The sequence below is a fragment of the Streptomyces sp. cf386 genome (assembly GCF_900103585.1).
Classification (GTDB): Bacteria; Actinomycetota; Actinomycetes; order Streptomycetales; family Streptomycetaceae; genus Streptomyces.
Window position 1 is genome coordinate 1 of the sequence record NZ_FNHV01000005.1, and the last position, 110685, is coordinate 110685.

At 70.8% G+C, this 110685-nt stretch carries 107 protein-coding genes (1 of these 107 only partly in view); 59 read left to right on the forward strand and 48 right to left on the reverse strand.

Annotated elements, in window-relative coordinates; translation table 11 throughout:
* The 5 genes from BLU79_RS13950 to BLU79_RS13970 form a co-directional block, all read left to right on the forward strand.
* The coding region (locus BLU79_RS13950) for an alpha-amylase family protein (RefSeq protein ID WP_371131862.1) at positions 1-1073 on the forward strand (1073 nt) is incomplete at its 5' end.
* Entirely contained in the window at positions 1070-2788 is a 1719-nt protein-coding gene (treS, locus tag BLU79_RS13955; RefSeq protein WP_093906061.1) for a maltose alpha-D-glucosyltransferase, read from the forward strand. The genes BLU79_RS13950 and treS, both read left to right, overlap by 4 nt.
* A gap of 41 nt (positions 2789-2829) precedes the next feature.
* On the forward strand, positions 2830-4191 hold the full coding sequence (locus BLU79_RS13960) for a maltokinase N-terminal cap-like domain-containing protein (protein ID WP_093906062.1): 1362 nt from the start codon (positions 2830-2832) through the stop codon (positions 4189-4191).
* A 4-nt stretch (positions 4192-4195) separates the two neighbouring features.
* A complete protein-coding gene (gene glgB / locus BLU79_RS13965) occupies positions 4196-6409 on the forward strand; it encodes a 1,4-alpha-glucan branching enzyme (protein ID WP_093906063.1) in 2214 nt (737 codons plus the stop codon).
* A 130-nt stretch (positions 6410-6539) separates the two neighbouring features.
* The gene (locus BLU79_RS13970) at positions 6540-8444 is read left to right on the forward strand and encodes an AMP-dependent synthetase/ligase (RefSeq protein WP_093906064.1); all 1905 of its coding nucleotides are present in this window, start codon (positions 6540-6542) and stop codon (positions 8442-8444) included.
* Between the two features lie 6 nt (positions 8445-8450).
* On the opposite strand, the gene BLU79_RS13975 is transcribed toward BLU79_RS13970, so the two are convergent.
* Positions 8451-9002, reverse strand: a complete 552-nt coding sequence (locus BLU79_RS13975) for a fibronectin type III domain-containing protein (RefSeq protein ID WP_177001018.1) — start codon at positions 9000-9002, stop codon at positions 8451-8453.
* Positions 9003-9012: 10 nt separating this feature from the next.
* Positions 9013-9615: a hypothetical protein gene (locus tag BLU79_RS13980; RefSeq protein ID WP_093906065.1), complete on the reverse strand. Its 603-nt coding sequence runs from the start codon at positions 9613-9615 to the stop codon at positions 9013-9015.
* A gap of 286 nt (positions 9616-9901) precedes the next feature.
* Here BLU79_RS13980 and BLU79_RS13985 point away from each other — a divergent pair, with 286 nt between their 5' ends.
* The 4 genes from BLU79_RS13985 to BLU79_RS14000 all read left to right on the forward strand — a co-directional run bounded on the left by BLU79_RS13985 (position 9902) and on the right by BLU79_RS14000 (position 14559).
* The gene (locus BLU79_RS13985; protein WP_177001019.1) at positions 9902-11287 is read left to right on the forward strand and encodes an NAD(P)/FAD-dependent oxidoreductase; all 1386 of its coding nucleotides are present in this window, start codon (positions 9902-9904) and stop codon (positions 11285-11287) included.
* Positions 11288-11292: 5 nt separating this feature from the next.
* Positions 11293-13542, forward strand: coding sequence for an FUSC family protein (locus tag BLU79_RS13990; protein ID WP_256333295.1), 2250 nt, complete (start codon positions 11293-11295; stop codon positions 13540-13542).
* A gap of 35 nt (positions 13543-13577) precedes the next feature.
* A complete protein-coding gene (locus tag BLU79_RS13995; protein ID WP_093906067.1) occupies positions 13578-13799 on the forward strand; it encodes a hypothetical protein in 222 nt (73 codons plus the stop codon).
* Positions 13800-14103: 304 nt separating this feature from the next.
* A complete protein-coding gene (locus BLU79_RS14000; protein WP_093906068.1) occupies positions 14104-14559 on the forward strand; it encodes a cyclic nucleotide-binding domain-containing protein in 456 nt (151 codons plus the stop codon).
* Positions 14560-14611: 52 nt separating this feature from the next.
* On the opposite strand, the gene BLU79_RS14005 is transcribed toward BLU79_RS14000, so the two are convergent.
* Positions 14612-15919: an MFS transporter gene (locus BLU79_RS14005; RefSeq protein WP_093906069.1), complete on the reverse strand. Its 1308-nt coding sequence runs from the start codon at positions 15917-15919 to the stop codon at positions 14612-14614.
* A 79-nt stretch (positions 15920-15998) separates the two neighbouring features.
* Positions 15999-16613 carry a LysE/ArgO family amino acid transporter gene (locus BLU79_RS14010; protein ID WP_093906070.1) on the reverse strand — a complete coding sequence of 205 codons (615 nt, stop codon included), beginning with the start codon at positions 16611-16613 and terminating at the stop codon, positions 15999-16001.
* A 100-nt stretch (positions 16614-16713) separates the two neighbouring features.
* On the opposite strand from BLU79_RS14010, the gene BLU79_RS14015 reads away from it, so the two are divergent.
* Entirely contained in the window at positions 16714-17622 is a 909-nt protein-coding gene (locus BLU79_RS14015) for a LysR family transcriptional regulator ArgP (RefSeq protein WP_093906071.1), read from the forward strand.
* 122 nt (positions 17623-17744) lie between these two features.
* On the opposite strand, the gene BLU79_RS14020 is transcribed toward BLU79_RS14015, so the two are convergent.
* The gene (locus BLU79_RS14020; protein ID WP_093906072.1) at positions 17745-18449 is read right to left on the reverse strand and encodes a TetR/AcrR family transcriptional regulator; all 705 of its coding nucleotides are present in this window, start codon (positions 18447-18449) and stop codon (positions 17745-17747) included.
* A 139-nt stretch (positions 18450-18588) separates the two neighbouring features.
* On the opposite strand from BLU79_RS14020, the gene BLU79_RS14025 reads away from it, so the two are divergent.
* Both BLU79_RS14025 and BLU79_RS14030 read left to right on the forward strand, forming a co-directional pair.
* Positions 18589-19806: a saccharopine dehydrogenase family protein gene (locus tag BLU79_RS14025; protein ID WP_093906073.1), complete on the forward strand. Its 1218-nt coding sequence runs from the start codon at positions 18589-18591 to the stop codon at positions 19804-19806.
* Between the two features lie 105 nt (positions 19807-19911).
* A complete protein-coding gene (locus tag BLU79_RS14030; protein WP_093906074.1) occupies positions 19912-20145 on the forward strand; it encodes a WhiB family transcriptional regulator in 234 nt (77 codons plus the stop codon).
* A gap of 62 nt (positions 20146-20207) precedes the next feature.
* Here the strand turns inward: BLU79_RS14030 and BLU79_RS14035 are convergent, their stop codons facing one another.
* Positions 20208-20963 carry a hypothetical protein gene (locus tag BLU79_RS14035; RefSeq protein ID WP_093906075.1) on the reverse strand — a complete coding sequence of 252 codons (756 nt, stop codon included), beginning with the start codon at positions 20961-20963 and terminating at the stop codon, positions 20208-20210.
* Between the two features lie 117 nt (positions 20964-21080).
* Between BLU79_RS14035 and BLU79_RS14040 the strand changes: the two genes are divergently transcribed.
* Entirely contained in the window at positions 21081-21431 is a 351-nt protein-coding gene (locus BLU79_RS14040; protein WP_093906076.1) for a DUF488 domain-containing protein, read from the forward strand.
* Positions 21432-21453: 22 nt separating this feature from the next.
* On the opposite strand, the gene BLU79_RS14045 is transcribed toward BLU79_RS14040, so the two are convergent.
* Both BLU79_RS14045 and BLU79_RS14050 read right to left on the reverse strand, forming a co-directional pair.
* Entirely contained in the window at positions 21454-23127 is a 1674-nt protein-coding gene (locus tag BLU79_RS14045) for an FAD-binding dehydrogenase (RefSeq protein ID WP_093906077.1), read from the reverse strand.
* 64 nt (positions 23128-23191) lie between these two features.
* Entirely contained in the window at positions 23192-23818 is a 627-nt protein-coding gene (locus BLU79_RS14050; protein ID WP_093906078.1) for a TetR/AcrR family transcriptional regulator, read from the reverse strand.
* 120 nt (positions 23819-23938) lie between these two features.
* Between BLU79_RS14050 and BLU79_RS14055 the strand changes: the two genes are divergently transcribed.
* From BLU79_RS14055 to BLU79_RS14070, 4 genes are all read left to right on the forward strand, one after another.
* On the forward strand, positions 23939-24568 hold the full coding sequence (locus BLU79_RS14055) for an alpha-ketoglutarate-dependent dioxygenase AlkB (RefSeq protein ID WP_093906079.1): 630 nt from the start codon (positions 23939-23941) through the stop codon (positions 24566-24568).
* A gap of 288 nt (positions 24569-24856) precedes the next feature.
* A complete protein-coding gene (locus BLU79_RS14060) occupies positions 24857-25606 on the forward strand; it encodes an acyltransferase family protein (protein ID WP_371131863.1) in 750 nt (249 codons plus the stop codon).
* 49 nt (positions 25607-25655) lie between these two features.
* Positions 25656-26402 (forward strand): MBL fold metallo-hydrolase, encoded by a 747-nt coding sequence (locus tag BLU79_RS14065; RefSeq protein ID WP_093906080.1) that lies wholly within the window; start codon positions 25656-25658, stop codon positions 26400-26402.
* 41 nt (positions 26403-26443) lie between these two features.
* Positions 26444-27679: a DUF4032 domain-containing protein gene (locus BLU79_RS14070; RefSeq protein ID WP_093906081.1), complete on the forward strand. Its 1236-nt coding sequence runs from the start codon at positions 26444-26446 to the stop codon at positions 27677-27679.
* 15 nt (positions 27680-27694) lie between these two features.
* On the opposite strand, the gene BLU79_RS14075 is transcribed toward BLU79_RS14070, so the two are convergent.
* Positions 27695-28576 (reverse strand): universal stress protein, encoded by an 882-nt coding sequence (locus BLU79_RS14075; protein ID WP_093906082.1) that lies wholly within the window; start codon positions 28574-28576, stop codon positions 27695-27697.
* Between the two features lie 222 nt (positions 28577-28798).
* Between BLU79_RS14075 and BLU79_RS14080 the strand changes: the two genes are divergently transcribed.
* From BLU79_RS14080 to BLU79_RS14090, 3 genes are read left to right on the forward strand one after another with little or no spacing between them, the layout of a single operon-like run.
* The gene (locus BLU79_RS14080; RefSeq protein ID WP_093906083.1) at positions 28799-30475 is read left to right on the forward strand and encodes an NAD(P)/FAD-dependent oxidoreductase; all 1677 of its coding nucleotides are present in this window, start codon (positions 28799-28801) and stop codon (positions 30473-30475) included.
* On the forward strand, positions 30472-31944 hold the full coding sequence (locus tag BLU79_RS14085; protein ID WP_093906084.1) for an ATP-binding protein: 1473 nt from the start codon (positions 30472-30474) through the stop codon (positions 31942-31944). The genes BLU79_RS14080 and BLU79_RS14085 overlap by 4 nt, the downstream gene beginning before the upstream one ends.
* The gene (locus BLU79_RS14090) at positions 31941-32294 is read left to right on the forward strand and encodes a UBP-type zinc finger domain-containing protein (RefSeq protein ID WP_093906085.1); all 354 of its coding nucleotides are present in this window, start codon (positions 31941-31943) and stop codon (positions 32292-32294) included. The genes BLU79_RS14085 and BLU79_RS14090 overlap by 4 nt, the downstream gene beginning before the upstream one ends.
* A gap of 36 nt (positions 32295-32330) precedes the next feature.
* On the opposite strand, the gene BLU79_RS14095 is transcribed toward BLU79_RS14090, so the two are convergent.
* From BLU79_RS14095 to BLU79_RS14115, 5 genes are all read right to left on the reverse strand, one after another.
* Positions 32331-32942 (reverse strand): hypothetical protein, encoded by a 612-nt coding sequence (locus BLU79_RS14095; protein ID WP_093906086.1) that lies wholly within the window; start codon positions 32940-32942, stop codon positions 32331-32333.
* Between the two features lie 105 nt (positions 32943-33047).
* Complete coding sequence (locus BLU79_RS14100) at positions 33048-34238, reverse strand: SGNH/GDSL hydrolase family protein (RefSeq protein WP_093906087.1); 1191 nt, start codon at positions 34236-34238, stop codon at positions 33048-33050.
* Positions 34235-36610, reverse strand: coding sequence for a glycosyl hydrolase family 95 catalytic domain-containing protein (locus tag BLU79_RS14105; RefSeq protein ID WP_093906088.1), 2376 nt, complete (start codon positions 36608-36610; stop codon positions 34235-34237). The genes BLU79_RS14100 and BLU79_RS14105 overlap by 4 nt, the downstream gene beginning before the upstream one ends.
* Positions 36611-36672: 62 nt before the next feature.
* Positions 36673-38484 (reverse strand): alpha-galactosidase D, encoded by a 1812-nt coding sequence (locus tag BLU79_RS14110; RefSeq protein WP_093906089.1) that lies wholly within the window; start codon positions 38482-38484, stop codon positions 36673-36675.
* Between the two features lie 23 nt (positions 38485-38507).
* Complete coding sequence (locus BLU79_RS14115; RefSeq protein ID WP_093906090.1) at positions 38508-39695, reverse strand: ROK family transcriptional regulator; 1188 nt, start codon at positions 39693-39695, stop codon at positions 38508-38510.
* 230 nt (positions 39696-39925) lie between these two features.
* On the opposite strand from BLU79_RS14115, the gene BLU79_RS14120 reads away from it, so the two are divergent.
* The 7 genes from BLU79_RS14120 to BLU79_RS14150 all read left to right on the forward strand — a co-directional run bounded on the left by BLU79_RS14120 (position 39926) and on the right by BLU79_RS14150 (position 48552).
* Positions 39926-41098 (forward strand): serine hydrolase domain-containing protein, encoded by a 1173-nt coding sequence (locus tag BLU79_RS14120; RefSeq protein WP_093906091.1) that lies wholly within the window; start codon positions 39926-39928, stop codon positions 41096-41098.
* Between the two features lie 88 nt (positions 41099-41186).
* Positions 41187-42572 carry a CAP domain-containing protein gene (locus BLU79_RS14125; protein WP_093906092.1) on the forward strand — a complete coding sequence of 462 codons (1386 nt, stop codon included), beginning with the start codon at positions 41187-41189 and terminating at the stop codon, positions 42570-42572.
* Between the two features lie 76 nt (positions 42573-42648).
* Positions 42649-43326 carry an AIM24 family protein gene (locus tag BLU79_RS14130; RefSeq protein ID WP_093906093.1) on the forward strand — a complete coding sequence of 226 codons (678 nt, stop codon included), beginning with the start codon at positions 42649-42651 and terminating at the stop codon, positions 43324-43326.
* 204 nt (positions 43327-43530) lie between these two features.
* Positions 43531-44628: a tetratricopeptide repeat protein gene (locus BLU79_RS14135; protein ID WP_093906094.1), complete on the forward strand. Its 1098-nt coding sequence runs from the start codon at positions 43531-43533 to the stop codon at positions 44626-44628.
* Positions 44625-45695 carry a polyprenyl synthetase family protein gene (locus BLU79_RS14140; protein ID WP_093906095.1) on the forward strand — a complete coding sequence of 357 codons (1071 nt, stop codon included), beginning with the start codon at positions 44625-44627 and terminating at the stop codon, positions 45693-45695. Before BLU79_RS14135 ends, BLU79_RS14140 begins: the two co-directional genes overlap by 4 nt.
* A 139-nt stretch (positions 45696-45834) precedes the next feature.
* A complete protein-coding gene (locus BLU79_RS14145) occupies positions 45835-46794 on the forward strand; it encodes a threonine/serine dehydratase family protein (protein ID WP_093906096.1) in 960 nt (319 codons plus the stop codon).
* A gap of 156 nt (positions 46795-46950) precedes the next feature.
* Positions 46951-48552 carry a serine/threonine protein kinase gene (locus BLU79_RS14150; RefSeq protein WP_093906097.1) on the forward strand — a complete coding sequence of 534 codons (1602 nt, stop codon included), beginning with the start codon at positions 46951-46953 and terminating at the stop codon, positions 48550-48552.
* On the opposite strand, the gene BLU79_RS14155 is transcribed toward BLU79_RS14150, so the two are convergent.
* On the reverse strand, positions 48553-49989 hold the full coding sequence (locus tag BLU79_RS14155; RefSeq protein ID WP_093906098.1) for a serine hydrolase domain-containing protein: 1437 nt from the start codon (positions 49987-49989) through the stop codon (positions 48553-48555).
* A gap of 145 nt (positions 49990-50134) precedes the next feature.
* On the opposite strand from BLU79_RS14155, the gene BLU79_RS14160 reads away from it, so the two are divergent.
* The gene (locus BLU79_RS14160; protein WP_093906099.1) at positions 50135-51178 is read left to right on the forward strand and encodes a hypothetical protein; all 1044 of its coding nucleotides are present in this window, start codon (positions 50135-50137) and stop codon (positions 51176-51178) included.
* A 29-nt stretch (positions 51179-51207) separates the two neighbouring features.
* On the opposite strand, the gene BLU79_RS14165 is transcribed toward BLU79_RS14160, so the two are convergent.
* On the reverse strand, positions 51208-51690 hold the full coding sequence (locus tag BLU79_RS14165) for a DUF6328 family protein (RefSeq protein ID WP_093906100.1): 483 nt from the start codon (positions 51688-51690) through the stop codon (positions 51208-51210).
* A gap of 85 nt (positions 51691-51775) precedes the next feature.
* Positions 51776-52759, reverse strand: coding sequence for an aldo/keto reductase (locus BLU79_RS14170; RefSeq protein WP_093906101.1), 984 nt, complete (start codon positions 52757-52759; stop codon positions 51776-51778).
* Between the two features lie 137 nt (positions 52760-52896).
* Between BLU79_RS14170 and BLU79_RS14175 the strand changes: the two genes are divergently transcribed.
* The gene (locus BLU79_RS14175) at positions 52897-54588 is read left to right on the forward strand and encodes a cholesterol oxidase substrate-binding domain-containing protein (protein WP_093906102.1); all 1692 of its coding nucleotides are present in this window, start codon (positions 52897-52899) and stop codon (positions 54586-54588) included.
* 7 nt (positions 54589-54595) lie between these two features.
* Here the strand turns inward: BLU79_RS14175 and BLU79_RS14180 are convergent, their stop codons facing one another.
* Complete coding sequence (locus BLU79_RS14180; protein WP_093906103.1) at positions 54596-55825, reverse strand: FAD-dependent monooxygenase; 1230 nt, start codon at positions 55823-55825, stop codon at positions 54596-54598.
* A 342-nt stretch (positions 55826-56167) separates the two neighbouring features.
* Here BLU79_RS14180 and BLU79_RS14185 point away from each other — a divergent pair, with 342 nt between their 5' ends.
* Together BLU79_RS14185 and BLU79_RS14190 are read left to right on the forward strand one after the other, a co-directional pair.
* Complete coding sequence (locus tag BLU79_RS14185) at positions 56168-56542, forward strand: apotyrosinase chaperone MelC1 (RefSeq protein ID WP_093906104.1); 375 nt, start codon at positions 56168-56170, stop codon at positions 56540-56542.
* A 34-nt stretch (positions 56543-56576) separates the two neighbouring features.
* Positions 56577-57401: a tyrosinase MelC2 gene (locus BLU79_RS14190; RefSeq protein WP_093906105.1), complete on the forward strand. Its 825-nt coding sequence runs from the start codon at positions 56577-56579 to the stop codon at positions 57399-57401.
* Positions 57402-57423: 22 nt separating this feature from the next.
* Here the strand turns inward: BLU79_RS14190 and BLU79_RS14195 are convergent, their stop codons facing one another.
* Positions 57424-58104 (reverse strand): ribonuclease H family protein, encoded by a 681-nt coding sequence (locus BLU79_RS14195; protein ID WP_093906106.1) that lies wholly within the window; start codon positions 58102-58104, stop codon positions 57424-57426.
* 47 nt (positions 58105-58151) lie between these two features.
* On the reverse strand, positions 58152-58955 hold the full coding sequence (locus BLU79_RS14200; RefSeq protein ID WP_093906107.1) for a VOC family protein: 804 nt from the start codon (positions 58953-58955) through the stop codon (positions 58152-58154).
* A gap of 151 nt (positions 58956-59106) precedes the next feature.
* On the opposite strand from BLU79_RS14200, the gene BLU79_RS14205 reads away from it, so the two are divergent.
* The 5 genes from BLU79_RS14205 to BLU79_RS14225 all read left to right on the forward strand — a co-directional run bounded on the left by BLU79_RS14205 (position 59107) and on the right by BLU79_RS14225 (position 64765).
* Positions 59107-60114, forward strand: coding sequence for a zinc-binding alcohol dehydrogenase family protein (locus BLU79_RS14205; protein ID WP_218137778.1), 1008 nt, complete (start codon positions 59107-59109; stop codon positions 60112-60114).
* 189 nt (positions 60115-60303) lie between these two features.
* Positions 60304-61746: a family 2B encapsulin nanocompartment shell protein gene (locus tag BLU79_RS14210; protein ID WP_093906109.1), complete on the forward strand. Its 1443-nt coding sequence runs from the start codon at positions 60304-60306 to the stop codon at positions 61744-61746.
* Positions 61747-61762: 16 nt separating this feature from the next.
* Positions 61763-62809: a family 2 encapsulin nanocompartment cargo protein terpene cyclase gene (locus BLU79_RS14215; RefSeq protein ID WP_093906110.1), complete on the forward strand. Its 1047-nt coding sequence runs from the start codon at positions 61763-61765 to the stop codon at positions 62807-62809.
* 50 nt (positions 62810-62859) lie between these two features.
* Positions 62860-63738 (forward strand): geranyl diphosphate 2-C-methyltransferase, encoded by an 879-nt coding sequence (locus BLU79_RS14220; protein WP_093906461.1) that lies wholly within the window; start codon positions 62860-62862, stop codon positions 63736-63738.
* Between the two features lie 118 nt (positions 63739-63856).
* Positions 63857-64765 (forward strand): SGNH/GDSL hydrolase family protein, encoded by a 909-nt coding sequence (locus BLU79_RS14225; protein WP_093906111.1) that lies wholly within the window; start codon positions 63857-63859, stop codon positions 64763-64765.
* A gap of 7 nt (positions 64766-64772) precedes the next feature.
* Here the strand turns inward: BLU79_RS14225 and BLU79_RS14230 are convergent, their stop codons facing one another.
* A complete protein-coding gene (locus tag BLU79_RS14230) occupies positions 64773-65255 on the reverse strand; it encodes a VOC family protein (RefSeq protein WP_093906112.1) in 483 nt (160 codons plus the stop codon).
* Between the two features lie 125 nt (positions 65256-65380).
* Here BLU79_RS14230 and BLU79_RS14235 point away from each other — a divergent pair, with 125 nt between their 5' ends.
* The 3 genes from BLU79_RS14235 to BLU79_RS14245 all read left to right on the forward strand — a co-directional run bounded on the left by BLU79_RS14235 (position 65381) and on the right by BLU79_RS14245 (position 67961).
* Positions 65381-66586 carry an epoxide hydrolase family protein gene (locus BLU79_RS14235; protein WP_093906113.1) on the forward strand — a complete coding sequence of 402 codons (1206 nt, stop codon included), beginning with the start codon at positions 65381-65383 and terminating at the stop codon, positions 66584-66586.
* Positions 66587-66718: 132 nt separating this feature from the next.
* The gene (locus BLU79_RS14240) at positions 66719-67357 is read left to right on the forward strand and encodes an ATP-dependent Clp protease proteolytic subunit (RefSeq protein ID WP_093906114.1); all 639 of its coding nucleotides are present in this window, start codon (positions 66719-66721) and stop codon (positions 67355-67357) included.
* A gap of 1 nt (position 67358) precedes the next feature.
* Positions 67359-67961, forward strand: coding sequence for a ClpP family protease (locus BLU79_RS14245; protein ID WP_093906115.1), 603 nt, complete (start codon positions 67359-67361; stop codon positions 67959-67961).
* A gap of 545 nt (positions 67962-68506) precedes the next feature.
* On the opposite strand, the gene BLU79_RS14250 is transcribed toward BLU79_RS14245, so the two are convergent.
* From BLU79_RS14250 to BLU79_RS14260, 3 genes are all read right to left on the reverse strand, one after another.
* A complete protein-coding gene (locus tag BLU79_RS14250; RefSeq protein WP_093906116.1) occupies positions 68507-69013 on the reverse strand; it encodes a helix-turn-helix domain-containing protein in 507 nt (168 codons plus the stop codon).
* Positions 69014-69105: 92 nt separating this feature from the next.
* A complete protein-coding gene (locus BLU79_RS14255; RefSeq protein WP_093906462.1) occupies positions 69106-69561 on the reverse strand; it encodes an ATP-binding protein in 456 nt (151 codons plus the stop codon).
* 99 nt (positions 69562-69660) lie between these two features.
* Complete coding sequence (locus BLU79_RS14260; RefSeq protein WP_093906117.1) at positions 69661-71028, reverse strand: DUF6777 domain-containing protein; 1368 nt, start codon at positions 71026-71028, stop codon at positions 69661-69663.
* A gap of 207 nt (positions 71029-71235) precedes the next feature.
* Between BLU79_RS14260 and BLU79_RS14265 the strand changes: the two genes are divergently transcribed.
* The gene (locus BLU79_RS14265) at positions 71236-72498 is read left to right on the forward strand and encodes a streptophobe family protein (RefSeq protein ID WP_093906118.1); all 1263 of its coding nucleotides are present in this window, start codon (positions 71236-71238) and stop codon (positions 72496-72498) included.
* A gap of 294 nt (positions 72499-72792) precedes the next feature.
* Here the strand turns inward: BLU79_RS14265 and BLU79_RS14270 are convergent, their stop codons facing one another.
* The 4 genes from BLU79_RS14270 to BLU79_RS14285 form a co-directional block, all read right to left on the reverse strand.
* Positions 72793-73776 carry a serine/threonine-protein kinase gene (locus BLU79_RS14270; RefSeq protein WP_093906119.1) on the reverse strand — a complete coding sequence of 328 codons (984 nt, stop codon included), beginning with the start codon at positions 73774-73776 and terminating at the stop codon, positions 72793-72795.
* On the reverse strand, positions 73766-74311 hold the full coding sequence (locus tag BLU79_RS14275; RefSeq protein ID WP_093906120.1) for an SH3 domain-containing protein: 546 nt from the start codon (positions 74309-74311) through the stop codon (positions 73766-73768). Before BLU79_RS14275 ends, BLU79_RS14270 begins: the two co-directional genes overlap by 11 nt.
* Positions 74308-74625, reverse strand: coding sequence for an FHA domain-containing protein (locus BLU79_RS48590; RefSeq protein WP_093906121.1), 318 nt, complete (start codon positions 74623-74625; stop codon positions 74308-74310). Before BLU79_RS48590 ends, BLU79_RS14275 begins: the two co-directional genes overlap by 4 nt.
* Positions 74626-74696: 71 nt before the next feature.
* Positions 74697-75107 carry a hypothetical protein gene (locus BLU79_RS14285; protein ID WP_093906463.1) on the reverse strand — a complete coding sequence of 137 codons (411 nt, stop codon included), beginning with the start codon at positions 75105-75107 and terminating at the stop codon, positions 74697-74699.
* A gap of 347 nt (positions 75108-75454) precedes the next feature.
* Here BLU79_RS14285 and BLU79_RS14290 point away from each other — a divergent pair, with 347 nt between their 5' ends.
* Positions 75455-75838 (forward strand): nuclear transport factor 2 family protein, encoded by a 384-nt coding sequence (locus tag BLU79_RS14290; RefSeq protein ID WP_093906122.1) that lies wholly within the window; start codon positions 75455-75457, stop codon positions 75836-75838.
* Positions 75839-75909: 71 nt separating this feature from the next.
* Positions 75910-76200, forward strand: a complete 291-nt coding sequence (locus BLU79_RS14295; protein ID WP_093906123.1) for a DUF1905 domain-containing protein — start codon at positions 75910-75912, stop codon at positions 76198-76200.
* On the opposite strand, the gene mgrA is transcribed toward BLU79_RS14295, so the two are convergent.
* On the reverse strand, positions 76190-77185 hold the full coding sequence (gene mgrA / locus BLU79_RS14300; RefSeq protein WP_093906124.1) for an L-glyceraldehyde 3-phosphate reductase: 996 nt from the start codon (positions 77183-77185) through the stop codon (positions 76190-76192). The genes BLU79_RS14295 and mgrA overlap by 11 nt on opposite strands.
* Before the next feature lie 135 nt (positions 77186-77320).
* On the opposite strand from mgrA, the gene BLU79_RS14305 reads away from it, so the two are divergent.
* The gene (locus BLU79_RS14305; RefSeq protein ID WP_093906125.1) at positions 77321-78208 is read left to right on the forward strand and encodes a LysR family transcriptional regulator; all 888 of its coding nucleotides are present in this window, start codon (positions 77321-77323) and stop codon (positions 78206-78208) included.
* A 25-nt stretch (positions 78209-78233) separates the two neighbouring features.
* Positions 78234-78743 carry a mycothiol transferase gene (locus BLU79_RS14310; RefSeq protein ID WP_093906126.1) on the forward strand — a complete coding sequence of 170 codons (510 nt, stop codon included), beginning with the start codon at positions 78234-78236 and terminating at the stop codon, positions 78741-78743.
* Positions 78744-78756: 13 nt separating this feature from the next.
* Here BLU79_RS14310 and BLU79_RS14315 read toward each other — a convergent pair whose 3' ends face one another.
* Together BLU79_RS14315 and BLU79_RS14320 are read right to left on the reverse strand one after the other, a co-directional pair.
* A complete protein-coding gene (locus BLU79_RS14315) occupies positions 78757-79836 on the reverse strand; it encodes an adenosine deaminase (RefSeq protein WP_093906127.1) in 1080 nt (359 codons plus the stop codon).
* Between the two features lie 71 nt (positions 79837-79907).
* Positions 79908-80294, reverse strand: a complete 387-nt coding sequence (locus tag BLU79_RS14320) for a VOC family protein (RefSeq protein WP_093906128.1) — start codon at positions 80292-80294, stop codon at positions 79908-79910.
* Positions 80295-80467: 173 nt separating this feature from the next.
* On the opposite strand from BLU79_RS14320, the gene BLU79_RS14325 reads away from it, so the two are divergent.
* Both BLU79_RS14325 and sph read left to right on the forward strand, forming a co-directional pair.
* Entirely contained in the window at positions 80468-80926 is a 459-nt protein-coding gene (locus BLU79_RS14325) for a pyridoxamine 5'-phosphate oxidase family protein (RefSeq protein WP_093906129.1), read from the forward strand.
* A gap of 113 nt (positions 80927-81039) precedes the next feature.
* Complete coding sequence (gene sph, locus BLU79_RS14330; RefSeq protein WP_093906130.1) at positions 81040-82026, forward strand: sphingomyelin phosphodiesterase; 987 nt, start codon at positions 81040-81042, stop codon at positions 82024-82026.
* Between the two features lie 18 nt (positions 82027-82044).
* On the opposite strand, the gene BLU79_RS14335 is transcribed toward sph, so the two are convergent.
* From BLU79_RS14335 to BLU79_RS14375, 9 genes are all read right to left on the reverse strand, one after another.
* On the reverse strand, positions 82045-82950 hold the full coding sequence (locus tag BLU79_RS14335) for an aldo/keto reductase (protein ID WP_177001020.1): 906 nt from the start codon (positions 82948-82950) through the stop codon (positions 82045-82047).
* A gap of 37 nt (positions 82951-82987) precedes the next feature.
* Positions 82988-83698, reverse strand: a complete 711-nt coding sequence (locus BLU79_RS14340; protein WP_093906132.1) for a chitinase — start codon at positions 83696-83698, stop codon at positions 82988-82990.
* Between the two features lie 234 nt (positions 83699-83932).
* Positions 83933-86689 (reverse strand): fumarate reductase/succinate dehydrogenase flavoprotein subunit, encoded by a 2757-nt coding sequence (locus BLU79_RS14345; protein WP_093906133.1) that lies wholly within the window; start codon positions 86687-86689, stop codon positions 83933-83935.
* A gap of 290 nt (positions 86690-86979) precedes the next feature.
* Positions 86980-87771, reverse strand: coding sequence for an ABC transporter ATP-binding protein (locus BLU79_RS14350; RefSeq protein ID WP_093906134.1), 792 nt, complete (start codon positions 87769-87771; stop codon positions 86980-86982).
* Positions 87768-88613: an ABC transporter permease gene (locus tag BLU79_RS14355; protein ID WP_093906135.1), complete on the reverse strand. Its 846-nt coding sequence runs from the start codon at positions 88611-88613 to the stop codon at positions 87768-87770. The genes BLU79_RS14350 and BLU79_RS14355 overlap by 4 nt, the downstream gene beginning before the upstream one ends.
* A complete protein-coding gene (locus BLU79_RS14360) occupies positions 88610-89974 on the reverse strand; it encodes an ABC transporter substrate-binding protein (RefSeq protein WP_093906136.1) in 1365 nt (454 codons plus the stop codon). Before BLU79_RS14360 ends, BLU79_RS14355 begins: the two co-directional genes overlap by 4 nt.
* 14 nt (positions 89975-89988) lie before the next feature.
* Positions 89989-90216 carry a 4Fe-4S dicluster domain-containing protein gene (locus BLU79_RS14365; RefSeq protein ID WP_031480193.1) on the reverse strand — a complete coding sequence of 76 codons (228 nt, stop codon included), beginning with the start codon at positions 90214-90216 and terminating at the stop codon, positions 89989-89991.
* 100 nt (positions 90217-90316) lie between these two features.
* Positions 90317-91087 carry a GntR family transcriptional regulator gene (locus BLU79_RS14370; RefSeq protein ID WP_093906137.1) on the reverse strand — a complete coding sequence of 257 codons (771 nt, stop codon included), beginning with the start codon at positions 91085-91087 and terminating at the stop codon, positions 90317-90319.
* A 140-nt stretch (positions 91088-91227) separates the two neighbouring features.
* Positions 91228-91674 carry a MarR family winged helix-turn-helix transcriptional regulator gene (locus BLU79_RS14375; protein WP_093906138.1) on the reverse strand — a complete coding sequence of 149 codons (447 nt, stop codon included), beginning with the start codon at positions 91672-91674 and terminating at the stop codon, positions 91228-91230.
* 158 nt (positions 91675-91832) lie between these two features.
* Here BLU79_RS14375 and BLU79_RS14380 point away from each other — a divergent pair, with 158 nt between their 5' ends.
* From BLU79_RS14380 to urtE, 6 genes are all read left to right on the forward strand, one after another.
* On the forward strand, positions 91833-92945 hold the full coding sequence (locus BLU79_RS14380) for a substrate-binding domain-containing protein (RefSeq protein ID WP_093906139.1): 1113 nt from the start codon (positions 91833-91835) through the stop codon (positions 92943-92945).
* Between the two features lie 267 nt (positions 92946-93212).
* Positions 93213-94469, forward strand: a complete 1257-nt coding sequence (urtA, locus tag BLU79_RS14385) for an urea ABC transporter substrate-binding protein (RefSeq protein ID WP_093906140.1) — start codon at positions 93213-93215, stop codon at positions 94467-94469.
* A gap of 75 nt (positions 94470-94544) precedes the next feature.
* Complete coding sequence (gene urtB / locus BLU79_RS14390) at positions 94545-95441, forward strand: urea ABC transporter permease subunit UrtB (protein ID WP_093906141.1); 897 nt, start codon at positions 94545-94547, stop codon at positions 95439-95441.
* A gap of 14 nt (positions 95442-95455) precedes the next feature.
* Entirely contained in the window at positions 95456-96544 is a 1089-nt protein-coding gene (gene urtC, locus BLU79_RS14395) for an urea ABC transporter permease subunit UrtC (RefSeq protein WP_093906142.1), read from the forward strand.
* Positions 96541-97305 (forward strand): urea ABC transporter ATP-binding protein UrtD, encoded by a 765-nt coding sequence (urtD, locus tag BLU79_RS14400; protein ID WP_093906143.1) that lies wholly within the window; start codon positions 96541-96543, stop codon positions 97303-97305. The genes urtC and urtD overlap by 4 nt, the downstream gene beginning before the upstream one ends.
* Positions 97305-97997 carry an urea ABC transporter ATP-binding subunit UrtE gene (gene urtE / locus BLU79_RS14405; protein ID WP_093906144.1) on the forward strand — a complete coding sequence of 231 codons (693 nt, stop codon included), beginning with the start codon at positions 97305-97307 and terminating at the stop codon, positions 97995-97997. Before urtD ends, urtE begins: the two co-directional genes overlap by 1 nt.
* Here the strand turns inward: urtE and BLU79_RS14410 are convergent.
* Complete coding sequence (locus BLU79_RS14410; RefSeq protein ID WP_093906145.1) at positions 97987-99177, reverse strand: RNA polymerase sigma factor; 1191 nt, start codon at positions 99175-99177, stop codon at positions 97987-97989. The genes urtE and BLU79_RS14410 overlap by 11 nt on opposite strands.
* Entirely contained in the window at positions 99177-99530 is a 354-nt protein-coding gene (locus BLU79_RS14415) for a YciI family protein (RefSeq protein WP_093906146.1), read from the reverse strand. Before BLU79_RS14415 ends, BLU79_RS14410 begins: the two co-directional genes overlap by 1 nt.
* Positions 99531-99720: 190 nt before the next feature.
* Here BLU79_RS14415 and BLU79_RS14420 point away from each other — a divergent pair, with 190 nt between their 5' ends.
* Positions 99721-100161: an SPW repeat protein gene (locus BLU79_RS14420; RefSeq protein WP_093906147.1), complete on the forward strand. Its 441-nt coding sequence runs from the start codon at positions 99721-99723 to the stop codon at positions 100159-100161.
* Positions 100162-100257: 96 nt separating this feature from the next.
* Here the strand turns inward: BLU79_RS14420 and BLU79_RS14425 are convergent, their stop codons facing one another.
* Positions 100258-101025 (reverse strand): ArsR/SmtB family transcription factor, encoded by a 768-nt coding sequence (locus BLU79_RS14425; protein ID WP_093906148.1) that lies wholly within the window; start codon positions 101023-101025, stop codon positions 100258-100260.
* Positions 101026-101224: 199 nt separating this feature from the next.
* Here BLU79_RS14425 and BLU79_RS14430 point away from each other — a divergent pair, with 199 nt between their 5' ends.
* The 3 genes from BLU79_RS14430 (at position 101225) to BLU79_RS14440 (ending at position 102831) form a co-directional block, all read left to right on the forward strand.
* Complete coding sequence (locus tag BLU79_RS14430; RefSeq protein ID WP_093906149.1) at positions 101225-101836, forward strand: hypothetical protein; 612 nt, start codon at positions 101225-101227, stop codon at positions 101834-101836.
* 109 nt (positions 101837-101945) lie between these two features.
* A complete protein-coding gene (locus BLU79_RS14435) occupies positions 101946-102500 on the forward strand; it encodes a nucleoside/nucleotide kinase family protein (protein ID WP_093906150.1) in 555 nt (184 codons plus the stop codon).
* A gap of 67 nt (positions 102501-102567) precedes the next feature.
* Positions 102568-102831: a GlsB/YeaQ/YmgE family stress response membrane protein gene (locus BLU79_RS14440; protein WP_093906151.1), complete on the forward strand. Its 264-nt coding sequence runs from the start codon at positions 102568-102570 to the stop codon at positions 102829-102831.
* A 65-nt stretch (positions 102832-102896) separates the two neighbouring features.
* Here the strand turns inward: BLU79_RS14440 and BLU79_RS14445 are convergent, their stop codons facing one another.
* The 3 genes from BLU79_RS14445 to BLU79_RS14455 are packed head-to-tail and all read right to left on the reverse strand — an operon-like array spanning position 102897 to position 105105.
* The gene (locus BLU79_RS14445) at positions 102897-103841 is read right to left on the reverse strand and encodes an NAD-dependent epimerase/dehydratase family protein (protein WP_093906152.1); all 945 of its coding nucleotides are present in this window, start codon (positions 103839-103841) and stop codon (positions 102897-102899) included.
* A gap of 57 nt (positions 103842-103898) precedes the next feature.
* A complete protein-coding gene (locus BLU79_RS14450) occupies positions 103899-104675 on the reverse strand; it encodes a GNAT family N-acetyltransferase (RefSeq protein WP_093906153.1) in 777 nt (258 codons plus the stop codon).
* A gap of 40 nt (positions 104676-104715) precedes the next feature.
* The gene (locus BLU79_RS14455; RefSeq protein WP_093906154.1) at positions 104716-105105 is read right to left on the reverse strand and encodes a MerR family transcriptional regulator; all 390 of its coding nucleotides are present in this window, start codon (positions 105103-105105) and stop codon (positions 104716-104718) included.
* Positions 105106-105203: 98 nt separating this feature from the next.
* Here BLU79_RS14455 and BLU79_RS14460 point away from each other — a divergent pair, with 98 nt between their 5' ends.
* Together BLU79_RS14460 and BLU79_RS14465 are read left to right on the forward strand one after the other, a co-directional pair.
* Positions 105204-106403 carry an MFS transporter gene (locus tag BLU79_RS14460; protein WP_093906155.1) on the forward strand — a complete coding sequence of 400 codons (1200 nt, stop codon included), beginning with the start codon at positions 105204-105206 and terminating at the stop codon, positions 106401-106403.
* A 42-nt stretch (positions 106404-106445) separates the two neighbouring features.
* Positions 106446-106931: a nucleoside deaminase gene (locus BLU79_RS14465; protein ID WP_093906156.1), complete on the forward strand. Its 486-nt coding sequence runs from the start codon at positions 106446-106448 to the stop codon at positions 106929-106931.
* A gap of 213 nt (positions 106932-107144) precedes the next feature.
* On the opposite strand, the gene BLU79_RS14470 is transcribed toward BLU79_RS14465, so the two are convergent.
* The gene (locus BLU79_RS14470) at positions 107145-107999 is read right to left on the reverse strand and encodes a GNAT family N-acetyltransferase (protein WP_093906157.1); all 855 of its coding nucleotides are present in this window, start codon (positions 107997-107999) and stop codon (positions 107145-107147) included.
* 205 nt (positions 108000-108204) lie between these two features.
* On the reverse strand, positions 108205-108858 hold the full coding sequence (locus tag BLU79_RS49770) for a chaplin (protein ID WP_093906158.1): 654 nt from the start codon (positions 108856-108858) through the stop codon (positions 108205-108207).
* Between the two features lie 270 nt (positions 108859-109128).
* Here BLU79_RS49770 and BLU79_RS14480 point away from each other — a divergent pair, with 270 nt between their 5' ends.
* Positions 109129-110685, forward strand: the 5' portion of a protein-coding gene (locus tag BLU79_RS14480; RefSeq protein ID WP_093906159.1) for an alpha/beta hydrolase. 30 nt of this gene lie beyond the right edge of the window; the window shows 1557 of its 1587 coding nt (coding positions 1-1557); it begins with the start codon at positions 109129-109131; the stop codon falls past the right edge of the window.

The following is a 110685-nucleotide window of genomic DNA, read 5'->3' on the forward strand; positions in this document are numbered from 1 at the left end:
CCCTCGACTTCGCCCTGCAGTGCTCCCCCGACCACCCCTGGGTCCACAAACACCCCGAGTGGTTCCACCACCGCCCCGACGGCACCATCGCCTACGCCGAGAACCCGCCGAAGAAGTACCAGGACATCTACCCCATCGCCTTCGACGCCGACCTCGACGGCCTGACCGCCGAGACCCTGCGCGTCCTGCGGCACTGGATGGACCACGGGGTGCGGATCTTCCGCGTCGACAACCCGCACACCAAGCCGGTCCTGTTCTGGCAGAAGGTGATCGCAGACATCAACCGCACCGACCCCGACGTGATCTTCCTCGCGGAAGCGTTCACCCGGCCGGCGATGATGCACACCCTGGCCCAGACCGGCTTCCAGCAGTCGTACACGTACTTCACCTGGCGCAACACCAAACAGGAACTCACCGACTACCTCACCGAACTCTCCGGCGAGGCAGCCGCCTACATGCGGCCCAACTTCTTCGCCAACACCCCCGACATCCTGCACGCCTACCTCCAGAACGGCGGCCGCCCCGCCTTCGAGGTCCGCGCCGTCCTCGCCGCCACCCTCTCCCCCACCTGGGGCGTCTACAGCGGCTACGAACTCTGCGAGAACACCCCCCTGCGCAAGGGCAGCGAGGAATACCTCCACTCGGAGAAGTACCAACTCCGCCCCCGCGACTGGGAAACCGCCGAGCGGGAAGGCCGCACCATCACGCCCCTCATCACCACGCTCAACGCGATCCGGCGCGCGAACCCCGCGCTACGGCAGCTGCGCGATCTGCACTTCCATCACGCGGACCAGGAGGCGGTGATCGCCTACTCGAAGCGGAAGGGATCGAACACGGTTCTGGTGGTCGCCAACCTCGACCCCCACCACACCCAGGAGGCCACGGTCTCGTTGGACATGCCGCAACTCGGCCTGGACTGGGATGCCTCCCTGTCCGTGCACGACGAACTGACGGGTGAGACCTACCGCTGGGGCAGGACCAACTACGTACGTCTGGAGCCCGGCAGGGTGCCCGCGCACGTGCTCCATGTCCAGGCATCCCCACCGCAGATCGGAGGGTCCCCCGCGTCATGACCGTCAACGAGCCCGTGCTGGACACCTTCGAGGACACGCCTGCCAAGGATCGTGACCCGGATTGGTTCAAGCGCGCCGTCTTCTACGAGGTCCTGGTCCGCTCCTTCCAGGACAGCAACGGCGACGGCATCGGCGACCTCAAAGGCCTCACCGCGAAACTCGACTACCTGCAATGGCTCGGCGTCGACTGCCTGTGGCTGCCGCCCTTCTTCAAATCACCGCTCAGGGACGGCGGCTACGACGTCTCCGACTACACCGCCGTACTCCCCGAATTCGGCGACCTCGCCGACTTCGTCGAATTCGTGGACTCCGCCCACCAGCGCGGTATGCGGGTCATCATCGACTTCGTCATGAACCACACCAGCGACCAGCACCCGTGGTTCCAGGAGTCGAGGAAGGACCCCGACGGCCCCTACGGCGACTACTACGTATGGGCCGACGACGACAAGGCCTACGCCGACGCCCGCATCATCTTCGTCGACACCGAGGCCTCCAACTGGACGTACGACCCCGTTCGCCAGCAGTACTTCTTCCACCGCTTCTTCTCCCACCAGCCGGACCTGAACTACGAGAACCCGACCGTGCAGGAGGAGATCCTCGCCGCCCTGCGGTTCTGGCTGGACCTGGGAATCGACGGCTTCCGGCTGGACGCGGTGCCGTACCTGTATGCGGAGGAAGGGACGAACTGCGAGAACCTTCCCGCGACCCATGAATTCCTCAGGCGGGTACGCAAGGAAATCGACGCCCAGTACCCGGACACGGCGCTGCTGGCGGAGGCCAACCAGTGGCCCGAGGACGTCGTCGACTACTTCGGCGACTACCAAAACGGCGGCGACGAATGCCACATGGCCTTCCACTTCCCCGTCATGCCGCGCATTTTCATGGCCGTACGGCGGGAATCCCGCTACCCCGTCTCGGAAATCCTCGCCAAGACCCCGGCCATTCCCGCCCGCTGCCAGTGGGGCATCTTCCTCCGGAACCATGACGAGCTGACCCTCGAAATGGTCACCGACGAGGAACGCGACTACATGTGGGCGGAGTACGCCAAGGACCCGCGGATGCGCGCCAACATCGGCATCCGGCGCAGGCTCGCCCCGCTCCTCGACAACGACCGTCACTCGATCGAGCTGTTCACGGCCCTGCTGCTCGCCCTGCCGGGCAGCCCGATCCTCTACTACGGCGACGAGATCGGCATGGGCGACAACATCTGGCTCGGCGACCGTGACGCCGTCCGCACGCCGATGCAGTGGACCCCGGACCGCAACGCGGGCTTCTCCACCTGCGACCCGGGGAAGCTCTGCCTGCCCACGATCATGGACCCGGTCTACGGCTACCAGGTGACGAACGTCGAGGCCTCGATGGCCTCCCCGTCCTCCCTGCTGCACTGGACCCGCCGCATGATCGAGATCCGCAAGCAGAACCCCGCCTTCGGACTCGGCACCTACACGGAACTCCAGTCCTCCAACCCGGCGGTCCTCGCTTTCCTGCGCGAGTACGAGGACGACCTCGTGCTCTGCGTGAACAACTTCGCGCGGTTCGCGCAGCCCACCGAACTCGACCTGCGTGAGTTCAGCGGGCGCCATCCGGTGGAGCTGTTCGGCGGGGTCCGTTTCCCGGCGATCGGCGAGCTGCCGTATCTGCTGACCCTCGGGGGCCACGGCTTCTACTGGTTCCGGCTCACCCGAGTCGCATCCCGCATCGGCAGACGGCTTTGAGCCTGAGCTTCGAGCGCGTGCCGAGGAAAGGACGGGTCACCATGCAGAAGACCGCATCTCCCCGACCGGGCCGTACGGTCGACGCGAGCCCCATGGCGTCACTCGCCGGACTGCTGCGCGAGTGGCTGCCACGGCAGCGCTGGTTCGCGGGCAAGGACCGGCCCGTCACCGACCTGGCGCTGCTGTCGATGACGGAGCTGTTCCCGGGCTGTCTGCATCTGCTGGTGCACGCCGGTCACTCGGCGGTGCCCTCACCGGGCGGCACTCCCCCGGCCGGCGACTGCTACCAACTGCTGCTCGGCGTACGGCAGCAGCTGTCGCCGCGGCTCGGCCGGGCGCTCATCGGCCAGGCGGAGGAAGGGCCGCTGGCCGGTCTGACGGTCTTCGACGCGCTGCAGGACCCCCGCTCGGCCCAGCTGCTGCTGGACCGGCTGCGGCATCCGGGCGCGGCCGGTCCGCTGCGCTTCGAGGCGGACCCGTCCGCGTCGCTGCCCGCGGGGCTCGTGCCTCGGCTGCTGGACGCCGAGCAGTCCAACTCCTCGCTGGTGTACGGCGACGCGTACATCCTGAAGCTCTTCCGGCGCATCCAGCCGGGCGTCAACCCCGACCTGGAGCTGTCCGGCGCGCTGGCCGAGCAGGGCTGCCGTCGGGTACCGGCTCCCGTGGCCTGGTTCCGGACGACGCATCCCTGGGAGGCGACGCTCGGGGTGCTGCAGCCGTTCCTGCGGGACGCCTCCGACGGCTGGACCCTGGCGCTGGACGCCCTGGCCTCGGGCGGCGACTTCACGGCGGAGGCCCGTCAGCTGGGGCGGGCGACGGCGGAGGTGCACCTGGCGCTGGCGTCGGCGTTCCCCTCCCGGGCCCGCGGCGAGAACGGCCGAACGGCGGCGGCGATGACCGAGCGCCTGGAGAACGCCGCGCACTTCGTCCCCGCGCTGCGGCCATACGTCCCCGGCCTGCGCACCGCCTTCGGCGCCCTCGCCGGCTGCGATCCCGGGCCGCCCGCCCAGCGCATCCACGGCGACCTGCATCTGGGTCAGGTGCTGCGGGCCGGCCGGGAGTGGTTCGTCATCGACTTCGAGGGTGAGCCGTCCCGCCCGCTCGCCGAGCGGCGCGGCGTCCACTCCCCGGTGCGGGACGTCGCAGGCATGCTGCGCTCCTTCGACTACGCCGCCCGGCAGCGCCGCCCGTGGCGTCCGGAGTGGGCGCGCCGCTGCCGGGAGGCCTACTGCGCGGGCTATGCCGCCGGCGCCGGGTGGGATCCGCGCAAGAAGCACGGGTTGCTGCGTGCTTATGAGACCGACCGCGCCGTGTACGAGGTGCTGTACGAGGCCCGGCACCGACCCGACTGGTTGCCCGTACCGATGGCGGCGATCGAACGCCTCGCCGTGAGAGGAGCCTGACCCCATGGCCCTGCACGAGACCTCGCGCCCCGAGCCGGCCGGACCTGGCCGGAGCGCCGCCGCGCCCGCACTCGATCCGGCCGACCGCGATCGCCTGCTGTCGGGCGCCCACCACGATCCGCACGCGCTGCTCGGCGCCCGTCCGGTGCCGGGCGGGATCGCCTTCCGGGCGCTGCGCCCGTTCGCGCGTGCGGTGAGCGTGGTGGTCGACGGGGAGCGCACGGGGCTGGTCTCGGAGGGGGGCGGCCTCTTCTCCGGCGTCCTGCCACTGGACGCCGTCCCCGCGTACACGCTGCTGGTGTCGTACGCGGAGGACGGGTCCGACGAGCGTGAGGTCCAGGACCCGTACCGCTTCCTGCCCGCTCTCGGCGAGCTCGATCTGCACCTCATCCGTGAGGGACGGCACGAGGAGCTGTGGAAGGCACTCGGCGCCGAGCCCATGACCCATCAGGGCGTGACCGGCACCCGCTTCACGGTGTGGGCGCCGAACGCGCAAGGCGTGCGGGTTGCAGGGGACTTCACCTGCTGGGACGGGACGGCGTTCCCGATGCGCTCCCTCGGGGCGTCCGGGGTGTGGGAGCTGTTTCTGCCGGGCATCGGCGAGGGCACCCGGTACAAGTTCGAGATCACCTCCCGGTACGGCGGCCGGTTCCTCAAGGCCGATCCGATGGCGCGACGCGCGGAGGTCCCGCCGGACACGGCGTCGATCGTGCATGCCTCGCACTACGAGTGGAGCGACGCGGAGTGGATGGCGCACCGGGGTGACGTCCCGGTGCACGAGGCCCCCTTCTCGGTCTACGAGGTCCACCTCCCGTCGTGGCGGCCGGGGCTGACGTACCGCCAACTCGCCGAGGAGTTGCCCGCGTACGTGGGCGGCCTCGGCTTCACCCACGTCGAGTTCATGCCGGTCGCGCACCATCCGTTCGCGGGTTCCTGGGGCTATCAGGTCACCGGCTTCTACGCGCCGACCGCGCGGCTCGGTACGCCCGACGACTTCAAGTACCTGGTGGACGCCCTGCACCAGGCCGGCATCGGCGTGATCGTGGACTGGGTGCCCGCCCATTTCCCCAAGGACGACTGGGCGCTCAGCCGCTTCGACGGGGACCCGCTGTACGAACCCGGGGACGCGCGGCGGGCCGAGCACCCGGACTGGGGGACGTTCGAGTTCGACTACGGGCGCACCGAGGTGCGCAACTTCCTCGTCGCCAACGCCACGTACTGGTGCGAGGAGTTCCACATCGACGGGCTGCGGGTGGACGCTGTCGCCTCGATGCTCTACCTCGACTACTCGCGGGACTCCGGGCAGTGGGCGCCGAACGCGTTCGGCGGGCGGGAGGACCTGGCCGCGATGGCGTTCCTGCAGGAGATGAACGCGACCGTGTATCGGCGCAATCCGGGGGTCGTCACGATCGCGGAGGAGTCGACCGCCTGGGGCGGGGTGACCCGGCCGACGGACAGCGGCGGGCTGGGGTTCGGGCTGAAGTGGAACATGGGGTGGATGCACGACTCGTTGCAGTACGTCGCCAAGGAGCCGGTGCACCGCAAGTACCACCACAACGAGATGACCTTCTCGATGGTGTACGCCTACAGCGAGAACTACGTCCTCCCGATCTCCCACGACGAGGTCGTGCACGGCAAGCAGGCGCTGGTCTCCAAGATGCCCGGCGACTGGTGGCAGCGCCGCGCCAACCACCGTGCCTACCTGGGCTTCATGTGGGCCCACCCCGGCAAGCAACTGCTCTTCATGGGGCAGGAGTTCGCCCAGGGCGCCGAGTGGTCGGAGGCGCACGGTCCCGAGTGGTGGCTGCTCGATCCCGGGTACGCGTCGGCGGGCGACCATCGGGGCGTGCAGGACCTGGTGCGTGACCTCAACGCGTGCTATCGGGCGACGGGGGCCCTGTGGGAGCGGGACACCGACCCCGGTGGCTTCCAGTGGGTGCTGGGGGACGCGGCCGACGACAACGTCTTCGCCTTCCTGCGGTACGGGGCCGACGGCAGCGCGCTGCTCGCCGTCAGCAACTTCTCCCCCGTGGTCCGCCACGACTACCGCCTCTGGGCGCCGGACCATGTCAACGCCTGGCAGGAGACCCTCAACACCGACGCAGCGCGCTACGGCGGCGGCGATGTCACCAACCCCGCCCCGGTGAAGCCGGAGGACGGGCACATCCGGCTGACCCTGCCACCGCTCGCGACGGTGTGGCTGTCGCCCTGTCCTTGAGGCCGAGATCACCGAACGGGGTCAATTGTCAGTTCCGGGCACCGCGCGCTCTCGGCTGGGCTAGATTCGGGCACCGTTGATAACGGAACTCATCGGTTACGTCACACCCGGTACGCACCAGGAGCAGCGCATGCGCGATCTCGGCCTCGCTCCCCCGACCGTCACCACCCTGACCGGCGGGCTCGCCGACAGCGTCTTCGAGACGGCGGCCCACAATCCCACGTTGCCGTTGCTCGCACGCCGCCCCGACCCCTTCTCCACCGTCTGGGAGGAGGTGACGGCCGCTGAAATGCGCGACGAGGTGACCGATCTGGCCAAGGGGCTGATCGCGTCCGGGATCTCGCCGGGCCATCGCGTGGCCATCATGGCGCGCACCCGGTACGAGTGGACGGTGCTCAGCCACGCGCTGTGGACGGTGGGCGCCGAGGTGGTCCCGATCTACCCGACGGCCTCGCGCGACCAGGTCGAGTGGATCCTGCGGGACGCGGAGTGCGTGGCCGTGGTGGTCGAGGACGAACAGGCCGTCATGACGGTGGGCTCGGTCTGCGGATCGCTGCCGCAACTGCGCCATGTCTGGCAGCTGGACGCGGGGGGACTGCAACAGCTTGTGGAGCGGGGTGAGTTCATTCCGCTCGCCACGGTCGAGTCGCTGCGCCGTATCGTGCTGCCGGACTCCACCGCGGTCGTCGCCTACACCTCCGGTACGACGGGCCGGCCCTTGGGCTGCGCCCTGAGTCACCGGAATCTGGCGAGCCCCTGCGACACACTCCTCACGGGCTGGGGCCACAAGGTGGTGCCGCCGGGAGGACAGGCGTCCGTGCTCGCCTTCCTGCCCTTCTCCCATGTGTACGGGCTCCTGCTGCAGACCCTGTGCATCCGCGGCGGCATGATGATGGGCCACGAACCCGACCTGCGCGAGGAGGGACTGTCGGCTGCCCTGCGCAGCTTCAGGCCCACCTACTTCTGCGCCGTGCCGTCGATCTTCGAGAAGATCTACAAGAACGCCCTGCGTACGGCCCAACAGGCGGGCCGGGGGGCGCTGTTCGAGCGGGCCGCCGACACCGCGCGGGACTTCGCGGCGGCACTGGAACGGCAGCGGCTGGGCGGGGGGCCGGGGCCCGGCTTCGATCTGCGACTGCAACACGCCCTGTACGAGCGGACGGTGTACCGCAAATTCCGCGCCGCGCTGGGCGGCCGGGTGATGCTGGGGACGTCCGGCGGCTCGTCCCTGAACCGTGAACTCTCCCTCTTCTACGAGGGCGTCGGCATCTACGTGAACGACGGGTACGGGCTCACGGAGACGAGCGGCGGCGTCACGGCCCAGCCGCTGGGCCGGGAGATGTCGGGGACGGTCGGGCAGGCGCTGCCCGGCATGGACATCCGGGTGGCCGACGACGGGGAGATCCTCGTGCGGGGGCCGTCGGTGTTCCAGGGCTACGTCCACGACGAGGCCTCGACGCGGGCGGCGCTGCGCGGCGGCTGGCTGGCCACCGGGGACCTCGGGCGGCTGGACTCCGACGGCTATCTCACGATCACCGGGCGCAAGAAGGACGTCGTCGTCACGAGCAGCGGCAAGAGCGTCTCCCCGGCGCTCCTGGAGCAGCGGCTCAGAATGCATCCGCTGGTGCATCAGGCGGTGGTCGTGGGCGACAACCGGCCCTGTGTCGGTGCCCTGATCACCCTGGACCCGGACTTCCTGGCGTTCTGGCGGGACTCCCTCGCGGCACGCAGCGACGCGCGGACCCGGGTGGCGCGGGAGGAGAACACGCTGCGGGAGGAGATCGCCCGGGCCGTGGCCGCCGCCAACAGCGCGGTGTCGCGGCCGGAGTCCATCCGTGTGTTCCGGGTGCTGCCCGAGCCGTTCGACGTGGCCAGCGGCTTGCTGACGCCGTCGATGAAGCTGCGCCGGGACGCGATCGTGCGGCACTACGCGCTGCAGATCGACGCGATGTACCAGGCCCGCTCGCGCGCGCCCCGGGAGCATCTGTCGGACGAGTTCGCGCACTGGGACGACGCGGACAACGTCTTCCGCTGAGCGCGGCTACTCGCCCGTGGTGAGGCGTACGACATTCGACCGCTCGCCGAGGACGAAGGCGCGGATCCGGAAGGTGGCGTGTTCGTCTCCGGGCAGGGTGGCCAGTGTCGTACCGGTGACGTCAGGATCGAGGACGGCGACGGGTTCGTACCCGGTGCCGTGCTCCTTGCGCGCCTCCAGGAGGAATCCGTCCTCGTCCGAGGAGGTGTCGGTCCAGGTGAAGCGGATGGCGTCCGGCAGTTCGGCGCGGAGCGGGCGGAACACGGGACCTCGGTAGGTCCACAGTCGGTAGAAGAACGTCGTGTCCGGCATGAGGTCGGGGTGGCGGTAACTCGACACCTGCCGGGGCAGATGGTCCAGGACGGTGTAGGGGCCCGCCTCCTCGGTCGCGAACTCCAGCATGTGGCCGGCGACTCCTGGTCGGCCGTCCGTCCAGTCGAGGTCGACGTCGGTGGGCGTCGCGAGGACACCTCGAAGGGGCTGTTCCGGGCCGGCCGTGCAGGCCGACAGCGCCAGGACCAGCGCTGCCGACGCTGCGATGCGCGCCTTTCCTCGCATACGGCGACCGCTACTTGCGCCAGAAGCGGATGTCACTCCACTCCACGGTGGCCGGCCCGCTGCCGCTGTTGGTGCGATAGGCGCCGAACTTGTCGTAGAAGCTGCCGCCGGGGCTCGCGTAGGTGTGCTTGAGCGAGCCGTTGATGTAGGTGCGGTGCTCGACGCCGACCTGGTGGACGGTGTTGACGCGGACGGTCGCGCCGACGGTCCCGGCGTTGGAGAGCGTGGTGCCGCCGTGCACGGCGTACAGCCTGCCGCCGCGCTCCACGGCGAGCATGAAGTACGGGCCGGATCCCGACTCGTGGAAGGTCTGCTTGAGGCTGATCCGGGTGCCGCTGAGGCTGGTGATGCGGAAGTAGCCCTCGAACTGGCGCGTTCCGCCGGTGTAGGTGGCGTAGCGCCGTTCAGCCCGTTGGTCGCCGCTCGCGGTGGAGCAGGTGAGCCGGAACGTCAGGCCGTCGACCTGGCCGCAGCCCCGCTCCTGCACGGAGTAGCCGGGCGACACGGACTGCCAGCCACCGGGCTCGACTTCGGCGAAGGCGTGTGGGGCGGCGAGCAAGGAGGTGGCGCACAGTGCGGAGGTGACGGTGAGGGTGCGCAGGCGTGCGAGCATCCTGCCTCCTGTTCATCTACATGAACTCTGATCCTTGATTTAGACGAGCGAGACGGACGTTAGGTCCAGACCAACGAACCGTCAAGAGATCACGCGTACACGTCTTTCATCGCCGAACCGGTGTGCCCCCGCACGGGTTGGGGCAAGGTGGCTGACGACGCATTCGTCTGCCTGCTGCTCCCGGCTGGCGGAACGACCGGTGGCACGGTGGGATCGAGGCGTGCGAAGCAGCGATCCAGGGGCAGGCGAACGTCGTCGAGGCACACGGCCTGGAGCCGCAGAAGGGATGATCACCGTGACACGACCCAGGATCCTGGTGGTTGGCGCAGGCTTCGCCGGAGTCGGCTGTGTACGCCGGCTGGAACGCAGACTCTCCCCCGACGAGGCCGAGATCACCTTGGTGACGCCGTCCTCCTACCAGCTCTATCTGCCGCTTCTGCCCCAGGTCGCCTCCGGCGTCCTGACTCCCCAGTCGATCGCCGTCTCGCTGCGCCGCAGCCGCAGGTACCGCACCCGGATCATCCCGGGCGGCGCCATCGGCGTGGACCTCGCGGCCAAGGTCTGCGTCGTCCGCACCATCACCGACAAGATCGTCAACGAGCCCTACGACTACATCGTGCTGGCGCCCGGCAGCATCACCCGCACCTTCGACATCCCGGGGCTCACCGACCACGCGTACGGCATGAAGACACTCGCGGAGGCTACCTACCTCCGCGACCACGTCATCTCCCAGCTCGACCTCGCCGACGCCAGCCAGGATCCCGACGAGCGCGCGGCACGGCTGCAGTTCGTGGTGGTCGGCGGCGGGTACGCGGGCACCGAGACCGCCGCGTGTCTGCAGATGCTGACGCACAACGCGGTCAAGCGCTATCCGCGGATCGATCCGAGCCTCATCAAGTGGCATCTGATCGACATCGCGCCGAGGCTGATGCCCGAGCTGGGCGAGAAACTCGGCGACGACGCGCAGAAGATCCTGCGCAAGCGGGGCATCGACATCTCCCTCGGCGTGTCCATCGCGAAGGCGGGTCCCGAGGAGGTCACCTTCACCGACGGCCGGGTGATCCCCACCCGCACGCTGATCTGGACCGCCGGTGTCGTCGCCAGCCCGCTGATCGGCACGCTGGGCGCGGAGACGGTCCGGGGCCGACTCGCGGTCACCGCCGAGATGAACCTGCCCGGGCACGACGGGGTGTTCGCGCTCGGCGACGCCGCCGCGGTGCCCGATGTGGCGAAGGACGAGGAGGGCGCCGTCTGCCCGCCCACCGCCCAGCACGCCATGCGCCAGGGCAAGGTCGTGGCCGACAACGTCATCGCGGCCCTGCGCGAGAAGCCGCTGCGGCCGTACAAGCACAAGGATCTCGGCCTGGTCGTCGACCTCGGCGGACGCGACGCCGTCTCCAAGCCCATCGGCATCGAGCTGAAGGGCCTGCCCGCGATGGCCGTCGCCCGCGGCTACCACTGGTCGGCGCTGCGCACCAACGTCGCCAAGACCCGCGTCATGACGAACTGGCTGCTCAACGCCGTGGCCGGGGACGACTTCGTGCGCACCGGGTTTCTGTCCCGCAGTCCGGCCAAGCTGAAGGACTTCGAGCTCGTCCACGCGTATCTGACGCCGGAGCAGCTGCGGGAGCAGGTCGGCGGGAAGGGCCCCGCCGAGGAGACGTCCGGCTGAGCGAGGTGACCACCGCGGCAGCGGGAGGGCCGGTCCGGGCGCGGCTGCGCGACCGTGTCGCGGCCTCGGACCCGGGGTTGCTGCGGCTGGGCGCAGGGCTGCGGACGGTGGGCGCGATAGCCCTCGCGCTCACCGTGCTCGCCCTGCTGGGCACCGATGTGACCCACCTGGTGGCGGGCGCCCTGGCCGCGATGGTCGCCACCTTCGCCATCCGGGAGAAACAGCGCGGACAGCAGGCCGTCACGCTCGCACTGGGGCTTCCGGTGGCGCTGGCGTCGATGACGGTCGCGGCGGTTCTGCACAGCAACGTCCTGGCGGGCGACCTGGTCTTCGTCGCGCTCATCTTCTGTGCCGTCTACGGCAGAAGATTCGGCGACCGAGGCACCGCACTCGGCCTGATCGGCTTCCAGATCTACTTCATGTCCCTCTTCGTCGGCGCCACCGTCGACGACCTGCCTGAGCTGTGCGGCGCGGTCGCGGTGGCCTTCGGGTGCAGCGCGCTGGTGCGTTTCGTGCTCGTGCCGGAGACACCGTCGGGAGTGCTCCAGCGGTTGCGGGATGCTTTCCGCGCCCGGCTGGCCCAGCTGCTGTCGGCTCAGCTCGACCTGCTCGACGCCGGCCCGGAGGAGGCGGACCGGGCCCTGGAGCGGGTGCGCGAGGGCACCGCGCGGCTGCACGAGACGGCGCTGCTGATCCAGGGCCGGCTGGCGGAGGGGACCGCCGACGAGGCCGCAGCCCGGCTGATCCAACGGCGGGTCGCGGACGCCGAGATCGCCGCCGAGCGTCTCGGGCTGTCGCTGCTCGGCGCACGCGGCGCCGAGCGCGTGGACACGCTGACCCTGCATCTGCCGGACGCGCCCGTCCCCTCGGGCGGACGGCAGCCCGTACGGGACGTGGCGACGGCCACGCTGCGACGTGACCTGGAGGCGCTGCGCCTGCTCGTCCTGCGCCCCGTCGACCAGGCCGCCGGGACCTCGGTGGCCCACCTCCGCAACCGGCTCCTCGGCTATCGCGACGAGGAGAACCTGCCCGACGCCTCCCCCGCCGTGCAGGACGTCTTCCGCCGCATCGGCGAGGCCTCCCGAGCGGTCCTCGGGCTGCGGATCGCCCTCGGCGGGGCCCAGGACGAAGCGGACGACACCCCCGCCACGGCCCGCTCGCGCGAGGAGCTGGACGCGGAGGACGCCGTGCTCGACGCCGAGGAGGAAGAGCCGGCGGAGGAACTCCGGGGTCTGCGGCGGCCCACCACCCGTGCCGCCGTGCAGGTCGCCGTGGGGTCGGCGCTGGCCATCGTCGGCGGCGAGATGCTGTCCCGGGACCGCTGGTACTGGGCGGTGCTGACCTGCTGGATCGTGTTCCTCAACACCGCGTCCACCGGCGAGATCCTGGTCAAGGGCTACCGCCGCCTGCTGGGCACGGTCCTCGGCGTCCTGGCGGGCATCGTGCTGGCGGGCGCCGTGGGGCACCACACCTGGACGGCGTTCGCGCTGGTGCTGCTGTTCGTCTTCGCGATGTTCTACTCGGCACCGCTGTCCTACACGCTGATGTCCTTCTTCGTCACCGCGGCGCTGGGCCTCCTCTACACCCTGCTGCACACCTACAGCCTCTCGGTGCTCGTGCTGCGCATCGAGGAGACGGCCCTCGGCGCGGCCTGCGGGGTGATCGCGGCCGCCTTCGTGCTGCCGGTGCAGACGGACCGCCGTACGAACGAACTCCTCGCCACCGTGCTGGAACGGCTCGGCGAGGTCACCCGCAGCGCCGTCGACCAGCTGAGCGGCGGGCCGCCCGACGAGCTGCTGGACCAGGCACGCGACCTGGACCAGTCGCTGGCCGATCTGCGGGCCGCCACCCAGCCGCTCACGCATCCGGTGACGCCCCTGCGGGCGCGGCGTGAGACCGCCCGCTATGTCGTCGCGCTGCTGGAGACGTGCGCCTACCACGCGCGCTCCCTCGCCGCGACGGCCGAGCTGCTGCCGACCCACCCGTCGATCGCTGCGGATCCCCGGCTGCGCCGGGCAGCGGGGCGAATCGCGCACAACATCGAGGCGATCTCCGCGCATGTCACCGGCGAGCACGCGACGGACGGCATCGAGACCGGCCCGAGCATCGCCTCGCTCCTGGGACCGGACGTCCCCGGTGCCCCGCGCTACGGCCGGGTCACCGACCGCGTCCTGCGGCATCTGCAACGCCTCGACGAGGGCGTGGCCGGTCTGGCCCGTCCGCTGGGCGTACCGGTGAAGGCACGGGAGGGATGACCGATCATCGAGGCGATACGGGGTACGCGTAGGGCATGACCGATGTCGTGGACTCAGTCGAACTGCTGCGGCGGATGCAGCGCGCCAGGACCTGTGCCCGGCAGGAGGAGCGGACGTGGCGGGCACGGAGCGAGACGCTGAGGTCGACCGATCCGGAGGCGGCCCGCGACGCCGCCGTACGGACGCTGGCCTACGAGACCGTGATCGCGGTGCTGGACGAGATCGTGACCCCGGGGAGGCACTCAGAGCAGACTTGAAACATGGATCGGAGTGAAACCGGTCACGTACCCCGGTCACGGTTACGCAGAATCCCCCAAGATGGTTTACGGTTCATACATACGTGGTCACGGGGTAGACCGCATCCGTCCCCCGCGCACCACCACCTACGGCCCTGGCTGGCCTCCCCCGTCCAGCCAGGGCTTTTTCATGCCCTCGGCGACCCGCCGCGCGAGATTCCCGGCCGAAACCGCCGTCCGCCGAGGTGCTCAGCGCGGCGGCAGCGGCTGAAATGGACGCAGGGAAAGCACCGGAACCTCAGTCCTCGGCGAGGAGCCCCGTGTCATGACCAAAGCGATCAAACTGCTGACTGCCCTTCCGCAGCCTCAGCGCGAGCGCCTGATGTCGCTCGCACGGGAGGTCTCCTTCCCGGAGGACGCCCGGATCTTCGAGGCGGGCGGCACGGCCGACCGCTTCTGGGTCATCCGCTCGGGCGCCGTCTCCCTCGACCAGCGTGTGACGTCCATCCAGCGGGTCACCGTCGCCAGCCTCGGTGCGGGCGACCTGCTCGGCTGGTCCTGGCTGTTCCCGCCGTTCCAGTGGGATTTCGGCGCGGAGGCCTTCAGTCCCGTGCGGGCCTACGAGTTCGAGGCGGCGGAGGTGCTGCGGCTGTGCGAGGAGGATCCGGGGCTCGGGATGTCGCTGGTGCGGCACGTCGCCGAAATCCTCGCCCACCGGCTGGAGATGACCCGGGGCAAGCTGATGGAGCAGTACGGGCAGCACCGGCGCAGCGTGCTCTGAGCGCGGGAAGCGGGTGCTCTGCCGCGTCGGGCTCGGTCTGCTCTGCGCCGCTTCAGATCCGGTAGCGGCGCAGGGCAGGGACCGCGACGGCCAGGCCCAGCATGAGGACGACGACCAGCAGGCCGCCGCCCACCGTTGCCGTACGCGCGCCGAAGGCCGAGCCCGCCGTGCCGTGCAGGACGTCGGCGAGGCGCGGTCCGCCCGCGACGACGACCGTGAACACGCCCTGCATCCGGCCGCGCATCTCGTCGCTGGCGGCGGACAGCAGGATCGCCCCGCGGAACACCATCGAGACCATGTCGGCGACCCCGGCGAGGGCCAGGAACACCACCGCGAGCCACAGACTGCCGCTCAGCCCGAAGCCGGTGATGGCGGCGCCCCAGGCGACGACCGCGCCGATCACCATCCAGCCGTGCCGACGGGCCCGGGAGAACGTGCCGGAGAACAGTCCGCCGGCCACCGCGCCGATCGGGATCGCCGCGAACAGCAGACCGAGGGCCAGCCCCTCGCCGTACGACGCGTAGTTCTGGCTCGCCAGTTGGGGGAACAGGGCGCGGGGCATGCCGAAGACCATCGCGATGACGTCGGCCAGGAAGGACAGCAACAGCACCTTGTGCAGGGCGATGTAGCGGAAGCCCTCCGCGATCTCGCGCACACCCGCGCGCCGCTTCCCGGTGCCGGTCGTGCTCGCCGGCGGCGGCAGCGCGGGCAGCCGTACGACCGCCCAGACGGTGACGCACAGGGCGAGCGCGTCGATGAGGTACAGCTCGGCCAGGCCGATGACGGGGATGAGCACACCGGCGAGCAACGGCCCCACCACCTGGCCGGTCTGCATGACGGTCGAGCCGAGGGCGTTCGCGGCGGGCAGTTCGTCGGCCGGGACCAGACGGGCGATGGAGGCGTTGCGGGCCGGGGCGTTGAGCCCCCAGAACGCCTGCTGCACGGCGAGCAGCACCATCAGCGTGGGCACGGAGTCGAGGCCGGTGACGGCCTGGAGCCAGAACAGCACCGAGGTGACGGCGATGCCGCTGTTGGTGATCAGCAGCAGCTTGCGCCGGTCCATGCTGTCGGCGATCGCGCCGCCCCACAGTGCGAACACCGCGAGCGGCAGCAGTCCGGCGAGGCTCGCGGCGCCGACCCACGCCGAGGAGCCGGTGATGTCGTAGATCTGCTTGGGCACCGCGACCGCCGTAAGCTGGCTGCCGACGGCCGTGACGATGGTCGAGGACCACAGACGGCGGTAGGCCGGGCGGCGCAGCGGCCGGGTGTCCATCGCCCAGCGACGCCGGCCGCGCCGCTGGGTTTCTACCGCGGAAGGGTCCTTCTCCTGTGGTTCGGTACTGCTCTCGCTGGTGTCCACGCGCTTCCTGGATGCTCGTTACATCTTTTCAAGCCGGAGATCACTATGGCAGCACCGCCCAGGTGTTCGGATCCGCGTCTCAGCTTCCGGCGATGAGGGTGGCACCCAGCCCGATCATCGTTGCCGCGACCAGACCGTCCAGCACACGCCAGGCCCCCGGCTTGGCGAGGTGGCGGCTCAGCAGCCGCGCCCCGAAGCCGAGCGCGGCGAACCAGCACAGGCTCGCCAGTACCGCGCCGAGTCCGAACGTCCAGCGCATCGGGCCACGGTCGGCGGCGACCGTGCCGAGCAGGAACACGGTGTCGAGGTAGACGTGCGGGTTGAGCCAGGTCATCGCGAGACAGGTCAGCACCGCCCGCCGCCGTGACCCCGCCGCGGCGCCGTCCGTCACCAGAGCGCCGCCGGGCCGGATGACCCGGCGGGCGGCGAGAGCGCCGTAGCAGAGCAGGAAGGCCCCGCCGATCCACGCGACCGCAGTCAGCACACCGGGCCACGCCACGACCACCGCGCCGACGCCGGCCACACCCAGGGTGATGAGGACCGCGTCGGACAGGGCGCAGATGCCGACGACGGCGAGAACGGCGTCGCACCGGATCCCCTGGCGCAGGACGAAGGCGTTCTGGGCGCCGATGGCGACGATGAGCGAGAGGCCGGTGCCGAATCCGGCCGCAGCGGTGGTCAAGGCGTTTGTCATGCCATTGACGCTAGGGAAGCGATCTCTTGACGTACAGCTAAAGATTCTTACGTATCATTAGCATTGATTAAGACGTCATTGCTCATGAGACAGGGCACGGATGCGCACAGAGCTGACGGAGCTTCCCCTCGACCATGTACGGACCCTGCTCGCGGTGGTGGACGAGGGCACCTTCGACGCGGCCGCCGCCGCGCTGCATGTGACGCCGTCGGCGGTCAGCCAGCGGGTGAAGGCGTTGGAGCAGCGCACGGGGCGGGTGCTGCTGGTGCGGACGAAGCCGGTGCGGCCGACCGAGTCGGGTGAGGTCGTCGTCCGGTTCGCCCGTCAGCTGGCGCGGCTGGAGCGGGATGCGCGGGCCGAGCTGGGGATGAGCGGGGCCGGGGACGCGACCCGGGTGTCGATCGCGGTCAACGCCGACTCGCTGGCGACGTGGTTCCTGCCGGCACTCACGCGGGTGCCCCAAGAGCCGCCGCTCTGCTTCGAGCTGCGGCGGGAGGACGAGAGCCGTACGGCGACGCTGCTGCGGGAGGGGCTGGTGATGGCCGCGGTGACCTCGGCACCCGATGCCGTGGCGGGCTGCTCCGTACGTCCGCTCGGCCGGTTGCGCTATCTGGCCGCGGCGAGCCCGGAGTTCGCCGAACGCCATCTCGCCGGCTCCCTGCGGGAAGCGCTCGCACAGGCGCCGGTGATGGCCTTCGACCGCAGCGACGATCTCCAGGACGCGTTCGTCCGCGCACTGCGGCGAACCCGCACCGGCGCGAGTGCGGTACGGCACTACGTCCCCACCTCGGAGGGCTTCCTGTCCGCCGTGAGCGCCGGCCTGGGCTGGGGCATGCTCCCCGAGGTACAGGCGGAACCCCTCTTCGAGGACGGCCGCCTCGTCCAACTGGCCCCGGACCGCCCGGTCGACGTCCCGCTGTACTGGCAGCAGTGGAAACTGGACTCACCGGCACTGGCCGCGGTGACGAAGGCGGTGACGGCAACGGCGGCGGAGTCACTGCGCCGCTGAACGGGTCGGGCGCTTCTCACCGCCGGTTCTGCAACGCCCCAAAGGGGCGCGGGGAACTGCGCGACCGGCCACGACACCGCCGCAGACCCAAGACAACCCAGCGTGGCACCATCAGCGGACCGCTACCGCAACGCCTCCCGCTGGCCGGCCACGCTGTCCAGAAGCATCTCCAGAGCCGTCGGATAGGCGCTTGTCACCATCAGGTTCGCCAGCAGAGGCGCCGCCTCGGCGATCCGAGGATGGCTGCTACGAGGCAGCCGCGCATACGTAGAGCGCCACATACCCTCGTCAGCGCGCAACGAGTCACTCGGCAGAGCCAACGACGCCGCGTCGAGCGCGGCAAAGGCAAGGGTCTGATCGATGAAGGCGTGATAGATGCGCACGGTGTCCCCCAGCGGGAACCCCGCGCTGCGCAGGATGTCCAACACGGCCTCGTCGGCGGCGAGTTCGTTGGCGCGCCCGGTGACCCGGTTCGTGGTCAGGACGGCGGCCTGCGGGTGGGCGACGTACGCGGCGTGGATGCGCAGCCCGACGGCGCGCAGGTCCTCCCGCCACTCCCCCGCCGGTTCCCAGCCCTGAAGCGCCTGGCCGATGAGGGCGTCACCGATGGCGAGGGTCAGCTCGTCCATGCCGCGGAAGTACCGGTACAGCGTGCTGGGGTCGGCGTCGAGGGCCAGGCCGAGGCGGCGGGCGGTGAGGCCGGCGCTGCCGTGTTCACGCAGCATGCGCAGCGCCGTCTCGACGATGAGCCGCTCGGAGAGCACGGTGCCGCTCTTCGTGGGACGTCGTCGGCGTCGTTTCTCCTCGGGAACGACTGGTTTCGGCACGATGCTCTCCGTCCGTATGCCGCAGGCCCTCGCCTTATGCCAACGCCATTGACCTTACGTGACCGGGAGGCGTTGTATCTCCGGCGGGGCCCCATCACGTCGTAGACCTTCAGTGACCTTCAGTCGAGGGAGTCATGTCATGCGTGTACTGCTCGTGGGCGCCGGCGGTGTGGGTACCGCCGTCACCCGGATCGCGGCCCGGCGTCCGTTCTTCGAGGCGATGGTGGTCGCCGACTACGACCTCGGGCGCGCCGAGGCGGCCGTGGGGGCGCTCGACGGCGACGCCCGGTTCCGGGCCGAGCGCGTGGACGCGAGCGACGAGGCGGCGGTCACCGCGCTACTGGAGCGGCACGCGTGCGACGTGCTCCTCAACGCCACCGACCCGCGCTTCGTGATGCCGCTGTTCCAGGCCGCGCGCACGGCCGGGGCCACGTATGTGGACATGGCGATGTCGCTGTCGCGGCCGCATCCGCAGCGACCGTACGAGGAGTGCGGGGTCAAGCTGGGCGACGCCCAGTTCGAGCAGGCGGCCGACTGGGAGAAGGCGGGCGCGCTGGCCCTGGTCGGCATGGGCGTGGAGCCGGGTCTGTCGGACGTGTTCGCCCGGTACGCGGCCGACGAGCTCTTCGACGAGATCGAGGAGATCGGCGTCCGTGACGGTGCGAACCTCACCGTCGACGGCTATGACTTCGCGCCGTCCTTCAGCATCTGGACGACGATCGAGGAGTGTCTCAATCCGCCGGTGGTCCACGAGGAGGGGCGCGGCTGGTTCACCACCGAACCGTTCAGCGAGCCCGAGGTGTTCGACTTCCCCGAGGGTATCGGCCCGGTCGAGTGCGTGAACGTCGAGCACGAGGAGGTGCTCCTGATGCCACGCTGGGTCGACGCGCGCCGGGTGACCTTCAAGTACGGCCTGGGCGAGGAGTTCGTCAGCACGCTGAAGACGCTGCACCTGCTGGGCCTCGACAGCACCGCGCCGGTGACCGTGCCGAGCGCCGACGGGCCTGTGCGCGTCTCGCCCCGGGATGTCGTCGCCGCGTGTCTGCCGGACCCGGCGACGCTGGGCGAGCGGATGCACGGCAAGACCTGCGCGGGCACCTGGGTGCAGGGCGTCAAGGACGGGAAGCCGCGCGAGGTGTACCTGTACCACGTGGTCGACAACCAGTGGTCCATGGCGGAGTACGGCAGTCAGGCCGTGGTGTGGCAGACCGCGATCAACCCGGTCGTGGCCCTCGAACTCCTCGCCACCGGCGCCTGGTCGGGCGCGGGCGTACTGGGTCCGGAGGCCTTCCCGGCCCGCCCCTTCCTGGATCTGCTGACCGCGTACGGCTCCCCGTGGGGCATGCGCGAACAGTGACCGGATCTGCCGGGGTCCAACGGGGTTTCACTCGCGCATCGACAGGCGACTCGAAAACGAGTAATTCATCACCGAGGGCACGTTCGACGATCGCAGGTGACTTTGATGGACGACTGGCGAAACAGCGCCGCCTGCCGCCATGAGGACCCCGACCTCTTCTACCCGATCGGCACGTCCGGACCGACCGTGCTGCAGACGGAGCAGGCTAAGGCCGTCTGCCGACGCTGCTCGGTCCGGGATCAGTGTCTGCGCTGGGCGCTCGACATGGACCAGTTCATCGGGATCTGGGGCGGCAAGAGCGAGGCCGAGCGACGGGCGTTGCGGCAGCGGGCCGGATGACCCATGGGCCACGGAACCGCGCCGTCGGGCTCGGCGGCGGATCCTGAGCCGTTCGGGGGACGTCAGCGGGCCAGCGACTCGGCATCGCCCATGACGACGACGGGATGCCGCTCGGGATCCAGCGCCAGCAGCAGCAGCCTCATGTGCTCCCGCGCGAGACTCACGCAGGCCTGGGTGGGCGCTCCGTGGTCCACGTGGAGCCAGATGCCGCCGCCGCGTCCATCGCCGAGCGGGCGGGTCCGGTCGAGGGGCGAGGTGCCGGTCGTGCGGTTGTAGTCGATGGCGATCACGTAGTCGAAGGAACCGGCGAGGGGTTCGCCCTCGAAGCCGGTACCGCTGGCGATGAATCCGTCGCCGTAGTCGTACGACAGCCTGGTCCCGGGGTCATTGAGCAGGCCCCCGGCGTCCGTCAGTGTGAAGACCCCGATGGGTGAGCGCATGTCGCCGGCAAGGTGGTGGTCGGTCCAGCCGCGCAGCGCGTTGCGAGCGGGCCAGCTGCTGCCCGCCTTCCAGCCGGTGTCGGTGCGCTCGTACAAGACGACGGTGGAGTGTGAGGAGTTCCTGCCGCGTCCGGTCACGACGAGGGCCTGCCGGGTCTCGGGCGGCACCCCGGCCCTGGTCACGGGGCCCAGTCCGGGCAGCCTTCGCGCGGCCGCCTCGGCGGCGGCGGCCTCGGCAGGGGCGCCGGCGGCGGCCTCGGGCCCGGGGGTGCGGGTGACAGCGGGCTCTTCATCCGGCGTCGGTGTGGCATCGGCGCCACAGCCGGTCAGCAGCAGGGAGGCGACCAGTAGGGCGACACCGGAGTTGTGCGTGATCATGCACAGACCTTGACCAACGCTTATAAGAAACTTGTAAGGATCCGTCCGATCCGACGGGTCGCCGCGAGCATCCGAGGGACTCGCATCCGAGCGCGAGCGTCCGAGAAGGGGCCGATCATGAGCGTTCGCATCCGCCGTGTGTACGAAGCACCCGAGCCCGAGGACGGCGTGCGCGTCCTGGTGGACCGGCTGTGGCCGCGCGGCCTGTCGAAGGATGCCGCGCGGGTGGACGAGTGGCCCAAGGGGCTCACGCCGTCCACCGAACTGCGGCGCTGGTACCACGCGGACGAGAGGTCGTACGAGGAGTTCGCCGAGCGGTACGAGGCGGAGCTCGCCGCGCCCGAGGCTGCGGAACTCGTCGATCACGTGCGGGAGTTGGCGAGCAAGGGCGATGTGACACTGCTGACCGCGTCGAAGACCCCGGAGGCGAGTCACGCCGCTGTGCTGGCCCGCCTCCTCGAAGCTTGAGAAGACGGGCCGTACGTCACCGTCAGGCCGTCTGCCGCCCCGCCGCCCGGCCCGCCGCCCGGCCCGAGAAGAGACAGCCGCCGAGGAAGGTGCCCTCCAGGGCGTTGTAGCCGTGGACGCCACCGCCGCCGAAGCCGGCGACCTCGCCGGCCGCGTACAGGCCGTCGATGGGCGTCCCGTCGGCTGCGAGCGCGCGGGAGTCGAGGTCGGTCTGGATGCCGCCGAGGGTCTTGCGGGTCAGGACGTGCAGCTTGACGCCGATCAGGGGGCCGGCCGCAGGGTCGAGGATGCGGTGCGGGGTGGCGACGCGGCCGAGGCGGTCGCCGATGTAGCGGCGGGCGTTGCGGATGCCCTGCACCTGGGCGTCCTTGCTGTAGGGGTTGGCGATCTGGAGGTCGCGGGCCTCGATCTGGCGCCGCAGGCCCTCCGCGTCGAGGAGCGGCTTGTCCGTCAGCTCGTTCATCTTCTCGACCAGTTGCTCCAGGTTCGGAGCGGTCACGAAGTCCGCGCCGTTGCGCAGGAACGCCGCCACCGGTCCCGGGGCGCCCTTGCCGAGCACGCGCTCCTTCAGGAACCCGGCGCGGTCCTTGGCGGTGATGTCGGGGTTCTGCTCGGAGCCCGACAGCGCGAACTCCTTCTCGATGATCTTCTGGGTGAGGATGAACCAGGAGTGGTCGTAGCCGGCGATGTCCTCGGTCGTGCGCAGGTACTTGAGGGTGCCGAGGGTGTCGTAGCCCGGCAGACACGGGTCGGGCAGGCGGCGGCCGAGGGCGTCGAACCACAGGGAGGACGGGCCGGGCAGGATGCGGATGCCGTGGCCGGGCCAGATCGGGTCCCAGTTCTGGATGCCCTCGGTGTAGTGCCACATGCGGTCGCGGTTGACCAGCCGTACGCCCGCCTCCGCGCTGATGTCGAGCATCCGGCCGTCGACGTAGGCGGGAACGCCGGTGACCATCTCGGCGGGCGGGGTGCCGAGCCGCTCGGGCCAGTAACGGCGGACGATGTCGTGGTTGGCGCCGATGCCGCCGGTGGTGACGATCACGGCCTGTGCGGTCAGCTCGAACTCGCCGACGCGGTCGCGGTTGGAGGCGACACCCCGGGGCGAGTTGTCCTCGGCCAGGACCGTGCCGCGCACGCCGCGTGCCGCCCCGTCCTCGATGACCAGCTCGTCGACCTGGTGCCGGTGGTAGAAGGTGAGCAGCCCGTCGCGCGAGGCCTGCTTGGCGTACCGCACGAACGGCTCCACGACGCCCGTACCGGTGCCCCACGCGATGTGGAACCGGGGCACGGAGTTGCCGTGGCCGTGGGCGCGCAGGTCGCCGCGCTCCGCCCAGCCCACCGTGGGCAGGAACTTGATGCCGTGCCCGTCCAGCCAGGCCCGCTTCTCGCCGGCCGCGAACTCGACGTACGCGCGCGCCCAGCGCACCGCCCAGGAGTCCTCGTCGTCCACCCGGTCGAATCCGGCGCTGCCCTGCCAGTCGCTCCAGGCCAGGTCGAGGGAGTCCTTGATGCCCAGGCGCCGCTGCTCCGGGGAGTCGACGAGGAACAGACCGCCGAAGGACCAGAACGCCTGCCCGCCGAGGTTGGCGGCGTTCTCCTGGTCCACCAGCGCGACCCTGCGGCCCCGGCCGGTCAGTTCGCTCGCGGCGACCAGGCCGGCGAGTCCCGCTCCGACGACGATGACGTCGGCATCCATGGCGACCGTCCCTTCCTCATTCGGTGGTTTGGCTGTGCGGTGGTGTGGCTGTGCTGTGGTGTGGCTATGCGGTGGTGCCGCTGCCGTCGGTGAGCAGCGCGGTGAGCAGTTGGCCCAGCCGGACGCGGGCGTGCTCCACGTCGTTGTCCAGCAGGAGTTGGGTGGTGACGCCGTCGTACGCGGCGACCACGGCATGGGCGGCGCCGTCGATGTCGCCGAGCACGGCGGGCAGTTCGGTGTGTCCCCGCGCGCGGGCCAGCCGGTCGGCGATCGCCCCGCGCAGCCGGGCGCGGTGTTCCAGCAGGGTCCGGGCGACGGCCGGGTCACGCGCGGCGTGCACCAGGAAGTCCGTCTTCACCAGCAGCCAGTCGCGGTCCAGCAGCAGAATCTCGGTGACCCGGTCCACGGCGGCGGGCACGTCGAGGCCGGGCCCGTCGAGGGCGAGCGCCCCGGACACCTGCTCGGCGATCAGGTCCGCGCGCTGCTGGTACAGGGCGAAGAACAGCTCGTCCAGGCTGTCGAAGTTGGAGTAGAAGGCGCCTCTGCTGTAGCCGGCGGCCTCGCAGACCTCCTCGATGGAGACGCGGCCGAACCCCTTGGCGGCGAACACGGCGAACGCGGCGTCGAGGAGATTGGCCCGTGTGCGGACGCGGCGCTTGGTGACGCGCCGGGTCGTTTCCTCTACCGCCATGTCCGGACCTCCATTCGATACGTGAATGTATCCGATACATCGATGTATCCGAAGAGGGGCGACGAGCCTGGCCGGAAACCCAATGGGAACAGATATTCGATTCAGGAGTACGCTGGAACCATGGCCACGCACCTCCAGGGCTCCCTGTTCGACCAGACCGACGAGCTGCGGCTCGGGTCCCTCGCCGGGATCCGCCGCACCCGGCTCGCGCAGGGCGCCTGGATCGACGTCCTGCCCGGCTGGCTCAGCGGAGCCGACGCGCTGTTCGAACAGCTCGCCGCCGAGGTGCCGTGGCGTGCGGAGCGGCGCACGATGTACGACCACGTGGTCGACGTACCGCGCCTGCTCGCCTTCTACGGCGCGGACGACGTACTCCCGCACCCGGTCCTCACGGAGGCCCGGGACGCACTGACCGCGCACTACGCCGAGGAGCTGGGCGAACCGTTCACCACGGCCGGGCTCTGCTACTACCGCGACGGCCGGGACAGCGTGGCCTGGCACGGGGACCGGATCGGGCGGGGCGCCCGCGAGGACACCATGGTCGCCATCCTCTCCGTGGGCGCACCCCGGGATCTGCTGCTGCGTCCGATGCGGGGTGGCGGCGAGACGGTGCGTCGCCCGCTGGGGCACGGCGACCTCATCGTGATGGGCGGCTCCTGCCAGCGGACCTGGGAGCACTCGGTACCGAAGACCACCCGCGCCGCGGGACCGCGCATCAGCGTGCAGTTCCGCCCAAACGGCGTGCACTGAGGCGTCAGAGGCGGACGCTTCGGGTACACGCGGGGGCTGCCTCCGGCGGACGGTGCCGGAGGCAGCCCTTCCTCTGGGCGAAGCCCTGGGGCGCCGCCACACTGATGCGGATGAGCGCTCAGACGCAGGCACCGGCCACGGCTCCCCGGCGCGGCGAACTGGACCTGCTCCGGGTCCTCGTGGTCCTCGGTCTGGTCTTCTTCCACACGGCCCTGGTCTTCGCCACGGAGGGCGACTACTACGTCCAGAACGCGGAGACCACCGAGGCGATCACGATCCTCGTTCTTCGTGGACGGGGACCACTTCGAGTCCGGCCATCTATGGTTCGTGCTCCTGCTGCTCGCGTTCTGCCTGCTGCTGGCTCCGTTCGCGGCACGCCTCGCGGCCGGCGGCGACCGGGCCGCGGAGATCGTCGCCGGGCACCCCGCCCTGCTTGTGCTGCCCGTGCTGCCGCTCGCGCTGCTCCAGGTGCCGCTGGGCATGGAGGAGGACTACGCGGCCTGGCACCACTGGGCCTACCTGGTGTTCTTTCTCCACGGCTTCACTCTCGTCGGGGACGAGCGGGTCCGGGCCGTCATGCGCCGGCTCGCCCGGCCGCTGGGCGTGGCGGGGGTGGTGCTGTTCGCCGCGTGCGGTCCCGGGTTCATGACGCTGGACGACCCGTTCACCGACCGCACGCCGCTCGCGCTGGTCACCCGCGCCTTGTTCAGCGCGGCGGGCTGGTGCCTGGTGGCGGCCATCCTCGGCACGCTGGACCGGCCGCGCGAACAGCGGCCTGCGGAGTCCCGCCCGAGGCCCGTGATGGCATACCTGGGCGTCGCCGCCCTGCCGTTGTACGTGCTGCACCAGCCGGTCGTGGTCGTCCTCGCGTACGGCGTGGTGGGCTGGTCGGCGCCGATCGTGGTCGAGTACACGGTGATCGTGACCGGTTCGTTCGCCGTGATCCTCGTGCTGTACGAGTGCGTGGTGCGCAGAACGCGGCTCACGCGGTTCCTGTTCGGGATGCGTGCGGCCCCGCCGAACGCGCTGTCATCTTGATCTGCTTTGCTGTGCCCGTCGGGCACGGACCTCATCACGCGGGACGATCATGCGGGCAGAGATACAGCAAGTCGCCGACGGCACCTATCTGGTGCACGGCAGCAACACGAACTGGGTGATCCTGACCGAGGGTGACGCGGTCACGCTGGTCGACACCGGCTACCCCGGTGACCGGGCCAAGCTGCTCGCCTCGCTCACGGAGGTGGGGAGTTCGCCGGAGGCGGTCACGGCCGTACTGATCACCCACGCGCACACGGACCACCTGGGCAACGCCGAGTACCTGCGCGCCACGTACGGCACCCCGGTGTACCTCCATGAGGCCGAAGTGCCGCATGCCCGCCGGGAGTTCCTGCACCAGGTGAACGTGGGGACGGTCCTGAAGAACGGCTGGCGGCCGGGGGTCCTGCCCTGGGCGATCCACGCCATCCGGTCCGGCGGCACCGCGCATGTGCCGGTCATTTCCCCCGAGGCGTTCCCCTCGGCCGGTCCGCTGGACCTGCCCGGGCGTCCCGTGCCGGTGCACACGCCCGGCCACACCGACGGGCACTGCGCCTTCCATCTGCCGGACGCCGGTGTGGTGATCGCGGGCGACGCCCTGGTGAGCGGGCACCCCACCTCGCGGATCAAGGGACCGCAGCTGCTGCCGGACATGTTCCACCGCGAGCGGGCCCGGGCCGTGGCCTCGCTGGACGTGTTCGAAGGGCTCAAGGGCGACGTGCTGCTGCCCGGGCACGGGCCCGTGCACCGGGGCTCGGTGCACGACGCCGCTCTTCAGGCCCGGGAACGCGCGCTCTAAGGTGAGGTGACGATCACCGGCGAGGCGAGGACGAACGGCCCATGGCACTGCAGATCAGCGCGACCAACCCGGAGCATCCCGCGCTCCTGCTGGAGCTGCCCTGGCACCTGCCGCTGGAGGAATGGCCGGAGGACGTCCTCGTCCCGCTCCCACGCGGCATATCCCGGCACGTGGTGCGCTATGCCCGGGCCGGCGACGAGGTGATCGCCGTCAAGGAACTCGCCGAGCGCCCGGCGCTGCGCGAGTACGAGCTGCTGCGCGACCTCGACCGGCTCGGCATCCCGGCGGTGGATCCGTTGGCCGTGGTCACGGGGCGCACCGACGCCGGTGACGGCCCGCTGGAGTCGGTCCTGGTCACCCGGCACCTGGGCGGCTCGATGCCGTACCGCTCGATGTTCGAGACGACGATGCGCCCCGCGACCATGCACCGCCTCATGGACGCGCTGGCCGTCCTGCTGGTCCGCCTCCACCTCGCCGGGTTCGCGTGGGGCGACTGCTCCCTGTCCAACACGCTGTTCCGGCGGGACGCGGGCGCCTACGCCGCGTATCTCGTGGACGCCGAGACGGGCGATCTGCACCCTCAGCTCAGCACGGGCCAGCGCGACTACGACCTGGACCTCGCCCGGGTCAACATCAGCGGCGAGCTGCTGGACCTGGAGGCGTCCGGGGCGCTGCACCCTTCCGTGGACCCGATCGAGTTCGGCACCGAGATCTGCGCCCGTTACCGGAGCCTGTGGCAGGAGCTGACCCGCACCTCGGTCTACCCTGCGGGCAAGTACCACTACATAGAGCGCCGGATCCGCCGCCTCAACGAACTCGGCTTCGACGTGGCCGAGATGCAGATCGAGCACGCCCCCAACGGCGACACGGTCACCTTCGTGCCCAAGGTCGTGGACGCCGGCCACCACCAGCGTCAACTGCTGCGCCTGACGGGCCTGGACACCGAGGAGAACCAGGCCCGACGGCTCCTGAACGACCTGGAGAGCTGGATGGCCACCCAGGACGACTACGCCCCGGGCGACCCCCTCGGCGCCCGCCCCGAGGTGCTCGCGCACCGCTGGGTCCGCGACGTCTTCCGCCCCACCGTGCGCGCCGTGCCACTGGAGCTGCGCGGTTCGATGGACCCGGCCGAGATCTATCACGAGCTGCTCGAACACCGCTGGTATCTGTCCGAGCGCGTGCAGCACGACATCGGCCTGGACGCGGTCGTCGAGGACTACATCACGAACATCCTTCCCAAGGCCCGGGAGACGCTGCAGCCGACGACGTCCGACTGACTCGGTCGTCCTGACTCAGTCGTGGGGCACCACGGCCACCGGGCAGTCCGCGTGGTGCAGAACGCCGTGTGCCACCGAGCCGATCCGGGCGCCCACGGCCGTACGGCGGGCGCGGCGCCCCACGACCATCAGCTGGGCCCGCCCGGAGACCGACAGCAGCACCTGCCCGGCACTGCCCATCTCCACGTGCTCGACGACACGGACCTCCGGGAAGCGTTCCCGCCAGGGCCGCAACGCCTCGCCCAGGGCCTTCTTCTCGTACGGCTCCAGGCCACCGGCCTCGTCGAGGAGCTTCAGGGAGCCCGGGCTGTAGGCGAACAGGGGCGGCAGGGTCCAGGCCCGTACGGTGCGCACCGTCGCGCCGCGCGCCGCGGCCGTCTCGAACGCGAGCCGCAGCACGGCGGCGCTGTCGTCCGGGTCGCCCTGCTGGCCCACGACGATCTCGCGCCCGGCGGCCTCGGCGGAGGGCTGGTCGCCGGCTCGTACGAGGACGACGGGCCGCTCGGCCCCGGCGATCACCTGCTGTCCGACGGAGCCCAGCAGGAACCCGACGACGGCGGCGCGGCCCCGCGATCCCAGCACCAGCATCTCGGCCTCGGCCGCCGCGGCGATCAGTGTCTCGGCGGGCCCGCCGTCGAGGACGTCGGTGGTGACGTCGAGGCCGGGGTGCCGCTCGGTGACGGAACGGGCGGCCTCGGTCAGCCCCTCGCGCACCCACTGGCCCTGGGTATCGGCGTCCTTGGCGTATCCCTCATCGATCGCCTCGTGCGGCTGGAACCGCCAGGCGTGCACCAGCCGAAGGGCAAGCCCTCGGCGGACCGCCTCGCGGGCGGCCCAGGCCAGCCCCGCGAGGCTCTCCTCCGATCCGTCCACCCCTGCCGTGATCGGGCGCGTCATTCCGGCTGCCTCCTCCATGTCGCGGTCACCGTCCGTGGTACCCAGTCTTCACCACACTGTGTCGCGGCCGAGAACCGCTCACTGACACAGCGTGCCCGCCTCCCGCATACCCGAGCGAAGCGGGCGGATCGAACATACGATGGGGCCGGAGTCGGCGCGGCGACTGCGCCATCCGGACGTCCGCCGCCGCGTCCAGCAAGCGACCCTCGGGGTGGGAGACGTATGGCACAGGCCGCCGACACAGCGCGGACCGTCATCCTGACCGTGGACGACGACCCGGGTGTGTCCCGGGCGGTCGCCCGCGACCTGCGACGGCGCTACGGCGAGTCGCACCGGATCGTGCGCGCGGAGTCCGGCGAGTCCGCGTTGCAGGCGCTGCGCGAACTGAAGCTGCGCGGCGATCTGGTCGCCGTGATCCTGGCCGACTACCGCATGCCGCAGATGAACGGCATCGAGTTCCTCGAACAGGCCCTGGACGTGTACCCGGGCGCCCGCCGTGTGCTGCTGACCGCTTACGCGGACACCAGCGCCGCGATCGACGCCATCAACGTCGTCGATCTCGACCACTACCTCCTCAAGCCCTGGGACCCGCCGGAGGAGAAGCTCTACCCGGTCCTGGACGACCTGTTGGAGGCCTGGCGGCGCAGCGACTACCGACCGGTGCCCAGCACCAAGGTGGTCGGACACCGCTGGTCGGCGCGGTCGTCGGAGGTGCGGGAGTTCCTCGCCCGCAACCAGGTGCCGTACCGCTGGTACTCGGCCGACGAGCCCGAGGGGCAGCGACTGCTGGCCGCCGCCGGGCAGGACGGGCAGCGGCTGCCGCTGGTGGTCACGCCGGACGGTACGCCCCTCCTCGCACCCGAGGCGCCCGAGCTGGCCGCGAAGGTGGGGCTGGCCACGACGCCGACGGCCGACTTCTACGACCTCGTCGTCATCGGCGGCGGCCCTGCCGGCCTCGGCGCCGCCGTGTACGGGGCGTCGGAGGGGCTGCGGACCGTGCTGGTGGAGCGGTCGGCGACCGGCGGGCAGGCCGGGCAGAGCTCCCGGATCGAGAACTACCTCGGCTTCCCGGACGGAGTGTCGGGCGCGCAGCTCACCGACCGCGCCCGCCGGCAGGCGACGAAGTTCGGCGCCGAGATCCTCTCCGCGCGCGAGGTGACGGGGCTGGAGGTCAGCGGCGCCGCCCGGATCGTACGGTTCTCGGACGGCTCGGCGGTCGCCGCGCACAGCGTGATCCTGGCGACCGGCGTGTCGTATCGGCAGCTGCAGGCACCCGGCTGTGTCGACCTGACCGGCTGCGGGGTGTACTACGGGTCGGCGCTCACGGAGGCTCCCGCCTGCCAGGGCCAGGACGTGTACATCGTCGGCGGCGCCAACTCGGCGGGGCAGGCGGCGATGTATCTGTCGCGGGGCGCCAAGTCGGTGACGCTGCTGGTGCGCGGGGCGTCGCTGTCGGCGTCCATGTCGCACTACCTGATCCAGCAGATCGACGAGGCGCCGAACATCTCGGTGCGCACGGGCACGGTCGTGGAGTCCGCGCACGGCTCCGACCATCTGGAGCAGCTGACGCTGCGCGAGGTGGACAGCGGGCGGAGCGAACTCGTCGACGCCCAGTGGATGTTCGTGTTCATCGGCGCGGCCCCGCTCACCGACTGGCTGGACCGGACGGTGCTGCGGGACGGCCGCGGGTTCATCCTGGCCGGGCCCGACCTGACGTCCGACGGACGGCCACCGGCGGGCTGGGAGCTGGACCGGCCGCCGTACCACCTGGAGACCAATGTTCCCGGCGTGTTCGTGGCGGGCGACGCGCGCGCGGAGTCCGCGAAGCGGGTCGCGTCCGCCGTCGGAGAGGGAGCCATGGCCGTGATGCTCGTCCACCGTTATCTGGAGCAGTCATGAGCGGGCAGTTGATGCCGTGCCAACCCGGGGAGATCGGGTCGCTGTTCCTGTTCGAGAAGCTCTCCCCCGAGCAGCTCGGCAGGCTGTGCAGCGAGGGACGGGTGGAGATGTTCGAGCCGGGGCCCGTGTACGCCGAGGGCGATCCCGCCACCTGCTTCTACGTGATGATCGAGGGCACGGTCGTCCTGTCCCGCCGGGTCGGCGGGGACGACGTGGAGGTGACCCGGACCTCGCAGCGCGGGGTGTACGCCGGGTCCATGCAGGCGTACCTGGGTGACCGGGTGCGGCAGGCCTACAACAACTCCATGCGCGTCACCGAGCCGACGCGGTTCTTCGTGCTGCCCGCCGACACCTTCGCGGCGATCATGCAGGAGTGGTTCCCGATGGCGGTACATCTGCTGGAGGGGCTCTTCTTCGGTTCGAAGAGCACTCAGCGGGCCATCGGGCAGCGCGAACGGCTGCTGGCGCTGGGCTCGTTGTCCGCCGGGCTCACGCACGAGCTCAACAACCCCGCGGCTGCGGCCGTACGAGCGACCGCGACGCTGCGCGAGCGGGTCGGCAAGATGCGGCACAAGCTGGCCATCATCGCACAGGGCTCCTACTCCCCCGAGGTCATGGCGAACCTCATCGACATCCAGGAACGCACCGCTGAGCGCGTCGCCAAGGCCCCCACGCTGAGTCCGCTGGAGGCCGCCGACCGGGAGGACGCGGTCACCGACTGGCTCGACGACCACGACATCCAGCAGGCCTGGCGGATCGCGCCCACCTTCGTACAGGCCGGTCTCGACGTGGACTGGCTGGACCAGGTCGCCACAGCGGTGGACGAGGAGATCCTGCCCAACGCGATCGGGTGGCTCAACTACACCGTCGAGACCGAGCTGTTGATGGACGAGATCAACGACTCGACCGCGCGCATCTCGCATCTCGTCGACGCCGCCAAGCAGTACTCCCAGCTCGACCGCGCGCCGTTCCAGAACGCCGACGTGCACGAACTCCTCGACAGCACCCTGCTGATGCTGTCGGGCAAGATCGGCCGGCAGATCAACGTCGTCAAGGAGTACGACCGTACGCTGCCGAGGATCCCGGCGTACCCGGCGGAGCTCAACCAGGTCTGGACGAACCTCATCGACAACGCGGTCGCCGCGATCAACAGCGCCGGCGGCGAAGGGACGTTGACCGTGCGGACGGCGCCGGATCACGACCGGCTGCTGGTGGAGTTCCGTGACACCGGGGTTGGCATCCCGGCGGACAACCGGGGGCGGATCTTCGATCCCTTCTTCACGACGAAGCCGGTGGGTGAGGGCACCGGGCTCGGTCTCGACATCTCCTGGCGGATCGTGGTCAACAAGCATCACGGCAACATCCAGGTGGAGTCGGTGCCGGGGGACACGCGGTTCCAAGTGCTGCTTCCGCTCACCGTGGCCGAGAACGACACACCCGAGATCGACCTTGCCGAGGAGTCCGCATGAGTGGTGAGAAAGGGATCGACTCCAGCGTGCCGCCCAGCGGCAGCGGATGCAGCGAGTGCGACGCGGCCGGTGGGTGGTGGTTCCACCTGCGGCGGTGTGCGCAGTGCGGGCACGTGGGGTGCTGTGACAGCTCACCCGCGAAGCATGCGACGGGGCACTACCGGGAGACCGGGCATCCCCTGGTGCAGAGCTTCGAGCCGGGTGAGGGCTGGTACTGGAGCTACGAGACGAACGAGCTGTTCGAGTCCGGGCCCGAGCTGGCGCCCCCCGTCAGTCATCCGGCGGATCAGCCGACACCGGGGCCCGCGGGGCGGGTGCCGGCGGACTGGGCGAAGACGTTGCGCGGCTAGCGACTTCGCGTGCCCGGCGCTCGGAGCGGTCCGCCGCTACGCGGCGATCGACCACACGAGGTTGACGGCCCAGCCGAGGATGCCCACAACGGCGCAGGCGAAGATGCCGAGTCCCACCCGCTCGGCCGCCTTCTCGCGCCGCGAGGGCTCCCGACTCCGGTTCGGCTTGCCCGACTTGGGCGGCCTGACCACCAGGTACGTGAGCCAGGCGAGTGCGGCCGCGGCGAACCCGACCTGCCACAGCTCGCCCATGACGCCCCAGACCCCGGCCCGCTGAATGGACTGCGTCGCAAGCCCCTCCTGGGCGGCGAACTCGGTGCCGTCCGGGTAGTCGTGCCCGGTGTCCTCCAGGTGTACGGCGACGGCGTCGTCGGCGCCGCCGCCGTCCGGCGTGAAGTCCCCGTAGCAGGAGATGTCGGAGTTCTTGCGGCTGTCGTTCGTGTCGTAGCAGCGCCCCACCTTGTACGTGCCCGGTGTGCCGTAGAGGCCTGCGGATAGGGCGAGATCGAGGGACGCGGTGACGAGCCAGAAGGCGGCGACGAACGCGGCGATGCCGCCGAAGATCCAGCGGATCACACGGACCAGGAGTCCCCGGGGGCGGGAGTCGGTGCGGGAGCCCGTACGGGAGTCGGTGCGGGTGTCTGTCATGGGGAGCCGGCTGATCCTTCGGGTGGGGGACGACGCAGACGAGCCAGGCTGCACCCTATCCTCGCTGACCAGGCGTTCCGCACCGAGTCCCTTGGCCTGTGCTGATCAGTCGGTGGCGTCGCACTCCAGGGCGCCCAGGTCGACGGCGTCGGCCATCGCCTGCATGCCCTTGTCGTTGGGGTGGATGTGGTCGCCGCCGTCGAGGGCGGGAAGCATCTTCGCGGGGTCGTAGGGGCTGCGCAGGATGCGGTCGAAGTCGGTGACGGCGTCGAACTCGCCGCTGGTGCGGATGAAGGTGTTGACCTCCTGGCGTACGGCCTCGGCGGCCGGGTCCCATTCGTGCCAGCCCTTGAAGGGGCCGACGGTCGCGACCACGACGCACTTTCCGGCGGCGTGTGCCCGGTCGACGATCTCGCGGTAGCCCTCGATCAGGTCCTCGGCCGTGACGCCCGTGTGGGCCTTGATGTCGTTCACGCCCTGGAAGAGGAACACGGTCCGCACGCCCGGCTGGGACAGGACGTCGCGCTCCAGCCGGTTCAGCGCGCTCTGCCCGGGACCGTCCGCGAGGACCCTGTTCCCTGATATGCCCTCGTTGGCGACGCCCTTGACCGCCGTGTCCGTCCGTTGCAGACGACGGGCGAGGTAGTCGGGCCAGCGGCGGTTCAGGTCGGACGTGGACTGCCAGCCGTCCGTGATGGAGTCGCCGAGGGCGACCACGGCTCCGGTGCCCTTGGGGGCGTGCACGGAGACGGCGTCGAGGTAGAACCAGGAGCCGGTCGGGATGGTCCAGGGAGTGCCGCTCTCCTCGGCGGTGTGGTCGCCCTGGGTGGCGTACGACGTCTGCATCGCCATCCAGTGCCCGCTCGCCGGGCCGGCCGCGTCCGGACTGTGCAGGCTGACGACGAGATTGGACGCGGCGGGCAGCTTCCCGGGCAGCGGGTCGCTCCACACGGTGGCGCCGGCCGGCACGGTGACGGTGCGCTCGCCGCCGAAGGCCAGGCGCCGGTTGCTGCCCGGCCGCAGTTCGGCGCCCTGCTTCTGGAGGCCCGCGTAGGCGCTGTCGAAGGTGATCGGCCGGTCGCCGAAGGCGTTGGAGAGCCGGACCCGCACTCCGCTTCCGCCGACGGTGGTGTGCACGACGAGCCGGTAGCTGCGGCCCGCGACGCCGTCGGACATCCGGTCGGCGCTGGTCGCCCAGGTGACGACGCCGCTCGGGCCGGCGGTCGCCTCGCCGGGCGCGGACTGGCAGGCGACGAGCGTCAGCAGGACGGCTGCCAGCGGCAGTTCGGCCCTCACCGGGCGAGGTCCTTCAGCGTGACGGACGCCCCGGGCCGCAGCGAGACCGTGCGGGACTCCGCGCCGTACGCGACCGTCGTGGTGCGGCCGCCGACGCTGCGGATCCGCGCCTCGGTCGGTTTGCCCTCCCGCCAGTGCAGGTCGACCTCGAAGCCGCCGCGCACGGGGACGCCCTCGACGAAGCCCGACGCGGCCCAGGCGTCGGGGAGGGCCGGGAGGAGTTCGATGTGTCCGGGCCGGGAGTACAGCAGCATCTCCACCATCGCGGCGGGGGTGCCGAAGTTGGCGTCGATCTGGAAGATGCCCCGGCCGCGTTCCACCTCGTAGATGTCGAAGAGGTTGAAGGCCGTGCCGTTGCTGCCGTCGGTGGAGGGGCGGAGGTTGTTGACGATGAGCTGGTAGGCGTTGTCGGCGTCCTTCAGGCGGGCCCAGCACAGGCTGCGCCAGGCATTCGCCCAGCCGAAGCTCTCCATGCCGCGCGCGGTGAGCAGGGCGGTGGCGCCGGCGACGATGTCGGACGGGGTGGAGCCGTCCGGGCGGATGCGGTCGCCCGGGAACAGGTTGATCAGCGGGGACAGGTGGCGGTGCGTGGTCTCACCCAGGTTGTCCGGCGACATCCACTCCTCCAGCCAGCCGGTGGTCGGGCTGACCTGCGGCAGGTACAGCTTTCTGCGCAGTGAGGCGATCGTATCCGCGTAGTCGGTGTCCCGCCGGAGTTCGGCGGCCGCGGTGCAGTAGTTCCCGAACAGCATCCACACGACTTCCTGAGCATAGGTGATGCCCTTGGCGTCCTGCGGACCGTGTTCCGGGGACCAGTCGCTGTCGTCGACGAGCACCTCCTTCGAGGTGCCGGGGAGGGTGATGGTGAGGAGCCGCGCCTCCCAGAACTCGCACGCGCCCTTGAGGAGCGGGTAGATCTTCTCGAGGTACTCGCGCGATCCGGTGTATTCGTAGTGCTCCCACAGGGTGGTGCACAGCCAGGCGTTGCCCGCCGGATGCCACCACCAGCCGCTGCCGCCGTAGGGGTTGGTGGAGAAGGCGACGGCCCAGCCGGCGTTCTTGCCGCTGGAGTTGCGGTAGCGGTTGCGCGGGTCGCTGTACAGGCGGCGGGTGAGGTCGTTCCAGGACGGGAGCTGGGCGACGCAGTAGTCGGTGAAGGCGTCGAAGCACGGGGACAGGCCGGTGCGGTCGGCCATCCAGTAGTTCATCTGGATGTTGATGTCGGTGTGGTAGTCGCCCATCCAGTCCGGGTCGTTGCCGTCCAGCCACAGGCCCTGGAGGCCCAGCGGGAGGCTGCCGCGGGAGCCGCAGATCATCAGGTAGCGGCCGAACTGCAGGTAGGCCGCCTCCAGTTCGGGATCGGGCTCGGGGTCGCGGCTGCGGGCGTGCAGACGCTCCCAGGTGTCCAGTTCGCGCTGCTCGGCCGAGGACGTGCCGAGGGAGAGGTCGAATCTTCCGTACAGGGCGCGGTAGTCGGCTACATGCGTGCGTCGCAGCGCGTCGGCCGACTCGGCGACGGCGGCACGGACCTTCGTACGGGCGAGTCGCTCGGGGTCGAGCGAGCGGTCGCGGAAGCCGGAGTCGGCGTCGGGCGCGTAGTTGGTCCCGGCGGTGACGACGACCGTGAGGTCCTTGCAGCCGGTGAAGTCGATGCGGGTGCCGTCGACGGTGACCTTGCCGCCGGTGCCGCGGGCCTTGAGGGCGGCGCCGTAGCGCAGGCCGTTGGGGAGGGTCGCGGCGAAGGACTCGGCGGCGGTGGGGTGTTCGCCGTGGGTGCCGGTGAGGGTGAGGGTGCCGGTGTAGCGGCCGCCGCCGCTCTGGGTGAAGCGCAGGACGATGACGTCGTCGGGCCGGCTGGCGTACATCTCGCGCCGGTAGGTGACGCCGGAGCGGACGTAGGAGCTGGTGACCAGGCCCTGGGCGAGGTCGAGGGTGCGGCGGTAGCCGTTGACGCCGCCGAGGTCGTGGTCGGGGATGTCGACGGTGAGCTTGGCCAGCAGGGTGAACGAGCCGAAGTCGGAGCGGCCGTAGGGGAACTGGCCGTCCTGGTCCAGGGTGTCGTTGAGGCCACCGGTCCACATGGTGGCGTCGGTGATCAGGAGGAGTTCACGGCCGGGGTCGTTGCTCGCGAGGGCACCGATACGGCCGTTGCCGAGGGGCAGGCCCTGTTCGATCAGTGAGCCCTCGTCGCCGGGGGCCTGCCACCACAGCTGGTGGCGGGCGGCGTCGGCGGGCAGCGGGACTTCGGCGGGGCGGGCGGGCGCGGCGGTGGCGGTGAACGCGGGCAGCGCGCCGAGGGCGGCGGTGAGGCCCGCGGTGGTGGCGAGGGAGAGGACGGATCTTCTGCTCGGTTCGTTCGGGCTGGTGTCCATGTGCGGCTCCGGGGTCGTCCGGGCCGGGGCCCGGCGCACGGCCGGGCCCCGACAGAGGGAGATCAGAGGGACTTCGGTACGTCGATCCGGTCGATGTCCGGCGCGTAGCCGGTGCCGCTGTCGAACGTGACGGTGTTGGCGCCGGCCTTGAGCTTCACCGGCACGTAGACGCTGTTGACGGTCCCCCAGTCACCGGTGGACGCGAACTTGTGCGGGGTGGCGCCGACTCCGTTGGCGGAGACGAGGACCGAGCGGGCGTCGCCGCTGACGTAGGCGACCTTGATCTGGTAGGTGCCGGCCTTGGCCACCACGACGTCGTTGACGCTGACCTTGCCGCCGACGTACAGGTTGCCGACCTTGCGGCCGTCGGAGCAGGCGGAGCAGTCGGCCACGGAGGCGTTGCCGCTCAGGGTGCCCGCCTCCGCCTCGTGGGCGGTCCAGGCCAGGTCCGTGCCGCGCGGGGTGACGGTGAACAGGCGGGAGCCGTGCGCGGGAAGAGCCTGGGTGATCTTGCCGGAGTAGGTGCCGAGGCTCTCCTTGTTCCACACGTCACGCACCGAGGCCTTGCCCTTGAAGCCGAGGGTCTGCCAGTCGGCGGTCACGGAGGCAGGGGCGTCGGAGAGGTTGAAAAGGGCCACGGTGTAGGTGCCGTCAGGGTTCTTGGCGGCCCAGACCTGCTGCGGGTCGGAGGCGGTGACCGGCTCGGCGGGCGGGGCGCTGCTCTGGTTGATGCCGATGACCTCGCGGTTGGTCAGCAGCGACAGCCCGTAGGAGTCGAGCTTGGTGAGGTCGTCGCCGGTGAACAGCGGGGACTTGGCGATCGCCCACAGGGTGGCGTAGCTCTGCCGCTCGGCCTTGGTGAGGCCGTCCATCTCGCCGTTGCCGACGTTGAGGGAGTCGAGGTCGTTCCAGCCGCCGGGTCCGGCGTGGTCGGTCCAGGCGGGGGCGTCGTCCCAGCGGTCGTCGACCGAGTTCTCCCAGCTGACCAGGGTGTTGCAGTAGCACTCGACGTCGGTGTCGATGCGCCAGCCGTTGGAGTACTTCTTCCAGTCCGCGACGTGCCCGTAGTCCAGCGACCAGGACAGCTCCAGGTGGATGGGGCGGCCGGCGGTCTTGATCGCCTGCTGCCAGGCGGCGACGTCGGCGACGTTGTTGTAGTTGTCGCCGCTCTTGAAGGAGCCGGGGCCCACGCCGTCGAGCTTCAGGAAGTCGTAGCCCCAGTCGGCGAACATCTGCGCCTGGGAGTCGATGTACTTCTGCGCGCAGGGGTTCGAGAAGTCGATCTTGTAGGCGCTGTCCCAGCCGTTGGTGGTGCGCAGGTCGTCGTAGACGATGTCGCCGGTGGTGCAGCCGTCGGCGTTCCAGATCGGGTTCTTGCCGTCGTTGTACGCCCCCTTCTCCAGGCCGACCGGCAGGTAGATGCCGGCCTTGAGGCCCTTGGAGTGGATGCGGTCGGCGACGGCCTTCATGCCGCTCGGGAAGCGCACCGGGTCGGCCTTCTGCCGGCCGTACTCGTCGAACTGCGACTTCCAGGACCAGTCCATCCACCAGCCGGCGTCTATGTTCACGTACTCGTAGCCGTACTTCTTCAGCTTGGCGGCCATGGCGTCGGTCTGCTTGATGACGTTCGCCTCGGACAGATAGCTGTAGTCGCCCTTCGGGTTGAGGCCCGGGTACTTCGACGACTGCATGGTCCAGCTCGTCCAGCCCATGTAGGGCTTGGCGGCCACGGTGGTGCCGGTCGGGGCGGCCGGGGGCGTGGGGGTCTCGGCCTGCGCGCTGGGGACGGCGGCGGTGACACCGGCGGTGAGGGCCAGGACCACCACGGCTCTCAGGGCGCGTGCGGGCATGACGGAGTACGAGGATGACCGCATGGGTCGTACCTCCAGGGGTCGGTTCAGCGGCTCTGACGCTGGTCGTCGGCTCTGATGAAGGACTGGATCGCGGTGGCCGCGGCCCCGCGCGCCCACTCCTCGAAGGGCAGCGGGCGGGTCTGTACGTCGCACTGGGCGGCGGAGCCGAACGCGGCCGCGGCGAAGGCGTCGCGGATCTGTTCGGCGAACAGGTCGTGGGCGGCGAGGCCCTCGCCGGAGATGATCACCCGCTCGGGGCCGAGCAGGTTGGCCACGGTGGCGATGCCGCGGCCGATCGCCTCGCCCGCCCGGGCGTAGGCCTCACGCGCCCCGGCGACACCGCGATGGGCGAGGGCCACGGCTTCCGCGGTGTCGGCGACCTCGGCGCCCGTGGTCTCGCGGATCCGCCGGAGGATCGCGGCGTCCCCCGCGATGGCCTCCACGCAGCCGCGGTTGCCGCAGTGGCAGGGCGGGCCGGCCGGATCGACGGTGACGTGCCCGATCTCTCCGGCCACACCGTGCGCCCCGGCGACCACCCGCCCGTGCACCACGAGCCCGCACCCGATGCCCGCGCCGACCGTCACCACGGCGAAGTCCGACAGCCCCACACCGGCGCCGAACCACTGCTCGGCGACGGTGAGGGCCCGTACGTCGTTGTCGACGGTGACCGGCAATCCGGTGGTCGTGGCGGCGAGTTCGGCGAGGGGCACGTCCCGCCACTCCAGGAACGGCGAGTAGCGGACGATTCCCGCACCGCGGTCCACGTCTCCGGAGACGGCGATGCCCAGCCCCAGGACCGGGACCCCCAAGTCTCCCGCCTCTGCGAGCAGTTCGCCCGCCAGCTCGGCGACCGAGGCCAGCACGACCTTCGGTTCCCGGTCCGGGAGCGGCGCGTGGCGGGCGACGCGGATGCGGCAGCACAGGTCGGTGAGCACGCCGATGACCTCGTCGCCGGTCACCTTGACGCCGATGAACAGTGCCCGTCCCCCGTCGACCCGCACCGGGTTGGCGGGGCGGCCGAGGGCGGGCCGGGCGGGCTCGTCGACGTCCTCCACCAGGTAGCCGGCCTCGATCAGGGGCCGTACCGCCTTGGTGACGGCGGCCGGGGACAGTCCCGCCCGCCGGGCCACCTCCAGGCGGGTGAGGGGCCCGTGGCTCAGAACCGTGGTGAAGATCTGCGAGACGGCCGGTGTGTTCGCCGGGAACGTCTCGGCGCGGCGGATCGAGGACATGTCCGGAACCTAGAGGTCTTATTTTCCGCCGTCAATAAAAGAAACAGGATTCCCACAGGGAACACCGGACGCCTCCCACCCGGTGATACCTGACTGTCCAACTGTGCGTCGTCTGTGGCGATGTGACGGGATGCGAGAAGGTTGCCCCGCGTGCAGGTGATCGTTCTCGTATCAGCAGCACATCTGCATCAATCCTCGGCAGCACATCGACAGAGACGGGAGTCAGCCGGATGGTCTCAGCAACGGTGGTCAGGGGTACGGCGGTGACGGCGGCCGTGGTGTCGCTCCTGGCGGTTCCCGCGCATGCCGCATCCCTGGCGCCCGGCGCCACCACCAGGGCCGAGGCCTCGGCGGCCGCCCTGCCCAAACCCGATGTCACGGGCCTGTGGAACGTCCTGCGCACGGTGCGCGGGCAGGGTGCCCCGGGCGTGATGGCGCGGCTCGACGACGGCGGCTCGGTTCACTGGGCGGCGACGGGTGTCGCCGACCGCGGTACCGGACGGAAGATCAGCAACACGGACCGGTTCCGCATCGGGAGCGTCACCAAGATCTTCTCGGCGGTCGTCCTGCTGCAACTGGCCGACGAGAAGAAGCTGAAGCTCGACGCCCCGGTCAACCGCTATCTGCCGGGACTGCTGCCCGACGACCGCATCACGGTGCGGCATGTGCTCAGCCACCGCAGCGGTCTGCACGACTACACCAACGAGATGTTCGCGCGGACGGTTCCCGGGTTCGAGGCGGTCCGCAAGAAGGTCTTCACCTACCGGCAGCTGGTGAACCGGTCGCTGAGCAAGGCGCGGACCACCAAGCCGGGCGGCGCGTACTCCTACTCCAACACCAACTTCGTGGTCGCCGGGATGCTCATCGAGAAACTGACCGGGCACTCCGTGCGGACCGAGTACAAGAACCGGATCATCGAGCCGCTGCACCTGCGCGACACCTTCTATGTGCACCCCGGCACGCAGATCCCCGGCCGGCACGCGCGCGGGTACCTCACTCCGGACGCCGCCGGCACGGCGCTCGTCGACGCCACCGAGCAGACCGCGTCCTGGGCGCAGAGCGCCGGCGCCGTCATCTCCACCACCCGGGACCTCAACACCTTCCTGTCGACGCTGCTCGGCGGCCGGCTGACCTCCCGGGCACAGCTGGCCCAGATGCAGCGATGGGTGCCGTCGGGGACCAAGCAGGAGTACGGGCTCGGGCTGCGACGCCGTCATCTGTCGTGCGGGATCTCCGTGTACGGCCACACGGGCGCCGTTCAGGGCTACTACACCTACGCGTTCGCGTCCAAGGACGGCAAGCGCAGCCTCGCCGCGCTCGCCAACACCTCCAACAACGGCACGGTCCTCAACTCCATGCTGGGCACCCTGGAGTCCGCGTTCTGCGGCAAGCAGGCGAAGTAGCGCGCACGTCGGGTGGGAACCCGCGAGATCCGCTGGACGTTTTCCGGACATCCCCACCGGATCTCGAACCACCCACCAGGACGGCACGATGAGCGAGTTGGTTCCCGGGGGCAATCTGCCCCTCCCGGGCGGCAGTGTGACCGTCCGGGTGCCCGGCCCCTTCGACGTGTCCGCGCTGATCACCGACGATGGCGGCAAGGTCCGGGGCGACGCCGACTTCGTGTTCTACAACCAGCCGTCCGCGCCGGGCGCCCGGCTCCACGGCGACACCCTGACCGTCGATCCACCGCGACTGCGGCACGGGGCCACCCGGATCACGGTGGTCGTCAGCCCCGCCGATCCCGGCACTCCCCTGGGCCGCCTGCCGGCCCCCACGCTTCACGTCACCGCCCCCGGTGGCCGCACGATCGCCCGGTTCGCCCCGCCGCGCCCGCGGCAGGAGACCGTGCTGCTGCTGGCGGAGATCTACCGGCGCGGCGACAGCTGGAAGCTGCGGGCCCTGGGGCAGGGGTACGCGGACGGGCTGGCCGGGATCGCGCGCGACTTCGGGGTGGACGTCGTCGAGGACGCCACGCCGTCGCCGGTCCCGTCGGCACCCGCGCCGCCCGTGGCCGGCGCTCCGCCGATGCCCGCCGTACGGCCCACGGCCACCATGCAGACTCTGTCCGCCGTCACCGCCCCGCCGGTCGCCTCCCCCGATCCCGACGGCTTCCTCGGCCTCGTCAACTCCGCCCGCACCAATGCCGGTTCACCTCCCGTCGTCCTCGACGCCCGCCTCGCCACCGCCGCTCGGGCCCACGCCGCCGCCATGGCCGCGGCAGGCCGGCTGGGTGTGGAGGGCCGCGACGGCGTCTCCGTGTACCAGCGCATCACCGCCACCGGATACACGTATCTCACCGTCGGCGAGCACCTGGTCTCCGGCCCCCGCACCCCCGCCGAGTTCGTCGCGTACTGCCTGCGCACCGAGCAACCCCGCCACACGCTGCACGAGCCGGCCTTCACCCACGCCGCCGTGGCGTACGTCAGGGGCGGCCGCTCGGGCGACATGTACTGGACCGCGCTGTGGGCCAGGCCCCTGGCGCCGGGGGACCTGTCCCGCACTGCGGCGGAGGTCGTCGACCTCACCAACCGCGAGCGGGCCAGGGCCGGACTGCGCGCCCTGGCAGTCGATCCCGCGCTCGGCAACGCCGCGCAGGCCTACAGCACCGACATGGCCGCCCGCGCGTTCTACTCCCACACCTCGCCCGAGGGGACCCAGCCCTGGGACCGTGCGGCCGCCGCGGGCTCCCGCATGCGCGCGATCGGCGAGAACATAGCCTGCGGTCAGCGCTCCCCCGCCGAGGTAGTGGAGGGCTGGATGAACAGCCCGGGTCACCGCGCCAACATCCTCAAGCGGGACTTCACCCACATCGGTATCGGCTTCGCGGGCGGCGGCCCCGCGGGCATGTACTGGACACAGCTCTTCGGCGCCTGACGGTCCAGCAGCACGCATCGGACGGCGGCATGCCGCTATCTGGTCGGAACGGAACCGTCCGGGACAGGATGCCCGTATGAAGGGTGACCTCTTTTCCAGCGAGCACATGGTCCAGCCGGCCACGGCACCGGGCATGACGATCGAGAACGCCAAATGCGTCAAGTACGCGGTGAACGGCGAGATGCACGCCCGCCAGGGCGCGATGGTCGCCTACCGCGGCAACCTCCAGTTCGAGCGCAAGGGCCAGGGCGTGGGCGGCATGCTCAAGCGGGCCGTGACCGGTGAGGGGCTGCCGCTGATGGCGGTGCGCGGGCAGGGCGAGGCCTGGTTCGCGCACGAGGCGCAGAACTGCTTCATCGTCGACGTCGACCCCGGCGACGAGTTCACGGTCAACGGCCGCAACGTCCTGTGTTTCGACGCCTCGTTGTCGTACCGGATAGCGACGGTGAAGGGTGCGGGCATCACCGGCGGCGGACTGTTCAACAGCGTCTTCACGGGCCAGGGCCGGCTGGGGCTGGTCTGCGAGGGCAATCCCCTGGTGATTCCCGTCTCGCCCCAGTACCCGGTGTACGTCGACACGGACGCGGTGGTCGGCTGGACGGCCGGGCTGCAGACCTCGCTGCACCGCTCCCAGTCCCTGGGCTCGATGCTGCGCGGCGGCTCCGGGGAGGCCGTACAGCTGATGCTGCAGGGCCAGGGCTATGTCGTCGTACGGCCGAGTGAGGCTACGCCGCAGAAGGCCCAGCAGCACTGACACCACCCCGGTGAGGTGATCTGCGCCTCACGAGCAACCCTGTCCGCTCCGCCGACGTCTTGATCGACAACAAGTGAAGAGCATCAGGTGACTGTCACCGATGACGCCCTGGCCTTCTGGGCCAGGGCTGATTTTCGACGCACTATACCGCCCATGTATACACACTGCGTATAGATGGCGTGTATACCGGATCGAGAGGCATACATGTACGGCAAGGCATTCGCCCCGGAGTACCAGGGCGCCCTGACCACCCTGTCCGTCAACTCCTCGCTGACCGACGTACTGGCCGCCGGCACCGAGCAGTTGAAGGCCGCCGAACAGGCCGGGCAGCACGGCGAGGCGGCGCGTTCGGGGCTCGCGGTCGCCGAGGCGCACCGTCGGCTGGGGCAGATCGGGGACGCCGACCGGGCGTGGAAGGCGAGCTACCGTGCCGCCAGGGAGGCCGGCGACACCGGGGCGATGGCCTGGGCGCTGTGGAGCGGCGGCACCCTGGCCCGACAGCGCGGTGCGTTCCCGCTGGCCCGGCGGCTCCTGCAGCTCGCGGCGGACCTCGGCGAGCGGGGCGGCGACATCGTCGTACGCGGCTACTCACTGGCCGGGCTGGCGGAGACCGGCCGGATCCAGGGCGACTACGAGGCGGTCCACCGGCTGCACGAGCAGCTGCTGGCCGAGGCCCGGCGGCGCGGTGAGGCGCGGCACACGGTGTGGGCGTTGGAGGGCATAGCCCAGATCCATCGCAACACCGGGTCGTACGACACCGCGTTCGCCCTGTTCGAGGAGGCCGCCGAGATCGCCGCCCGTGCCGACGACCGGCGCGGTCACGCCTGGGCGCTGCGCGGGCTGGCCGACATCGTCTCCGTCCGGGACGGGGACGTCGAGCGGGCGCTCGCGCTGCTGTCCGAGGCGGAGGCCACCTGCCGCGCGATGAAGCTCTCCAGCGCACTGGCCTACAACCACAAGATGCGCGGCAACGTCCTCTACCGCGCCGGGTTTTACGCCGAGGCCCGCGCCCTGTACGAGCAGGCGCTCGCGGAGTTCCGCGCCATGAGCGAGCCGCGCGGGGAGGCGCTGTCGCGACTCGGGCTGGTCAAGTCACGGGCCCGGCTGGGGCGCGATCACGCCGAGACGACCGCCGAACTGGCGGAGCTGGCAGAGGTGTTGGAGCGGATCGGGCTGCGGCACGCGCGGGAGATGGTTGCTCGGGCGCAGGCGGAGTTCGACGCCCTGGAGGACGCTGCCGCGAAGAAAGAGGAAGCCGCGGAGATGGCCGGGGCGGGCGCCGGGGCGGTGGCCGTACGGTGACGACGTTCCCTTCGGCGGTGCGGACTCCGTTCGACGCCCATCCGGTCATCCCGTCGGCGCAGGCACCGGCCGACGTCCACCAAGTCCTCGACCGCTGCCGCGCCTTGGTGCGCCCCGCGCTGCGCGACGCCGTGGGCCGGATGCACCCCTGGGTCGCTGAGATGGCCGCGTACACCTTCGGCTGGTGCGAGGTGGGCGGCGCGCCGGCCGTCGCCTCCGGCGGAAAGGGCGTACGGCAGGCACTGGCCGTGCTCGGGGCCGAGGCGGCCGGTGCTCCCGGGCAGGTCGGGGTGGACGGGGCGGTCGCGGTGGAGCTGGTGCACGCCTTCTCCCTGCTGCACGACGACATCATGGACGGCGACACGACCCGGCGCCGCCGCCCCACCGTGTGGAAGGCGTACGGCACCGGGCCCGCCGTTCTCGCTGGCGACGCCCTGTTCGCGCTGGCCGTCGAGACGCTCGCCGAGGCACCGGCGGGTCCGCAGGCGGTGCGGCTGCTGTCCGTGGCGTTGCAGGACCTGGTGCGCGGGCAGGCGGACGACCTGCTGTTCGCCACGCGTCCGTGGACGGGGCCGGAGCGGGTGCGGCCGGACGAGTACCGGGCGATGGCCGAGCACAAGACGGGCTCGCTGCTGGGCTGTGCGGTCGCGCTGGGCGCTCTGCTGGGCGGCGCACCGCCCGCGACCGTCTCCGCCCTCGATCGTGCGGGACGGCATCTGGGCGTCGCCTTCCAGGTGGTCGACGATCTGCTGGGCATCTGGGGCGACCCCGCCGTGACCGGCAAGCCGGTGCACGGCGATCTGCGGGAGCGGAAGAAGACCTTCCCCGTACTGGCCGCGCTCGACTCCCCCGCCGCCGGTCGTCTCCCCTCGCTGCTGGGGTCCGCCGCCGACCTCGCCGATACGGCCGCGCTGATCGAGGAGTTGGGTGGCCGCTCGGCCGGGCTGGCCGAGGCGCGGCGCCAGGTGACCGCCGCGGAGGCGGCTCTCGCCGATGTTCCGCTGGAGGCGGAGGTCGCCGGGGAGCTGCGGTCGCTGATCGGCTTCCTGGTGCGGCGCGACCTGTGAAGGCCCGGTCCACGCTGTACGGCGGTCACCGGCACGTCACCGTGGAGCGCGCGGCGGAACCGGGTTGACCGGCACCCCCTCCCCCGGTCAGGGTGCGAAGCGGCACGGATCACCGCCCCGCGCCGGAAAGGTGACTGCCTTGATCGGGATCACGGACGTCGAAGCCGCGGCCGACCTCATCGCCGGACATGTCGTGCACACCCCGACCGTCTCCAGCCCCGGCCTCACGGCCCTGCTCGGCGTCCCGGTCACGGCCAAGCTCGAACTCCTCCAGCGCACCGGCTCGTTCAAGGCCCGCGGGGCGACGGCGAAGCTGCTGTCGCTGACCGACGCCCAGCGCGCCGCCGGGGTCGTGGCGGTCAGCGGCGGCAACCATGGCATCGCCCTGGCGATGACGGCCGCCGCCCTGGAGGTGAAGGCCACCGTGGTGATGCCGCGTTCGGCGCCCGTCCGCGCCGTCGAGATCGCCCGGGACGCCGGAGCCTCGGTACGGCTGACGGACGACATGGACGGCGCGTTCGCGCTCGTCACGCGGCTGCGGGACGAAGGCCTGACGCTCGTCCATCCCTTCGACGACCCCTTGGTGATCGCCGGGCAGGGCACCGTCGGGCTGGAGCTCGCCGACGACGCCGGCGACCTCACGGACGTACTCGTCAGCGTGGGGGGCGGTGGGCTCGTCGCGGGCGTCGCGGTGGCGCTGCGGGCCCGGCGGCCCGGCGTGCGGATCTGGGGTGTGGAGACCGAGGGCGCCGAGGCCATGTCCGAGGCGCTGGCGGTGGGCGAGCCGGTGCCGGTGGCGCTGTCGTCGATCGTGTCCACGCTGAGCGCGCCGAGCGTGTCGCAGCTGACGTACGACCATGTGTCCGCCCTGGTCGACGAGGTGCTCGTGGTCCCGGACCGGGAGGCGGTGCGAGGTGTGCTCGACCTCGCCGAGCACGCCAAGGTGTGGACCGAGCCGGCCGCCGGCTGTCTGCTGCCCGCGGCCCGGCGCGTGCTGGAGCGGGTCGGGGACGACGCCCGGCTGGGGCTGGTCGTGTGCGGGGGCAACGCGACGACCTCGGACGTGCTGCGCTGGGCTGCGGATTTCGGCCTGCGGTGAAGCATTCCGGCTCAATTCCCTTGGCTTTTCGCGAGCTTACTCACGCGTAAGAAGCAAAGGAAAAGAAGCGCCCTTTAGTTGAGGATTTCGTTGAACGCTTCCGGCTACGTCTCTCGTACTTCCTGTGAGAAATGAGAGCCAGGGGTTCAGCGAGGGATGGCCATGGTCAAGGCGCGCGTCTCCACAGCCGAGTTGGTCGCGGGAAGGTATCGACTCGTCGATGTCGTCCATCGCGAGACGAACCGCGTCAGTTACTACGGCGAGGACATCCAGACCGAACAGCCGTGCCTCCTCACCCAGGTCGGGCTGCCCGACGATCCGAGCCCCGACGACCGGCGCCGGGCGACCTCGCGCATCCTGCGGACGTCCGAGCGGATGGGCCTGCTGCGTCCGGGCCGGGTCGCCACCGTCCTGGACGCCGTCGAGGAGTCCGGGAGCCTGTGGCTGGTGACCGAGTGGATCGACGGCACGCCCCTCGGCGAACTCCTCGCCCGGCAGGGCACGTTCAACTATGTACGGGCCGCCCGCATCGGCCTTGAACTGCTCGACGTGCTGGAGGCCGCGCACGTCGCGGGCATCACGCACGGCGAGCTGAGCCCGGGCCAGGTGTTCGTGCGCGACGAGGGTCCCCTCGTCGTCACCGGCTTCGGGCTGGCCGGCGCGACCCTCGCGCCCCGGGTCGCCGCACCGTCGTACGCCTCCCCGGAGCAGGCCCGTGACGAACGCATCGGGCCGGCGTCCGATCTGTGGGCGCTGGGCGCGATCCTCTACACGATGGTCGAGGGGCGCCCGCCCTACCGCGAACGGGACCGGCCCGAGGCCACGTTGAAGGGGGTGGACCGGCTTCCGCTGCGCGCGCCGGTGCGTGCCGGTCCACTCACCCAGGCCGTGCAAGGGCTGCTGCGCAAGGACTCCCGGGAGCGGCTGAGCAGACTGGTGATCCGCGACGCGTTCGTGCGTGTCCTCAACGAGGACCCCGAGGCGCCCCTGCAAGAGCCGGCACGCCCTCGGTCGCGCGGTCTGTACCCCGTGGGCCCGGGCTGGGGCAGACGAGCCATGGTCGCCGGTACCGCCCTCGCCGTGGTCACCGTCGCGGCCGCGGTCCTGGTCGTGACCAACGGCCGCGAGGACGAGGGGGGTTCGTCGGCGGCAGGCGCGGCACCACCCGGCCCGTCGGCCTCCGCGAAGGAACCCACGACTCCGGCCCCCACCAGGGAGCCCACCCCGTCCCCCACGAAGGAGGCGACGGAGACCGCGTCGCCCGCCCCGTCCCCGTCGGGCACCGCTCTGCCCGACGGCTTCCGGACGTACAAGTCACCGGAGGGCTTCTCCCTGGCCCTCCCCGAGGGCTGGAAGCCGCTGCGCACGACGCGCGCCTCTGACCTGGCGTACCGGGTCGTGCTCGGCTCGGCCGACGATCCGCGCACGCTCGCCGTCACCTACAGCGAGCGCGTCGGCCCGGACCCCGTCGCCGTCTGGCGCGACGACGTCGAGCCCGGCCTCAAGGGATCCGGCGTCGGCTACGAGCGCCTCGGTGACATCGAGGCGACCACGTACCAGGGCTACGAGGCCGCCGACATCCAGTGGCTCGCCGACATCGACGACACCCGTGTGCGCACCTTCGGCCGCGGCCTCCTCATCGGCGAACACCGCGGCTATTCGCTGCGCTGGACGACCCCGGAGGCCGACTGGGACGACGCAGGCAACCGGGAGGCCCTGGACGTCGTCCTGCGGACCTTCCGCGTGCCCGAGGAGTGATCAGACCGACGGTTCAGGTGCACGCATCGCCCGCAGGGGCAGGCGGTGCAGCGGCTCCGTACGCCAACTCGCCCTGAATGTCCGGTCCTTGAGCGAGCATGTCACGTCCAGGTGGTGCGGGGTCTCCAGGAAGGCGAGGTCCACGACAAGGGTGTCCGGGTCGGTCCAGCCGCCGCTGACCGCGGTGGGCAGCGGCTCGTCGGCGACGGTCCACCCGGCCTCCCCGAGCCGCACCCGCAGCGGGTGACCGTCCTCGGTGAGCGTCAGCGTCCAGCCGTCCTCGCCCGGCGCGAGGTCGATCGCGGTCAGCTTGGGCAGCTGCTCGCAGACCCCGCCGTCCGGCGTGAACGCTCCGGCGGACCAGGCCTGGGCCCGCTCGGGCGGCGCGGTCTTGCCGGCAGCGGGCGGCAGCGCGAGGTCCGCCAGCCGCTCGGCCAGGGCCGCGTCCGCCGCCTCGCCGCCGGTCAGGGGCGCGGGCCCGAACGCGGGCAACAGGTGCTCCCAGACGAGGTTCAGCACGGCCTGCATGTTCCGGGTGTCCGCAGTCGTCGCGATCACCGCGTCCTGCTCGGGCAGCACCAGGCAGAACTGACCGAACGCACCGTCACCGCGGTAGCCGTGCCGGGACATCCAGAACTTGAAGCCATAACCCCGTTGCCAGTCCTCCGAGGGCATGACACCGGGGTTCTGGATCTGCGGACGCGTGGCCTCGGCCACCCACCACTCGGGCAGCAGCCGTTCGCCCTCCCACACCCCTCCCCGCAGATACAGCTGGCCGAGCCGGGCGATGGCGTCCGTGGTGGCGTGCAGCCCGCTGAAGCCGAGCTCACGGCCGCTGCGGTCGCTCAGCCACGCGATGTCGCCGATGCCGAGCGGGTCCAGCAGGCGCGGCCGGAGATACTCGGTCAGCGACTGGCCGCTCGCCCGCTGCACGATGGCGGAGAGCGTGAAGGTGGCGGACTGGTTGTACGCGAAGACGGTCCCCGGGTCGCGGGGCGGCGGTATCAGCAGGAACCCACGCACGAGGTCCTCGCTGTCGAGGCCGTACGCCGCGTAGAGGGTGTCGCTCTCGTGCCCGCTGGCCATGGACGCCACGTGCCGTACGAGCATCGCGCGGCTGCGCGGATCGGTGATGTCGGCCTCGAACTCCGGGAAGTAGGAGATCACCGGGTCGTCGAGCCGGATCAGCCCCTCGCCGACGGCGATCCCGGCGGCCGTCGCCGTGAAGCTCTTGCTGATCGAGTAGAGGAGTTGGGGGCGCTCGGGGGTGTACGGCGCCCACCATCCGGACGCGACGAGCCGGTCGTGTCGCAGGATCATCAGGCTGTGCGGCTCGATGTCCGGGGCGGCGTCGAGGGCGTCGAGGAAGGCTAGGACACCGGAGGCGTCGATGCCCTGGGCGGCGGGGGTACTCGGGGGCAGCGGGCGAACACTCATGCGAGCATCCTCTCCCACGGCCCGGCGACGATCGAGGGAATAGGCGCTGCCGGGGGTGCATATAGGCTGCCTGTCTGCACATGTGCGGTCCGAGCACCCCTGTCCCCATGTGCCGTCCGATCAGCCCTGCTCAGGAGAGTCATCCGTGACCCTTGCGTTCGTCCCGCCCGAGACGTCCCCCGCTCCCCCGGCCCCGCTGTCCGACCTCGTCGCGCGGGACGCGCGCGAGTTCGGGGTCTACGCGCGGACCGGAGGGTGGACCTTCGGCCTGATGGTGGCGCGCAGCGTGCGCCCCGGTGGCCAGGGCGCGGACGAGACGGCGAAGGTGTCCGCGAAGGAGTTCGCCGAACTCGCCGGGTGCTCCCCGGAGCGCGTCATGCGCTACTACAAGGCCTGGGACCGGGCCGCCGACGACGGCCTCGTGCCGCACTTCGAGGCGCTCGCGCCGGGCCAGGAGGTGGAGCTGCCGGACGCCGACGTGTGGCTCAGCTACTACGTCTCCCGCAACAGCGCCACCTCCGAGCGCGGCACCGCCATCACCGAGGCAGCCGAGGCCGAGGGCATCCGCCCGACGAAGGCCCTGGAGGTCGCCGAGAACCCCACCGCGCTGCGTGCGGCCATCCTCGCCGACCCCTCCACCGCCCGTGCGGCCCGCCAGGCGCTGCTCGACCGGGTCCGCGAAGACCCGGATCTGCAGGCCGAGTTGGCGCGGGACGTCGTACGCACCGACGACCTGAAGAAGGCTGTCGCCACCGAGAGCCGGTCGGCCGACCGGATCGGTTACGTCCGCCAGATCGCCGAGTCCGGCCAGATCAAGACGCCCGCCGGGCAGACCGTCGACGCGCCCGTGGATCTGCGCCAGGAAGCCGAGCGGCATCTGTCGCTCATCGACGAGCTGGAGGAGGACGAGGACACCGGTGAGTGGGCCACGGAGGCCTACGACACGATGAAGTCGCTCGTCGTCGAGGCCGTGGAGGCCGACCCCGAGCTGCGGGTGCAGGAGCGGCGGACGAAGTTCTACAGCAGCCTGCAGAAGGCGACGAAGGTCTTCGAGGAGCTGACCTTCGACGATGTGCAGGAGTTCGTCGAGGACGACATGGTCCAGCAGTTGGAGGAACTTCAGCAGGCCATCGCCACGGCCATCGCGGCTCTGCGCGGCACGCGGGAAGGCGCGGCACGACAGGAGTAGCCGCGCTCACTCCACCGACGCGCCACCGCTCACTCTGTGTAGCGGCGGCGTGTCCACAGAGGCAGCACGAACCAGCACACCACGTACCAGACGACCACGCCCGCGACCAGCCAGGGCACAAGGTCGTCGTCCATGGCGACCCGCAGGATCAGCAGCAGCGCGGACGCCATCGTGGCCAGCAGCAGGACCAGGCCGACGGAGGTCAGCCGGGAGGCCCAGTCCACGGCCTGCGGTTTGATGCGCCGCCCCGACACCACGCGGTGCAGGGACACAGGACCGATCAGGGCACCGGTGGCGGCGGCGCCCAGGATGACCGTCACGATGTAGATGGTCTGGTCCGTGTCGTCGAGGGTGTCGTACTTGGTGGTGAAGACGACGGTGAGCAGGAAGCCGAAGAGGATCTGGACGCCCGTCTGGGCCACCCGGACCTCCTGGATGAGTTCGAGCCATCTGCGGTCGGCCCGCTCTTCCTCTGTTTCGTCGCGTCCCGTCCGCTCTTCCTGCTCCGTCATGTGGTCCGGGTAACCAGGGCGCGAAAAACTCAAACGGCGCGGCTCCGGGAGCGGCGGGTTGGCCACCCCCGGAGCCGTGCCGCGTCTACCAGCGGTTTTCCACCTGTTCCTTGATCCGCCGGTCGTAGAGGTCCTGGATCGCGGCGAGCGTCTCGTCGGACAGGTCGGGCAGCGCGGCGGCGGCCGCGTTCGCGCGGGCCTGCTCCGGCGAACGGGCGCCCGGGATCACGGTGGTCACGCCCGGCTGCTGGATGATCCAGCGCAGCGCCAGCTGCGCGGGCGTGAAGCCTTCGGGGGCGAGGGCGGCGAACTCGACGGCCGCCTCCACGCCGGACTCGTAGTCGACGCCGGAGAAGGTCTCGCCCTGGTCGAAGGACTCGCCGTGCCGGTTGTAGGTGCGGTGGTCGTTGGCGGGGAAGACGGTGTCCTTGGTGTACTTGCCCGACAGCAGGCCGGAGGCCAGCGGGACGCGGGCGATGATGCCGACGCCCGCCTCCTGGGCGGCGGGCAGCACCTCGCGCAGGGGCTTCATACGGAACGCGTTGAGGATGATCTGCACACTGGCCACGCCCGGCCGGGCGATCGCGGCCAGCGCCTCCTCGCAGGTCTCCACGCTGACGCCGTAGGCCGCGATGCGCTCCTCCTCGACGAGGGTGTCCAGGGCGTCGAACACCTCGTCCGTCGAGTAGACCGGCGTCGGCGGGCAGTGCAGCTGGACCAGGTCGAGGCGGTCCACGCCGAGGTCGCGCCGGGAACGGTCGTTCCAGGCACGGAAGTTGTCGAGAACGTAGTTCTCGGGGATCTGGTCGACGCGGCGGCCCATCTTGGTCGCCACGAAGATGTCCAGCTCGGGCCTGCCGCGCAGGAAGGCGGCGATGGTCTGCTCGCTGCGTCCGTCGCCGTACACGTCGGCCGTGTCGAAGAAGGTCACCCCCGACTCGACCGCCGCGTCCAGCACGGCGAGGGCTTCCTTGTCGTCGACGTCTCCCCAGTCGGCGCCCAGCTGCCATGTCCCGAGACCGACGACGGAGGCCCGCCGTCCCAACCTGCCGATTACACGCTCGTCCATGGCGTCAGTGTGTCATTCGTCATGCGCATGCGCGGAACGGGCCCCTCCGCGCCGCTACCTGTGAATCATTCACTCACACGAGTGAACAGGTAGTACGCGCGAGTGGTTACCGCCGAGCCGGTCCCTAGCGTGAGCCCATGATCGACGAGTTCAGCCGCAGGGGCTTCCTGCGCACCGCCGCCGCCCTGGCCACCGTGCCGATCCTGCTCCCGGCGGATCCGGCCGTCGCGGCACAGGAGTTACCGGACTTCCCCTCGGATGTGGCGCTGTACCGCTCGGCGTACCGCAACTGGGTCGGGGAGATCACCGCCGACGGGCTGTGGGCCTGCGCACCGGCCGGCCCGGACCAGGTGGTCGCCGCCGTCAACTGGGCCTGGCGGCACGGCTGGCGGGTACGCGCCCGGGGTGCCTCGCACGGCTGGTCACCCCTGACGATCACGCCGGGCACGCCGTCGGACACGCCGGTCCTGCTCGTCGACACCGCCCCTCACCTCACCGGCCTGTCCCTGGAGTCCCCGGACTCCGTACGGGCCGGCGCCGGCGTCACCACGGAGGCCCTGCTCAGCTACCTGGAGGAGCGCGGCCTCGGCGTCACCGCCGCTCCCGCGCCCGGCAACCTCACCCTGGGCGGGGCCCTGGCCATCGACGCGCACGGCACCGCCGTACCGGCGCGCGGCGAACAGCGGCTCACCGGGCACACGTACGGCTCGCTCAGCAATCTCGTGTTGTCGCTGACGGCGGTCGTCTGGGACGAGGCCAGTGGCGCGTACGTGCTGCGCACCTACGACCGTGCCGAGGCTGACTGCGCGGCGCTCCTCACCCATCTCGGCCGCTCCCTGGTCACGGAGGTCGTGCTGCGTGTGGGCGCGAACACCAACCTGCGCTGTGTGAGCCGTACGGACATCCCGGCCGGCGAGCTCTTCGCCGCGCCCGGCACGGAGGGGCGCACCTTCGAGAGTTTCCTGGACCGGGCCGGGCGGGTCGAGGTGATCTGGTTCGCCTTCACCGAGTTGCCCTGGCTGAAGGTGTGGAGCGTCTCCCCGGACCGGCCGCTGACCTCGCGGCAGGTGAGGAAGCCGTACAACTACCCGTTCTCCGACAGCGTGCCGCGCCCGGTGGCGGATCTGGTCGGGCGCATGGTGTCGGACGGGGCCTGGTATCTGGCGCCGGTGCTGGGCAACGCGCAGTACGACGTGGCCGCGCTCGGGCTGGTGGCGACACTGTCGGCGGACATCTGGGGGCCGTCCAAGAACACGCTGCTGTACCTGCGGCCGACGACGTTGAGGATCGCCACCAACGGTTGCGCGGTACTGACGAGCCGGGCCCAAGTGCAGCGCGTGGTCGCCGAGTTCACCACCTTCTACCGGGAGCGGCTCTCGGCGTACGCGGCGCAGGGACGGTTCCCGGTCAACGGCTCGGTGGAGATCCGGGTGACCGGCCTCGACCATGCGGCGGACGTCGGCCTGGAGGGTGCGCGGACGCCGCTGCTGTCGGCGCTCCGGCCGCACGAGGACCGGCCCGAGTGGGACACGGCCGTGTGGCTGAACATCCTGACGCTGCCCGGGACGCCGTACGCGGAGGCGTTCCTGCGCGAAATCGAGCAGTTCGTGCTCGACACGTTCGACGGCGGTTACGCCAGGTCCCGGGTCGAGTGGTCGAAGGGCTGGGCCTACACCGACGAGGCCGCCTGGAGCGACGACGAGATGCTGGATTCGGTCGTGCCCGGCAGTTTCGGTGAGGACGGCTGGCGCGAGGCCTCGGGAGTGCTGGACCGGCTGGATCCCCACGGGGTGTTCGGTAACGCCTTCCTCGACCGGTTGTTCGGCTGAGGCTCGGCTACTTCCGGGATGCCCTCGCCTGCACGGCGCGCGCGACCTTCGGTCCGAGCCGGCGCTTGAGGCGACGCAGCACTTCCAGTTGCCCGGCCGCTCTGTCGATCCGGTAGTACAGCCGGGGCGGAAGGTGGGGCAGCAGGGGTGAGTGGCGCTGGCCGAGGAGGGCGAACATCTGGTGCGGGGGCAGGTCGATGTAGCGGGGCAGGTTCTCGTACCAGCGGGCGCTGTAGCGGGCCGCGCTCTGGATGGACAACAGGGCCTGCTTGCGCTCCCGTTCGTAGCGGGCGAGCGCCTGCGGGAGGGCGAGATGCTGGTGCAGGGCGTCGGCGAGGGCGACGGCGTCCTCCAGCGCGAGGGTGGTGCCGGCGCCGATGGAGTAGTGGGTGGTGTGGGCGGCGTCGCCGAGCAGGACGAGGTTGTCGCGGTGCCAGGTGCGATTGGTGAGGGTGCGGAAGGTCTGCCACTGCGCACTGCCGTCGGCGCCGGAGCGGCCGATGACGGGGTGGCCGTCGAGGACGTCGACGAAGAGCTTCTCCAACAGGGCCGTTGCGTCGGCCTCGTTCGCGGTGTCGAGGCCGAGTCCGGTCCAGGTCTCAGGAGCGCATTCGACCACGCAGGTGCCGGCCTCGGGGCCGTAGCCGTAGCCGTAGCACCAGATCCAGCCGTGCTCGGTCTCGACGAAGGCGAAGGTGAAGGCGTCGAAGACCTTGCTGGTACCGAGCCAGACATAGGGGTTGCGGCCGGTGCTGATCTCGGTGCCGAAGTGGTCGGCGTGCCGGGAGCGCAGGGCGCTGTGGACTCCGTCGCCCGCCACGACCAGGTCGGCTGCGGGCAGGTTCTCCGGTGTGATCCGGTGCTCGAACTCCAGCCGGACGCCCAGCGAACGGGCGCGGGCGGCGAGGATCTCCAGCAGCCGGTGGCGACCGATGCCGCGCCCTTCGTCGCCGGGCCGCCGGGTCGTCAGTGCCGGTGAGGCCCTCAGGTCCCGTACGTGGGCGACGCCCTCGCTCCAGCGGACCGAGCTCTCGCCGATGGCTCGGGCCGACTCGGGGTCGTACTCGTGGAGCGTGTCGAGCAGGTCGCGCCAGTAGGTGACGCCCCAGCCATAGGTGGCGCCCTCCGGGTCGCGTTCGTGGACGGTGATCTCGTGAGACGGGTCCCGCAGCTTCAGCAGGATCGAGAGATACAGGCCGGCGGGCCCGCCGCCGACGCAGGCGACCTTCACACACACCCCTAGAAGTTACCCATATAGGTCATTTCGGATCCGCAGGGTAGCAGGGCGGACACCTCGCATCGCGACGTTCCGGATCGCGCCAGTTTCAGCAGGTGACACAGACCACCGGCGCCACAGCCGCCCGCGAAGGAGCACCCGAAACGCGGCCTCCACGGGAAGGAATTCCCCGTTCCGGTGACCCCAGGGCCTCATGCAAAGCAAGATCATCTTCGTTCAATCTTGCATGACATGTGGTCACTTGTCCGGATCGGAGCCAACCACTCCCGACCGATTTCTCCCTCTCTCATCCAGCCAGATAGGCATGCGGAGTCGTCCATCGAACGAACCCAGGAGGTCCATATGCCGGAACTCAGCCGTCGCCGTGCGCTCACCGCCGCGGCCGCCCTCGCGACCGTGGCGGGTGTCCAGACGATCGCCGCACCCGGCGGTTCCACCGCCGGGCACGACGACCACCACTCCCCGACGTCCTTCGACGAGGTCTACAAGGGCCGCCGGATACAGGGCCGGCCGGTCTCTGGCGGAGGTCACCAGCATCACGGCGGCGGATACGCCGTGTTCGTCGACGAGGTGGAGCTGCATGTGATGCGCAACGCCGACGGCAGCTGGATCAGCGTCGTCAGTCACTACGACCCGGTGCCCACCCCGCGCGCCGCCGCCCGCGCCGCCGTCGACGAGCTGCAGGGCGCGGCCCTTCTCCCGTTCCCCGCCAACTGACCTGCCGTAACAGCACTTTGGAGCACCCGCGACCATGACCGTCCGCAAGAACCAGGCCCAGCTGACCGCCGACGAGAAGCGGCGGTTCGTCGCCGCCGTCCTGGAGTTGAAGCGCAGCGGCCGTTACGACGAGTTCGTCACGACGCACAACGCCTTCATCGTCGGCGACACCGACAACGGGGAGCGCACCGGCCACCGTTCACCGTCCTTCCTGCCCTGGCACCGAAGATTCCTGCTCGATTTCGAGCGCGCTCTGCAGGAGGTGGACGCCTCGGTCGCGCTGCCGTACTGGGACTGGAGCACCGACCGCTCCATACGGTCCTCGCTGTGGGCGCCCGACTTCCTCGGCGGCACCGGGCGCAGCCTCGACGGACGGGTGACGGACGGGCCGTTCGCCGCGTCGACCGGCAACTGGCCGATCAACGTGCGCGTCGACGGCCGTACCTTTCTGCGCCGCTCACTCGGCGCCGCCGTGCGCGAGCTGCCGACACGGGCGGAGGTGGAGTCGGTGCTCGCCATGGCGACGTACGACATGGCGCCCTGGAACAGCGCGTCGGACGGCTTCCGCAACCACCTGGAGGGCTGGCGGGGTGTGAACCTGCACAACCGGGTCCATGTGTGGGTCGGCGGGCAGATGGCCACCGGTGTGTCGCCCAACGACCCGGTGTTCTGGCTGCACCACGCCTACATCGACAAGCTGTGGGCGGACTGGCAGCGGCGGCACCCCGGCTCCGGCTATGTGCCGGCGGCCGGGACACCGAACGTGGTCGATCTGGGCGACACGATGAAGCCGTGGAACGACGTGCGTCCCGCCGATCTGCTCGACCACACCGCGCACTACACCTTCGACGCGGCCTGAGGCGCCGTCCGGCCCGGCTCGGTCAGGCTTCGGCGGTACGGCAGTCGGGGTGGCCCCAGCCCTGGGTGTTCTTGGCGATGGGCTCCCCCGCCGCGTAGCCACGGCCGCAGAGGCAGCGGCCGGGGAACTTGGCCTTGATGGTGCGCGAGGAGCTGCCGTTCTTCCGGGGCGCCGCGGCCTTGCGGCGCGGGGCCTTGGCCGACGGGGTGTCCGGGGAGGGCGGCGGCTCAGGGGAGCCGAGGCCGCTGCCCGCGGGCTCCTGCACACCGGCCGCCTGGCTGGCCGCGCGGTCGGCGAAGTCGTTCAGCCGGTCGCCGTCGACCTGGTGGGCGGGGACGTAGCGGAACTCGACCGTGCGGCCGGCGAGCAGTTCGTCGATGCGCACGACCAGGTCCTGGTTGGCGACCGGCTTGCCTGCGGCCGTCTTCCAGCCGTTGCGCTTCCAGTTCGGCAGCCAGGTGGTGACGGCCTTCATGGCGTACTGGGAGTCCATCCGGATCTCCAGCGGTACGTCCGGGTCGGTCGACGCCAGCAGGCGTTCCAGCGCGGTGAGTTCCGCGACGTTGTTGGTGGCCTTGCCGAGCGGGCCCGCCTCCCAGCGGACCGGGGTCTCCTTCTCGTCGGCCACGACCCAGGCCCAGCCCGCCGGCCCGGGGTTTCCCTTCGAAGCCCCGTCGCACGCGGCCACTACTCGTTCACGCATGGGCCGATCATGCCATGGGCGGGCCGGGTGCCCGGTCGCGGAGTCGGTCAGGGGATGTCGCCGAGCCTCGGCATCTCGCCCTCGGTCGTACCGGTGTCGATCACCGAGAAGTTCGCGCCCTGCGGGTCGCTCAGCGCGGCGAACCGGCCGAACGGGCTGCTCATCGGGCCGAAGCGCAGGATGCCGCCGAGCTTGGTGGCCTTGGCGACGGCGTCGTCGCAGTCGGGGACGTTGAAGTAGACGTTGACGTACGGCGGGACCTCGGGCGGGAACTCCTCGGTCATCTTCATCCGGCCCAGGGCCATGGTGTCCTTGCCGAGGGTGTAGACACGGAAGTCGATCGCGTCGTCCTCCATGTTCTGCTGCCCGTAGCCGAAGACGGCGGGGAAGAAGGTGTCGGACTTCTCCGGTGTGCGGGTGAAGATCTCCGCCCAGCAGAACGCACCGGTGTCTTCCATGGCCGTCTCGAAGCCCTCGTGGGTCCCGCCCTGCCACACGCCGAAGACGACGCCGCCGGGGTCGCGGGCCAGGCACATGCTGCCGAAGTCGCCGACCGCCATCGGCTCCATCAGGATCTCACCGCCGTTGTCGCGGATCTTGGCGGCGGTGGCGGCGACGTCGGGTGAGGCGAAGTAGAGGCACCACTGCGACATGCCCTCCTGGCCCGGCATCGGCGGGACCACCGCGGCGGCCGCCTTGCCGTTCGCGTAGGCCTGGGTGTAGTTGCCGTACTCCGACGACGCCTCCCCGAACGTCCAGCCGAGGACGTCGCCGTAGAAGCTCTTGGCTCCATCGACGTCGCTGAACATCGCGTCGGCCCAGATGGGGGTTCCTTCAGGTTTCACGGCCATGACTGCGGCCCTCTCCCGGATCGGTGAGTTGTCCCGAATCTCACGCTAGTCACCCGGCAGTCCGGCCGCGCGCCGAATGCCTGCTTCCGTTCCAGACTGGGGGCAGACGGCTGCCGGTCGAAGGACGGGGCTGGGTATGGCGGACAGAACGATGCACGCGTGGTCGGTGGTCGAGCCGGGCCCGGTCGAGACGGCACCGCTCCGACTGGTCGAGAAGCCGGTCCCGGTGCCGGACGACGACGAGCTGCTGGTCCGGGTGCGGACGTGCGGGGTGTGCCGTACGGATCTGCATGTCACCGAGGGGGATCTGCCGGTGCACCGGCCGGGTGTCACACCCGGGCACGAGGTCGTCGGCGCGGTGGCCGGGTTCGGGGCGGCGGTGCGCGGCTTCGACGTCGGGGAGCGGGTGGGGGTGGCCTGGCTGCGACGCACCGACGGCACCTGCGCCTACTGTGCGCGCGGCGCCGAGAACCTGTGCCCGGCCTCGCGGTACACGGGCTGGGACGCGGACGGCGGTTACGCGCCGTACACGACCGTACCGGCCGCGTTCGCCTACCGGTTGCCCGGCGATCTCGACGACGTGACGCTCGCTCCGCTGCTGTGCGCCGGGATCATCGGCTACCGCGCGCTGCGACGGGCGGCGCTCCCCGCGGGCGGGCGACTCGGGCTGTACGGCTTCGGAGGCAGCGCCCACCTGTGCGCGCAGGTGGCGATAGCCGAGGGCGCCACCGTGCACGTGCTGACGCGGGGCGCGGCGGGGCGCAAGCTCGCGCTGGAGCTGGGGGCGGCCTCCGCGCGCGACTCCGCGGAGATGCCGCCCGAGCCGTTGGACGGCGCGATCCTGTTCGCGCCGGTCGGCGATCTGGTCCCGGTGGCGCTGCGGGCCCTCGACCGGGGCGGGACACTGGCGATCGCGGGCATCCACCTCAGCGACATCCCGGTACTGCGCTACGAGAGCGAGCTCTTCTACGAGAAGCAGCTGCGCAGCGTCACCTCCAACACACGTGAGGACGGCCGTGAGTTCCTGGCGCTCGCGGCCGAGCACGCCGTACAGGCCACCACACACCCCTATCCGCTGTCGCGGGCCGACGAGGCACTGCGGGATCTGAAGGCGGGCCGGTTCGACGGGGCGGCGGTGCTGGTGAACGACCTGTCCTGAGACGGCCGCGCGGGCGCGCGGAGGCACGGGAGGGGAGCGGGATCACCCACGGTGCGTCTTCTGCCTCATACGGCAGGTTTGCACCTCCGGCGCCTGAAACCGCCCCTTTCACGCCCTGATCATGAAGCCACCACGGCTGTTTGGCTGGTGCCCGCGCTCGCCCAGCCCGCTCACCTCCCTGGAGGGAAATTGTCCACACCGGACAGCGCCACCGGTCCCGCCGTCGACGAACCCGACCCCGCACCGAATTCAGACGGCTCGCTCACCAGTCTCAGCACCCAGGCGGCCCGACAGCTCGCCACCACCACCAAGTCCGAACCCCAGATGCAGGCCATCAGCTCGCGCTGGCTGCTGCGGATGCTGCCCTGGGTGGACGTCAAGGGCGGCACCTACCGGGTCAACCGGCGTCTGCAGCTGCGCGTGGGACGCGGCCGGGTGCAGTTCGACCACAACGGCGCCTACGACATCAAGGTCATCCCCGAGACCCTCACCGAACTGCCGGTCCTGCGCGGCTACGCCGACATCGACGTCCTCCGGGAGATCGCCACCCGGTTCCGGGTCCGGGAGGTGCGCGCCGGACAGGTACTCGTCGAGGCCGGCCAGCCCGTCACGGAGACCTACCTCGTCGTGCACGGCCGCTTCACCCGCTTCGCGGAGGGCAAGTACGGCGAGGAGGAGATCCTCGGGGTCGTCACCGACGGCGACCAGATCGGCGACGAGGCCATCGGCCAGCCCGACCCGCTGTGGCTGAGGTCGGTGCGGGCCGAGACGGCCGGCGTGCTGCTCACCCTGGACTGGAGCGTCGTCCGGGAGTTCACCGACCGGGTGCCGTCCCTCGCGGCGCATCTGGAGGCCTACGCCGCGCAGCAGAGCCTGCCCATGAACCGCAAGGGCGAGGCCGACGTACCGGTGCAGGCGGGCCATGTCGGGGAGCCGACCATCGGCGGCGGCTACGTCGACTACGACCTCGCCCCGCGCGAGTACGAACTGTCGCTCACCCAGACCGTGCTGCGTGTGCACACCAGGGTCGCCGATCTCTACAACAACCCGATGAACCAGACCGAGCAGCAACTGCGGCTGACGGTCGAGGAGATCCGCGAACGCCAGGAGTGGGAGCTGGTCAACAACCGGGAGTTCGGGCTGCTGCACAACGTCGACTACGGGCAGCGCATCAGTACCTTCACCGGGCCGCCGACCCCGGACGACATGGACGAACTGCTGTCGATGCGCCGTAAGACGAAGATGTTCATCGCCCATCCGAAGGCGATCGCGGCGTTCTTCCGGCAGTGCAACCGGCGCGGCCTGGTGCCCGGTACGGCAAGCGTCGAAGGGCACGAGATCCCCGCCTGGCGGGGTGTCCCGATCTTTCCCTGCAACAAGATCCCGGTCAGCCCGCAGCACACCAGCAGCATCATCGCGCTGCGCACCGGGGAGGGCGACCAGGGGGCCGTCGGGCTGTACCAGACCGGGATCCCGGAGGAGCACCAGCCCGGCCTGAACGTGCGGTTCATGGGCATCGACGCCAACTCGATCATCCGCTACCTCGTCACCGCCTACTACTCGATGGCGATCCTCGTCCCCGACGCGGTCGGGATCCTCGAGAACGCCCAGATCGGCCGGACGGCCGAGTGACCGTGTGGAGCACGCCATGAGCACGTCGTCCTCCGCCTCGCTGCCGGGCCCGCCGAATCTGGCGAGCAGCCTGCGCGCCCGGCGTGGTGGGGCGATCCCGGGGCTGCGGTACCGGCAGGTCGCGCCCGCCGACCCGGAGAAGGCCGCGGAGGTCGACCGCCGGCTGGAGGACTGGGCCCGGCACCTCGATCTGTTCCCCGAGGCGTGGAAGGGGGACTTCTCGGGATTCCAGTTCGGCCGGGCGGTGGTGCTCCAGCATCCGGAGGCGGCCGATCTGGAGCGGCTGACCGTCGCCGGTGAGCTGCTGCTCGCCGAGAACGTCGTCGACTCCTGCTACTGCGAGGAGGACGAGGGCCGGGGCGGTGCGCGCCGGGGCCTCGGGGGCCGGCTGATCATGGCCCAGTCGGCGATCGACCCGTACCACGGCGTTCCCGAGCTGGAGGAGGAGTGGCGCGAGGGGGTGCGGGCCGACGGTCCACTGCGCTCGTACCACTTCGCCCTGCAGGACTACGCCGCCTTCGCCACGCCCAGCCAGACCGACCGCTTCGTGCACGACATCGCCCGGCTGCACCTGGGCTATCTGGCCGAGGCCGCGTGGGCGGAGACCCGGTTCGTACCGCGGGTCTGGGAGTACCTGGTGATGCGGCAGTTCAACAACTTCCGTCCCTGTCTGTCGATCGTGGACGCCGTGGACGGCTACGAACTGCCCGAGGCCGTCTACGCCCGGCCCGAGATCCAGCGGATCACGGCGCTCGCCTGCAACGCCACCACGATCGTCAACGACCTGTACTCCTTCACCAAGGAGCTGGCCAGCGACCCCACGCACCTCAATCTGCCGCAGGTCATCGCCGCGAACGAACGGTGCGGGCTGAAGGCCGCCTATCTGAAGGCCGTCGAGATCCACAACCGCATCATGGAGGCCTTCGAGGAGGAGTCCGCCCTGCTGTCCGCCACCTCACCCCTCGTGGAGCGCTACGCGCAGGGGCTGTCCGACTGGGTGGCCGGCAACCACGAGTGGCACGCCACCAACACCCACCGCTATCACCTGCCCAACTACTGGTAGAGCGCGACTGAATGACAGACCGTCACATGGACCAGCACGAGGAGTCACCGTTGACCATCGCCCCCGAAGCCGGCACCACGCGCGTCCCGGTGCCGTCCCAGTCCACGTACCAGACCCGCGTCGCGGACTACTGGAACGCCGAGGAGAACCCGGTCAACCTCGAACTCGGAAAGATCGACGACCTGTACCACCATCACTACGGCATCGGCGACGCCGACCGCTCCGTGCTCGACGAACCCGACCCCGGTCTGCGCCGGGAGCGCCTCACCGCGGAGCTGCACCGGCTGGAACACGCCCAGGCCGAACTGCTCGCCGAACGCCTCGGCCCGCTGTCCCCCACCGACCGGGTCTTCGACGCCGGCTGCGGACGCGGCGGCGGCAGTGTCGTGGCCCATCTGCGCCACGGCTGCGAGGCCGACGGGGTCACCCTCTCGGCCAAGCAGGCCGAGTTCGCGAACGAGCAGGCCCGCAAGCGGGGCATCGACGACCGGGTGCGCTACCACTGCCGCAACATGCTCGACACGGGGCTGCCGTCCGGGGCCTTCGCGGCCTCGTGGAACAACGAGTCCACCATGTACGTCGAGCTCGACCTGCTGTTCGCCGAGCACTCCCGGCTGCTGCGCCGCGGTGGCCGCTACGTGACCATCACCGGCTGCTACAACGACACCTATGGACGCGCCTCGCGCGAGGTGTCCCTCATCAACGCCCACTACATCTGCGACATCCACCCGCGCTCGGCGTACTTCCGCGCCATGGCCCGCAATCGGCTCGTCCCGGTCCATGTGCAGGACCTGACGGAGGCGACCATCCCCTACTGGGAGCTGCGGCGCGAGGCCGATCACCTGGTGACGGGCATCGAGGAGACCTTCCTGTCCGCGTACCGCAACGGCAGCTTCCAGTACCTGCTGATCGCGGCGGACCGCGTCTGAACGACCGTCGGGCTCGTGTCGGCCACGGTCGCTCCGTGGCCGACACGTGTCTTCCCCCTGGGGCCCGGCTGTGCTTGCCTTGGGAGCCGATTTCGGTGCCCGGGGCGGGAGTTGCCGTATGCGCAAGCCGTGGTTCGTGGGGGCGCTGCTGGCCGCCGTGCTGCTCGGCGCGTGCGGGGATCCGGCGTCCGGTCCCGAGGCGGCGGCGCCTGCGGAGGTGCCTGAGGCGTCGGCCACCACACAGCAGCGGGCGCCTGCTTCGCCGTCCGCTCCCGGGACCGCTCCGAGCGCCCCCGTGAAGGCACCGACCGTGCTGTATCTGGGCGACTCGCTCGCGATGGAGGCGCAGGAGGTGGTGGGGCGGGAGCTGCGCCGGGACCTGCGGGCGACGTACACGAGCGCCCCGTACTCGGGCACGACCCTGTGCGACTACCTGGAGGGCACGGGCAAGCGGTCCCTCGTCCCGGACGCGGACAAGGCGGCCGCCCTGGTGCGCACACTGCGGCCGGACTTCGTCGTGCTGCAGTTCTGGGGCAACGCGTGGGGCTACACGTGGTGCATGGACGGGATCACCCACGACGCCTCCCCTCAGACGTACTTCAAGCGGTACCGGGCCGACATGAAGCGGCTCACCGACCAGATCTCCGCGGCCTCGGACGCACGGATCGTCTGGGTGCTGCAGGGCCCGGACCCGATCACCCCCGACCGGGTCCGGCGCGTCAACGCCCTGTACGAACAGCGGGCCGACACCTCGGGCGACCTGCTCGCCGACGCGGGCAAGGCGGTGAGTGCGGCGGGGGCCCGCTACTCCTGGGTCCAGTACCTGCCGTGCACGGCGTACGAGCGCGCACACGCCGAGTACTGCACCCAGCCGGACCGCGACCGCACCGCCGTGCACCGCGACGACGACTACCTGCACTTCTGTCTGGCGCCCACGACCTCGACACCGAAGCCGTGCCCGGTCCGCTCCCCCGGGATCCTGCGGATCGCCCAGGAGATCACACGGGTGATCCGCGAGAACCTGTAGGGCGGGCTCACTCGCCGGCGTAGGCGTTCTCCAGGGCTGCGATGTCGAACTTGCCCATCGCCATGAACGCCGCGGTCGCGCGGGCGGCCTTCGCCGGGTCCGGGTCGGTGATCATGGCCTGGAGCCGGTCCGGGATGACCTGCCAGGACACGCCGAACCTGTCCTTGAGCCAGCCGCAGGGGCCGGGCTCGCCGCCGTTCTCGGTGAGCTTGGCCCAGTAGTAGTCGATCTCCTCCTGGTTCTCGCAGAAGATCATGAACGAGGTCGCCTCGGTGAACTTGAACATGGGGCCGCCGTTGAGGCCGAGGAACTTGTGGCCGTTCGCCGTGAACTCGACGGTCATCACACTGCCGGCGGGCTGGAGCGCGCCCTCGGGGTAGCGCGCGATCTCGCCGATGCTGGAGTTCTTGAAGATCGAGACGTAGAAGTGGGCGGCCTCTTCGGCCTGGCCGTCGTACCAGAGACAGGTGGTGAAACCGTCGCTTGCCATGAGTACCTCCGGGAGGGTGGAACCACTGTCATCTGTGTCGACCGATCCTCGCCCCGAAACTCATCGGTCGCATGGCCGACCAAATTCAGATGGTCGTTACACCGTTCGGAACTAGCATCCCGGTCATGACGTCTTCGCCCGCCGACCACGGCATCCACCCGTTCCGCATCGACATTCCACAGAGCGACCTCGACGATCTGCACGACCGCCTGGACCGGACCCGGTGGCCCGACGAGCTGCCCGGCGTGGGATGGGCGTACGGCGTGCCGTCCGGCTACCTGCGCGAGCTGGTGCGCCACTGGCGGCATGAGTACGACTGGCGGGCGGCCGAGGCGCGGCTGAACGAGTGGCCGCAGTTCACGACCGAGATCGACGGAGCACATGTGCACTTCGCGCACATCCGCTCCCCCGAGCCCGACGCCACCCCGCTGATCATCACGCACGGCTGGCCGGGGTCGATCGTCGAATTCCTGGACGTCGTCGGGCCGTTGACGGATCCGGCCGCGCACGGCGGTGACCCCGCCGACGCCTTCCACGTGGTCCTGCCGAGCATTCCCGGCTTCGGGTTCTCCGGGCCCACCCGGGAGACCGGCTGGGAGGCACGCCGGATCGCCGACGCCTGGGTCGAGCTGATGACGCGCCTCGGCTACGAGCGGTTCGGCGCCCAGGGCGGCGACTGGGGTGCGGGCATCTCGCGCGAGCTGGGCCGCGCCCACCCCGACCGGGTCATCGGCATCCACCTCAATCTGCTGCCCGGCGCGCAGGCGGCCACCGAGCCGACCCCGGAGGAACTTCAGGCGCTGAGCCCCGAGGAACGGGAGCGGACGCTCGCCTCCTGGCGCCGGTGGGCGGAGTGGTTCCGGGACGGGACGGGCTACTACCACATGCAGGCCACCCGGCCACAGACCCTGTCGTACGCGCTCACGGACTCGCCGGTCGGCCAACTCGCCTGGATCGTCGAGAAGTTCCAGGAGTGGACCGACGCCGAGCAGCTGCCCGAGGAGGCCGTCGACCGGGACCAGATGCTGACGAACGTGATGCTGTACTGGCTGACGGGCACGGCGGGGTCGTCCGCCCGGATCTACTACGAGCGCGGTCACACCAAGGGTGACCGGGTCGCCGCCCCGCACAAGCCCTCGACGGCACCGACCGCGGTGGCCTCCTTCCCCGGCGACCCGCAGATCCCGCTGCGCCACAAGGCGGAGCGCACGGAGAACATCGTCCGCTGGACCGAGCTCGACCGGGGCGGACACTTCGCCGCGATGGAGGAGCCGGACCTGCTCGTGGACGATGTGCGCGCCTTCTTCCGGCAACTGCGCGAGAAGAGCTGAGCGCCTGTTCACAGGCGCTCAGCGAGCCGCTCTGCCCGCAGCGAATCTGCCGCGGGCAGAGAATCCGCATCCGGGCCTCCTCCGGGGTCGACAGTGGAGTCCACGGCATCCCCGCCATCACGAGGAGAACCGATGACTCCACTCAGCACGCTCGCCCCGCGGGCCGAGGAGGGCGACACCCCGCCCACCCGCTTCGACGACCATCTGGCCGCCCAACTGCTCGCCCAGCGGATCGTCCTGCTCGGCACGCAGGTCGACGAGGTCTCCGCGAACCGGGTCTGCACCCAGCTGCTGATCCTGTCCGCGGAGGACCCGCGCACCGACATCAGCCTGTACATCAACAGCCCGGGCGGCTCGGTCCACGCGGGCCTCGCCATCTACGACACGATGCGGCTGATCCCGAACGACGTCTCGACGCTCGCCATGGGCTTCGCGGCCAGCATGGGCCAGTTCCTGCTCAGCGTCGGCAGCGCGGGCAAGCGGTACTCGCTGCCGAACGCGCGGATCATGATGCACCAGCCGTCGGCCGGGATCGGCGGCACCACCGCGGACATCGAGATCCAGGCGGAGAACCTGGACTTCACCAAGAAGACCATCGAGCGGATCACCGCCGAACACACCGGTCAGACCCCGGAGACCATCTCCCGGGACGGCGACCGCGACCGCTGGTTCACGGCCGAGGAGGCCAAGGAGTACGGCATGGTGGACCAGGTCGTGGAGTCCCTCACGGACGTCCGGCCGGCCGCCAACCGACGACGGATTGGGCTGTGACATGGGGACCTACACGATTCCGAACGTCGTCGAGCGCACCCCTCAGGGCGAGCGGTCCTATGACGTGTTCAGCCGGCTGCTGTCGGAGCGGATCATCTTCCTCGGCACGGAGATCGACGACGGCGTAGCCAACGTCGTCATCGCGCAGCTCCTGCATCTGGAATCGTCCGGACCGGAGAACGAGATCGCGATCTACATCAACTCGCCCGGCGGCTCGTTCACTTCGCTCATGGCGATCTACGACACCATGACGTACGTGCAGGCGCCGATCTCCACGTTCTGCGTGGGCCAGGCGGCGTCTACTGCCGCCGTCCTGCTGGCCGGTGGGGACCCGGGGCGGCGATTCGTCCTGGAGCACGCGCGCGTGCTGCTCGGCCAGCCCGCCTCCGGAGGCAGCCGGGGCATGGTGTCCGATCTCGCCCTCCAGGCCAAGGAGATGGTCCGTATCCGCTCGCAGGTCGAGGAGGTCCTGGCCCGGCACACGCACCACGACATCGCGACCCTGCGCGCGGACATGGACCGCGACAAGGTGTTCACCGCCGAGGAGGCCGTGGCGTACGGCCTGGCCGACGAGGTGGTGAGCCGACGCCTCGCACGGGTCTGAGGAACGGGCGGGGGCTCACGCCGGCACGCCTCGTGGAGGTCTGAGGAGCCGGCGGGGCCCCACACCGCGACGCCTCGTCGAAGCCTGAGGCGCCGGCGCGGCCTCATCCCGCAGGGCCTCATGGGTCTGGGGCACCGGCACGCCCTCACACTGCGGCACCTTGCGCGAGTCCGTGGAGTCGGCGCGGCCTCACACCGGAACGCCTCGTGGGGCCCGTGCGCCGGCACGCGTCCCACTTCGCGACGCCTCGCCGGAGCCTGAGACACCGGCACGTCCTCACACCGCAACGCCTCGTGGGCGGCGGCCCAGGAGCACCGGCACAGCCCCACACCTCGGCGTCTCGCGCGAATACGAGGAGCCGACGCAGCCTCACACCGCGACGCCTCATGGGGGTCTGGGACGCCTACACAGCCCCCACCACGGCGCCTCGCGCGAGTCCGAGGAGACAGCACGCCCTCACACCGCAACGCCTTGTCAGAGTCCGAGGAGGCAGCGCGGCCTCACGCCGCGCCGACTCCTCGGGATCTGCGGCGTCGGCGCCCGTCTCACGCCGCCAGGCACAGTCCGTCGTACGACGAACCGGCCCTGCTGCGGCTGCCGCCCGGGGCTCGGTGGCTGGTGAGCCGGACCAACTCGCCCTGGGCCAGCGACAGCAGGTCGCCGAGGCCGAGTCCGAGGGCGTGGGCGGCGGCTGCGAGGACCTCTGAAGAGGCCTCCTTGCGGCCGCGCTCCACCTCCGAGAGATATGGCATGGAGATGCGGGCCTCGTCGGCCACGTCCTTCAGTGTGCGCTCCTGGGCAAGCCGCTCACGGCGCAGGACGTCACCGATGAGGTCGCGCCACAGGGGTTCCTTGGGCGCGGGCGCGGACGGCACCGGTGCAGGGGGCACGGCGGTGGGCCGGGCGGCGGGTGAGGGTGCCGCGTTGGCAGGGCGTTCGGACGCTGGGCGGGTCGTTCCCGGGCGCGTGGCCGACGGGCCGACGGCAGGCCGACGGGCGGCAGGCGGGCGCAGGGGAATGACGCGGGCTTCGTTCGGCGCTTGTTCGCTCACCTCCCCAGCCTAGAAGCGTTGCACGCCGGGGGAAGGGATGGGCATTCTGCCCTGGGGGAAATCGCGGCCGGTGAAGTCCGGCCGCGCGCCCGTCACTCGTCGCTCAGCCGCAGCACCGCACGCACCCGCTTGCCGACCGGCACCCGTTCGACGGCCATCTCCGCCGCCAGCGCGTGCACTATCTCCAGACCGTGTCGGCCGATCCGCTCCGGGTCCTTGGGGAACCGGCGCGGCAGGGCGGAGCTGCTGTCGTACACGCAGACCGTCACCGCGTCGTCCGTGCCCTCCAGGTCCAGGATGTACGGGCCGTTGCTGTGCCGGTCGGCGTTGGTGACCAGCTCGCTGACCACCAGGAGCACCTTGTCCTCGGCGGGCTCGGCGATCGTGGCGCACCACTCGGTCCTGAGCCGACCGAGGAACAGCGCGGCGAAGGACCGCGCCTCGGCGATGCATCCCGGTTCACCGCTGTAGTGCGCCGCCCGCCGAAGCGGTTCCACGGGCACGTCGAAACCAGTCGGAATCACTGCCCCGTCCACGTGCTCGATCATGCGTATCTCTCTCGGAAGCCGGAACTGGCCGGACACTACTGCACCAGTCCTCGTACCCAGAGCGGGGCCTCGCAGTCACTACGCAGGTGGCGCCGTACGTCACAGCGCCGGCGACTGCGGCGCGTTGTCGACAGACTCCGGCGCACTCGGGACGGACTCCGACTGCGGCGCCGATTGTGGTGCCGATTGTGGTGCCGACTCCGGTGCCGTGGTTGTGGCCTCATCCGGTGACGGCTCCGAGGTCGGCGTCTCGGGCGGCTCCGACTTCGTCGTCGACGGTTCCGTGATCGTGGGTTCCGTGGTCGTCGGCTCTGTGGTCTTCGGTTCCGTCGTCGTGGGCTCAGTCGTCGTGGGCTCAGTCGTAGTCGGCTCCTCGGTCGACGACTCCTTGGTCGACGACTCCTTGGTCGACGGCTCCTTGGTCGACGGCTCCTTGGTCGACGGCTCCTTGGTCGAGGTCTCGTCGCTCGGCGACGGCGAGGAGGGGGACGTGGACGTCCACGGGGAGCTGGGTGATGTCGGCGTCGACACGCTCACCGAGGGCGAGGGCCTCGACGGCGGCTCGGTCTTCCTGTCCTTGCGGCCGTCGTCGCCGCGCGGGCGAGAGATCCACTCCTTGCGGTCGTAGTCATAGATGACGAAGTTGTTGACGATGGTCGTCGAGGGCGAGATCACCACGACGCTGGTGGGGCGGTACGACGACCAGGAGTCACCCGTCCGCTTGGGCGTGCCCTGCTGGGCGACCGGCGAGGCCAGCGGGTTGCCGCAGGCACAGCGCGCCCGGGGTACGCCGCGGTCGTCGACAAGGACCGCCGTGCCGGACTGGAGGACGGCCTGGTAGCTGCTGACGGCGCCGTCGCGGTACCCGTGGTTGGTGACGCGGGTGTCCATGCGCATCTGCACGGGGGTGAGCGAGCGGAGGTAGGAGGGGACGTCGGCTGTGTCGACGCCTGCGATGGACGCGAACGCCCGGTTCCTGTCCGGGGCTTGCCGGAAGTACGAGATCTGCTTCTCCACGTCGCAGGCCCCGGCGTTGCGGCTGCCGGCGTACAGGCCGGGTTCGCTGCCGTCCACACCGCGCACGGCGTTCGACGGCGCCGACTCGGTCGCTGGAGACGGGCTGACCGGCGGGGCGGTGCTGTCCGTCGCCGTGGACTCGGTGAACGGGTCCGGGCCGGCCTTGCTCGCGGCCTGGAGAAAGACCTCGCCGCTCGCGGCGGTACCGCCGCCACCGCCGCCGCGCGACATGACGACGGCGACGATCACCGCGGCCACCACGACCGCCGTGAGCGCCGCGATGCGGGGCACGGACCTCCACCAGGGATGGTGGGGTTCGGGGCCGGGTGCTCCCCCGCCGGTGTCGGACGGGGGCTGCGAGGGCGGGCCCGAGGGCGGCTCGGAGGGGCCCGACAGGGGGCCCGAGGGCGGTCCTGTGGGTCGGCCGGGCGACGGAGGTTCGACGCTCACGAGGCCTTCTTCCCGACGCTGGATTCCGGCGACAGTCGGTGCGCCGGGTTCCTGCGACAGTTAGTGCTTCTTCGCGACTTATATCCTTTCGCGCCTTTCCGTACTATTCCCATTCTGTGCGCGCGTCCCACACCCCACGCAAGCCGACGCGGGACGGGCCGACCGTTCGACGGGCGCGCCCCGGGTGTGCTGCCTAGCGTGGGCAGGGTGAGCGTGCTGACCGCCTCTCGTCCGGCCGTGGCCCGTCACGGGTGGGTGCAGGCCGTCGGCGTGGTGCTCGCCGGGCTGGTGGCGATGGGGGTGGTCGCCGCGCCGGGCCTGTGGGCGGCCGGTGCCGCCGACCTCCCGGACGGCGCCTTCCCGCGGGTCGTGGTGGCCACCGTGGTCACGGCGGTCGGCGGCACGGTCGAGCTCTCGGGCAGCGCCGGAGGGCTGGCCGAGTCCGACGCCGGGCTGACCGTGATCCCGCTGTCGGTGACCCTCACCGGCGCCCTGATCCTGGCCGCCGGTTTCCTGCGGCCGCTGCGGCACCGGGCGGTCGCGGGCACCCTGGAGCTGGCGGGGTGGGCCGCCAGGATCGCCGTACTGTGGCTGGCCGCGCTCCTGGGCCTGTCCTTCGCCGCCCGCCGGACCTTCTCCCTCTCCCTGGGCGACTTCGGGGAGGACGCGCTCGGTGACCTCGGCGACCTGTTCGGCATCTCCCCCGAGGTCGGCTTCACCACGGACGTCCCCGCCACGATGTTCTTCGGTCTGCTGTGGCTGGTGGGCGTGCTGGTGCTGGCCCTGCTGGTGGCGCGCGGGGCTCCGCTGCCGGGCCGGCTGCTGCGCTTCCAGGAGTCGGTGCGGCCGGCCGCGTACGCCATGGTGGTGCTGCTGCTGGCGTGGGTCGGGCTGGGTGTCGTCATCGGCCTGGTGGTCGCGGCGACCAGAGGGCACCCGGCCGAGACCTTCGCGGTGATCCTGCTCGGCATGCCGAACCTGGTGTGGCTGGCCCTGACCATCGGGCTCGGTGCGACCTGGAACGGCCGGGTGGACGGGCCGTTCGGGCTGCCCATGCCGCATGCGTTGGACGAGGTGTTGCGGGGCGAGGATGTCTCCGAGCTGAATCTGGGCACGCTCGCCGAGCAGGACGGCAAGGTGTGGTGGCTGCTCGTCGTCGACGCGCTCCTGCTGCTGGCCGTCGCGTTCGTGATGGCGCGGCGGTCGCCGCCCCGGATGCGCGCCTGGGAACACGCCGTGCACCTGGCGACCGCGCTCGCGCCCACGGTGCTGATGATCTGTCTCGTCTGTCGCGTCTCGGCCCACTACGGCCTGTCGGTCCTGGGCATCGGTGACCTGGGCGGGGATCTGGGCGGCGAGCTGTTCCTACGGCCCCAGGTGTGGACCGCCATCGGCCTGGCGCTGGCATGGGGGCTGGTCGCCGGGTTCCTCGGCGGCCTGCTGGCGCGACGGGTGCGGCACCGGGGCTAGGTCGCGGCGCGCGCGGAGGGTTGAGCGGGCCGGGGTTCTCCGCCGGAAGACCGGCACGGCGCGGCGACGGTTTCGGGGCGGCCCCGGAGTCTACTGACGCCAACAGGTGCGGCATCACGGCGAGGCCGAAGCTCGGACGGAGGGATGAGCGCGCCAGCGCCGACTGCCGGAACCCGGAACACCGGCTCGGCACAGCACCACGGCGGTTTCGGCACGGCCGAGGCCTACTGACACAACAGGTGCGACACCACAGCGAGGCAGGCGCACGCAACGAACCGATGAGCGAGCCCGTGATCACCGCCGGAAAACGGGCTCGGCCCAGCGCGGTGGCGGTTTCGGCGGGGCCACGGCCGACGCCTTCGGGGCTTCTCCGGCTCTGAGGTCCCGCCCCGTCGCCGCGCCACCGGCCACGGCGGAGCGCAGGTCGGCGACGAAGGCGCGGCAGGAGTCGTGGCGGTCGTCGGGGCTCTTGGCCAGTGCCTTGGCGACCACCGCGTCTACGGACGGGGCGAGGTCGGGGCGCGCCTCGGTCAGGGGCGGCGGCTCGTCGTACTGGTGGGCCCACAGCAGGGCCATGTCCTCGTCCCGCTGGAACGGGGGGTGACCGGCCAGGCACTCGTAGATCACGCAGGCGAAGCTGTAGACGTCGCAGCGTGCGTCGACCGGCTTGCCCGAGATCTGCTCGGGGGCCACATAGTCGAGCGTGCCGACGAACTGACCGACGGTCGTGAAGCCGGTCAGGGACAGGGACTTCTTCGTCAGGCCGAAGTCGGTGAGATAGACGTGCTCGGGGTGGTCGCTGTCGGTGCCGCGCGCGACGAGGATGTTGCCCGGTTTCACGTCCCGGTGGACCAGCCCGTTCTCGTGCGCCGCGTCGAGGGCGGAGGCGACCTGGGCGGCGATGCGCAGCGCCGTCGGGGGCGGCAACGGGCCCTGGCGGTCGAGGAGATGGCGCAGGTCGCTGCCGGAGACGTAGCGCATGGCGATGTACAGGATGCCGTCCGTCTCGTCCGCCTCGTAGACCGGCACGATGTGCGGGTGGTCGATGGCGGCGGCCGTCCGGGACTCGTGGGTGAAGCGGCGGCGGAAGGTGTCGTTGCGGGCGAGTTCGGGGGCGAGGAGCTTCAGCGCGACGGTGCGGTCCAGGCGCAGGTCTCTCGCGCGGTAGACCACGGCCATGCCGCCCCGCCCGATCTCCAGCTCGATGCGGTAGCCCGCGACCTCCCGGCCGATCAGCTCGGAGGGCCGGCCCGAGAAGAGGCTCGCGTCACGGGCCATCGGGGGCCACGACCTGGGTCGGACCGCGGCCGCTGTCCGCGGTGGCGCGGGGTCCGTCGTCGGCGGCGTAGGTGCTCAGCCGTGCGCCGTCCGCGTACTCCCACCGCGCGTGCTCGGCGTCGTACAGCCACATGGACTCCCCGTCCACGACCACGCCGATCCGCAGCTCCGCGGTGCGGGTGTGGAAGGTCTCGCCGTCCAGTGCGCCGGCCGCCAGCTCCTCTACCGCGGACCGGTAGTCGGCCAGGGCCCGCTCGACCCGGTCGAGCAGGGGGCGCGGATCGGCGGCGCTGGCGAGCGGGCCGTCGTCGGCGGTGGGCGGGTCCTGGGGTACGGCGACCAGGAAGCGGCCGTCGACCCAGGCCGACCAGCCGTTGGCGCACAGGATGTGCCCCCAGTCGCCGCGCCGTTCGACGAGCCGGACCGGCAGGAACGCGTCGAGGGGCACGGTGGGCCGGGCGGGGTCCGGGGCCTCCCAGGCGGGCATGCCGTTGCGGGGAACGATGTGGGTGGGCCGGAAGGCGGGGGAAGTCATGGGCGCTTGCCTGCTTCCGCATCACGACGGGCTCGTGCAGCCGCAGCAGCCGGGCGCAGCTCGGCTGCGCCGTTGAGGGAGGTGCCATTGAGGGAGGTGCCGTTGTGGCTGCCCAGATCGGCGATCCCGTACGACCCGTCGGGCGGTGCGCGCAGCACCGCATGGTTCCAGGAGACGCCGGAATCGTCGATGACGATGTCGCCGAGCGGGTCGCGTCCTACGTGGTGGTCACGGCCCGGGGTCATCAAGGTCGAGCCCGACTCGGTCTCCGGGACCAGTACGGGCGCTGTCGGCGCGACGGGCTGCTCCGCCATGCCAGGATTCTATCGATCCATCTCTTTATGTGCCGTCTGGCTTCGGGGTGGGGAGGCGCCCGCAACGGCACTCAGGCGACGGGCATGACCAGCGCCGGAAGGGTCCGCTGCATACGCAGGGCGTCCACCGACTCGGCGAGCAGTTCGTACTCGGTGGTGTCGTCGCTCACGGCGATCCGCACCAGCCGTCCGCCCGCCAACTCGTCGGCGACCAGCTCCTGCCGGTCCATGTCACCGCACCAGGCCCGCAACACGGTCGGCACGTCGAGCACGGTGTCGGCGACCGGGACGAGCGCGCTCGGCGGGAAGTGCTCGGCGTCGGGCTGCGGGTCTAATCGCTCGGCGATCCAGGACGCCCGGTCGCGTAACCACCACAGGGCCAAGGCCAGGGTGGGTGCCCGGTACGTTCCCAGCGGTACTCCGATGCGCCGGCCTCCGCAGACTCCGTATGCGGTGACATGGCAAAGGAACTCGTCGTGCACGTAGCCTCCCCCGTGGTGCGTGTTCGCCTGTCGGCGGGCCTCGCTTTCCATGCGGCTCGTGAGCGGTGTGTGAGGGCACCGTCGCCCCATGTGAGGCACCCTCGTAGTGAGTATGTTCACTACTGAAACACTGTCACCACGACTTTCCGGCCAGTCTCCTGGCATATTCACAGTCGGTGTTGGCCGAAATACGGCGGGTACACGTCAAGCAGGGTTCTCGGCAGGGTCATTACCCCGGGGGTAATCGAGCTTCCCGACGCGTGCGGGCATCGTTGCGGTACCGGGTCGCCGCGACCGGCACCCGGCTTCCGACCAGCAGTGACGACCTCGATGGAGGCTGATCGACCATGCCCGCGACCACCGACCGCTACGAGATCGCCGTCGCCCGCTACTTCGAGGCCTGGAACGCCCGCGAGCCGCAGGAGCGGGCCAGGGCGGTCACCACCGCGTGGACCCCGCTGGGCGGCTATACCGACCCGCTGGCCGACGTCCGCGGGCACGAGGGGATCGTGGCCGTCGTCGCGGCGGCGCAGGCGCGGTTCCCCGGCTTCGTCTTCCGTCTCGCGGGCTCCGTCGACGGTCACCACGACACGGCGCGCTTCTCCTGGGAGCTGGTGAGCGAGGCCGACGGTTCAGCGCCGGTGGCCGGGTCGGATGTGATCACGCTGGACGGCGACGGGCTGATCCTGTCCGTCCTGGGATTCCTGGACCGGGTGCCCGCCGGGGCGTGAGCGATGAGTTCCGTGCCGTACGGCGGTCTTGACCGGTGAAGGCCACCAGACCGCCGCGAACGGAGCACGCCATGACCACCAGCGGACAACTACTGGACGCGGAATTCACCGCGGTCCTGCGCAAGAGCCCGAGCGACGGCGGTTGGACCTATGTCGTCTGGCCGAGGTCCGTCGACTTCTTCGGTACCCGCGGACTGGTCAAGGTCCGCGGGACCGTGGACGGACATCCGTTCCGGAGTTCGTTCATGGCTCTCGGAGACGGCACCCACAAGCTCCCCGTCAAGGCCGACGTACGCAAAGCCATCGGGAAACAGGAGGGCGACGCCGTCACCGTCCGTCTGACGGAACGGCTCAGCCCCTGAGCACCGCCTCGATCCGGGCCAGTTCCTCCCCGTCGAAGTCCAGGTTGCCGGTCGCGGCGACACTGTCCTCGATCTGCTGCGCACTGCTCGCGCCGACCAGCGCCGAGGTCACCCGGCCGCCGCGCAGGACCCAGGCCAGGGCCAGCTGGGCCAGCGACTGACCGCGGGACTTGGCGATGTCGTCGAGGGCCCGCAGCTTGCCCAGCAGCTCATCGGTGATCGCGTCGGCGTTCAGGAACGGGCTGCCGCCCGCGGCCCGGGAGTCCTTCGGGATGCCGTCGAGGTAGCGGGAGGTCAGCTGGCCCTGCGCCAGCGGGGAGAAGACGATCGAGCCGACCTGCAGTTCGTCCAGGGCGTCGAGGAGGCCTTCCTCCTCGGGGCGACGGTTCAGCATGGAGTAGGCAGGCTGGTGGATGAGCAGCGGGGTGCCCAGTTCACCGAGGATGCGGGCGGCCTCACGGGTCTGCTCGGCCGAGTAGTTGGAGACACCGACGTAGAGCGCCTTGCCCTGCTGCACCGCCGAGTGCAGGGCGCCCATCGTCTCCTCCAGCGGAGTGTCCGGGTCGGGGCGGTGCGAGTAGAAGATGTCGACGTAGTCCAGGCCCATCCGCTTCAGGCTCTGGTCGAGCGAGGACAGCAGGTACTTGCGCGAGCCCCACTCGCCGTACGGGCCGGGCCACATCAGATAGCCGGCCTTGGTGGAGATGATCAGCTCGTCCCGGTAGGGCGCGAAGTCCGACTTCAGCGCCTCGCCGAACGCCGACTCGGCGGCACCGGGCGGCGGACCGTAGTTGTTGGCCAGGTCGAAGTGGGTGACGCCGAGGTCGAAGGCGCGGCGCAGGATGGCCCGCTGGTGCTCGACCGAGCGGTCCGCCGGGCCGAAGTTGTGCCACAGTCCGAGGGACAGCGCCGGGAGTTTGAGGCCGCTGCGTCCGGTGCGCCGGTAGGGCATCTCCGCGTAGCGGTCGGGGTGTGCGGTGTACAACGCGACTCCAGTGGGGTTGGCACACGAGGGACGGCTCCGAGGAACCGGTCTTCCAGTGCATCCACTCTGGCGTGACCTGCGGGCAGTGGTCCAACAGGTAAATCAGATGGGATTCAGCGGCTACGCTGCTCAATCATGGAACTGCGCCATCTCCAGCACTTCGTGGCGGTCGCCGAGGACCAGCACTTCACCCGGGCGGCCGAACGCCTGTTGGTGTCCCAGTCGGGCCTGTCGGCCTCGATCCGGGCGCTGGAACGGGAGTTGCAGACCCCGCTGTTCGTCCGCACCACCCGCCGGGTGACGCTCACCCCGGCCGGCCGCGCCCTGCTGTGCGAGGCGGAGCGGATCCTGGCGCAGGTGCGGGCCGCCCATGAGGCGGTGGCCGCGGTGCAGGGCGTGCTGCGCGGGATGCTGGCGCTCGGGTCCGAGCAGTGCATCGCCGGGGTGCATGTGGCGGGGCTGCTCGCGGCCTTCCGAGGGCAGCATCCGGATGTCGAGATCTGCCTGCGCCAGGCGGGTGCGGGCGCGCTCGCGGAGGAGGTCGCGGCCGGGCGCCTCGACCTGGCCTTCGCCGTGCGGACGGTCGAAGAAGACACCGACCAGCTGCGGGCCGTACCGCTGACCAGCGAGCCGATGACCGTCCTGTGCCATCCGAGCCACCGCCTCGCGGCGGCCGGCGCCGCGGTCACTCCGGAGGAGCTGGGCGGGGAGGTCTTCGTCGACTTCCACCCGGACTGGGGGCCGCGCCGCACCACCGACGCCGCGTTCGCCGCGGCGGGCGTGCGGCGGAGCGTCGCCCTGGAGGTCAACGACGTGCACAGCCTGCTGGACCTGGTGGACGAGAACCTCGGCGTCGCGGTCGTGCCGCGCCACTTCCGGCACAAACGGCCGTCACTGACCGCGCTGCCGGTGAAGGGCACCGGCGAGACCGTCTACGAGACCGTCGCCCTGCTGCCGCCCGAGCAGGCCACGAGCCCGGCGGCCCGGGCGCTGATGGCGCTGCTGGAAACGGAAGGCGCCTGACGGACGGGTGCGCGATGGTGGAGCCATGCATGCCAAGGACATCCTCATCGACGGATACAACCGCATCCAGGAAGAAGTCCACGCCGCCGTCGAGGGCCTCGACCCCGACGAGCTCACCGCTCGCCCCTCCCCCGACGCCAACTCCATCGCCTGGCTCGTCTGGCATCTCACCCGGGTCCAGGACGACCACATCGCCGACGCCTTCGACCTCGACCAGGTGTGGCTGACCCAGGACTTCCAGAAGACCTTCGGGCTCGACCTGCCACGCCATGACACCGGCTACGGCCACACCGCCGCGAAGGTGGCCAAGGTGCGGGTCGACTCCGGTGACCTGCTGACCGGCTACTACGACGCCGTGCACGCCCAGACCCTCGGGGCCCTGCACGAGGTGGCCGCCAAGGATCTGGAACGCATCGTGGACGTGCGCTGGGATCCGCCGGTCAGCCTGGGTGTACGGCTGGTCAGCGTCCTGTCCGACGATCTGCAGCACGTCGGACAGGCCGCCTACGTACGCGGTCTGCTGGCCGGCTCCTAGGCCGCGGGCTGCTTCAGAGCGCGGCCGCGTAGCCCGGGAGTACGACGTCCTCGATGAGGGCCTTGCGCTCGTCGAACGGGATGAACGCGCTCTTCACGGCGTTCACGGTGACGGTGCGCAGGTCCTCGACCGTCCAGCCCGCCTCCTCGACCAGCAGGGACATCTCGCGCGTCATCGTCGTGCCGGACACCAGTCGGTTGTCGGTGTTGAGAGTGACGCGGAAGCCGAGGTCCTTCAGTGCGGTGATCGGGTGCTCGGCGATCGAGGTGGCGGCGCCGGTCTGGAGGTTGGACGTGGGGCACATCTCCAGGGCGATACGGCGGTCGCGCACCCAGCCGGCCAGGCGGCCGAGCTTGCCCGCCGCGAGGTCGGGGATGTCGTCGGTGATGCGCACGCCGTGTCCGATGCGCTGGGCGCCGCAGACCTGGAGGGCCTGGTGGATGCTGGGCAGGCCGTGGGCCTCACCGGCGTGGATGGTGAACGGGACGTTCTCGCGGCGCAGGTGCTCGAAGGCGTCGAGGTGGTCGGCGGGCGGGAAGCCGTCCTCGGCGCCGGCGATGTCGAAGCCCACCACACCGGCGTCCCGGAACGCCACGGCGAGGTCGGCGGCCTCGCGCACCCGGTCGAACATCCGCATCCCGCACAGCAGGGTGCCCACGCGCACCGGAGTACCGGCCGCCGCGGCCTTCGCCATCCCGGCGGCGAGGCCCTCCTGCACGGTCTCGACGACCTCGGCGAGGGCCAGCCCGCCGTTGGTGTTCAGCTCGGGGGCGTAGCGCACCTCGCCGTAGACGACCCCGTCGGCGGCCAGGTCGAGGACGTACTCCTCGGCGGTGCGCAGCAGGCCCTCGCGGGTCTGCATCACGGCGAGGGTGTGCTCGAAGGTGGCTATGTAGCGGACCAGGTCGCCGGAGTTCGCGGCCTCGAAGTACCAGGCGGCCAGCTCGTCGGGGTCGGTGGTCGGCAGGGTGTGGCCGACCGCTTCCGCGAGCTCGACCACGGTGGCGGGGCGCAGGCCGCCGTCGAGGTGGTCGTGCAGGACGGCCTTGGGGAGGCGGCGGATCACTTCGGCGTCTACGCGCGTAGCGGTCATGGTGTGGTCTTTCTTGAGCGGGGCGGTTCGAAGCGACGGGAGGCGTTCGGTACGGCGGGTCGGGGAGCGGGTCAGCCGGCGGGCTGGAGCAGGTCCCAGCGGTTGCCGTACAGGTCCTGGAAGACGGCGACGGAGCCGTACGGCTCGTGCCGGGGTTCCTCCAGGAAGGTCACGCCCGCGGCGAGCATGCGGGCGTGGTCGCGGGCGAAGTCGTCGGTGTGCAGGAAGAACCCGACGCGCCCGCCGGTCTGGTCACCGACCCGGGCGCGCTGCTCGTCACCCTTGGCCCGGGCCAGCAGCAGTGCGGTGCCCTGGCCGCCGGGCTGAACGACGACCCAGCGGGAGCCGTCCGGGCGGGGGGCGTCCTCGACGAGCCGGAAGCCGAGGGCCTCGGTATAGAAGCGGATCGCCTCGTCGTAGTCGTCGACGACGAGGGTGACCAGGGCGATGCGTCTCATCGGGGCCTTCCGGGAGGTGCGATTGACGGGAGAGGTTATACGTAAAACCTGGCGGACGCCAGTCGCCCGCGGGACGGCCCCCGATCGACCCGTCGGTCCTAGGACTCGGGCCCGAACCGAGCCGGGTCCCGGGCCCGATCCGCACCTCCCGTTGCGCCGGTACCGTCCCGGTCATGAAGATCACCGAGCCGCCCCGCGGCCCCGAGCAGCGCAAGCGCGATCTCCTGTCCCGGCTGGAGACGGAGATGGACGTCTGGGTGGCCACGGCCGACTCCGAAGGCCTGCCGTGCCTGGTCCCGCTGTGGTTCGTCTGGGAGGGCGGCTCCCTGTGGCTCGCGACGCGGCCGACCACGCCGACCGGCCGCAATCTGCGGGACGGCGGGCGGACCCGGCTGGCGCTCGGGGACACCCTGGATGTCGTCCTCGTCGACGGCGACGTTCGGATGTACGGGGCCGAGGAGGTGCCGTCGGCCGCCGCCGAGGCGTTCCTCGCGAAGACGGGCTGGGATCCCCGGGCGGACAGCAAGCCGTACGTCTATTTCCAGGTACGTCCGCTTGCGGTGCAGGTACGGAACGGGGAGCACGAGATGGCCGGCCGGCATCTCATGCGGGACGGCGTGTGGGTCGTCTGAGCCGGGTGTACCGCTGTCCGACATTCTTTCCACGCACGGGAGTTACCTGGGAGTAATCGCCGATGGTTTGATGTGCGGCGCCACTCAGCCCCCTCCACCCTCAGGGAGATCCAGTGACGCTCTTGACCTCGCGCCGCACCCCGGGCGCAGCCGCGCTCGCCCTCGCGCTCGCCACGACCGGGCTCGCGGGCGCCGCCCCCACCGCGACGGCCGCCGAGCAGGCACCGCCGCTTCGGGTGCTGTCGTACAACGTGTTCCTCTTCAGCAAGACGCTGTACCCGAACTGGGGCCAGGACCACCGGGCCGCGGAGATCGCCAAGGCGTCCTTCTTCCGCGGGAACGACGTCGTGGTGGTGCAGGAGGCGTTCGACAACTCCTCGTCGGACGCGCTCATGGCCGCGGTGGCGGGCGAGTACCCGTACCGGACTCCGGTGGTCGGGCGTACGAAGAGCGGCTGGGACGCGACCGGCGGCGCGTACTCGGCGACCACGCCCGAGGACGGTGGGGTCACGATCCTCAGCAAGTGGCCGATCCTCCGCCAGGAGCAGTGGGTCTACAAGGACGCGTGCGGGGCGGACTGGTGGTCCAACAAGGGCTTCGCGTATGTGGTGTTGAACGTGAACGGCACCAAGGTGCACGTCGTCGGCACGCACGCCCAGTCGACCGACCCGGGATGTGACGCCGGTGAGGCGGCATCGATGCGCAGCCGGCAGTTCAAGGCGATCGACGCGTTCCTGGACGGCAAGAACATCCCGGCGAGCGAGCAGGTGCTGGTCGCCGGTGACCTGAACGTCGACTCGCGCACCTCCGAGTACGCCTCGATGCTCGCCGACGGCGGGCTGGTGGGCGCCGACGCCCGCATCGGGCACCCGTACTCCTTCGACACCGAGGACAACTCCATCGCCCGCGACCGCTACCCCGACGACCCGCGCGAGGACCTGGACTACGTCCTGCACCGCGCGGGTCACGCCCGGCCCACGGTCTGGAAGAACGACGTCGTCAAGGAGCAGAGCGCGCCCTGGACCGTGACGAGCTGGGGCACCGACTACACGTACACCAACCTCTCGGACCACTACCCGGTGACCGGGTACGCGGGCTGAGCCGTCCGACGGTCCGGCTCAACCGGCTTGCAGACGGGCCGCGTTGAGCCGGGCCAGCTCCTCGTCCGTGAGGCGGAGGGCGGCTGCGGCGACGTTCTCGACCAGGTGGTCGGGGTTGCCGGTGCCGGGGATGGCGAGGACGTGCGGGCCCTGGTGCAGGGTCCAGGCGATGCGCACCTGAGCGGGGGTCGCGCCGTGCGCCCGTGCCACGGCGAGCACCTCCTCGTCGTGGGCGGCGGTCGCGCCCTGCTCGCCCGCGTCCCCGGCCACGGCGTAGAACGGCACGAAGGCGACGTTCTGCTCGCCGCACAGGCGCAGGAGCGCGTCGCTCTCGGGGTCGGGCCGGTCGAGCGCGTACCGGTTCTGCACACACACCACGGGCGCGATGGCCTGCGCCTCGGCGAGATGCCGTGGCCGCACGGCGGAGATGCCGAGGTGCCGGACGAGGCCCGCCTCGCGCAGCTCGGCCAGCGCGCCGAAGTGCTCGGCGATGGAGTCTTGCCGCATACGGCGCAGGTAGACGACGTCCAGGTGGTCGCGGCCGAGCTGGCGCAGGTTCTCCTCGACGTGGCCGCGCAGTTGGTCGGGGCGGGCCGAGGTGCCCCACTCGCCGTGGTAGTCGCGGTAGGGGCCGACCTTCGCGGCGATGACCAGGTCGTCGGGGTACGGCGCCAGCGCGGTGTTGATCAGTTCGTTCGCGGAACGGAGGGCCGAGAAGTAGAAGGCGGCCGTGTCGATGTGCGTGACGCCGAGCTCAACCGCCTTGCGCAGTACGGCGATCGAGCGCTCCCGATCGCTCGGCGTCCCGTGGTGGAAGGCAGCGCTGCCCGTCAGCCGCATCGCGCCGAAGCCGACGCGGCTCACGGACAGGTCGCCGAGTTTCCAGGTGCCCGCGGCGTCCGCGGTGATCGTCCGGTAGGTCATCGGCGGAGTTTCGCACACGCCTCGGGCACGCAGGGCGTCAGCAGTAGAGGTTGCCGCCCGGGGAGACGCCGAGGATCGACGTGAACCGGTTGTAGGCGTCCACCCGGCTCTGCACCTGGGCCGGGTTCTTGCCGTCGCACTCCAGGGAGCCGTTGATGGAGCGGATGGTCTGGCCGAAGCCGGCCTGGTTGACCATGGCGTTGTGCGGGGTCATGGTGCCGGGGCCGGTCTGCGTGTTCCAGTACCACAGGCCGGTCTTCCAGGCGACGGGCGCCTCGTTCTGCACCCGCCAGGGGTTGCCCAGGAGGTCGATGCCGAGTGCGTCGCCCGCGGCCTTGTAGTTGAAGTTCCAGCTGAGCTGGATGGGGCCGCGTCCGTAGTAGGCGTCCTGGCCTGCGGGGCAGCCGTACGGCTGGCTCCGGTCGCAGTAGTGGGGGTAGTTGGCGGTGTTCTGCTCGACGATGTGGACCAGTCCGCCGGTCTCGTGGTTGACGTTGGCGAGGAAGGCCGCTGCCTCCTGCTTCTTCACCGTGTCGCTGCCGGTGTTGGCGAAGCCGGGGTAAGCGCTGAGGGCTTCGGTCAGGCCGCTGTACGTGTAGAAGGGATTCCGGTTCGGGAACATCTGGTTGAACTGCGACTCGCTGACGACGAAACCGGCGGCGGACGCACTCTGGGCCGGCTGGAGCACCAGCGCGGCGCTGCCCAGGGCGAGTGCGGACAGGACTGCAGCTATGCGGCGCCTCGACACAGGATCAACTCCTTTGCGGAGCACGGCCGCACCCGGACAAGGGCAGGGCGAAGCAGAGCCTTGTGCGCACGCGCCGACAAGGTCGGCCACGGCGTGGGGGCGGCCGTGGTGGGGGGTGTGGAGACACACTCAACCGCTTTGGTCTGTACCAGTCAAGAGTTTGGTCTGTACCAATAAGAGGAATGCAGACCCGTCAACCCGTCCGATGAGCCCCGGAATTGGGAAGGCACCCGATCACCGCCCCGCCCGTCCCGCGTACGCGCGGACGTCGGCGTCGGGGTCGTCGACCGCGGCGGCGAGCGCCGTACGGGCGTCGTCGCGTGCGGTGTGGCGCAACAGAGCGAGTACCGCGGCCTTGCGCACATCGGCGTTCGGGTCGCCCAGCACCCCGGCGAGAGCGGGCACGCCCTGGTCCGGTGCCGCCCCGCCCAGTGCGGTCGCGGCGCCCGTGCGGACCTGCCAGGCCGGGTCGGTGAGCGCCGCTGTGACGGTGGCGAGGAGTTCGCCGGGGACACCGAGGACACCCAGGGCTTCCAGCGCCGCCCCGCGTACCAGGACATCGGGATCGCCGATCAGACGGTGCAGGGCGGCCGGTGTGCCGGCGTCCCGGTCGATGTGCGCGGTCAGGGCGGCGAAGCCACGCGCCACGGCGACCCGCACCTCGCGCGCGGCGTCGCCGGCCGCCTCGGACAGGACCTCGACGGCGTCGACCGAGACCAGGGCGCGTACGGCGGCCAGGCGCACCTCGGTCTCCGGGGCGGCCAGGAGACCGGCGAACAACTCGGCGTCCCCGAGGCGCAGGGCGCGCAGCACGTCGAGTGCCGCGGCGCGGGCCGTCGGATCCGCTGCCGTCAACGCGGCCACCAGCGGGGCGCGCAACTCCGGTTCCGCCGTGAGGACTTCGGCCAGCTCGCGCAGCGAGGCGGCGGCCGCGGCGCTCACGTGGCCGTCGGCGTCGACCAGGGCGGTGGCCAGTGCGGGACCCGCGCCGGGTGGGGCCGTCTCGGTCAGCGCCTTGACGGCGGCGAGCCGTACGGCTGCGTCCGCGTCCTTCAAATAGGGCTCCAGGGCCGGAAGATCGGGCTCCTCCTCCGTGAGCGCGACCAGTTCGAGGAGCCGTTCCCGGGTGGCTTGCGAGGTTCCGTTTGTCGGGCCGGCGGGGTCGGCCGCGCCGCCCGCCTCCGGGGTGAGCGCTGCGGGCGGGGCCTCGCGCCGCCCCGCCGTGGCCGTCTCCAGCGGATGCACCTCGCCCAGGTGGCGGGCGGGGCCGCCGGCGGGGGTGAACTCGTCGACGGGCACGAGGTAGGGCTCGACCGGGCGCGCCGTGAACTCCATGGCCCCGGTCTCGCCCTTGCGCAGGTCGAGGTGGTGCAGCCAGTCCGTGTCGTCCCGCTGGGGGTGGTCGAGGCGCTCGTGGTAGAGGCCCCAGCGGGACTCGGTGCGGGCGAGGGAGGACCGGGCGGCCATCTCCGCGCAGTCGCGGATGAAGGAGACCTCGGCGCAGCGCATCAGCTCATGCGGCGTCCGCGCGCCCATCTCGGCGATCTCGTCCCGCATCCGCTCGAAGTGCTCCAGCGCCAGGGAGAGCCGGGCGCCGCTCTTGGGCGGGGCGACGTAGTCGTTGACGAAGCGGCGCAGCTTGTACTCGACCTGGGGCTGGGCGGGACCGTCGGGGTTGCGCAGCGGCCGGTAGATCAGCTCGTGCGCCTCGGCGAGTTGGTCCTGCGGCAACTCGCCCTGGTACGCCTTGTACTGGGCGGCGTCCTCGCCCGCCAGGTCGCCGAAGACGAACGCCCCGATCATGTAGTTGTGGGGCACGCAGGCCAGGTCGCCCGCCGCGTACAGGCCGGGCACGGTGGTGCGGGCCTTGTCGTCGACCCGCACTCCGGAGGCGGAGTGGCCACCGCACAGGCCGATCTCGGAGATGTGCATCTCCACGTCGTGGGTGCGGTAGTCGTGTCCCCGACCGGAGTGGAAGGTGCCGCGGGTGGGGCGCTCCGTGGAGTGCAGGATCGACTCCAGGGCCGAGATGGACTCCTCGGGCAGATGACTGAGCTTGAGGTAGACCGGGCCGCGGTCGGAGGCGACCTCGGCGGCGAACTCCGCCATCATCTGCCCCGACCAGTAGTCGGAGTCGACGAACCGCTGCCCGTGCCGGTTGACCTGGTAGCCGCCGAACGGGTTGGCGACATAGGCGCAGGCCGGACCGTTGTAGTCCTTGATGAGCGGGTTGATCTGGAAGCACTCGATGCCGGTGAGCTCGGCGCCCGCGTGGTACGCCATCGCGTAGCCGTCGCCCGCGTTGGTCGGGTTCTCGTACGTGCCGTACAGATAACCGCTCGACGGCAGCCCCAGTCGGCCACAGGCACCCGTCGCGAGGATCACGGCGCCCGCCCGTACGGCCACGAAGGCCCCGGTGCGGGTGTTGAAGGCGGCTGCGCCGACCGCCCTGCCGCCCGCGGTCAGGACGCGCACCGGCATCAACCGGTTCTCGATACGGATCCGCTCGCGGTTCTCCCGCCTGCGCAACTGCCGGTAGAGGACCTTCTTGACGTCCTTGCCCTCGGGCATGGGCAGCACGTACGAACCCGACCGGTGCACCTGCCGGACCGCGTACTCGCCGTGCTCGTCCTTCTCGAACTTCACCCCGTACGACTCCAGGCGCTGCACCATCTCGAAGCCCCGGGTGGCCGTCTGACGGACCGTCGACTGATCGACGATGCCGTCGTTGGCGCGGGTGATCTCGGCGACGTAGTCGTCCGGCTCGGCGCGGCCGGGGATGACGGCGTTGTTCACGCCGTCCATCCCCATGGCCAGCGCCCCGGAGTGCCGTACATGGGCCTTCTCCAGCAGCAGCACGGAGGCACCGCGCCCGGCGGCGGTCAGCGCGGCCATCGTGCCGGCGGTGCCGCCGCCGATGACCAGGACGTCGCAGCTCAGCTCCTCGGCCGAGTCGAGGTCGGGGATCTCCGTCAGGGTCGGGGTGGTCATGGCTGGGGTGCCTTTCGGGACGTGCGGGGCCGAGGGGCGCGCAGTGCGTGCGGGGCCCTGGACGGGCGAGGGCCGACGATGCTCGGGACGTGCGGAGGACTGGGGCGCTCAGGACGTGCTGGGCCGAGAACACGCGGAACGTGCGCGAGGCCGGGGACACTCGGAACGCCCGGAGGACCCGGGACGCTCACGACGTGCTGGGCCGAAACCACCTGGAACGTGCGCAGGGCCGGGACGCTCAGGACATGCGGGCGCCGAACCACGCGGAACGCGCGCCGCGCCGGGAACGCTCAGGACGTACGAGGGCTGAGGGACTCCAGGATGTCGTGGCGCAGCGCCACGGTCGCGGGGTCGTCGCGGGCGCCGCGGTCCCGGGGTCGCGGCACCGTCCGGATCCCGGCGAGGCGGCCCGCGCCGAGCAGCGCGACACGGTCGCCGAGGAACAGGGCCTCGTCCACGTCGTGGGTGACGAAGACGACGGTGGCACCGGTCCCCTGCAGCACCTCCACCAGCAACTGCTGCATACCGGCCCGGGTCTGGGCGTCCAGGGCACCGAACGGCTCGTCCATGAGGACGGCCCGCGGCTGCCCGGCGAGGGCTCGGGCGAGCTGGACCCGCTGGCGCTGCCCGCCGGAGAGGCGGTGCGGCAACTGCCGTTCCAGACCGGCCAGTCCGACGCGGTCCAGCCACTGCCCGGCCCGTTGCCTGCGCTCGGCGCGGTCCAGTCCCCTGATGGCCAGCGGCAGTTCGACGTTGGCCCGCGCCGTGCGCCACGGCAGTAGGGCGTCCTCCTGGAAGACCAGCGCCCGGTCGGCGCCGGGCCCGGTGACGGTCCGCCCGTCCTGGGCGACCTGTCCGGTGAGCGCGGGCAGCAGCCCGGCCAGGGTCCGCAGCAGGGTCGACTTCCCGCACCCGGACGGGCCGACGACGGTCAGGATCTCGCCGGGGGCGGCTTCGAGATCCACCCCGTGCAGCACGACCGCACCCGGGCGGCCGAGTTCGGCGCCGGTGACGCCGAGCCGCGCCCCGGCGGCCGGGAGGTCGGTCCGCGGGGCGGTGACGGTGTTGGTTTCCATACTCATGAGGTGGCCTTCCCTTCGCGCCGCGGCAGCCAGTGCGTCAGCCGGCGTCCCAGGAGTTCCACCACGGTGGAGGTCAGCCAGCCGAGGAGGCCGATGCTCACGATGCCGGTGAACACGCCCGGGTAGTCGATGACGGTGTAGTCCTGCCAGGTCCGGTAGCCGACCCCGTACTCGCCGGAGATCATCTCCGCGGAGATCACACAGATCCACGAGACGCCGATCCCGACCGACAGCCCTCCGAAGATCCCCGGTAGCGCGCCGGGCAGCACCACGGAGGCGAGCACCCGCCATCGTCCGCCGCCCATGGTGAGCACCGCCTCCTCCCACACCGGCGCCAGCGCGCGCACCGCGTGCCGGGTGGCGACCAGCACCGGGAAGAAGGCGGCCGTGAAGGTGATGAAGACGATGCCCTGCTCGTTGCTGGGGAAGAGGAGGATCGCCACGGGCACGAGCGCGATCGCGGGGATGGGCCGCAGCACCTCCAGCACCGGACCGAACAGGTCGGCGGCCCAGCGGGAGCGGCCGACGGCCACGCCCGCGGCGACACCGAGCACCGCCGCGAGCAGGAAGCCGACGACGATCCTGCGCAGGCTGTCGGTCACGTCCTGCCAGTAGGCGGCGGTGCCGAGCCGCTCACCGAACTCCCGGGCCACGTCGGTGACGGGAGGGAACTGGTCGAAGCGCAGCCACAGTTGGACGTCGAGCGTGGTGAGCAGCTGCCACAGTCCGAGCGCCGCGATCAGGGACAGGACGCGTACGACGGGCCGGAGGGGGCCGGCGCGTCGAGCGGCCACCGCCGGCCCCGCCGATGCCGTCTTCGGCGGGGCGGTCACCGCGGTCATGACGCCTGCTCCAGCGCGGTGGCGTAGGAGACGGTGCGTGAGCCGGGGTGCCCCTGGGTGTAGGTGCCGGCGCCGGAGGCGGTGACGAAGGGCTTCAGCTCCTTGCCGTCCTGGACCCAGACCGCCTTGTCGGCGTACCAGCGGGTGCCGGTGGTGGCGTCCGGTACATAGGCGGCGCGCACCTTGTCCTCGTTCCCGGCGGCGACGAACTTCAGCAGCGCGGCGGGCGAGTCGAAGGGGCGGGTGCTGTCCTCGCCCTTCAGCCACACCTCGCTGCGGGACGCGGCGGGGGCGGAGGCGAGCCGCTCGGCGTACTCCTTGCCGTACACGCGCTTGATCGGGCCGTCGTCGACGAAGGAGTCGACGTCCACGTCGCCGACGAGTTTCGCCGACTTCAGCACCGACACGTCCTTCTTCAGCGCGGAGACGAGCTGCGGCTTGACCGCGGGGTCGAAGGTGGCGATGCCGCCGCTGCCGTTGTAGAGGTAGACGACCTCCGGGGGCAGCCCGGTGGCCTTCGCGACCTTCTCGGCGGCCTGCACGGGGTGGTCGTTCAGGTAGTTCGTCGCCTCGATCTGCGCGGATAGGAAGGCGTCGAGCACCTTGGGCCGCTGATCGGCGAAGTCCTCGCGGACCGTCACCCCGTGGAAGGTGGGCAGGTCCAGTTCGGCACCGTCGTACAGGGCCTTCGCCTTGTCCTGGAAGACGAGCAGTCCGGGCCAGGCCACGAACTGCGACAGGGCGTCGGCACTGCCCGCCTGAAGCGCCGAAGCACCCACCGCCGGCTGCTGGTTGAGCTTGCCGATGTCCTTCTCCGCGTCGATCCCGGCGCGCTGCAGTGCCCTGACGAGGGTCCCGTCGGCCGCCGAGCCCACACTGGTCGACACCTTCTTGCCCCGCAGGTCCTTCAGCGAGGTGAGCTTCGAGTCCGGCGCCGTCACCACGGTGTTGAGGGCGCCGCGCAGGTTGTAGCCGGTGACCGACACCAGCCGCGTGGGACGGTTCAGCTGCTTGCCACGGGCCGCGTTGATGAGCAACGGGAAGTCGCCCATCGACCCGATGTCGATCTTCCCCGCGGTCATCTGTGCCGTGATGGGCGCACCCGTGGCGTAGTCCTGCCACTCGACCTTGTAGGAGATGCCGTCCCGTTTGCCCTGGGCGGCGAGTGCGCGCTCGAAGTAGCCGAGGGAGCGGAGCAGGGTGCCGGCGGTGACGGTGTTGATGGTCTTGGACTGGTAGCCCACGGTGACGGTGACGTGCTTCGAGTCGTCCGCCGAGGCGCCTCCGCCGCAGCCGGTGACAAGAGTGCTGACCAGGGCGGCCGCGAGCAGGACGGCGGGGGTGGTGCGTTTGTGGTTCATCGGGAGTGGGCCTTTCACCGCAGCAGGTAGGGCATGTTGACCGTGACGGCCCCGGTGGGGCAGCGGGCGGCGCAAGGGCCGCAGTACCAGCACTCGTCGACGTGCATGTACGCCTTGCCGCTGTCGGGGTTGATCGCCAGGGAGTCCAGCGGACACATGTCGACACAGAGCGTGCAGCCGTCGATGCACTTCGACTCGTCGACGGTCACGGGCACGTCGGCCCGCTGGGGCACCAAGGGCATGGCTGTCTCCAGTGAGGTACTGCGAGGGGTGAAAGGAACGCTGCGCGGATCGCGCGTGTTCAGCGCTATCGCGCTTTCTTCAGGGGAGCGCGAGTGGTCGTCAGACGGAGCGGCGCAGCAGCCCGCTCATCGCGATCCGGTCTCCGCGGAACCGGATGAACTCCAGGTCCACGGGCCTGCCGTCGCACAGGTGGGTGAGGCGCTCCAGCATCAGCACGGCGGCGCCGCGCGGTGCCTGGAGCACGGTGGCGGAGTGCGCGTCGGCGTTGACGGCCTCCAGGGTGATCTCCGCGTGCCCGAGCGGCTGCCCGGTGATCTGCTCCAGCAGCCGGAAGACGTCGGTGTTCTCCAGGTCGGCGCCGATCAGTTCGCCGCCGATGTCCAGGGGAAGGTAGGTGAGGTCGAGGGAGAGCGGCAGCCCGTTCAGCCGGCGCAGGCGCTCGATGTAGAGCACGTCGGTGCCGGTGGGCAGGCGCAGCCGCTCGGCCACCGGTGCGGGCGCGGCGACGGGCCCCATGGTGCGTACCTCGTTGGTGACCCGGCCGTGTTCCCGCAGGGTCTCCGCGAGTCCCATCAGCCGGTCGAGGCCGTGCGAGTACTTCTCGGCGACGACGACGGTGCCGACGCCCGGCATGCGCTCGACGAGCTGCTCGGCGCGCAGCAGGTCCAGTGCGTGCCGGACGGTGTTCCGTGACACCTGGTAGTCGGCGGCGAGGACGTCCTCGTGGGGCAGCGCGCCCCCGGGAAATCCCCCGGTCAGGACCAGGTGCCGCAGCAGGTCCGCGAGCTGCCGCGCCCGGTCCGCACGCAGCCGACGGCGGCGGGCGGCGGCGAGCGGCGCGGTGTGCTCGCGGGTTCGTTCAGGTGGCATGCGGTGACCATACCGACGGTTTCCGGTCAGTGGTGTTTCTGAATCATTGCGCCACCTGAGTCCCCTTTGGCGCGCCGCTGACCTGCGGTTCCAGTGAAGATCAGCGTAGTTTCGCCACTACGCGCGCAGGACGGCCGAGATCAGCCGGCGGTCTCTGCCGCCGCCTGCTCCAGGGTGCCGACCAGGCGCTCCAGCAGACCGCGCAGCAGGTCGTCGTCGCCCTCGCTGAGCACCGGCAGGCCTGCCCGCGCCTCGCGGCTGAGCCGCCGCCAGTAGGTCTCGCCGCGTGGCGTGAGGTGGGCGAGTATGCGGCGGCGGTCGAGGGGGTCGACCCGGCGGTACACGAGGTTCTGGTCGACGAGGTGGTCGACCAGCTTGGTCAGGGTCGCCGGGGGCAGGAAGGCCGCTTCGGCCACCGCCGTCATGTAGTGGCCCTGGCCGTCGGAGAGCAGGGAGAGCACCCGCCAGGCGTCGAGCGAGCAGCCGTCCTCGTCGAGGACGCTCTGCAGCCGGCGCGCGGCCAGGCGTTCGGCGCGCGTCAACAACTGCAACAGGTCCTGGGGCTGACGCGGAGGTGGGGTAGGCATCCTGCTCCTCGGTCCCGGGGTGCCGTCATCGTACAAGTGCCGATTCGCCAAAGGATCGTCCACAGGTCACCAAAGGATCGTCGACGTCCATCATTTCCCCACCGCCCAGCCCCCGAGACGCACTGGAGTTCACCGAACGGACCCGGAATCATGACCGCATGTTCCGGCTCGACCCCCATCCGCTCGACTGGTTCACCGTCGACGACTCCGTGCTCAGCGTCGCCCTCGTGTTCCCGATGCAGGGCGCCGCGGGCATCTTCGGGCCGACCTGCGAGCTGTGCGCACAGCTCGCCGCGGAGGAGGTCAACCACGCGGGCGGTGTGCTCGGCAAGGAGCTGCGGCTGCTCCCGGTGGACGGCGGCGCCGAGCCCCGCGAGATCGCCGACCGGGTCGAGGCGCTGGTGGACCTGGGCGTCGTGCAGGGCGTCACCGGCTGGCACATCTCCTCCGTACGCCAGACACTCGCGCCGCGCATCGCGCACCGGGTGCCGTATGTGTACACCGCGCTGTACGAGGGCGGGGAACACACCACCGGCGTCTACCTGACCAGTGAGACACCCGACGCCCAACTGCGGCCGGCGATGCGGCTGCTGGCGGGCGAGCGCAAGGTGCGCCGGTGGTTCGTCGTCGGCAACGACTACGTCTGGCCGCGGCGCACCGCGCGAGCAGCGTGCACGTACGCGCGCGAGTCCGGGGGCGCGATCCGCGGGCAGGCGTATCTGCCGCTCGGCACCCACGACTTCGACGCCGTGCTGCGCAGGATCGAGCAGTCGGAGGCGGACGCCGTCCTGATGCTCCTGGTCGGCAACGACGCCGTCCGCTTCAACCGGGCGTTCGCCGCCGCCGGACTCGACCAGCGCTGTCTGCGCCTGAGCACGCTCATGGACGAGAACATGCTGATGGCCAGCGGCCCCACGGCGACCGCCGGCCTCTACAGCACGGCCGGGTTCTTCGCCTCGCTCGCCAACCAGGACACGCTCGACTTCCACGGCCAGTACGCCGGGCGGTACGGCATCGAGGCACCGGCCCCCGGCAGTCTCGGCGAATCGTGTTACGAGGGCGTGCTGTTGCTCGCCGCGCTCATCGCCCGGGCCAGGACACTGGATGTGGCAGCCATCGGCGCGTCGGCCGAGTCGGTGTCGTACGAAGGACCACGCGGGCTGCTACGGCTGAGGGACAGCCATGTCAGGCAGCGCATCTACCTCGCCCAGGCGGACGGCGTGGACTTCGACGTGCTCACCCAGCTCGACCTCGACGCCGCTCGCCCTTGACATGCCTGCACCACACGCAGATACTTCCTGCAGGAAGTATCTAGAATGCCTCGGGCGAAGTATGAATTCCGGTGCGGAATTCAACCCGGGGCTTTTTTGTTTCCCGCTTATTTCCCTGCGGAGAGCCGGAAGATACAGCCGGGTAAGTAACTCGAAACGCCGTGGAAACAGGCCGACTTGAGGCTGTGGACCGCACTTCAGGGACCCTGAAGGGCTGCTGATTCCTTCCTTTTCAGGTGTCCTCGTCATGGGGACAAGGAGGTTCAATTGTCCAGCCTTCCCCCGCTCCAACGGCGCCGCTTCCTGGCCGGCACGGCCGCGCTCGCAGCCGTCGTCGCCCTCTCGGCGTGCGGCGCGAAGACCGACGCGGCCGGCTCGTCCGACAAGGCCGCGAAGATCGACGTCAGCGGTGACTCGGTCAAGGTCGGCCTGCTCAACTCGCTGTCCGGCACCATGGCGATCAGCGAAGTGACCGTACGCAACTCGCTGACGCTCGCGATCGACGAGATCAACGCCTCCGGTGGCGTCCTCGGCAAGAAGATCAAGCCGATCAGCGAGGACGGGGCCTCCGACTGGCCGACGTTCGCCGAGAAGGCGACCAAGCTCATCAAGGAGGACGGGGTCGCGGCGACCTTCGGCTGCTGGACCTCCGCCAGCCGCAAGGCCGTCAAGCCGGTGTTCGAGAAGAACAAGTCGCTGCTCTTCTACCCGGTGCAGTACGAGGGCCTGGAGGAGTCGCCGTACATCTTCTACACGGGCGCCACCACCAACCAGCAGATCATCCCGGCCCTCGACTACCTCAAGAGCCAGGGCCTGAAGAAGCTCTACCTGGTCGGCAGTGACTACGTCTTCCCGCGTACCGCCAACAAGGAGATCCGGGCGTACGCCAAGGCCAACGGCATGACGATCCTCGGTGAGGACTACGCGCCGCTGGGGTCGACGGAGTTCAGCACGATCGCCAACAAGGTGAAGGCGTCCAAGGCGGACGCGGTGTTCAACACCCTCAACGGCGACTCGAACGTGGCCTTCTTCAAGGAGTACAAGTCGGCGGGCCTGACCGCGAAGAGCATGCCGGTCGTCTCGGTGTCGATCGCCGAGGAGGAGGTCAAGTCGATCGGTACGCAGTACCTGGAGGGCCAGCTCACGGCCTGGAACTACTACCAGACCACCGAGGGCGCGGCGAACGAGAAGTTCGTGAAGGCGTACAAGGCCAAGTACGGCCAGGACAAGCCGACCAGTGACCCGATGGAGGCCGCGTACGTCTCGGTCTACCTGTGGAAGGCGATGGTCGAGAAGGCCAAATCCTTCGACCCCGAGAAGGTGAAGGCCGCCTCGGACGGCATCACCTTCGACGCGCCCGAGGGCAAGGTCACGATCGACGGCGCCTCGCAGCACATCTACAAGACGGCTCGGATCGGCAAGGTCGGCTCCGACGGTCTGATCGAGCAGGTGTGGGACTCCGGCAAGCCGATCAAGCCGGACCCGTACCTGAAGGGCTACTCCTGGGCCTCCGGCCTGTCCTGACCCGACCGATCGCCTTGTGGGGGCCCGGCACCTGTCCGCCGGGTCCCCGCTCCCCCGCCTCCCCGGAGCCGCCGTATGACCGTGATCCTCGGTCAGACCTTCACCGGCATCAGCATCGGTGCCGTTCTGCTGCTCATCGCGCTCGGTCTCTCACTCACCTTCGGCCAGATGAACGTCATCAACATGGCCCACGGCGAGTTCATCATGGCCGGCGCCTACACGACGTATGTCCTGCAGAAGTCCATTTCCAGCGCCGGAATTTCGCTGCTGGTCGCTCTTCCCGTAGCTTTTCTCGTCTCGGGCGCTCTCGGCGCACTTCTCGAATGGCTCTTGATACGACGCCTGTATCTGCGGCCACTTGACACCCTTCTCGTCACCTGGGGTGTCTCGCTGATGCTCCAGCAACTCGCCCGGGACCTTTTCGGCGCGCCGAACGTACAGACCCGCGCGCCCGACGTCCTGACCGGGAACATCACCCTGATCGGCGGCGACGATCCGCTCACCGTGGCCAACAGCCGCCTGTTCATTCTGGGGTTGGCGGTCGCGGCGGTCGTCGCGCTCTCGCTGGCGCTGCGGCTGACGCCGCTGGGCCGCCGGATCCGGGCCGTGGTGCAGAACCGCGACCTCGCGGAGGTGTCCGGCATCTCGACCTCGACCGTGGACCGTACGGCCTTCTTCCTCGGCTCGGGGCTCGCGGGGGTGGCCGGGGTGGCGCTGACGCTGGTCGGCCCGATCGGGCCGACGATGGGCACCAACGTGATCATCGACGCCTTCCTGGTGATCGTGGTCGGCGGCATCGGACAGCTCAAGGGCACGGTGATCGTCGCCTTCGTGCTGGGCGTGCTGCAGTCGGTGCTGGAGTACTCCACCACGGTCAGCGTCGCCAAGGTGTTGGTGCTCGTCGGCATCGTCGCGTTCCTCCAGTGGAAGCCCCAGGGGCTGTACACGCTGCGTACGAGGAGTCTCGTGTGAACCCGCTCAGTCGTATGAACCTGTTCAAGGGCCCGTCGGCTCGGGCCGCGGCCGGTTTCGCGGGGTCGGCCGTCCTGTTGTTCGCCCTCGCGCCGCTGGTCCTGTCCGACTTCCGGCTGGGGCTGCTCGCCAAGTACCTGTGCGTCGCGATGGTCGCGGTCGGCATCTGCCTGGCCTGGGGCCGCGGCGGCCTGCTGACGCTCGGCCAGGGCGTGTTCTTCGGCCTCGGCGGCTACGCGATGGCGATGCACCTGAAGATCGCCGACGCGGGGCCCGGCAACCTGCCCGACTTCATGCAGCTGTACGGCACCGCCACCGAACTCCCCTGGTGGTGGAAGCCGTTCGAGAACCCGCTCTTCGCGCTCGCGGCGACCGTGCTGCTCCCGATGGCCGTGGCCGCCCTGCTCGGCTCGTTCATCTTCCGGCGCCGGGTCAAGGGCGCGTATTTCGCGATCCTCAGCCAGGCGCTCGCCGCCGCGTTCGCCATCTGGCTGATCGGCCAGCAGGACACGACCGGCGGCACCAACGGACTCACCGACATCCAGGGCTTCTTCGGCTACGCCCTCGACGACCCGGTGAACCAGCGCATGGTGTACTTCGTGATCGCCGCGGCCCTGCTGCTGCTCATCGCCCTCGCCCGCCAGCTCATCCAGAGCCGCTACGGCGAACTCCTCGTCGCGGTACGGGACTCGGAGGAGCGGGTGCGCTTCCTCGGCTACGATCCGGCGAACGTCAAGCTCGTCGCCTACGTCGTCGCGGCCGGCATGGCGGGCCTCGCGGGCGCCCTGTTCGTGCCGGCGGTCGGCATCATCTCGCCCGCCCTGATCGGCATCGTGCCGTCGATCGAGTTCGTGATCGGCGCGGCGGTGGGCGGCCGGGCCAGCCTGGTCGGCGCGGTGCTCGGCGCGGTCGCGGTGGCCTGGGCGAAGACCGCGCTGTCGGAGGAGTTCCCGGCGGCCTGGACGTACTTCCAGGGCCTGCTGTTCATCGTCGCGCTCGCCTTCCTGCCCGGCGGGCTCGCCTCGCTGGCGGGGATCGTGCGGCGCCGCAGGGCGGTCACGGAGAAGAAGGCGGCCGTCATCCCCGTAGGAGAAGCAGCATGAGCGGCCTTGAGATACGCGGACTGCGGGTGTCCTTCGACGGGTTCACCGCCGTCGACGGAGTGGACCTCGACGTCCGGCCGGGCGATCTGCGGTTCCTCATCGGCCCCAACGGCGCGGGCAAGACGACCCTCGTCGACGCGGTCACCGGTCTGGTGAAGGCGGCGGGCTCGGTGCGGTTCGGCGGTGAGGAGCTGCTCGGCCGGAGCGTGCACAGGATCGCCCGGTCGGGAATCGGCAGGACCTTCCAGACCGCCACCGTCTTCGAGGAGTTGACGGTCCTGCAGAACCTGGACATCGCGGCGGGCTCGGGCCGGAGCATGTGGACCATGCTGCGGCGCCGCAAGGGCGTCCCCGAGCCAGTCGCCAGGGCGCTGGAGACGGTCGGGCTCACCGAGCTCGCCGACTCCCCCGCCGGGACACTCGCGCACGGCCAGAAGCAGTGGCTGGAGATCGGCATGCTGCTGGTGCAGGACGTACGGCTGCTGCTGCTCGACGAGCCGGTGGCCGGCATGAGCCACGACGAGCGCCAGGCCACCGGGGAGCTGCTGCAACGCATCAGCGAGGAGCGGACCGTGGTCGTCATCGAGCACGACATGGACTTCATGCGGTCCTTCGCCCGCAGCGTCAGCGTGCTGCACGCCGGCAAGGTGCTCAGCGAGGGCACGGTGGCCGAGGTGCAGGCGGACCCGAAGGTGCAGGAGGTGTACCTCGGGCACACATCCACCGAGGTCACCGCTGACGTGGCCGTACAGGAGGCGTGATGCTCCAGATCGACGACGTACGCGTCGGCTACCACCGCAGCAGCGTCCTGCACGGCGTGTCCGTCGAGGTGCCGAAGGACGGCGTCGCCGCGGTCCTCGGACACAACGGCGCGGGCAAGAGCACGCTGCTGCGGGCCGCCGTCGGACTGCTCACGCCGACCGGCGGGACCATCCGGCTCGACGGCGAGGACATCACCCGCCGCAAGCCGCATGAACGCGTCGCGCGCGGAATGGCGTACGTCCCCCAGGGCCAGCAGTCGTTCCCGCATCTGACGACCGCCGAGAACCTCCAGCTGGTCGCGGACGGGCGCAAGCGCGGGAAGGAGGCGGTGGCCGAGGCGCTGGACCTGTTCCCGGCGCTGCGGACCCTGTCGAACCGCCGGGCGGGCCTGCTCTCCGGCGGCCAGCGGCAGCAACTCGCCATCGCCCGCGCACTGGTGACGGAGCCTCGACTGCTGCTCCTCGACGAGCCGACGGAGGGCATCCAGCCGTCGGTGGTCGCCGAGATCGAGGAGACGATCCTCGCGCTGGCCGCCCGGGGCGGGCTGTCGGTACTGCTGGTCGAGCAGCACGTCGGGTTCGCGATGCGGGCGGCGCAGCGGTACTACGTCCTGGAGGCCGGACGGGTGACGTCGTCCGGCGAGGGCGGGGCAAAGGCCGAGGGGGCGGTGCGGGAGGCCCTCAGCGTGTGAGGGTCCGCATACGCCGCTGAAGGAAGGCGCGCTCCGCCGGGCTCCGGGTGAGCGCGACGGCCGCCTCGTACGCCCGCACCGCCACTGTGTCCTGTCCGAGCCGGCGCAGGAGGTCGGCGCGGACGGCATGGAAGACGTGGTAGCCGTCGAGGTCCAGGTCGTCCACGAGGTCGAGGGCGTGGCGCGGGCCCTCGACCTCGGCGACGGCGACCGCCCGGTTCAGGGCCACCACGGGACTGGGGGCGAGGGCCATGAGCTGGTCATACAGCCGCAGGATCTGCCCCCAGTCCGTGGCCTCGGCGGTCGGCGCGTCGCTGTGCACGGCCTGAATGGCGGCCTGGATCTGGTACGGCCCCGGCTGGTTCCGGCGCAGGCAGCGCCGCAGAAGCGCCTGCCCTTCCCCGATGAGGTCGCGGTCCCAGCGATCCCGGTCCTGCTCGGGCAGCGGCACGAGCGCTCCGTCGGCGTCCTCCCGCGCGGGCCGACGGGACTCGACGAGGAGCATCAGCGCCAGCAGGCCCGTGACCTCGGGCTCGTCCGGCATCAGCTCGGCCAGCAGACGGCCCAGGCGCACGGCTTGCGCGCACAGGTCGGGCGAGCCGCCGTATCCCTCGTTGAAGATCAGGTAGACGACGGCGAGGACCCCGTACAGCCGGTCCGGCAGATCGGCGTCGCGGGGCACCCGGTACGGGATCCCGGCGTTGCGGATCTTCGCCTTGGCCCGCACCAGCCGCTGCGCCATGGTCGGCTCGGGGACCAGGAAAGCGCGGGCGATCTGGGCGGTGGTGAGCCCGCCCAGGAGCCGCAGGGTGAGGGCGACCCGCGCCTGGACGGCGAGGGCGGGGTGGCAGCACGTGAAGATGAGCCGGAGTCGTTCGTCGCGCACGGGGCCCTCCTCGGGCAGTGGGCCTGGGCCGTGCAGCAGGGCCGCCTGGGCGTGGCGTTCGGCGCGCTTGGACTCGCGGCGCAGCCGGTCGATCGCCCGGTTGCGGGCTGTGGTGATGATCCACCCGGCCGGGCTCGGCGGCACACCGGTCTCCGGCCAGCTCCGCAGTGCCGTGGTGAAGGCGTCCTGGACCGCTTCCTCGGCGAGGTCGATGTCGCCGAGGAAGCGGACGAGGACGGCGACCGCCCGGCCGTACTCCGCGCGGAAGACGTCCTCGACGTCCATGGCCGCCATCAGTCCTCGGCTTCGCCCATGAACGGCCGCACCTCGATCGGCAGGGTGGTCGCAAGGGCCAGCCTGCGGCCCCACTCCAGAGCAGCGTCCAGGTCGGGCGCCTTGATCAGGCTGATGCCGCCGAGCATCTCCTTGCCCTCGGCGTACGGCCCGTCGGTGACCAGGACGTCGCCGTCGCGGGGCCGCAGCACGGTGGAGGACTCCGGGCCGTGCAGCCCCCCGGCGAACACCCAGGCGCCCGCCTCCCGCAGCTCCCGGTTGAGGGCGTCGAGGTTCTTCTCGATCTCGCCGAGGACCTCCGGACCGGGCGGATCCCCGACCGGCTGCATCACGTTGAGCAGGTAGTACTTCATGACGGCCTCCTGGAGCCTCGTCGTGTTCTCTCACCTCCTACACGAACGGCCCGCCCCCGGATCGACACCCTCGCCGTACTCTCGAACAGCTCTACACATAAAGAAAAAATAAGCGCAGAATGTTGCCTAGGCGGCGTTAACCGCATACCGCACCAGACGCGGTCGGCCTGCGAGTCAAAGGAGACGAGTCATGGCCAACGTGCAGCCCACCAGAGGTGACATATCCGCCCACCCTGATGTGTCCGAAATGCGGGAACGCTACGCCCGCATGCTCGGCGGTCGTGACGTGGCGCTCGTGGACGGACCGGTGTTCCTGCTCGGTCTGTACTGCGCGGCGTCCCCCTGGATACTCCACTACACGACCAGCCAGCCCGCGCTCGCGACCCACAACCTGATCATGGGCATCGCGATCGGCCTGCTGGCCCTCGGGTTCACCCGGGCCCCGGAGCGTATGTACGGCCTCAGCTGGGCGTTCTGCGCGATGGGCGTATGGATGATCGTCGCGCCGTGGATCGTCGGCGCCAGCCCGGACATGGGCGTCATCCTGAACAACATCATCATCGGCGCGCTGGCCGTGCTGCTGGGGCTGCTGTGCGCCGGCACGGCCGCGAAGAGCACACCCATGCCGTAGCGGGCACACCGCTGTACGAGCACATCCGAGCTGAACCGTCCTGGCCGGTCCGCACCCGCGGACCGGCCGTTTCGCACCCCTGTCACAGGCGCCCGATCAGCGGGTCGGCATCAGCCACGGCTCCTGAGGCAGGACGTGACCCGTCTCCAGGAGCGACTTGAGGTTGGACAGCACCGCAGGCCAGCCGGACGACACGTCGGCGCGCGCGCTCTCGTCCGGCAGGTCCTCGTGGGTCACGGTGAGCCGGACGATCTCGACGTGCTGCTGGATGTCGAAGGTGACCCTGGAGTACTTGTCCTCCTGCCCCTCCTCGTCCGGCGCCACCCAGGTGGTGACCAGGCGGCTCGGGCGCTCGCTCTCCACGACGGTGCCGACCACGTCGGCGATGCCCGAGCCGTCCGTACGGATGTGTTCCCAGCGCGAACCCCGCCGCCAGTCCGAGACGTTGCTGTGGCCCCAGTAGGCGGCGGTCAGGTCGGCGTCGGTGAGCGCGTCCCAGACCTTGTCGGGCGTGCTCTCGATGTAGGTGACGTACACGAATGTGGGCTTGTCGGTCATGGCTTCCTCGGCTCGTCGTTTCACGGCCCCCAGCACGCGCAGGCGCGGCTGCTCGAACTTGTCGATCCACCGCTGCTGGATCTCGTGCAGCGGGACCGGATTGAGGTAGTGCAGCTTCTCCCGCCCCCGCCGCACCGTGCTGATCAGGTTGGCGGCCTCCAGGACGGCCAGATGCTGGGTCACCGACTGACGCGCCATGTCGATACGCGCGCACAGCTCCCCCAGCGTCTGCCCGTTGTGCTCGTGCAGCCGGTCCAGTAGCCGTCTGCGCGTGTCGTCGGCCAGCGCCTTGAAGACCTTGTCCATTCCGGGGTCGCTCTCTGATCGCACACTCAAAGTTATGCAGGTGGATGCCTGCATGTCAATCGAGACCGCTTGCCCGTTTCGATACATTTCCCAGCAATATACGACGAATGACTGTTACAAGACGTACGGGGTTCCTTGATGGACGGTCCGTAGCGTCGAACGCGTCGAAACGAACCCCCACCGAAGGAACGACTCCCTGATGCGTGCTCCCCGCACCCTGCGCACCGCCCTCGTCGCCACCGGTGTCACCGCCGCACTCGGCGTCTCGGCCGCCGGCGCCTTCGCCGTCCAGACGCCCGGCACCGCGGCTGTCACGCCGGCGGGCCACTCCGCCAAGGCCAAGCGCGTCCACGTGAAGACGGTGAAGCTCGCGGACAAGGCCAGCCGGGCGAAGGTGTACCGCACCGGCAAGAACCGCTACGAGGCGGAGATCTGGGCCAAGGGCGTGAAGTACGGAACCCTCTATACCCAGGGCATGCCCACGCACGCCCAGCACAACGGGCTGCACGTCACCCTCCAGCCGAACGGCGGGGTCACCTCCTGGGTCGAGCGGGCCGAGCCGAAGCCCGAGCCGGTCGTCAAGCGCGTCCTGGTCGCCACGCCGACCCTGGCGGACGGCGTGACGACGGCGAAGGTCTACCGGCTCGCCGTCAACCACTACGAGGCCGAGGTCCTCGCCGACGGCGTACGGATCGACACTCTCGTCGCCAACGGCCGTGCCGCGTACGGCGAGAACAACGGGCTGCACGTCGCCCTGCAGCCGGACGGCCGACTGACCTCGTGGGTCGAGCCCACGGCACCTGAGGCCTGACGCCGGGGCGCGGGCCGGCGCAGGAGGGCAGGTGCGGCCAAGTCCCGGTCGACGAAGGCCCGGAACAAACCGCTCGCCAAGGATGCCCGCGGCCGGGCACGCTGCCCGGATGGATCACACGGATCGCACGGATCACCCGGAAGCACTCCTCATCGGAGGGCGGGCCGGGGTCGGCAAGACCACGGTGGGCTGGGAGGTCTCGGCTCGGCTGCGGGCCGCGCAGGTCGCGCACGCCGTGATAGACGGCGACTTCATGGGATACGTCCATCCGGCACCGGCCGACGACGCGCATCGGGCCGGTATCACCGAGCGGAACCTCGCCGCCGTGTGGGGGAATTACGCCGAACTCGGATACCGGCGGCTCGTCTACACGAACACCGGCAGCGTGCTCGACGAGACCGCGCCCATGTTCCGCCGGGCCATGGGGGACGGCGTACGGCTCGTACGCGTGCTGCTCACCGCCACCGACGAGACGGCCGGACACCGGCTGACCGGGCGCGAGCTCGGCTCCGAGTTGGAGCACGAGGTGCGCAACAGCGCCCGCAAGGCACGGCTCCTGGACGAGCGTGTGCCCGCGGACGTGCTGCGCGTGGCGACCGACGGCCGCTCGGTGATCGACATCGCCGCCGAAGTGGTGGCCGCCACCGGGTGGTTCGCCGACTGAAGCGGAACGGACTGTCCCTCCCTCCAGGGGGAACCCGTGTCAGTGCGGGGACAGGAGGAGGGGCGAAATGGAGATCTCAGGCATCATCAGTGCCCTTGTCATCGGCGTCATCATCGGTGTGCTGGGGCGTCTCGTGGTTCCGGGCCGTCAGCGCATCGGGGTCCTGTGGACGATCCTCGTCGGCATCGTGGCCGCGCTGCTCGGTTCGGCGCTCGCGGCCGGCCTCGACGTGGCCGACACCGACGGCGTCGACTGGATCGAGTGGCTCATCCAGATCGGCCTCGCCGCGCTGGGTGTGGCCGCACTGGACCGGACGAAGGCGCGGCGCTGACGTCGTATGCGGACGCGAGGGAAGCTGACTCGGGGTGCGCGTGCGACGTCATGCGCGCCCCGGCGTCATGACTCCCCCACGGCCGCCCGCATCGCGGCGAGTCCGTCGCGAACCGTCTGGTGGGCCGGCGTCCAGCCCAGTTCCCGCTCCGCCTTCGCCGTCGACACCCGCAGCGAAGTCGACATCACCGTGTGCGCGTACGACATGGGCCGCGTCAGCCACAGCGGCACGGTCATCGGCTTCGGCAGGCCGAACTCCTCGGCCACCCACCGGACATGGGCCCCGAATCCCAGCGGGGCGCGGTCGGCGATGTTGTACGCCTGGCCGGGGCGGCCGCGTTCGACGGCGGCGACCACCGCCCGGGCCGCGTCGGTGAGGTCGATCCACGGCAGGACCCGGCCGTGGTCGGCGGTCACGGGCAGCTGCCGCTTGCGCAGCATGGGCAGGAGGGCGTTGGTGCCGCCGGGACCGTAGAACAGGCCGAAGCGAAGGGCGATGCCCGCCAACCCCTCGGCACCGAAGGTGAGTTGTTCCTTCACCCGCATCGCCGCGATATGGCCTTCCAGCTCCGGGGAGCGCCCGGGCGGCCCGAAGACGTCGTCCTCGACGATCACCCGGTCACCGTGATCGCCGTAGCCGTATCCGAAGACCATGGACTCCGCCACCAGGCGCCCGGCGCCGGTGGCCCGCGCGGCCTCGATCAGGTGGGCGGTTCCGCCGATGCGCAGCGCGTTGGTGGCGTGCATGTCGCGGTGGCGCATCGGCGGCTTGCGCAGCGCGGTCGCGGCGTGGATCACCGTGTCGAATTTCCGGCCGTCGACAGCGCGGAGCAGGGCGTCGCGGTCCGACAGGTCCGCCCGGACGCCGTTGTCCGGCCCACGACCGAGGCCGGTGACCTTGTGACCCGCCTCGGTGAGAGCGCGGGAGATGTGCCCGCCGAGGACACCGCTGGCGCCCGCGAGAAGGATGCTCTGGCTGGTGCGGCACGTGTTGCTCGCGTTCGTCGTCATGACCGTGCGACGGATCGGGCGGGTCCGGATGTGACATCCACGGACCGTAGGACCTCGCTACGGCACGTACACGTACGGCGTCGTGGTGGTCAGCGGCGCGAACCCGAGGCGCTCCAGGATCGGGCGGCTGGCACTCATGGCGTCGACCTGGAGGTACCGGTAGCCGCGCTCCACGGCGGCGCGGGCACGGTGGGCCACCAGGGCGCGGTAGATGCCGCGACCGCGCCAGGCCTCGACGGTGCCGCCGCCCCACAGTCCGGCGAACCGGGTGCCGGGCACCATCTCCATGCGGGCCGCGCTCACCGGGGTGTCCCCGGCCAGCGCGACCACGGCGACCACGGTGTCCGGATCGGCCGCGAGGCGGGCGAGCAGTTGGTGGCGCATCCGGGAGCTGTCGGTGCCGAACGCCTTCTCGTGCACCTCGGCGACGAGGTCGACGCCCTTGGTGTCGGTCACCGGCAGGACGCGGATGCCCTCCGGCGGCTCGGCGTCCAGGGTCAGTGCGGCGACCTCGCCGATCATCAGCGTCTCTTCGGGCTGGGCCGTGAACCCGGCGTCCCTGAGCCGCTGCCCGAGGTCCACGGGGAGGTCGTGCCCGTAGAGCTTCCACTCGAACTCGTGGCCGAGACCGGTGAAGTGGGCGATCTGCTCGGTGATCGCCGCGTCGGCGCTCGCGGCGTCCAGGTCGGACCACACGACGCCGTTCCAGCCGCGCGCCGAGGAGACCTGGCGGACCACGCGCCCGATCCGCTCGACCCGGGCGTCGGGGCTGTCCGGCTGTGCGCCTTCGCGCATGTCCCGGTCGTACAGGGCGAGTATCGAGGCATGATCCATGGGGTCACTCCAGCATCGGGCGGGTCCCAGGGCAACAGCTTTACCGGTCAACGACGTCTGCGCCAGGATCTGGCCGCACCGCCGTCAGATAGGCGCTCAACCGGTCGCGGTTGCGGGCCAGACAGTCGATGCGGGCCTGGATGCGGTCGATGTGGCCCTGGAGGAGGGCGGCGGTCCGCGGGGTGAGGTGTTCGGCGGGCAGCAGGATCTCGTCGGGGCCGGAGAGGTAGGGCAGGATCGCGCGGATCATCTCCGTGGTCAGGCCCGAGTCGAGGAGCCCGCGGATCTGCTGGACGTCCTGGACGGCCGACTCGGCGTAGGCCCGGTATCCGTTGTCCGTGCGGTTCGGGTGGAGCAGGTCCTGTTCCTCGTAGTAGCGCAGCAGCCTGGTGGGGACGCCGGTGCGGCGGGAGAGGTCACCGATCTTCATGCCCGCCTCCTCACTGCCCGCCTCCTCGGGCTTCGGAGTTCGAGGCCTCGATGGTCGCCCTTGCCTTCACACTGATGTGAGGGTTCGACCATGGTCGCATGTCCACCGCATCCATGGCCAAGGGCCGAGCCCTGCCCACATCACTCCCGTGGTCCGGGTTGCTCGCCCTGTCGGCAGCCGCCTTCACCGCCGTCCTGACCGAACTGCTGCCGGCGGGCCTGCTGCCCCTCATGGCACCCGCGCTGGGTGTGTCCGAGGCACAGGTCGGCTTCCTGGTCACGGGATACGCGGTGGCCTCCTTCGCGGGCGCGATCCCGCTCACCGTCCTGCTGCGGGGGCTGCCGCGACGGCCGGTGCTCATCGGTACGCTGCTGGGCTTCGCGGCCGCCAACGCGGTGGTCGCGCTGTCCTCGTCGTACGGCCTCACCTTCGCGGCGCGGCTCGTGGCCGGTCTGACCGGCGGCGCGCTGTGGGCGATGCTCGTCGGGTACGCGGCCCGGATGGTGCCGGCCGAGCGGCGGGGGCGGGCGATCGCGATCGTGCTCGCCGGGATCACGCTGGCGCTGTCGCTGGGCGTGCCCGCCGGGACCGCACTCGCCGAGGCGCTCGGCTGGCGCACTGCGTTCGGCGCACTGGCCGGGCTCGCGGTGCTGCTGGTGGGCTGGGTGCGGTGGCGGGTGCCGGGATTCCCGGGGGAGCCGCCGGGTGCGCGGCTGCCGCTCGGCCGGGTGGCCCTGCTGCCGGGGATCCCGGTCGTCCTGTCCGTCACGCTGCTCCTGCTGCTGGGCCATCAGGTGATGTACACATACGTCGCCCCGTTCGCGGCGCATGCCGGGTTCGGGCGTACCGGCCTGGTCCTGCTGGTGTTCGGGGCGGCCACGGTCGCCGGGATCTGGCTGACCGGCGTCCTGGTCGACCGGCGTCCTCGGCCGACCCTGCTGGGCGCGCTCGCCCTCTGCGCGGCTGTCATGCTCGTCCTCGGCAGCTTCGCCGACAGTCCCGCCGTCCTGCTCACCTGTGTGGCCCTGTGGGGTGTCGCCTTCGGCGGGGCGCCGACGCTGATCCAGACCGCGCTGGTCGACGCCTCGGGTCCCGCGCACGCCGATGTGGCGACGTCCCTGCAGACCACGGTCTACAACGCGGGCATCGCGGCGGGCTCGCTCACCGGTGGCGTGGCCCTGGAGCACCTGGGCGCCGGCGCCCTGCCGTGGACCTCGCTGCCGCTGATCGCGGGCGCGTTCGTCACGGTGGCGCTCGGCCGTCGGCACGCCTTTCCGGCCGTGCGTCGGCGATCATAGGGAGTGCCGGGAGGAGTCGCGCCACGAGGAGGGCCGTACGCCATGGTCGTGAAGGACACCGAACTGCCGTACCTGCGCCGCTGCGTGGAGCTTGCGACCGAGGCGCTCGAAGCCGGGGACGAGCCGTTCGGTTCGGTGCTGGTGGGGGCGGACGGTGCAGTGCTCGCCGAGGACCACAACCGGGTGGCCTCGGGCGATCGCACCCGCCACCCCGAGTTCGAGCTGGCACGCTGGTCCGCCGCGCATATGACGCCCGAGGAGCGGACGGCCGCGACCGTCTACACCTCCGGCGAGCACTGCCCGATGTGCGCGGCCGCGCACGCGTGGGTCGGCCTGGGACGCATCGTGTACGTCGCGTCGTCGGAGCAACTGGCCAACTGGCTCGCCGAGTTGGGGGTGCCCGCCGCGCCGGTACGGGCGCTGCCCGTGCGGGAGGTCGCGCCCGAGGTGACCGTGGACGGTCCGGTGCCCGAGCTGATCGAGGACATTCGCGCGCTACACCTCCGGTTCCACCGACAAACGGCCTGACCGGCGCTTCCGACCGCCGCACGCCCCGGACGCCGACGTCCCGGGAAGGTCCCACGGGTCCGCGACGGCCTGTCCGGCGGATCACGTCGGCGTCGCGGGAGCCCGGCACGCACTCCACCGGCGCCGTTGTCGTCGGTCGCCGCTCCCGGCCACCCACGCTCGGGTCCGCCGAAGGACCGCCTCTCGGAGCCCGTCTGATCCGCCGGACAAGCGCTAGCCGAGTTCCAGCGTGGTGACGCCGAAGACCTTCTCCCGGGCGTACGACCGGACCGGGCCCGTGTACATGCGGGCCGTTTCGAAGGAGGGCGTGAATCCGGCCTCCTCGGCGAGGGCGACCGCCGCCGCGTTGGTCTCGGGCACGTCGATGGCGACCTCGCGTCCGGCCACCTCAGCGGTCAGGGCGGCGAACAGGGCCCGCGCGTCCTCGGCGGTGTCGGCGAAGAGCGGGCCGATGCGCGGGCAGTCCTGGCCGGGGCGGATCACGCCGTAGCCGGTGACCCGGTCGCCGTCGCGGCGGACGACGGCGTGATGTCCGGGCCCGGTGAGCCAGTGCTCGACGAACAGGGGGCGGTCGGCCGGTGTGCAGGTGCCGTCGTACGCGGTGATCTCCGCCAGGTCCGCGGGCCGTATGGCGCGGACGTCCGCCGGAGCCTCGACGGCGGGCGCCGTTCCGGTGAACCGGAAGGTGCGGTGGGCGGGTTCGAAGCCTGAGCGGCGGTAGTTGTCCTGCTCGGCGACGACGCCGTCCAGGCCCACCGTGCGGTTCTCCGCGTGCGCCAACGCCGTCTTCCATGTGGTGAGCCCGTAGCCACGGCCGCGTACGTCGGGGCGGACCAGATACCAGCCCAGGAAGGCGTAGTCGGCGCCGTAGTTCACGACGGAGATCGCCGAGACGGGCTCGCCGTCGATCCTGCCGATGAAGAAGCCCTCCGGGTCCTGCGCGAAGAAGGCCGCGCTGTCCGCGACTCCCGGGTTCCACCCCTCGTCGACGGCCCAGCCGCGGACGACCGGCCAGTCGTCGAGATCGGCCCGGGTCACGACGAGGTCTTCGGGGGCCGGAGAGGCCATGGGTGCGCTCCATTCCGTGGGGGTTCGCGTGCGCACGGTGATCGACCGCGCACGCAGCATCCTTTCGAATGATCCACGGGGGCGTCACGGCATGATCAAGCCGTTGCCGCGCACGGGGGTACGACCGGACGGCTGTCCGCACGAAGAAGGTCCCACCGGTCGCCCGCCCGGTGGGACCTTCGTTCCGTACTCGCTAAGGGCGGGGTCAGCGCACCGCCTGTGGGCGGAAGCGCCGGTACAGGATGGCCCCGCCCAGCACGAGAACCGTGCCGCCCACCGCGGCGGCGAGGGTCTGGTCCGCTCCCGTGTGGGCGAGGGAGCCCTCGGACCCTTGGGGAACGTGCGCGGGCGGCACCGCCCTCGGCGGGTGCGTCCTCGGCTCGGACGGCTTGGGCGCCGGCCTCGTGGCGGGGGGAGGGTTCAGGCCGGGGCCGTTCACCGACTCGTTGCCGGTCGCCGGGTTGCCGACGCCGACCACGTTCACGCTGTTCCCGCTGACGTTCACCGGGACGTGAACCGGCAGCTCCACGACGTTGCCGGACACGATGCCCGGCGAATCCTTTCCGCTTCCTTCGGCCGAAGCCCCGCTGTTCGACACGGAGGCCTTCTTGCCGCCACCGTCCTTGTTGGCGCAGCTGTTGCCCGCGGCGGGGTTGAGCAGTCCCACCACGTTCACGGTGTTCCCGCACACGTTCACCGGGACATGCACCGGGAGCTGGACGGTGTTGCCGGCGAGCAGCCCGGGCGATTCGGCCGCGGCACCGTCCGCCGCGGAGTCGGCGTACGCCGGCATTGCCATGGCCATCGCGCCCGATGCGGCGGCAACGACGATCACACCGTTTCGGGTAACCCGTCTCATAGGTTCCCTGCCTTCCAGACATGGTCGCGGGCACTCGCCCGCATCGGATAAAACGCGGGCGAACCATTCGAGTTATGGCTTATCTGCCTTTCACCCCATCGAGCGTCACGGTTGTCGAACTAGTGGCAAAAACACCCGATAGGCACGAAGGGGCGCAGGATACGCCCGTCCGGGCGGTCCGGCACGTCCGGAGGCGTGCGTTCCGGGGCCCGCATATCGTGGGCGAGGACGCCGTTACCCGGTCCGCGACGGGCGTCCCTGGAGGCATTGATGCTGGCCAAGCTGTCAACGCGGCCCATGCTGCGACGCTGCGCGGTCACCGGCGCGGTCGGGGTGTTCCTGCTCGGTACGGGTCTGCCCACGGCCACCGACGACCCCGAGCCCGACCTCACCCGCTTCTACCGGCAGAAGGTCACGTGGGCGAAGTGCGCGGGCGAGGGACTGCCGAAGGACATGCAGTGCGGCAAGGTCACCGTCCCCCTCGACTACGCCAGCCCCAAGGCGGGGACTCTCGATCTGGCGCTCGCCCGTTACCGGGCGACGGGCGACAAGCAGGGCTCGGTGCTGATCAACTTCGGCGGACCCGGCGTCGCCGGTGTCCCTCAGTTCATGTCCGGCGCCAAGGAGTTCATGGAGCTGACGGACGGCTACGACATCGTGACGTTCGATCCGCGCGGAGTCGGGAGGTCCTCGCCGGTCAGCTGCGGGGACGGCGAGGAGAACATCGAGGTCGAGGACGACGGCACGGAGATCAGCCGGGATCCCCAGCACATGCTGAAGCAGTTCGAGCAGGAGTCCGCCGTGTGCGCCCGGCACTCCGGGCCCGTACTCCCCCACATCGGCACGGTCAACGCCTCGCGGGACATGGACGTGATGCGCCAGGCCCTCGGCGACAAGAAGCTCAACTTTCTGGGCTTCTCCTACGGAACGCGGCTCGGTGCGGTGTACGCCGCCCAGTTCCCCGACAAGGTCGGCCGGTTGGTGCTCGACGGCGTGGACACCCTGACCGAACCGCTGTCCGAACAGGCGGTGGCGAGCGCCAAGGGCCAGCAGCAGGCGCTGGAGGAGTTCATCGACTGGTGCGTGCACGACATCGCCTGTCCGTTCGGGCAGGACCCGCGCGAGGCCAGGAAGCAGGTCGTACGCCTCGTCGACTCGCTGGACGAGAATCCGGTGCCGTCGGTGTTCGGCGACCCGTTCACCGGACAGGACCTGGTCGGCGCCCTCGGACAGGCGCTCTACAGCGAGGAGTTGTGGCCCCTCCTCGAGCGGGCCCTCGCCGCGCTGATCGAGGACGGCGACACACACGCCATCGAGACCTTCGCGTCCGGCGGGGCCGCACCCTGGCGCCGCGAGGAGACGGGCGACCCGGACGGCGGCCTCGTCGACGCCGAGGACGTCCCCCTCGACAACCTGTCGGCGGCCCTGAGGGCGATCAACTGCGCGGACGACCCGGACCGCCCCACCGACGAGCAGATCGTCGGGGGCCTCGACCGGCTGCGCGCCCAGTACGAGCAGGCGTCGCCCGTCTTCGGCCCCTACCGGCTCGCCGGGGTGCTGCTGTGCTACGGCCGCCCCAAGGGCACGGACTTCATCCGCGACGACGTGAAGGACGTGGACACGCCGAAGATGCTCCTCGTGGGCACGCGCGGCGACCCGGCGACGCCGTACCGCTGGACCGTGGAGACGGCGAAGCGGCTCGGCCCCTCGGCCGTGGTCCTGGACAACAAGGGCAGCGGGCACACCGGATACGCCTCCTCCAAGTGCGTGCACCGCAAGGTCGACACCTTCCTGCTGTACGGCACGCTGCCCGCCGACGGCAGCTCC

What these genes read in the sequence shown, in the direction of transcription:
- treS (WP_093906061.1), top strand. Translation starts at nt 1,070, where the DNA reads ATGACCGTCAACGAGCCCGTGCTGGACACCTTCGAGGACACGCCTGCC.
- BLU79_RS13960 (WP_093906062.1), top strand. Translation starts at nt 2,830, where the DNA reads ATGCAGAAGACCGCATCTCCCCGACCGGGCCGTACGGTCGACGCGAGC.
- glgB (WP_093906063.1), top strand. Translation starts at nt 4,196, where the DNA reads ATGGCCCTGCACGAGACCTCGCGCCCCGAGCCGGCCGGACCTGGCCGG.
- BLU79_RS13970 (WP_093906064.1), top strand. Translation starts at nt 6,540, where the DNA reads ATGCGCGATCTCGGCCTCGCTCCCCCGACCGTCACCACCCTGACCGGC.
- BLU79_RS13975 (WP_177001018.1), bottom strand. Translation starts at nt 9,002, where the DNA reads ATGCGAGGAAAGGCGCGCATCGCAGCGTCGGCAGCGCTGGTCCTGGCG.
- BLU79_RS13980 (WP_093906065.1), bottom strand. Translation starts at nt 9,615, where the DNA reads ATGCTCGCACGCCTGCGCACCCTCACCGTCACCTCCGCACTGTGCGCC.
- BLU79_RS13985 (WP_177001019.1), top strand. Translation starts at nt 9,902, where the DNA reads ATGATCACCGTGACACGACCCAGGATCCTGGTGGTTGGCGCAGGCTTC.
- BLU79_RS13995 (WP_093906067.1), top strand. Translation starts at nt 13,578, where the DNA reads ATGACCGATGTCGTGGACTCAGTCGAACTGCTGCGGCGGATGCAGCGC.
- BLU79_RS14000 (WP_093906068.1), top strand. Translation starts at nt 14,104, where the DNA reads ATGACCAAAGCGATCAAACTGCTGACTGCCCTTCCGCAGCCTCAGCGC.
- BLU79_RS14010 (WP_093906070.1), bottom strand. Translation starts at nt 16,613, where the DNA reads ATGACAAACGCCTTGACCACCGCTGCGGCCGGATTCGGCACCGGCCTC.
- BLU79_RS14015 (WP_093906071.1), top strand. Translation starts at nt 16,714, where the DNA reads ATGCGCACAGAGCTGACGGAGCTTCCCCTCGACCATGTACGGACCCTG.
- BLU79_RS14025 (WP_093906073.1), top strand. Translation starts at nt 18,589, where the DNA reads ATGCGTGTACTGCTCGTGGGCGCCGGCGGTGTGGGTACCGCCGTCACC.
- BLU79_RS14030 (WP_093906074.1), top strand. Translation starts at nt 19,912, where the DNA reads ATGGACGACTGGCGAAACAGCGCCGCCTGCCGCCATGAGGACCCCGAC.
- BLU79_RS14035 (WP_093906075.1), bottom strand. Translation starts at nt 20,963, where the DNA reads ATGATCACGCACAACTCCGGTGTCGCCCTACTGGTCGCCTCCCTGCTG.
- BLU79_RS14040 (WP_093906076.1), top strand. Translation starts at nt 21,081, where the DNA reads ATGAGCGTTCGCATCCGCCGTGTGTACGAAGCACCCGAGCCCGAGGAC.
- BLU79_RS14045 (WP_093906077.1), bottom strand. Translation starts at nt 23,127, where the DNA reads ATGGATGCCGACGTCATCGTCGTCGGAGCGGGACTCGCCGGCCTGGTC.
- BLU79_RS14050 (WP_093906078.1), bottom strand. Translation starts at nt 23,818, where the DNA reads ATGGCGGTAGAGGAAACGACCCGGCGCGTCACCAAGCGCCGCGTCCGC.
- BLU79_RS14055 (WP_093906079.1), top strand. Translation starts at nt 23,939, where the DNA reads ATGGCCACGCACCTCCAGGGCTCCCTGTTCGACCAGACCGACGAGCTG.
- BLU79_RS14065 (WP_093906080.1), top strand. Translation starts at nt 25,656, where the DNA reads ATGCGGGCAGAGATACAGCAAGTCGCCGACGGCACCTATCTGGTGCAC.
- BLU79_RS14070 (WP_093906081.1), top strand. Translation starts at nt 26,444, where the DNA reads ATGGCACTGCAGATCAGCGCGACCAACCCGGAGCATCCCGCGCTCCTG.
- BLU79_RS14075 (WP_093906082.1), bottom strand. Translation starts at nt 28,576, where the DNA reads ATGACGCGCCCGATCACGGCAGGGGTGGACGGATCGGAGGAGAGCCTC.
- BLU79_RS14080 (WP_093906083.1), top strand. Translation starts at nt 28,799, where the DNA reads ATGGCACAGGCCGCCGACACAGCGCGGACCGTCATCCTGACCGTGGAC.
- BLU79_RS14085 (WP_093906084.1), top strand. Translation starts at nt 30,472, where the DNA reads ATGAGCGGGCAGTTGATGCCGTGCCAACCCGGGGAGATCGGGTCGCTG.
- BLU79_RS14090 (WP_093906085.1), top strand. Translation starts at nt 31,941, where the DNA reads ATGAGTGGTGAGAAAGGGATCGACTCCAGCGTGCCGCCCAGCGGCAGC.
- BLU79_RS14095 (WP_093906086.1), bottom strand. Translation starts at nt 32,942, where the DNA reads ATGACAGACACCCGCACCGACTCCCGTACGGGCTCCCGCACCGACTCC.
- BLU79_RS14105 (WP_093906088.1), bottom strand. Translation starts at nt 36,610, where the DNA reads ATGGACACCAGCCCGAACGAACCGAGCAGAAGATCCGTCCTCTCCCTC.
- BLU79_RS14110 (WP_093906089.1), bottom strand. Translation starts at nt 38,484, where the DNA reads ATGCGGTCATCCTCGTACTCCGTCATGCCCGCACGCGCCCTGAGAGCC.
- BLU79_RS14115 (WP_093906090.1), bottom strand. Translation starts at nt 39,695, where the DNA reads ATGTCCTCGATCCGCCGCGCCGAGACGTTCCCGGCGAACACACCGGCC.
- BLU79_RS14120 (WP_093906091.1), top strand. Translation starts at nt 39,926, where the DNA reads ATGGTCTCAGCAACGGTGGTCAGGGGTACGGCGGTGACGGCGGCCGTG.
- BLU79_RS14125 (WP_093906092.1), top strand. Translation starts at nt 41,187, where the DNA reads ATGAGCGAGTTGGTTCCCGGGGGCAATCTGCCCCTCCCGGGCGGCAGT.
- BLU79_RS14130 (WP_093906093.1), top strand. Translation starts at nt 42,649, where the DNA reads ATGAAGGGTGACCTCTTTTCCAGCGAGCACATGGTCCAGCCGGCCACG.
- BLU79_RS14135 (WP_093906094.1), top strand. Translation starts at nt 43,531, where the DNA reads ATGTACGGCAAGGCATTCGCCCCGGAGTACCAGGGCGCCCTGACCACC.
- BLU79_RS14150 (WP_093906097.1), top strand. Translation starts at nt 46,951, where the DNA reads ATGGCCATGGTCAAGGCGCGCGTCTCCACAGCCGAGTTGGTCGCGGGA.
- BLU79_RS14155 (WP_093906098.1), bottom strand. Translation starts at nt 49,989, where the DNA reads ATGAGTGTTCGCCCGCTGCCCCCGAGTACCCCCGCCGCCCAGGGCATC.
- BLU79_RS14165 (WP_093906100.1), bottom strand. Translation starts at nt 51,690, where the DNA reads ATGACGGAGCAGGAAGAGCGGACGGGACGCGACGAAACAGAGGAAGAG.
- BLU79_RS14170 (WP_093906101.1), bottom strand. Translation starts at nt 52,759, where the DNA reads ATGGACGAGCGTGTAATCGGCAGGTTGGGACGGCGGGCCTCCGTCGTC.
- BLU79_RS14175 (WP_093906102.1), top strand. Translation starts at nt 52,897, where the DNA reads ATGATCGACGAGTTCAGCCGCAGGGGCTTCCTGCGCACCGCCGCCGCC.
- BLU79_RS14185 (WP_093906104.1), top strand. Translation starts at nt 56,168, where the DNA reads ATGCCGGAACTCAGCCGTCGCCGTGCGCTCACCGCCGCGGCCGCCCTC.
- BLU79_RS14190 (WP_093906105.1), top strand. Translation starts at nt 56,577, where the DNA reads ATGACCGTCCGCAAGAACCAGGCCCAGCTGACCGCCGACGAGAAGCGG.
- BLU79_RS14195 (WP_093906106.1), bottom strand. Translation starts at nt 58,104, where the DNA reads ATGCGTGAACGAGTAGTGGCCGCGTGCGACGGGGCTTCGAAGGGAAAC.
- BLU79_RS14200 (WP_093906107.1), bottom strand. Translation starts at nt 58,955, where the DNA reads ATGGCCGTGAAACCTGAAGGAACCCCCATCTGGGCCGACGCGATGTTC.
- BLU79_RS14205 (WP_218137778.1), top strand. Translation starts at nt 59,107, where the DNA reads ATGCACGCGTGGTCGGTGGTCGAGCCGGGCCCGGTCGAGACGGCACCG.
- BLU79_RS14215 (WP_093906110.1), top strand. Translation starts at nt 61,763, where the DNA reads ATGAGCACGTCGTCCTCCGCCTCGCTGCCGGGCCCGCCGAATCTGGCG.
- BLU79_RS14225 (WP_093906111.1), top strand. Translation starts at nt 63,857, where the DNA reads ATGCGCAAGCCGTGGTTCGTGGGGGCGCTGCTGGCCGCCGTGCTGCTC.
- BLU79_RS14230 (WP_093906112.1), bottom strand. Translation starts at nt 65,255, where the DNA reads ATGGCAAGCGACGGTTTCACCACCTGTCTCTGGTACGACGGCCAGGCC.
- BLU79_RS14235 (WP_093906113.1), top strand. Translation starts at nt 65,381, where the DNA reads ATGACGTCTTCGCCCGCCGACCACGGCATCCACCCGTTCCGCATCGAC.
- BLU79_RS14240 (WP_093906114.1), top strand. Translation starts at nt 66,719, where the DNA reads ATGACTCCACTCAGCACGCTCGCCCCGCGGGCCGAGGAGGGCGACACC.
- BLU79_RS14245 (WP_093906115.1), top strand. Translation starts at nt 67,359, where the DNA reads ATGGGGACCTACACGATTCCGAACGTCGTCGAGCGCACCCCTCAGGGC.
- BLU79_RS14255 (WP_093906462.1), bottom strand. Translation starts at nt 69,561, where the DNA reads ATGATCGAGCACGTGGACGGGGCAGTGATTCCGACTGGTTTCGACGTG.
- BLU79_RS14270 (WP_093906119.1), bottom strand. Translation starts at nt 73,776, where the DNA reads ATGGCCCGTGACGCGAGCCTCTTCTCGGGCCGGCCCTCCGAGCTGATC.
- BLU79_RS14275 (WP_093906120.1), bottom strand. Translation starts at nt 74,311, where the DNA reads ATGACTTCCCCCGCCTTCCGGCCCACCCACATCGTTCCCCGCAACGGC.
- BLU79_RS48590 (WP_093906121.1), bottom strand. Translation starts at nt 74,625, where the DNA reads ATGGCGGAGCAGCCCGTCGCGCCGACAGCGCCCGTACTGGTCCCGGAG.
- BLU79_RS14290 (WP_093906122.1), top strand. Translation starts at nt 75,455, where the DNA reads ATGCCCGCGACCACCGACCGCTACGAGATCGCCGTCGCCCGCTACTTC.
- BLU79_RS14295 (WP_093906123.1), top strand. Translation starts at nt 75,910, where the DNA reads ATGACCACCAGCGGACAACTACTGGACGCGGAATTCACCGCGGTCCTG.
- BLU79_RS14305 (WP_093906125.1), top strand. Translation starts at nt 77,321, where the DNA reads ATGGAACTGCGCCATCTCCAGCACTTCGTGGCGGTCGCCGAGGACCAG.
- BLU79_RS14310 (WP_093906126.1), top strand. Translation starts at nt 78,234, where the DNA reads ATGCATGCCAAGGACATCCTCATCGACGGATACAACCGCATCCAGGAA.
- BLU79_RS14315 (WP_093906127.1), bottom strand. Translation starts at nt 79,836, where the DNA reads ATGACCGCTACGCGCGTAGACGCCGAAGTGATCCGCCGCCTCCCCAAG.
- BLU79_RS14320 (WP_093906128.1), bottom strand. Translation starts at nt 80,294, where the DNA reads ATGAGACGCATCGCCCTGGTCACCCTCGTCGTCGACGACTACGACGAG.
- BLU79_RS14325 (WP_093906129.1), top strand. Translation starts at nt 80,468, where the DNA reads ATGAAGATCACCGAGCCGCCCCGCGGCCCCGAGCAGCGCAAGCGCGAT.
- BLU79_RS14335 (WP_177001020.1), bottom strand. Translation starts at nt 82,950, where the DNA reads ATGACCTACCGGACGATCACCGCGGACGCCGCGGGCACCTGGAAACTC.
- BLU79_RS14345 (WP_093906133.1), bottom strand. Translation starts at nt 86,689, where the DNA reads ATGACCACCCCGACCCTGACGGAGATCCCCGACCTCGACTCGGCCGAG.
- BLU79_RS14350 (WP_093906134.1), bottom strand. Translation starts at nt 87,771, where the DNA reads ATGAGTATGGAAACCAACACCGTCACCGCCCCGCGGACCGACCTCCCG.
- BLU79_RS14355 (WP_093906135.1), bottom strand. Translation starts at nt 88,613, where the DNA reads ATGACCGCGGTGACCGCCCCGCCGAAGACGGCATCGGCGGGGCCGGCG.
- BLU79_RS14360 (WP_093906136.1), bottom strand. Translation starts at nt 89,974, where the DNA reads ATGAACCACAAACGCACCACCCCCGCCGTCCTGCTCGCGGCCGCCCTG.
- BLU79_RS14365 (WP_031480193.1), bottom strand. Translation starts at nt 90,216, where the DNA reads ATGCCCTTGGTGCCCCAGCGGGCCGACGTGCCCGTGACCGTCGACGAG.
- BLU79_RS14370 (WP_093906137.1), bottom strand. Translation starts at nt 91,087, where the DNA reads ATGCCACCTGAACGAACCCGCGAGCACACCGCGCCGCTCGCCGCCGCC.
- BLU79_RS14375 (WP_093906138.1), bottom strand. Translation starts at nt 91,674, where the DNA reads ATGCCTACCCCACCTCCGCGTCAGCCCCAGGACCTGTTGCAGTTGTTG.
- BLU79_RS14380 (WP_093906139.1), top strand. Translation starts at nt 91,833, where the DNA reads ATGTTCCGGCTCGACCCCCATCCGCTCGACTGGTTCACCGTCGACGAC.
- urtB (WP_093906141.1), top strand. Translation starts at nt 94,545, where the DNA reads ATGACCGTGATCCTCGGTCAGACCTTCACCGGCATCAGCATCGGTGCC.
- urtC (WP_093906142.1), top strand. Translation starts at nt 95,456, where the DNA reads ATGAACCTGTTCAAGGGCCCGTCGGCTCGGGCCGCGGCCGGTTTCGCG.
- urtD (WP_093906143.1), top strand. Translation starts at nt 96,541, where the DNA reads ATGAGCGGCCTTGAGATACGCGGACTGCGGGTGTCCTTCGACGGGTTC.
- urtE (WP_093906144.1), top strand. Translation starts at nt 97,305, where the DNA reads ATGCTCCAGATCGACGACGTACGCGTCGGCTACCACCGCAGCAGCGTC.
- BLU79_RS14410 (WP_093906145.1), bottom strand. Translation starts at nt 99,177, where the DNA reads ATGGCGGCCATGGACGTCGAGGACGTCTTCCGCGCGGAGTACGGCCGG.
- BLU79_RS14415 (WP_093906146.1), bottom strand. Translation starts at nt 99,530, where the DNA reads ATGAAGTACTACCTGCTCAACGTGATGCAGCCGGTCGGGGATCCGCCC.
- BLU79_RS14420 (WP_093906147.1), top strand. Translation starts at nt 99,721, where the DNA reads ATGGCCAACGTGCAGCCCACCAGAGGTGACATATCCGCCCACCCTGAT.
- BLU79_RS14425 (WP_093906148.1), bottom strand. Translation starts at nt 101,025, where the DNA reads ATGGACAAGGTCTTCAAGGCGCTGGCCGACGACACGCGCAGACGGCTA.
- BLU79_RS14430 (WP_093906149.1), top strand. Translation starts at nt 101,225, where the DNA reads ATGCGTGCTCCCCGCACCCTGCGCACCGCCCTCGTCGCCACCGGTGTC.
- BLU79_RS14435 (WP_093906150.1), top strand. Translation starts at nt 101,946, where the DNA reads ATGGATCACACGGATCGCACGGATCACCCGGAAGCACTCCTCATCGGA.
- BLU79_RS14440 (WP_093906151.1), top strand. Translation starts at nt 102,568, where the DNA reads ATGGAGATCTCAGGCATCATCAGTGCCCTTGTCATCGGCGTCATCATC.
- BLU79_RS14445 (WP_093906152.1), bottom strand. Translation starts at nt 103,841, where the DNA reads ATGACGACGAACGCGAGCAACACGTGCCGCACCAGCCAGAGCATCCTT.
- BLU79_RS14450 (WP_093906153.1), bottom strand. Translation starts at nt 104,675, where the DNA reads ATGGATCATGCCTCGATACTCGCCCTGTACGACCGGGACATGCGCGAA.
- BLU79_RS14455 (WP_093906154.1), bottom strand. Translation starts at nt 105,105, where the DNA reads ATGAAGATCGGTGACCTCTCCCGCCGCACCGGCGTCCCCACCAGGCTG.
- BLU79_RS14460 (WP_093906155.1), top strand. Translation starts at nt 105,204, where the DNA reads ATGTCCACCGCATCCATGGCCAAGGGCCGAGCCCTGCCCACATCACTC.
- BLU79_RS14465 (WP_093906156.1), top strand. Translation starts at nt 106,446, where the DNA reads ATGGTCGTGAAGGACACCGAACTGCCGTACCTGCGCCGCTGCGTGGAG.
- BLU79_RS14470 (WP_093906157.1), bottom strand. Translation starts at nt 107,999, where the DNA reads ATGGCCTCTCCGGCCCCCGAAGACCTCGTCGTGACCCGGGCCGATCTC.
- BLU79_RS49770 (WP_093906158.1), bottom strand. Translation starts at nt 108,858, where the DNA reads ATGAGACGGGTTACCCGAAACGGTGTGATCGTCGTTGCCGCCGCATCG.